This is a genomic window from Legionella steelei, assembly GCF_001468005.1.
Lineage (GTDB): Bacteria > Pseudomonadota > Gammaproteobacteria > Legionellales > Legionellaceae > Legionella > Legionella steelei.
Window position 1 is genome coordinate 1 of sequence record NZ_LNYY01000005.1, and the last position, 115,343, is coordinate 115,343.

Sequence of the window (115,343 nt, forward strand, 5' to 3'; positions counted from 1 at the left end):
AAGTGAAACGAACCCGCGCCAATGATAGTGTGAGGTTTCCTCATGTGAAAGTAGGTCATCGCCAGGGTTTTATTCTTAAAAAGCGGCTTTTTTGCCGCTTTTTTTTTTATCAATTAATCCTTCGAAAATGTAGAGTAGATAAAGTCTCTAATTTTTTTTCTATAAATTATTTAATTACTCCGTAATCGCTCACGTGAGATAGGTCATCCTTGCATGCGTTGGGTAATTCGTTGAAAAAATAACTCAAAACGTAAGTTAGGCTTAGTCGCGCAGACTACGTTTACTAATTTGAATTTATTATTATCAAATGATTCATATTCGATTAAATTGTCATTCCTGCCTTTGCTAGAATGACAACAAATCCATGAGGATAGATCAGCTCAGGATGAGGTGATTTTTAAGACTCCTTGAGCTATTGCACTACTCCCTAAATGTCACGTTGAAATTAATTAAAACCTCATCTCGATAAAAGTTCATTATCGAGATACACTGCATTAAAAAATATTCAGGTTCTTTTGATGAAAAATAACTTCCTAATTTATGGTTCATATGGATATACAGGTAATCTAATTGCTCAGTTGTGTGTACAGCAAGGATTAAAACCGATATTAGCGGGTAGAGATGAGGTGAGATTAAAGCTGCAAGCCAGGGCTCTAAATTTAGAATATCGTGTGTTTGATGTGAATGATTTAGAGCAAACTACAAATGCGTTGCGCGATCTTATTGCGGTAATTCATTGTGCGGGACCATTCAAGTATACCTACAAAAACATGGTGTTAGCCTGTCTTGCTACACAGACTCATTATTTAGATATTACTGGTGAAGTAATGGTAATAGAACATCTTATGGCTATGAATGAGCAAGCCCAAAAAGCCGGTATTATGTTATTGCCTGGTTCTGGATTTGATGTAGTCCCAAGTGATTGTTTGGCTGCCTACTTAAAACAGTGTTTACCTGACGCTAATCGATTGATTCTTGCTATAGGAACATTTAATAAAAGTGGACATTTGGGTATTTCTCATGGAACGGCTAAAACGATGTTAGAAGATATTCCTGCAGGAACCATGATTCGTGATGAGGGCGTTTTAAAGAAAATCGCTTTCTGCGAAAAGACTCATGTTTTTGATTTCGGTGTCTCAAAAAAGTTGTTATGTGCCACAATTTCCTGGGGTGATTTGGCGTCAGCATGGTGGTCTACGCAGATTCCGCATATAGAAACTTATATGGCATTACCTCAAAAAGTCATCAAGTTTAAAGCAGTTATTAATTTATTTAAATGGCTTTTAAGTTGGGCTCCAATGAAAAAATATCTAATGAATAAAATTAATCAATTACCTGCTGGACCTACTGAGGAACAAAGGCAAAACTCAATTGTAAAAATCTATGCTGAAGTAACAAACACAGCAGGAAAAAAAATTGCTGCAGTCATGACTACGCCTAATGGCTATACGTTAACTACTTTATCTACTCTATTGATTATACAAAATATTTTATCTGGAAATGCGCCAATTGGTTTTCAAACTCCTTCCAGTGCATACACAGATGATTTAATCATGAAAATACCCGAAGTAACTCGAGTTATGGTTCAATAATTGTTAGTATTCACTTCATTTCAAACTGGAGAAAAATTTTTATAGCCCAACATTATTTGTAATTGAATAAATTTTATGATGTGTATAAGGAAATTAGATGACACTTGAAAAAAGGCTAGATGATTTAGAAGATGGAATTGAAGAGATGAAATCAATAAGTTTATGCATGGCTGAACAAACTGCACATATGCAAGCACTCATTGAGCAAATGGAAAAATGCCTCAATCAATATGAGCATATTATGGAGCCAGCACAACCAACAAAGATGAGTGATGTGGGGCTGGTTAATAAATTTGGTATCATGCGACAACAAAAACAAAATGAGCCTGGTGAGCATACGCTCAATGGTCCTCGTAGCCCTTAAAACTGAGCTGTAACTAGTTCCTAGAAGAAGTAAAAATTGATATTTATGAGACAGATTCATTGATTCTAAAATCAAGGAATTAATAAAAGATTAATGTTCTGATTCAGTGCAAAATGAATCACGCTAATTTGTATAATTTAATAGGATTATCGCGATGTTTTAGTGTGGCATTACCAACAAATTCAGCCTTAATTTCTGGTAGATTTTTAATGGCATCTTCAGAGATAAGCACGTTAGTGTTATAGGTTTTATTCAACTGTTCTATATGTGCAGCTGAATTAACAACATCGCCTATAATGGTATATTCCTGTCTTTTTTTTGTCCCAATTGTACCGGTTACCACATAGCCAAAATGCAGTCCTATTCCTAGTTTTAGATCAGGTATGTTGCCTTTTTTTACCTCCTCTTCAGAGTATTTAATAATCGCCAATGCTGCATTTACTGCGTTGGCTACATCATTGCTGCTGGAAATGGGTGCACCAAATACAGCCATAAAACCATCGCCTAAAAATTTATTAATAATGCCTTTATTCTCATGAATGATTTGAATCATAAATTTAAAAAGATTATTGAGATAACTAACAACAATTGAGGGTTTGTTTGCTTCGGTAAAATGAGTGAAATTACGTATGTCTAAAAACATAACGCAAACGGGTATGTATTCGCTTAAATTGCCGTCTTTTGATAATAATTTGGATACGACTTCGGGCGACACATGCTGCCCAAAAATATTTTCAATTCGATCACGTTCTTTTTGAGCTTCAAAGGCGGTAAAAAACTGCTTTTTAATTTGTGAGGTGACAAATCCTGTAATTATCCCTCCAATCAATAAAATTATTCCACGGGCAGCAAAGGAAAACCATGCAACGAGGTAGTAATCAATGCCTTCAATATCTGTATAATTTAGAATGTAATAGGCAAGTCCCCAATACTCAATGGCTGCAACTAATCCAGCAAATCGACATAACCATTCATTTAATGTCAGTGAAGTAAGAATAATAAAAATAAAATAGAGTAAAACAGGGGGCATTAAAAGAACATAAACAGGTGTTTGTACCGTTGCTGCAATAATGATCCCTACCGTTGGAATATTTATTTCAATAAAGCCACTTAAATAACGTAGAAAGATAGGCATATTCTTTTTATGGTCTATGTATAAACAAGTTACTTGGCGCATCAATAGAAAATAGAGCGCTACCCCACCTAAATAACTTGGCAAAATCAAGGCGGGTATTTTTGCTATCTGAAAAAAAACTTGAGGAGAGTGGACAATAAATATTATCCACATGAGGGACAATAGAGCAAAAACAATAGATAAAATTGTTGTTCTTAATCGTTCAGTTTTTAATATTTCTATTTCCAAAGGAGTTTGCGTCATTTACAATCATTCATTGGTCCATTTTCTTTTATTTTAGATTAAAATTAGAACAATACTTGTAGCAACGTCGTCGTTTTCACGAGCTCCATTCTATCGCACTGATACATACTTAGATTGATGCCAAATGTTTATCCTTTAGTCGCACGTAATGTTGAGCCGAATACTCTAACATTTCGAGCTCTTGATCCGTTAACTTTCTAACTGCTTTAGCAGGGTTACCCAGATATAAATAACCACTCTCCAATACTTTTCCTGGAGTGACTACAGAACCGGCAGCAACCATTACATGATGCTGAATATGTACTGCATCCAAAATTAATGCACCCATACCAATAAGGCAGAAGTCATCTACCGTACAGCCATGCAATACAGCACGATGTCCAATGGTAATGCCTTGGCCTAAAATTAATGGTTGCCCTCCCGAAGTGTAAGGGCCGTCATGGGTAATATGTAAAACAACGCCGTCTTGAATGCTACACGCATTGCCTACTTTAATTGAGTTCACATCACCACGTATTACTGCCATAGGCCAAACAGATACATCATCCCCCAGAAGTACATCGCCAATAACTACCGATTTTGGATCAATGAAAACTCTTTGGCCTATTGAAGGTGATTTACCTTGAAAACTGCGAATTGCGTCACTCATATTATTAAACCATAGTTACTAATTCTTCTGAGCTCGTAGAATGAATAGCGACCGTATTATCAAAATCTTTTTTACAAGCGCCCATCTTTATTGCAACACCAAAGCCTTGGAGCATTTCATCAGCGGCTAATCCAATAATGTGCAGACCAATAATTTTCTCTTCTTTCCCTAAGGTGACTAATTTCATCACTGTAGGTGTTTTTTCTTCTGCGAATGCATCAAACATAGGAGTAAAACGAGTTTGATAGATTTTAATCTGCTCTTTACCGTATTGCGCTATGGCTTCTTGTTCACTAAGCCCCACCGTTCCGATGGGAGGATGACTAAAGATCACGGTGCAAATATTGTCATAATTTAAGCATGCGTCAGGTTGTTTACCAAATAAACGATCAGCCAAACGTCGGCCTGCGGCAATTGCTACAGGAGTAAGTGCAGGTGCATTCGTTACATCACCTAATGCATAGATTCCCTGAGTACTCGTATTTTGAAATGCATCGACTAAGACCAAACCATGTTGATCTATTGCAACGTTTACTTTTTCTAGGTTTAATCCAGATGTTCTCGGTTTTCTTCCTACTGCGGCAATAATGACGTCTATATCCTGAATAATTGCACCACTAGCGGCACATACTATAGATTTTCTACCATCACTATGTAAATTGATTTCGTGTGCTTTATGGTTTTGATGGATATGGATACCTTGTTGTTGCATCATCTCCATTAACGTATTTCCCAAAACCTCATCAAACCGAGATAAAGGTCGTGTTCCTCTCATTAAAAGATGTGTTTCACTACCCAGGCTGTTTAATACCCCAGCTAGTTCTACCCCGATATATCCACTGCCAATAATGGCGACTTTTGCAGGTTGTTTGGTTAAAGCAAAAAAGCCGTCCGAATCAATTGCATGCTGAACGCCATGAATCCCTGGCTGTGACGGTTCACCACCAGTGGCGATGATGATATGCTGTGCCTGATAAACGGAGTCATTTACTTTGATTGAGTGCGCATCATGGAATGCTCCCATACCTTGAATTCTTGTGATATTAAATTGGGCAAACCGTTTGGCATAATTTTCCCTGAGCCGTTCTATATAGGCATTACGTCTATTAACTAGGCTATTCCAGTCAAGTTGAGTTGGCGCCGAAGAAAAACCATATTCTGGTGCATGATGCATGATTTCACGAATCATGGATGCATTGAACATTATTTTTTTGGGAACACAGCCTAAATTAACGCAAGTGCCACCTAAATAGCTAGGTTCTACCACGGCTACTTTGGCGCCGTATTTTGCAGCTCGAACAGCACTGGCGATACCACCACTGCCTCCACCTAATACAATGAGATCAAATTGATTGTTTTTCATAGACATTTTTTGACAAATAAGTTTATATTATCAGGAACAGTCCAAGCAACCAACATAAAATTCTCAATAAAATGAAGTTTATCAAGGGGATGTTTTTTCCAGTTGTCCTTGCCTTTATTACTTATGTTCTAACAACTACAGTAGGTAATGAAAGTAAATTTAATCGTTCTTATTTGTATCGTTAAGTAGTACAACGCAGCGTGATTTCATATCTTTTAAATACTTTGTAATCGTTTATTTCGGCTTTCCTTCCTTGAGCATTGAGCAAGGATCAGGTTTAGGAGATTTAAGGTTGCAACTTAGACTTATCCTAGTTTTTTTCCTGCAAAAGGATGGAGATCTTGGTCGATGATCTTTAATAAGGAGATTAATATGCCAGCATCTAGGATTAAGATTAGTCGTTTGGTTGTTTTGGGAGATAGCCTATCAGATAGAGGTACTTTTGATAAGCGTATGCTATTTGGTTTTATTCCTTTGGGAGATCTTTATGAAGTAGGTTTTGATGCACCTAGAGGACGCTTTACCAATGGATTTGTCTGGGGAGATTACTTTGTTACGGCAGTGATTGAACAATTCGAAATTGATCAAGTACGCAAAAAAATGAAACTTGCTCGCGATGCGCGAGGAAATGCAGATGTAGCCGATGCAATTTTGGCCAATGATCGCCATTTATTAAGAAAAAATGAGAAAGCATTTAGTCTAAATAATGACAAGCATATTTTATATAAAGGAGAGCGCTTTGCCCGATTTTATTGCGAAGCAGGCTTAACCTCATACGATTACAAAACAAAGTTTACCCCGAATCCTGAAAACGAAGTAATCAGGCTGATCTTGGCCAATTTAGAAGAGAAACAAAAGTTACTCACTGCAGACGATAAAAAGTATCGCATTAGTGCTCAGGAAAAAGCGGAAACGTTAATTATTGAGTGGTCGGGTGCGAATGATTTACTTACGGTAAATTCGGAGCCTACTTTTCTTGAGGCAGATAATGCAGTCCATGCGCGTATCGCCAATCTTGAAGTTTTGATTCAACAAGGCTATCGAAATTTTGTTCTCGTGAATTTGCCTGATCTTTCTTTAACCCCAAAATATCAGGCTAAAAGTAAAACAGAACAAGATAATGCGGCTAAATGCTCGAAACATTTTAATGAGCAATTGGCAGCTAAAGTAAATCAAATTATTGAAAAATATAATGATTTAAATATTCCTTTGAATCTTTCAATTTTTGACGTCAGCATACCCTTTGCAGACATTTATTATCATTGTGACGAATATGGATTCGATAAAAAGAAATTAAAATCCGCATATATTGATTCTGAGGAATTTAAGGAAAATCAAAAAAATCCGGAGGATCAAGAAAAACATATTTCTCCGGCTGAGGACTACATGTTTTGGGATGTCATCCATCCGACTATGAAAGCACATTCTTGGTTAGCAGAGATATTTAAAGAAGCATACAATAAAATTTTTAAATTCACGCCTCCTCCTGAATCAGTAAAGAAACGCCGTAAGGAAGCAGAAGATGCGATACAGCAATATTCACCTTCTTCTTATGCCCATTTGCCTCCTGATTTAGTAAAAGTAATAAATGCAATTCATACCAATGCGTTGAGTATGGGGAATTCATTTAGTGCTTCCCGTCGTGAAAAAGGTGAGTTATTAAAGCAATTTATTTTTGATTTGAAATGCCAGCGTGGAAATTTGCAAGAGATTGATGCGTTTATAAAAGCATTTACGCAAGATACTGAAAATATGAAAATAATAAAAAAGCACAATAATCCAATATATGATTTTTTTGCGAGTAAAAAGACGACTCGTTCAGAGGATCATCTTGGTGAGCTCAGCAGGGTGGTTGCAGAAAATATTAACGTTCAGAAACAACTAAGCATCTGATTGAGAAAGAGATAGCCTCGTTGCCTGGCTGAGGCGAGTTTTCTATTATCCCAAACGTAGTGGGAGCTCTCATCGAAACACTGCTACAGTATGGAGAGCTCCCACTACGCTTGGGATTGTATATGTCAGGTAATTCGTTGCCAAAAATGAACGATGTAGGCTAGGCTGTTAAGCCTAGTATCTCCTGAGTTAATTCGTATTCTCCAAAATTGCATTATGTAGCCAATTAACACGTATCTTCTCTATAGTGTTTCTAAGAAGGAATACTTTAGTGGGTTGCTGGGCTTGGCAGCCCAGCCTACGGTTATTTAGCTTTTTTTGCCAATAACACATACAGGGATGTGGAGTTGCTTTATTCTACGCTTACTTTAAATGTCACATCAACATTGCCACGAATTGCTTTAGAATAAGGACAAACTTCATGGGCTTTGGCTACTAATGCTTCCGCATCTTTTTGGTTTAAGCCCATGATATGAGCATGCATCTCAACTCCAAGTTGAAATCCTTGTTCTGGAGTAGAATACAAAGAGACTTGTGAAAGAATGGAGATGTCTTGCAGAGAAATGTTCTGTAAACGAGCAACATGACGCATGGCACTCTCAAAACATGCAGAATAACCTGCGGCAAATAATTCTTCTGGATTTGTGCCGTCTCCTGGGCCACCAAGTTCTTTAGGTTTCGCCAGGTCCAGTCTTAATAAGCCGTCCGATGTTTCAATATGACCATCTCGACCACCGTGTGTCCGTGCTGTTGCTGTGTAAAGTGCTTTCATTTTTGGGTCCTTTAAATGATAACTGATACCAAAGTTAGAGTTGATTTATGAATTTGTCAATTAGGGTTGACTCTATATGTTGTATTGCATTGATGTATTGGCACATTAGGGCTTTTCACTCCATAAAACAGGCCCTTATCTAAATAATGACACACTTGTTTTGTATTTAACTGATTAAGGCATTGAGATAAAGTCTTGTGCTGACAATGCGGAAAAATGGCATTAGAGGCATTTATCGCTTGATATTGCTGAGCATCCCAGCTGTTTAAATGACTTGTGTAATACGTCGTAAAATTTGTAATGCTTAGGTTCTTATTCATATTAAATATTTTCATACCTGGGTAGTTATGATGGATACGACTTACGCTTGGGGTAGAGTAAGCATAGATATTAGTACCATTATTTAAGTTAATTTTCCTAAGTTCATCCATATGGGTATGTGAGGTAAGCAGGGTAATTTCCCCATATGATTTTTTGTTGTTATTTAATATTTTTATAAACTCGTCTAGGTACGGTTTATGCCATATGGGTTGCCCCCGATACGAATTTCCAGGAGGTTCATGCATCGCAATTAATAGTTGTTTGCCATGATGCTTTTTTAATTGTTCATTTAGCCATGAAAGCTGGATTAAGGCATCGTGTTCTTGATTGGGATATTTTGCAAGTATGGGGGTTTTTGTCCATTGAGTCGCGTTTAGGGCAATTAAGATAATTTTTTTATTTCCAGGTATTACATAACTGGAATAATATCCATCGTGATTCATGTGACTGTCATCGATAATTAATTCTTTACAATGAGCACAGGCCCCATTCCAACCTGCAGCAAAATTTAACGGAGAAGTGCCATTCGTTTCAAAGGGTTGATAATTACCCTGCAATGAATCATTGTTTCCTGTAATGTAAAAAATAGGTTTCAGATCCTTATCGTGTTTATATAAGTCATCAAACACTGTTTTTTCAAATTCACCTTTTTTAGTGGTGTTAAATAAAGAGTGGGTGGGTAAATCGCCTAGGCAAAGAATAAAATCTACTTTTTTACTTAATTTCTCATATTCCTGCATGGCAACATCGAGGAATTCAGGGCCGGTGTCTTCTCCATCACGTGATAAGTTACTACTGCCGTAATGTATGTCACTAATTGTTAAAAAACTAGGTGCTGCATGTAGGGAATGAAGAAAACAAAAAATCAATAAAACAATTTTAAAAAGTGAATTCAATTGCATCTCCGTGATGATTATATTTACGCAGCTTCGTGAATGCTCCAAGTTCTTTGTGCCTGATTGGCTGTGTCTGAAGCTTCTACCCAGAGTAGTGTAGGGCTACCTAGAGGATTAACTGATAGCGTCTTAGACGTTAACATGACTGCAAAAGGATATTTCTTGACGACGGACTGTAACGTTGACCATACTTTTCCAGGATCAGTCTGGTTATCGCTTATAATAAGCTCATTACCCCTATAGATGACATTGACCGCTTGGCCGCGAAGCGCGGTGCGTATGGCTGACTCTAATCGTCGCCACTTCGCTTGATGCACTTTTTGTCGTTCAGCCTGAGTTGGATTCAATTGAAAGTTAATACGTTGATGTGGTGAAAAAACTCGACTCAAGCGATTGCTTCCCGGGCTTTTTTGCAAAAAATAAGTGCACAGCGCATCCAATACGGGACGGCCAGGACCTGATGCTTTGCCGGGTTGTCGGTTGACATACATTGCAAATGCTAATGTATGGCCATTGGCAGTATATAAATACCCGGAAAGGCTATTTATTCCTGTCATAGTACCTGTTTTAGCGCGTACAAATCCTTGCTGTGTTGGAATGCGAAATCTTTTTTGCAATGTTCCATCTCGTCCTGATATTGGTAATGCTGCGATGTATTCATAAGATAATGGAAAACGTTGATATAAGAATTTTAACAATGATATGGTTTGCTCTGGGGTGACTAAACTATATCTTGACAAGCCTGAACCATCAGTAAAAATGGCATTACTAAAATCAATTCCTGTTTGTGACTGCAAAAAATTCTTAATTAGAGGTTGTGCACTTCGCCAATTGACTGGTACTCCGTTATTGAGCTTTTCTGCAGCATGCAAATATAAGCTGTCTGCATAGAGGTTATCTGAAGGCTTTAACGTATCCGCCATCAATTGCGATACTTGTTTGGAGTGTTGGGTTGCAATTAATAAAGAACCCTCAGGAGTTTTACCTAATTGGACCTCGCCAGTGAGTTGGATATTTGCTTTTGCTAATTGGCTTTTAATCATGCCTTGTGCATACATTAAAGGATTTTTTATCGCCATTCGTTGTTGCACCGCCCACTGCCCAACACCAACGCAACCACGAACGGTTAAGTGATTTTCTTGATCTAAACTAAAACCTACACCACAGCCCTTAGCATCCGCTTTAGTTGTTGCCTGGTTATTTAAGGCGATGGCGCCACCTCCATCATCTACCTCTACAATCGCTGGATCTCCAGCTTGAGCGCCAGGATTTACCGTTACAGTCAAGCGATTGGAATCTACCATCACTGGAGCGTTGGGTGCACCGTAACTGTACGATAGATCTGTTGTGAGCCAGCCTGGCGGATAGGGATCTACATTAGCGAGGTTGCTGTCAATGTATACATTTCCCTGAATGGTATTGATATTCCACTTGTGCAATGAAGAAAGCAGAGTGTTTAAATCATCGCGATTAAAAGATGGGTCGCCACTAAGTCGTACATAAACGTTTCCCTGCAGCACTCCTTGTTGTATTTTACCTGCACTCATACTTAATTGGTTTTTAAAGCGGTAATCGGGACCAAGTACCATTAAGGCTGCTGCTTCAGAAAAAATTTTCAGGTTACTTGCGGGGATATATAACCGTTCTGCATTACGACGATATAGCGTTTGACCTGAGGTTAGGTCAAGGACGACTATTCCAAGATTAACATTAGGATTAACGCGTTTTATTAATTGATCGACTTCACCTTGGATACTGATGCTATGTGATATTGTGGATAAGGCCAATAAAAACACGCCAGTCAAGGTTCTTTTCATCGATGTCGTTCCTTTTGCTGTACCATATTTTGTAAACACCGGACTATTCATATCTTAAGCCTAAACGTTCCAAAAGTCCCGCAAGAGTATCATTATCAAAAAATTTTACTTGCAGCCATCCACCTTGCTCATTGTCGTTTATTATGTGCACAGGTGCACCTACTTGTTCTGATAATACGGTTTGTAAGCGCTCAATGTCGCGATCTTTTTTCGCATTTTTTGGGGGGGGCTCTTTATTTTTTTGCGTTTTAACAGCATGTTCCAACTGCCTTACTGACCATTGTTGTTCTATCGTTTTTGTGGCTAAATATTCCTGCTGGGCCGGATTTAATCCGACGAGAACTCGTGCATGACCAAAAGATAAGCTTTTATCCCGAATTAGGTCTTTTATTTGTCCACTCAAATTTAGTAATCGAATAATATTGGCAATATGGCTACGTGATTTTCCTACTAAAGTGGCGATTTCATCTTGATGATAATGAAACTCATCAAGCAAACGCCGATAAGCGCCTGCCTCTTCAATCAAATTTAAATCTTCTCGTTGAATATTTTCAATTAAGGTGAGTGCACAAGCCTGTTTGTCAGTATAGTTTCCAATGAGGCAAGGTACTGTTTGCAATCCTGCCATTTTTGCCGCACGCCATCGTCTTTCTCCCGCGATAATTTCATAGCGTTGTTTTGCTATGGTTCTGACGATTAAAGGCTCGATTAAACCTTGAGATATAATCGATTGGGCGAGCTCTTTTAAGGCAGTGTCATTAAAATCCTGTCTGGGTTGATACTGTCCTGCTTGAATGTTTTCTATAGGTATCTGATGAAATTCAACGTGCATTGAAAACAAGTACTGGATGGGATTGATGAGAATTGTTTCATATTTTGCTGGGAATGGAAATAGATTTGTAACCTACGATAATCCTGGAAAAAGCAGTTGCGTTCTACTGCACAAGCTAATGACACTGAATCTATGGTTTTTAGCATCCTTAGTTTGCTCGTTACGGACACAACCGCTTTTTCTAGGATAATGATGAGCGTGCTAATTCCATTGTGCTGTCAAGTACCTTTTCAGAAGATGTTTTTACACCTAGAGCTTCTTTAGCTAAATTTATTATTTTGGAGAAAAAGGAAAGTGCCCAGCCTCCATCAATAGTATGACCTCTAATGGCACTAATATTTTTGGCTTGATCCTTCTTGTCGGTACTAAAGGGAGAGCAATCAGGTTTGACCATTTCACTTCTATCCATAGGTTGAGTAAGCTGACTAATAAAGCTATTTTCATCTGTAAAACTTTTCAGGGCTGCTTCTGCTTGTGTTTCATCTAAGGTATCAATATGTTTATTAATATGCTCCTGTAAATTTCCTGATACAGGTATATATTTTTGATCTGCAGTAGAGAATGGTGCTATAGCATTAAAAAGCTCTTGATATACCGCGTCAATTACATCTTTTCTCCGTTTTATTCTCTCGCAGTCACTGTTATCAATTAATGGCACGTCATGATAGAAATTTAGATCTAATGTACTGCGATAAGCATTATCAACTTTGCTCTTTTCACAGAGTAAGTCTGCTGCAATTTTTTTCAAAGCATCTTTCTTAGTAACTACTGGCATCTTCACACTCCCCAGGGGTGGATTAAAAGTTAAGAGAGTCAAATGAAGTATATGAAAAAAAAACAGATTGATCAAATTTGGAACAAATAAAGGGCGGGCGCAGTATTACTCCTAGTGTTTGGACTGCTGCCCATGTATTACTGAGTTTAGATTAAAATAACCCATATACTATGGCTGAAATAGCGATGATGCCTATTGCTGCCGTAAATACATTACTTACTTTATGTGACTGATATTTTTTCATTGCTGGAATTTTAGCAATAGCATACATAGGCATGATAAATAACAAAACAGCTATGACAGGTCCACCTAAAGTTTCTATCATTTTTAAGATATTGGGATTTATGGTCGCTACGATCCAACATGTGAGTATCATAAAAATTTCAATAATTCGTTGGAGCTTACATTGGCTTATTGTGTTTCCTGTTGGCTTTAATATGTTCACAATAATGCTGCTCAGACCCTCTTTAGCACCTAAATAATGGCCTAAAAATGATTTGGAAATTGCAATAAAAGCAATAACAGGCGCAATGCAGGCAATGAGTGGCGTTTTAAAATGATTGGCTAGATAAGACAAGATAGAAATGTTTTGCAGTTTCGCCTGTAAAAGGTCTTGTGGTGAAAGACTAAAAACACAGCTAAATACAAAAAACATGACTGAAAAGACCATGAGTAAATGGCTATAGCGCATAATGGAGGTGCTGCTTCTATCTGCGTCGCTACCATGTCGTTCTTTTTGATTGACTGCAAATGAGGAAATAATCGGCGAGTGATTAAAGGAAAATACCATAACTGGAATGACTAACCACAGCGTCATCAAGAGACCATGCCCGCCATTAGCATGTAATGAATTGCTTTGCTGTAAAATGGCGTTGTTCCAGTTGGGAATTAAATAGAGTGATAAGAATAATAATATTGTTACAAAAGGATAAACCATTACGGACATCGACTTGACAATTATTTCCTGTCCAAAGCGGACTATAGACATGAGCGCAAGGATGAGTATTATGGCTAAAAGTGCTCGGGGGGGCGCGGACACACCCAACTGATTTACCAGAAAACTTTCAGTGGTATTGGTAATTGCTACGCTGTACATTAATAAGATGGGATAAATTGCAAAAAAATATAAACCCGTCAGTATTCTTCCTGCAAAGGTACCAAAATGTTCTTCGACAACACCGGTAATGTCATTTTGGCTCGAAGATCCTGATAAAACAAAACGGCATAAAGCACGATGAGAAAAATGGGTCATGGGGAAGGCAAGTATCGCCATTATAATTAAAGGCCAGATTCCATTTAATCCGGCATCAATGGGGAGAAATAGCGTTCCAGCACCTACAGCAGTACCGTAAAGACTTAACATCCAGACGGTATCATCTTTTGCCCAAGAATACTTTTTATTTACTGCAAGAGACGGAAGTATTGCTGTAGATTCTTTTGATGACATGAAAAATATCCTTTCCATTATATAATACCGTGCACAATGTGCAATATTAACACTGTGAAGCTAATATTTCAACAGAGTCTACATGTGCTAGTAGAGGTTCTTGACTAATTTATTTAGTTTGCCGCAGCTAATACTCCAGTTTTGTTCCATAAAGTCTATCACCTGCATCACCTAAACCAGGAATAATGTAGCCTTTTTCATTGAGCTGTTGGTCTATTGATGCTGTGAAAATAGGGATCTCAGGATGTTCTTCATGAAACGCCGCTATTCCTTCAGGTGAGGCGAGTAGACAGAGGAATTTAATGGATTTAGGACTTATGGCTTTAATTTCTTTAACTGCGGCAATGGCTGAATTTCCAGTAGCTAGCATTGGATCAACCACAATAACATCTCGATCGCGAGTATGTTCTGGAAGTTTAATGTAGTATTCAACGGCCTCAAGAGTTTTGGGGTCGCGATACAAGCCAATATGACCAATTCTTGCTGTCGGTACAAGTTGCAACATGCCATCGACTAAACCATTACCGGCACGCAAAATCGAAACAAAAACCATTTTTTTACCTTTTAAAACAGGTGATTGCATGAAGGCTAAAGGTGTTTCGATCTCTTCATATTCCATTTCTAAATCACGAGTAATTTCATAAGCAAGCAGCATGCTGATTTCATGCATCAATGTACGAAATTTTACGGTGCTGGTGTCCTTTCGACGCATAATCGTTAATTTATGTTGAATTAACGGATGTTTCACTACTACAACTTGTTGATCACTCATTTTAACTCCAAACTGCGATTTTATGTAAATTTTGCTCTTAATTTAAAAAACAGTACCATCACTAATAATCTGGATAGGTGGGGTACCTTGGGGGCGTTTTTGTTTTGCAATGCGCCGTCCTGCTTCCCAGGTGCCGCCCTGCAAAATTTTCGCCAAAGGTAACTCTATAGCATTTTTTTGCAGTTTTTTTCTGATTAAATCGGCCAATTCATCCAATAGAGCAATGGTTAATGCACGCCATTCTACAATGAGTTCTGAATCCGGGGAGATAGCTTGTTCCAGAACTTTTTTATTTTTAATGTGCAGTAAGCCACAATCGATGAGTAAGCCACCATTCCGATACTCTGGTAAACCAGTGAGTTCCTCTAGATGGGTCACTTTAATTCCTGCTTGTTCTAAAGGTTCAATCAATGAATAAGTGAGCCACTGGGATAATTTATGAAACGGGACATATTCAGATCCTGGCTTATCGGTTTTTAGTGCATTATATTGCCACACATCTCCAAGAGGAATTCCATGAAATAAAAGTCTGGCTGGCCATATATTATTAAATGCCTGAAGCACTTCATGAAAAACTTGTGAAGCAGCAAGCTTGTTATTGGTTGCTAAGGAGCTGATATAGGCATAAAAGTTACCTAAACGGCGTTCTTTTCCAAAATGATGTTCATCATGTTGCATTAAAGCTCCGAGTCGATTCAGCAGAGCAACTCGTCCGGAAAGACCTTCTAAAGGGTTGTTGGTAGTTACTTGAAATCCAAGGCGAAGATCATCTTCATTAAAAGTTAATAAACGCTCTGCATCTACTCTGAGCGGCTCAGTCGGTAAGGCACTGAACATGCCTGCTTGATAAAGAGATAAGCTTGCTAGAGCAAGGCCTTCTGAGCGGGAATATTCTACTCCTGTATCTGACTCCTGATAGCGCCAGTATTGGCCAGCACCGGCATCGAGAAAGACACTGATGATAACAAGTTCATAAAGAATTTTGCCACGCTCATCAACGGACAAGCCACTCAACTCTTCCAGCATTTTTTCTATCCGCTTAATACCCCCAGCTTCAAAGTGACGCCAGCGGCTATGATACGGAATATTAAGATTTGGATAGTTTTCTTGAATGACGTTAATAACAAAAGAGGCTGTGCCAGTCATCTTTTCCGGCTCTAAGGAAAAATATGCTGATTTATCGTGTTTGACTCGCTCCAAAATAGCTTGGGCGCGCAAGCGTATGGTGCGGAGATCGTTTAACGTTGTTAATACTTGGGCAATTTCTTGTTGTTCATTACTCATTAAGATCGCGTCCTTTAGTTTTTGCTAACTCATTGATATCGACAATGCGATCGGGTGAGTAATAGCCTGCTGCACGCTTGGCGTTCATTTCAACTTGAGCATCTGGAGGAACAAGTTCATCAGGAATGGTTACTCGCTCTACAACCTGAATTCCTGATTTGAGTAATGCATCATACTTCATATTGGACATTGAAACAAAACGATGAATTTTGGTAATACCAAGCCAATGCAAGACATCCGACATGAGTTCTTGGAAGCGCATGTCTTGAACTCCTGCCACACACTCCGTTCGTTCAAAGTATTTCGCAGCAGTATCCCCACCTTGTTGTCTTTTGCGAGCGTTGTAGACTAGAAATTTAGTGACCTCACCCAGAGCTCTGCCTTCTTTACGATTATAAACAATCAAACCAGCACCACCTTTCTGAGCTGACTCGATAGATAATTCAATTCCATGCGCTAAATAGGGGCGACACGTACAAATATCAGAACCAAACACATCAGAGCCATTACATTCATCATGTATCCGACAAGTCAATTCAACTTTGGGATCGTGAATGGTGGTTACATCACCAAAAAAATAAGCAGTTAATCCGCCTATTGGGGGCAAAAAAACATCGAGATCAGAACGTGTGACCAGCTCAGGGAACATCCCCGCAGTTTGTTCAAATAGGGTGCGACGTAAAAGTGATTCTGAAATTTTAAAGCGTTCAGCAATTCCAGGCAAATACCAAACGGGCTCCAGTGCCGCTTTAGTTACTGCAACATCACCTGACTCTTTTAATATTTTTCCATCCGGAATAAGGCGGCCTTTTTGGATGGCTGTTTGCAATTCAGGAATATTAATATGTGCTTTAGTCACTGCAATTGTTGGTCGAATATCATATCCTGCGTGAATTTCTTCAGCGAATGTATCCGCTACCAGATGTCCCCAAGGATCAAGTGAAACAATTTTCTGAGGATCACTCCATTGAGGGTGAGGTCCTATCATTACCGGTGGGGTGGTATCCGTAAGATCAGGAACATGCTCGGGATCCAATACTCCGGCAGCAACAGCAAGAGCACGATAAACTGAATATGAGCCTGAGTGTGTGCCAACGGCATTACGATTTTTAATATTAGTAAGGGATGCGATGACTGGACCACGTTCTTTAGGATTTTCTGCCCCCCATTTAATTTTTAATGGAGCCGCAGTATGTCCGGATGGATGTGACGACAGGACAATATGTCCCTTGGATTTTTTTTTTGATTCATCTTGTACCATAGTACCACCTTTTAAAAGATGACAACGTAATCAATTTATCATAACAGAAGAAATTAATTGGTAGAAAGTACTATTTTTCCTTTATAGACATGAATCCTAAGTCATTGTACTAAGGAGGTATTCTCGCTATTATGATTCATTTTTTATTCGTTATTCAGGATAACGAGATACGCTTAATGAAGAAGTTATAACCTCCTGGGTTCCATGGTGCTGCACCAGGCACTAATTATTAATTTAAAAAGCACGAATGTTTACAGAGGAAATGACATTATGACTACTTTGATTATTTGCTTGTTCATTGCAATATTATTCCCTTATCTTCTGAAGATGGTTGTTGCTTATTTTATGCAAAAAGAAGGCCGATACGACAATCATTATCCCAGAGCGCAACAGGCAAGATTACAGGGTATGGGGGCACGGGCTGTTGCTGCACATCAAAATAGTTTTGAATCGTTGCTTGTTTTTGCTACTGCAGCTTTAACCGCGATGACTACCAAGCATCTTGGTATCACAATCCAAATTTTGGCGATCATTTATATCGTTTCCCGAGTTATTTATTACTATTGTTATTTAATGGATATGGCTTCATTAAGATCAACCGCGTGGTTTGTTGGTTATGTTTGCTGTTTGATTATATTAGGGCTCTGTATGATATGAATAGGGCATGAGTTTTATAGGGAAGGGGCTGTTAATAAGAAGTTAAGGGTTTTTTGATGCACAAAAAAAATGATGTTCGGCAAGTTTCGCTTCAACCTGTATTGGTTTTTGTTGTTTTAATGCTCATGATATTGATGCAGATGACTACGGATCAGTATATCCCTTCATTGCCTGCTATTACCAGGATTTTTAATAGTAGTGAAGCATCTATTCAATTAACGTTATCACTTTTCATGTTGGGCTTAAGTATTTCCCATGTATTTTATGGTCCTTTATCCGATAAAATTGGCCGCAAACCGCCACTTATGTTTGGTGTCGGTTTGAGTATTTTAGGTAGCTTAATCTGTTTTCTTGCTCCTTCAGTTTTGGTATTGATCATTGGCCGTTTTATTCAAGGATTTGGTATTGGATGTTGTGGTTCAGTGGGACGCTCCTTAGTTCGTGATCTCTTTACTGACAGAATGTTATCTAAGATCGGATCTTATGTGGGTATTGTGAGTGTATTTATTATGGTCGCCTCGCCAGTTTTAGGCGGATACATTCAAGAACATTTTGGATGGCGTGTTAATTTTTTATTCTTATTAGTATTTGGCATTGTTATATGGATTTTAGCGCTGTTAGCGCTGCCAGAAACCAATAAAAACCTGAATCCCGATGCAACTAAATTTAAAGTAATGCGTGAGAACTATTTTACTTTATTAAAATCTAAAGTCTTTCTTGGTTATGCTTTGTGTGCATGCCTTGCGTCCGCAGGTTTAATTGGTTATCTCGCAATTGCGCCTTTCCTTTTTCAGGATGTGTTAGGACTTAGTCCTATAGAGTTTGGTCAATTAACTATATTTATTGCTGCTGCTATCTGTGTGAGTGGGATAGTTAATAGCCAATTAGTGATGAGTAAAGGGGTATCCTATATGGTATGTATTGGCATTGTATTCATGATTATTGGTGGTTTTACCATGCTGCTTCTTGCTATTTTAGGATTTCAGAATGTACTGTCTATCATGATTCCAGTGTCCTTGTTTAGCATGGGTGTGGGGTTTACTTTTATCAATGCTTTTGCTGGTGCTTTTCATCCATTTCCCCACATGGCAGGTACAGTAGGGGCTTTATATGCCTGTATGCAAGATTTAAGTGCTGCCATATCTAGCGGCATAATCGCACTGGGTCAATGGTATGGCCAACTCTCTTTAGCTATAATTTTGCTTATTTTGGGGCTATGTGCTTTTGCTTCATGGTATTATTTGGCTTCGAAAGATAATGAATAGGTGTTGTATGAAAATCATTGATAGTGAATTAAAACAAATTATATCCAAGTTATCTGGTGCAAAAGCAGAGGAAATTCATGATGATACGGTTCTGATTGAAGACTTGCATTTGGACTCTTTGAAAATCGTTGAGTTACTGGCCATTCTAAGTGAAGAATATAATCTAACAGTGACTGAAGAAGATGCAATGAATTTTCATACTTATAAGGATTTGTTTGATTTTACTCAGGCGTAGCCAGTAAGTGTTGGAAATACGTTTTCTCATTGATGAGCTTTGTTCGGCTTGAAGTAGGTAGGGCCACTGCCCAACCTACTTTATCTATGTAGCGTCTAGGGATTTAGCGTTGAATTTAAGACGCTTTCATTATTCTGTTGTTTTATAAAATATGAAACCAACATGCAAACAAGCAGTATACCTATAGTGACTCCGCCAAATAATGTAAGGTTTGGGCTCGCGTATGTTGATTGGGGTTTTACTTTTTCTGCTGATAATTTACCAATTTTATACCACTCGTGTTCCGCATCGAATAATTTAGAGTCTGGTTCAACTTTTTGATAACGTTTGAGTAACTTGCTCCATTGTTCCCGGTGTTTTTTTTCATAGACGCCAGCATTTACTTTATCGAGCAGTGTATCGCCTTTTTGAGCGTCGGATTGCTGCATAAACTCAGTGCATTTTTTATGTAACTCACGGATTGGTTGAGCGAATTCTTCTTTATTATAGCGGGTGGTCGCATTACGTCTTAATATTGGGAGAGCATGTCCTAGGCTCTTAGCATCTAATTCTATCTCTGGATTTTCAGCAATTTTTACAGCGAGGTCCAAAATGTAAAAAGCAATGGCCACACTATCATATTCGGTTTGTTTCTGTGTTTCTGTTACGGGTTTTGATGCAGAGGAATACTCAATATGTGCTGAGTCGGCGATTTCTTTTAATTGTCCGATTTGCTCATTTACTCGTGCCATCAATGGTGTATGAATATTGTTTTCATCAAGAAGCCAACCTGCATATCCCCTGAGATGTTCTTGTTCAAGATAAAATTTGACTTGCTCAAAAATAGAGGAGAAGAGTTCTGGAGAAACAACATTGTGTTCCATTTTAGCTAGAAGTTGCTCAGCAAATCCTAATAGCTCATTTACTTCTTGAAAAACAAGTTGTCCATTGAGACGAGCATCGGGGCCTATACCTATTTTGGGTAAGGCAACGTATTTTTTAATTTGAATATCAATCAATTGACATAAAAACTCGAATAATTGTTTTTGACTCTTCATTTTTTATCTCTCCATAATTTCGGCAGTAGGTTATCTGATGACGTTACTTGATGCAATGAAATCATGCTTAAGATCTTATGTTTTTATTTGCTTATTCAGCTCGCCTTTCCATCAAGAGATATATACTATAAGAAATGAGACGATTTCGTAGGTCCACCATGGAAACAAATCGTGGCTTAACAGTGACAACATGGTCATTGCAGGTTGTAGAAAGTATTAATCATTTTCATCAACAAATTTTAGGCTCAGGGAAAGAACCCCACCTTATTTTAGATGCTGTTAAAAATAATCCTGATAATTTGCTTCTCCAAGTCTATACAGCTGCTTTTTATCTTTATGGTCAGACTGATGCAACAACTGCTTTGACAAAAGAGCATTTAATCCATGCTGAAAAATTATTGCCTACAGCAAATTTAAGAGAACAATTAACTTATCAAGCAGTTAAAGCGTGGATGCAGTTAGACTATGCGAGTGCTTTAACCGCTTTGTATCCTCGCGATACTTTGGCAGCAAAGTTCGCTGAATGGTTATTTTATTGTTCAGGGCAAGCGTACAATAGTCATCAATATTTGGCATTTTGTGAACGAATTGCCACACATAATCAGGATGAATCGCATTTTATAGCCATGCATTCTTTTGCGGCTGAGTTGTCAGGTCATGTAACAGACGCCCAACGTTTGGCAGAACACGCCCTTACCATTGACCCCATTACACCGTGGGCTCATCATGCTTTGGCGCACACCTACCTGAATACTCATCATATTGCCAATGGAGTTGTGGCTTTAGAGTCTTTTCGGGGGAGTTGGGACGAGATTTCATCGCTTTTGCGTGGACACAACAGCTGGCATTTAGCTTTATTTTATCTTGCATTACGGCAAGTTGATAAAGTGATGGAGCTATATTCTGTAATTTTTGGCATTTCTCCGGAAATTGTAACCGAACAAATCGATGCGATTTCATTATTATGGCGTTTGGATATGGCAGGACTGCCGCAGCTGGAGCGGTTTAATGAGCTTGCACCTTATTTGCAGGAAAATCCATCGATGCATTACACCGGTTTTAATACGGTGCATTACATCTATTGTCTTGCTCGTTTAGGCCAGGAGGATGCAGTGCAAAAATCCCTCGCATCGATTGAGGCTTACGCTAAAACACTACCGAGCGGATATTATCAATCGCTTTGGTTTTCGGTAATCTTGCCCTTGAGTAAAGGAATACATGCTTTTGTACACAATGAGTTCCAAACAGCATGTGATTTGATGGCACCTTGTATCTCAAGACGCACTGAAATCGGTGGCAGTGATGCGCAATCAGAAATCATCGCCCAAACCTATCTTATTTGTTTAATACAAAGTAAAAATCTGCATGCAGCACAAGAGTTTTTTAATTTTCATTTAGCGCATTATAAAGATACGCCTTTGGCTGAATTTTGGTTTAGTTCAACATTTCATTTCTAATACAGTCATCCTTCGGTGATGTTTGGGATGACGGGCCCCCGTACTTAAATAACTTCCAGAAGCGCACAAGCTGCAATACCGCCTCCACCTGCAGCGACTAATAACACTTTATCATTTGCTTTAATATCTGCATGTTCGCGCAGGTAATCCAAGGCAATGCCGACACTGGAGCCGGAGGTATTGCCTGTTTCCTCCACAGTTTTGACAATGCGCTCTTCAGGAAAACCCAATTGTTTGGCAACTGATAACACTAAATTTTTATTTCCTTGATGAGGTACTAGCCATTGGATGTCCGCAGTGCTCAGGTTTAATGCCTTGAGAAATTCTTCGGCACCATCCACCATGCCATGTACTGCTTTGACAAATAATGCAGTACTTTCCTTGATGGTAATGTAAAAGAGTTCGGGATCTGTACACTGTGCAGCAGGCAGCCGCGAGCCACCTGCAGGAGTGGAAACTGTATCGCTGACCTCTCCATCTGCAAATAATGCCGAAGCGATAAAACGAAATTCTGCATGCTCTTTATCGGTGGACACAACACAAGCAGCTGCGCCATCACCAAAGAGAACGCTGGTGGCAAAATTATTTTTATTTAAAAATTTGGAGCGAATTTCACTGGCTATTAATAAGATGGAGCCCATACTTGCCTGAGCAATCGCCGCACTTGTATGTAAACCGACTACAAAGCCCGCGCAGGCTGCTCCTATGTCAAAAGCACCGGTATTTTGTAATCCGAGACGGTATTGCACCAGAGGGCTAGTTGGTGGCGCGAGATAGTCTCCTGAAATTGTAGCTAAGATAATTTGGTTAATCTTATTTTTTTCTGTGGGTTTCTCTGCGAATAGTTTTTCTGCAGCAAGTACCGCCAAATCACTACATGCTTGATCTTCATTGGCCCAACGTCTGTTGCGAATTCCGGTCGAGAAACTGACCAGTGTTGGACTTTGGGTACTATTCATCCAATCGAGAACCTCTTGATTACCCATAATCTTTTCGGGTAATGCAGTGAACGGACCTTTGAGGTATATATTTTTTTCAGCGTATAATAAGTTCATGATGATAATAGTCCTTCTGAACGCATCAGAGGTAATCCGCCGCTTACTGTAATTACGGAGCCTGTCATAAATGAGGTTCTGGATAATAAGGGATCCATCGCTTCTGCGACTTGTGCAGTTTCTCCCATCATGCCCTGAGGAATAATGTGCGCCATTTTTTCTTGATAAGCAGGTTTTTTCCAGAATTGCTCTGTTCTTGATGTTTTAATCAAACCAACACGGACGATATTCGATAAAATATTGTTGGCACTGTAATCAACGGCTAAATTTAAAAACAATCCCTCTAATGCCGCTTTGGTAGCGCAATAAGCACCATAACGACTAGTGCCTGTAATTGCCGAAAGACTGGAAATCAGAATCAATCGGCCAAATTTATGGGCCAAAAAAGCAGGCAATAACTGATGAATCAACCAAATATTGCCATGTAAGTTATCATCAATATAAGCACGTAATGCAGGATAGGGTAGCGCGTGTAATTTACGAAGTTGGCTTACACGCGTAAACGCGTTCAGCACAACCCCATCTAAAGGTTCTTGCAGCAGCTCGTGCAGCTCTTCTTTACTGGCTTCTGGATTGGCAAAATTGTATACCAAACCGCGTACTTGCATGTTGTGCTGTTGATAGTGTTCCAAGGTTCTATCCAGGCTTTCTTTAGTGGAACAAGTTATGATAATGCGGTCGCCTAATTGCAGTCGTCGTTTGGCTATAGCCTGGGCAATATCGGAAGAACCTCCCGTAAGCAAAAGATTCATTTTGCCCCCAATTCAATTAAATGTTTTTCAATGCTGCTTATCGATTCATAATGTTCTTTGACTAAAGGCATAACCGGGATCTTAATTTTAAACTCACGTTCTAATTCGATAATAAGTAGCGCTAACATTAAGCTATCTAGGCCACCTTGTTCCAAGGTGGCCGATGTATCTTGGGGTAGATGGGGAAGCCCAATCTTGACTAAGGTATTGTGAATGCGTTCAGTGAGCATGGATTTTATCCTTCTGACTTAAAAGTAGGGTTTTTCTATCCAGTTTCCCATGTTGATTACGCGGTAATTTTTCTAATAATTGCACGCTAATTGGAAGTTTTCTGGGTAAAAGATGTTGTTTTAATTGTTTGACAAGCATGTGTTCAGAAATATTGGGGCTAAAACTACTCTGCTCCAGACAGACAAGTAAGCGGATACCATACAGTTCATCGTTTAAAGGTAAGACAATCGCCTCTTTAATTCCTTTAATTTGGCAAATTTTATGCTCTATCTCAATTAAATTGATTTTTTCACCGCCTATATTCACCATGTGATCCAAGCGTCCTTTAATTGCTACTAAACCTGAGGGTAATTGCTCCGCTAGATCTCCAGTAAAAAACCATTCATCCTGTATTCGGGTTTGTTGTTCTTCCCCCAAATATCCCAGCATCAGTTGGCTGCCTTTGATAAGCAATTCATTGTTTTCTGACAAACGCACCTGCCAATCACCAATTGGATAGCCAGCATACTCCTCGAGAAATAAAGGATCAGTACTGGAATAAGTGAGTACGCGAGGAGAGGCCTCTGTTAAACCGTAATTATTGTAAATGATCGCTTTGGAAAAGGTATGAATTAAGCTTTCACGTAATGAAACACTCAACGGTGCTCCTGCAGAGACAACTGCTTTTATTTTTGCTGCACTTTCTGGGAACAATGCAGCCATTTTGTGAATTGCCACCCAATGCGAGGGCACACCACTCCACATGTGCGGTATCTTACCACCTTCTAATAAGACTTTGATGTCAGTAAATTGTTGGAGCAGCTGCGTTTTTATGCCTGCGATTAGTCCCGGAAGTAATTGACCTAGCAAGCCAAAAGAATACGATAAAGGCAAAAATAATAATTGATCCTCTATCTTGGAAAATTCAAGCGCCTTCACAATAGCTTTGCAATTGGCGGTGATATTTTTTAGAGAAAGTTGTACCGCCTTCATTTGTCCTGTGCTTCCAGAGGTAAAGAGTACCAAAGCTAACTGAGGGTGAGGTTTTATATCATTGTTTTCATGGAGTTCTAGAAGTTCTCCATGCTCATTCACGGTCATATTCGTGCTTAAAATAGCCCGTTTTTCCCATGCCAATTCTTGATGGGCAAAAAGTGCTACAGGTTTTCCGATAGTTAAAGCAGCTAATAATTGAATGACAAATAGGGGTTGGGGTGTGGCTTGTAAGACTAAAATGCCCGGGGGCAATTTGTTTAACTGCCTAGTCATCTTGTAGATCGCCGCTTCTAATTCAGCAAAACTTAAATGCTGTTCCTCAACACTTAGTGCAATTCGATTGTGTGCATCTTGAGCCAAAAATTGCATGATCTTAACCCTCAACCTTATTCAATCGCCAAGTAGCGATTATAGGCAGTGTACTATCCAATAAGTGTTTTCTACAGAAATTTCGACGAATTTTACCACTGGTTGTATGCGGCATGGATTTGAGCGGAATAAGTACAATGTGATGAATTTCGAGTTGATGAGTCTGGTAAACCAGTTCAAAAATAGTATTGCACAAAGTGTCTTGTTCCTCAGAACTAAGCAAACGATTTTTTACTTCGCACATGACAGTTAGCTCGTATTCATGTTCTGTCTGTATCACAAAAGCAGCACATTTGCCTAAAGATGCATGCACTGGCGCATGTAAAATAGAGTATTCTATATCTTGTGGGTAATGATTTTTCCCATAGAGGATAATCAAATCTTTGATGCGGCCCGTCACATAGAGTTCTTCTTCATGTACAAATCCTAAATCGCCTGTTCTTAAATACAATTGATTACTTGGGTCATCCTGAATTGTACCTTGGAATGCATGCTGTGTTTCTTCATCTTGTTGCCAATAACCTTGGGCAACACTGGCACTTTGTACCCAAATTTCACCTATTTGATCATTCTCACAGAGGGTGCGTGTTTCTGCATCAACAATTTTTACTGTTTGTATGAACTGACCGCAACTGACCAGAGTATGGCTCAGTGGACTTCCTTCTTCAGCAAAGCGGACGCGATGATCCTGATATTGCTCCTTAGTTAAAGTAAGGGTGCGATAGGAGGCATTTGGAGTATTACCTGTCACTAATAAAGTCGCTTCAGCCAAACCATAACAAGGATAGAAGGCCTCTTTGCGAAACCCATAATCTTTAAAAGCATGATAAAAATGTTCTAATGTTTCTTTTCTAATGGGTTCTGCTCCATTGGATGCAATATTCCAGCAGCTTAAATCCAAACCCTGCTTTTTTTCTTCCTTGATGCGTTTCACACAATAATCGTAAGCGAAATTAGGGCTACCGCTGATGGTTACTCTATATTTACTAATGTTTTGTAACCAGGAAAGTGGATTTTGTAGAAAAGAAAAAGAAGACATCAGGTATGTTGGAACGCCAGCATAAATAGGCGTCAAAATATAACCTATTAAGCCCATATCATGATGAGGTGGGAGCCAACTGAATGATATACTTTCTTCATTTAACTGAAATGCATGCGATATTTTGTGAATATTATCCAGCAAGTTGCCGTGAGTGATGATAACCCCTTTAGGGTGCATTGTTGACCCTGAGGTGTACTGTAGAAAAGCAACGTCATGTGCACGAATAAGAGGAGGTTGCCACAGAGAACTCATATGTAATTCTATGGTATCTATGGCCAAACATGGAACTGAATCCAAATGCGGTTGTCCCTGTATATTCAGCGTGGCGAATTTGAGCAAATGATCTGCCGTCATTAAGGCATATACCGGTTTTGCATTCTGAATAATGCGATGTGCCTTATCTAATAATTTTGCTTGGGCAGGAGGATAAATGGGTACTGCGATACAACCTGCATAAAGACAACCGAAGAAAGCTTGAATCAGGGGAAAACCTGGGGAAAATAATAATAAGATCCGGTCTCCAGGCTGTACCCCCTGTGCTTGTAAGTGTGCAGCAATAGCTCTTGCTCGCGCATCCAATTCAGCATAAGTCATTTGTTCTTCTAAATGTCTATTTACAAAAGTACAGCTTATTTGTTCTGGAGTATGCAGCGCTCTGTGTTGAACCGCATCGACAAGGGAGATGCAGTTGAAAATCTCTTTATTTATCACAGAAACCTCATGGATTATGAAATTGGAGTACTTGTGCGGCATAAGAGAGACCACCGCCGACACTCATCATCAGTATTTTTCCTGGGCGGTCAAAAACCTTTTCTTCGATTGCTCTTGCTAAAGAATAAAGAACCGATGCACCACCAATATTACCAATTGTATCGGAATCCCAAATGATTGATTGATTTATCATGTCATTTTCTTGAAGCAGCTGGGTAATTAATTTGCGGTTCACTTGATGCGGTATAATCCAGGTAATGGCGTTGCGATCTTCTTGTGTAGGTAATAAATGGGCGAGCATTTGCTTGTACTTAGCATACGCCAATTCTTTCATCAGTGATTCGTCGCCAATTAGATGATACCCGATGGAATCAATTTGTTCTTTGGTCGGTGGAAAAATCCCCTGGGTAGTGAACGCTTCAACGTATTTTCCCTCAGTAGAAAAAAAGCTTTTTTCAATGGTGAATGCACCTGTTTCCTTTTTTTCCATGAACAAGGCTGCAGCCCCATCAGCTAAACCTATCCATGTTTTTTCATTTTCAGGGTCAATTACTTTGGATAACGTCTCAGCACAACTGACCAGGACATTGCTGTAACCTAAAGCCATTAAGGCATAGGCAAGATGAAGCGTCGATAAGGATGTGGAACAGCCTGTTTTTAAATCATAAGCCGGAGCATCTATACCTAAGCTGCCAAGAACTGCTGCAGCTTGTGAGCCTGTAAATCGTTTATTGGTTGTCGAGCCCAATAAAAATGCATGTATTTTCGAGGGGGGGAGCTGTGTAAACAGCTTTTGTACTGCTTCAATAGCTAATGATTCAGCCGTCATTGCTTTGGACTTGTCTAAAGGCTCCCACGGTTTATGACACCAATAACGAGAATAAAATCCAAATTCCTCACCAATTTTTTCAGCAAATTTTTCTAAAAAAGATAGAGAGTGGCCCGACGTTCTCGGGAAGTTTTGTAAAATATCCAAATTAGTGATTGGCGGAGAGTCAGGAAGGACGCGAGATGCGGCTGTAATATCAAAACGAATATTAGGGGACAAAATTTCCATAGATTTTACCTTTCATTTTTTACGGCTTTAATGCGGGTAAATTATACCCTTTTTTGGGGATAATTTGACCCTATTAATTACGAAGTGTATTCTTTTGCACAAATTTAACTGAAAGTTGAGTGATATATGACCTCATCGTCTGCTGATAAAACCACGATGAAGTGGATAGAAAGTCTCATTGATGAGCATAGTTTCCTTCCATTATTTGCAGATTATGCGCCTAATGAGCAACTGCATTTACAGTTTGGGGCGGAAGTAATTACGGGCTTAGCTAAAGTAAACCATAGACCAGTTGCACTATATGCTCATAATCATTCAGTGAATCGCGGATATATTACCAGCCAAGGTGCCAAAAAGATTCTACGTCTTATGGACAGAGCCAAAGACTTACGCATTCCTATTATTGCCTTTTTAGCTTCTCCTGGTATTTCTTTGGAAGAAAATTTACTAAGCGGCGATGAATACACGCAAATTATCGCGCGTAATATCAACCTCTCAGGGGTTGTCCCGCAATTTGCGGTACTTGTCGCACCTACACTAGGGGCACCTGCTTATTCTGCGGTGTTGATGGATTTGCTGTTCTTTAACAAGCACCGTAGCTATTTAATGGTCACTAGCCCGATGGTCGTGCAACAAGCAATCGGTGAAAAAGTCAGTATGAGTGAATTGGGTGGGGCCGCAATGCATGCGAGCACTACAGGTATCGCTGATTTTATTGACGACAGCATCACGGCGCAAATTAACCACGTGAAAAATATGCTCCAATTTTTTCCTTCACATAGTGGAGAATGCCCTCCGGTGCACGCGTTCATGGAACCAGTGCATGCTGTGCCTAATATCCCAGATGATCCCAGAGTGCCATTTAATATGTGCGATTTGATTCAGGCAATTGTGGATAACTCAGAAGTACAACAATACAAAAGCATGTATGGACAAGCCATGATTTGTGCTTTTGTGCGCATCCATGGATATGCCGTAGGAATTGTTGCAAATCAGAGCACTCGTTTTAGCGGCGCGATTGATTCAGATGCCGCGCAAAAAGCAGCTAAATTTATCCGAATATGTGATGCATATAGGATTCCTATTCTTACTTTAATTGATGTTCCAGGGTTTATGCCCGGAAAACGTGAAGAGCAAAAGGGCTTATTGCAACATGGGGCCAGATTATGTGCCGCGATGCAAACTCGGGTGCCGAGAATGAGTGTGATTGTGCGTAAATGTTATGGTGCTGCAGCATTTCTCATGATGCAAACCGTATCGCAGCAAGGTGATTTGGTCTTGGCTTTAGAGACTGCGACTCTTGGTGTTATGGGTAAAGAGACCACAAAAAAAGTTCAAAGTACGGATGGACGTGTGTCTGTCGAAATCAAAGCAAGTGCGACGAATGAGTTGTCTCTTGATCCCTCATTAATGGATGCCTATACATCTGGTTTGATCGATGAAATGATTACTCCCGAACGAATGCGTGGTCGTTTAGCACAACATTTGGAATATTTATATCGCATGATGGATGATTTGCCGATGGCACGACATTCTATCGTATAGAATTTCTCTCGATTATTAGTGAGGAAAAACAACGCCCATCTGCCCTGACGGGCGCTTTCTCCCCAAGGGGGAAGGGATGTTTTTTTAAGATCTCCTCTCCTACTTGTAGGAGAGAGGCAAATACAATGAGTAAGGATCATCATGTCTGCTTATCACGACTTACTGCAATTAATTCATTCTTTTGAAAACTATTTAGGAAATCCTGAAAAACAGGATAGCCCACTCAATTTTCAAGAAAGTGTGCAACACGATGAGCAAGAACAGCTTGCCTGGAAACAAATCAAGTGGATTCAGCAATGGGGGTTTATGGATTACCTCATTCCTCAAAGCCTTGGCGGCAGGTTTGCTGCACTTGATGTCGGGTATTTTCTGGTTAAATCAATATGCAGACGCGACTTAACCACAGGTATTGCCCTGGGGCTGCCATTTCTGGGGGCTTTACCACTTTGGATCGCAGGCAATGCACAACAGAAACAAGCGTTGGTAGCGTCTTTTCGTCGCGGCGAAGTTACTGCATGTGCTTTGACTGAGGAAGAACATGGTTCTGACATCATGGCAAATAAAGTCACGGCGCATCCGTGTAATAACGGTTGGGAGTTATCCGGAAGAAAATGGTGCATTAATTTTGCTACCCAGGGGCAAAATATTACTCTTCTTTGCCGTACCCATGAACGCGGAGGGCCTTTAGGTTTTTCCGTTTTTTTTCTGGATAAATCCAAAATTCAATCTGGTTTTATGCCAACACCCAAGCTGCCTACGCATGGGGTTAGAGGCTTGGACATCAGTGGCTTTTCTCTGGAACAAGTTTTCTTGCCCCAAGATGCGTTGGTTGGTGACAAACAACGCGGTTTGGAAATTATCTATAAAACGTTACAGGTTTCACGAACTTTATGTGCTTCTTTTTCTGTAGGCACTGCTGATACGGCGTTACGTCTAGCACTTTCTTTTAGTCTGCAACGACAGTTGTATGGGAAGACAGCATATGAAATTCCTGTTGTAAAACAGCGACTGGCAGAGCAGTTTACGCAACTACTCATTGCCGATTGTACGGCTTTAGCTGTGGCGCGTGCGAGTTCGGTGCGGCCTGAACAATTATCTTTTTGGTCTGCGATTATTAAATTCCTTATTCCTAAAATAACTGAGGGCGTTGTCGACGAATGTAGCATTGTCATGGGGGCCCGCGCTTATTTACGTACAACAGAATGGTCCATGTTTCAGAAAATCAGACGCGATATTTCAGTAATTGGTTTGTTTGATGGGAGTAGTCAGGTTAATTTATCCGTGATTGCAGGCAGTTTATTACCGCAAGCAAGAATGAGAGGAAGTTGCCTGCCAAGTCAATTACAGCAATTGGAACATATTTTTAATCTGGACTGTATGTGTCCCGAGTTTTCACTAGAGCGTCTAAGTCTTTTCAGCCATGCAGAAGATGATATTTTGGCTGGTTTATCCGTATTAAAATCGAAGCAAATCAACCCATTAATTAAGGCGATTCGTGTTGAACTCAAGCGATTAGACCGCGAAATAGTTGCTTTGCAAGAGCAGAAACAATTTGACCCACGCAGTCTGGCAGCATTTCGTTTAGCAGAACAATATTGTTGGATTTTTGCAGCCAGTTGTTGTCTTCATTTTTGGCATTTTAATCAGCAATTAATGACTAAAGAATTGTTGGGCATAGACTGGATTCATTTGGCAATTCAATTAATTCTTAATAAATTGAACTCATATTCATCTATTAACGACAGATTGCAGGAGTCTATGGCGGATTGTTTGTCTCAATTTTATGAGCAACATCGATTGTTTTCGGTAATTCCAATTACAATACCTGCTTAAACCTAGAAAAAAGGTTGAGTTCTACTACTCAAGTGGCGAACTCAACTGTTTTTTCTAGGTTAGTAGCTCGCCAACTTTAGTTTTTGAGGTTATCATCTCGTATCGCATTCATTTTGGCTAGTAATAGGAATGAATTGGAAAAGAATATTTATTGCCGCAATTACCCGAAAAAAATATCGCGCTTTTATTAAGGATACCAAAAATCCCGAGCGTTCACGTGAACGTTTATGGAATCAAGAGATTGTACCTTTATTAAAAAAATCTGCTTATTGGCAGCCTCGGCTACCCAATATCCCAACGTTAAGGTTGGATGATTTTTCAATTACGCATTATGAAGATTATGAGGCAGATCTTTTGGCCGCCCAACACAGTCATATTCAGCCTTTTAATGGAGAAAAATTGATTTTTTGGTCAGAGACTTCGGGAACAGCAGGAGTCCGCAAATTTTTTCCAATTACCGCCTCGTTTCAGACGCAATTCCAGCGCACGATGCCACCTTATATTTATACTCTGACTCAACGCTTCCATGGGTTGTTTAAAGAAAAAATGTTGTATTTGGTCGCGGTGGATTCGCATAAAACCTCTCCAGCGGGTACTCCATCAGGCTGGATTAGCAATTTTAATTATCGCAATTTACCTGCGTTTATTAAACGTTCCTATGCAATGCCTGATGAAGTGTTTGATAGTACAGAAGTCTATACACAATGGTCTGCTTTATATGCTTTAGCATCTGATCTGAGCGCACTATTTGCGGTAACACCTATGGTTATTGATGCTTTTTTTGAGCGTTGTCTTCACGATTTTAAACATTTTTTACCCTATTTATTAGGAGAAAAATCTATTCCTGATTTTTTACCTCCGCTACAAATTACAAGAAAACGTCGACATTACTTAAGTCAGCTCGCACAACAGAACCCTAGCTCATTTAAAGAGTTTTGGCCATCATTGAGCATTGTTGGATGCTGGATTTCTGGCCTTTGTGAATATCCTGCGCGTCAATTACAAAAATTGTTGGGTCCAGATGTTGGCCTAGTTGATGGCACTTTTTCCGCTACGGAAGGATGGCTTACTGTTCCTTTAGACAACCGACCAGGAGGTTTTTTACATCCCGGTGCACATATTGCTGAGTTTATTGAAGAAGGTAAAAATATTGAAAAAGAAAATCTTTTACAATCTTGGGAGTTGGAGCAGGGTAAAAATTATGAGGTTTTCTTAACTACGGCAATGGGCTTTGTGCGCTATCAGTTAAAAGATGTGGTGAAATGTACTGGTTTTTTAAATAAAGCACCAAGACTTGAGTTTTGTTATAAAACACAAATGCTTAAATTGGAAAGTTGTTCCATCACCGGCCAAGAGTTGCAACATATGCTGCGTGATATTTCTTTTGAAATAGAGCCTCACTGGTATTTTGCGCGGAATAGTTTGGGAAATAGAATTGTTTTCGTTACTGATGATGCGATGCAAATACCTGATTCGTTATTAGCTGGTATGCACAAGCGTTTAATGCAAATAAATGAACCCTATGCACATAGTGTGACGACTAAAGAAGTACTTCCTATGGTTTTATTGCAATTGCCAAAAGATGAATTATTAGCAGATAGCCATGCACAGACAAAGCCTAAATTAATTTCTCAGAGGGTAATTACAGAAAAATGAAATGATTTGTATCTGGCCTTAGAGCAATTGACATGTAAACCCCAGATTATTGGGTTTGGTTATTATAAAAGGAACTCGTGTTATGACAGAAAAGAGTAAAGCTAAGTCAAAAAAAACTCCTGGAAAGACTGAATTATCACCATCCATGCTGATTATTATTGACTTGGTATCCATCTTATTTAGTTTGATGCCTGGTGTTGCTGCTTTTAGCATCACTGGTCTATTTATCTATCATGGTTATGCTCATACATGGTTGGTTCTGCCATTGGCTCCTTTCGTTTTGTTTGCCTCGTTTATTCTGATCATTGCAGTCATTAGATTGTGTTTGCCGCGTTTAAAACCAGGCCGATATAAACGCGAAATGAATCAAATGACTTTTGCCTGGTTTTGTCATTTTGCACTGACGCGCTCTGCTAAGGTTGTTGGACTGGCTCCTTTGTTGCAAACATTTAACATCGTTAAGTTTTTTTACTGGCGGGCGCTGGGTGCTAAAGTTTCTTTTCAAATTGTAAATTCGTTTGATATCGATTTTGTGGATTTTCCATTAATTACTATAGGAAAAAATGTCACTCTTGGAAGCGGGGTGTCAATAAGTTGTCACTCCGATGTAGGTAACTTGCTTTTTCTTGCTCCGGTGGTCATTGAAGATAATGTTTTTATCGGTATGTCCACTGCGATTGGTCCTGGAACAACCATTAAAAAAGGCTGCTGGATTGGCTATGGAAATACATTTGTTAATCAGGTAGTTGAGGAAAATACCCGATTAGGGAATGTCAGACCAACTCCTGATTTAGAGTAAATAATCGCATCCTATTAAGAGCCTACCTGGAAGACTATGGGCATATATGGCAAGTTGAGTAAAAAAAGAATAATCATGAAAAACAATGCCGAGAAAATATTTCCTATCCGTACCCATTTTTTTTCCATGCTTTCAGAAAACCATGCAGTAATTGCATAAGTCAGGCTATATAAGATCACTGTGATGATACAAATGACCACATTAATATCCAAAGAATAAGATTGGAAAATTTTATGAGTCATCATTAGAATCAAAAGAAATAAAATGACCCGATAAATACGTAATAATAACTTCAGCCCGAAGGGAGCTCCTGATTCGACACTTCCATCTTGGAAATATGCATTAAAAAATATAATTCCTAAAGACGTAAGCGGGATTAAAATAGTAAGCGGATTGATGTATTCTTCACCGCCATTGAGAGAATGGCCTATATAAAGAATAAAATAAACGATGCTGATTAAAGCTAAGAAAGGGAACAGATAATACATCATTCTTAACAATAAAAAGCGTATGCTGTAAATGATTTTGATATTTTGTTGTCCGATGCCTAATCCTATAAAAAACAACGTTACATGTGAAATCAAACGAAAATGGAGATTATTGGAATACAAATTCCATAAAAAATCACTGCCCACCGTTCTGAATATAAAAGCGCCCAATAAAATGAGTAAATTCGCTAAAGCGGAAAACACGGCAGCAACACACAGTAGAGGAAGAGTATTCCAGACGGCAGCAAATAAACTGGTATAACTAATTCGCCAGGTATTATCATGATGGTATGCGTAATGAAATGAATGCCCGACATAAATAAATACTGGAAATGCGCATAAGAATGTAAACCAATGCTCTAGAGGTAACGCTGCAAAACGTACTTCTATAGGCAGCAGAGGCAACGATAAGAATAGAGCGCTTAATATGCTGCTAGCAACTAAGCGTAAACAATTTTTGTCATTATAAGCCAATGCATATAAAAGGGCGCTGAGACTGATTAGGGCATAATCAAATATTTTGATAATTTCATTGCGGATTAAGCCATCCAGAGCAAAACCAAGGAGTAAGCCAATTAGAGTTAAGAGGTAGATTCCTTTTTTTGATGGCATATTTGTGTCTCCTTTTCGTATGAATTTAGCATAGCTGATTTTAAACTTACTTGCATTTACTTCATTGTTATTATTGATTTTTTTGAGATTAAGTTTTTTTGGCGCAATTGATGGATATTATGGTTTTATTTTAATCTGCGTTTTTGTAGAATGAGTTTAGAATCATTCAACGAGTCCATAATTGCGATGCTGAGTAAAATTGACCGTTTTAAACAATGGCGTGGAAGCCAATCTGATGCAGAGCAAAATGTCCTCGCCACAGCGCTACTGATTAGCGATTATGTGAGTTCAGTAGATAATCTTGACATCATCCGAGATAACGCGGAGCGAAAGTCTAAAGATTTTGAGCTATATAAAGCACGCTCTTTGGGAACGGCGGTTTTTGCCAAGCTATTTATGGATGAAGCACATGCGCAATTACCAGAAACTGCTGAAAAAGAAAAAAAAATACTGTCCAATTCCAGTATGATCTTATCTAAATTGTATGAGGACTGGAAAGATAATACTAAAGAACATGTTTTTACTTTAATTGGCAATATTGAAAAATTACTTGCTTTAAACACCATGCCCTTTACAGATAAAAATGATTATAAAACGTTTATGCTTTCTGCATATATGTTACTCCTCCTTATCAAGACAGCAATTGCAAAAGTAGATTGGAAGGTTCAACTTGCGGTTTCAGTTTTTTTTAATCTCGAGGAAATCAAATCAAAGATAGGGCTTTTTTTGCAAAAAATAGAAGAAAAAATGGAGCGGTTCAATCATCCAAAAGCCGAGCGTGTCGTAGATCCTTTAAAGCCAATTAAAGAGCTTTTGAATAGACGCTATCATAGCGTATTGGGTATTGGCCCTAGAAAATCTGCTAAAACGGATAAATTACCTGAACTAAAACGCCAGACACCGGTGCTGCCAGCAGAAAAAAAGCAAGTAACGCGAAGTATTTTTGATAGCCTCACTGAGCTTGAGGCTGATATAGAAAAAGTTTCTTCAGGTATGTTTAGCTTAATCGGGTTACGAAAGAAAAAAGCAGAGTTTGATGAAAAAATAGAGAAAGTAACTCAATTACTTACAGCAATAGATGAAAACGATAAGAAAATTATTGGTAGAAAGGATTTTTTAGAGCTTCTAAACGGTCATCAGGAGTCCTATGAGACTCTTTTAAACAATACAGAGGCTCCTCAAAGGCAACAACTTCTTGAAAAAGTAGCACAACTCAAGAGCTCGCTTGCATCGCCAAATCTGTCTTCAGGCGCCATTCAGGGAGTGAGCTGGGTGGCTACACCGATTACTATTGTCTATCGAACGGCTACGCCGCAATTGGTGCAAGAAGCAATCGGTTCCACACTGCCTACTACCTTAGATGGTGCGTGCAAAATGGAGCTTAAGGCATTAATCAATGCCTGTTTGCAGGATTTACAAGGCAAGTCGAAAAAGAAAGAAGTACAAACTGCAGCCATAAAAAATCGTTTTTTTAGTCATGAGGTAAAACTAAAACAGTGGATAGAAGAAGAAAGCCTTGAACAACTTATTGCTTTAAAAAAAGCAAATGATGCAATGAAGGATGCAGTACAAGCCAGTTGTAAGTTACTTACTACCATAAAAAGAAACTCACTTTTTCTGTATACTCTGCAACAATATAGTGAAACTTTGGGGGAGTTTGTCCGCTTGCATGATGGGTGGTTTGTGAGGGTGTGTAATTTTTTAGCTAATTTCTTGTCTTTTTTTAAAACAGAGACAGCACAAATGATTGATGATGCTGCTGTTTTGAAAACTAAAGTAGATCGATTAGCTGATGAATATCAACGTGCTGTTGCACAGGGAATTCGACAAATTGAACGTACTCCTAATTTGACCGACCCCATTAAAAGCCATATAAAAAGCCAACTTAAATTAGAGCTACAGGATACGACTCAAGAACAACACGAGTACATGAACCCAAACAAACGTACGGTACGCTTATTGATGAGTAGTTTATCAACCTTATTTGCTAAAAAGCCGCAACCGCATAGAGAACAACGGAATAAAAAAGAGCACGAGGAAGAACAATCGGCTTTAATCGTGGCAAGCATTTAATTATTGTTATGAAAATGAACACAGGTACTATCTAAAGGGCTTTTCTAAACGCAGTTTTCCTCCATGTTTTGACTTGGAACAAGCAATTATATAAATGACTTGATTTTTAAGAACTCTATGTTTAAAGTTCGATCAGATTTGATTGTAATTAAGGAGGATTAAAATGTTCGGTTTTTTTAATAGGGAAAACAAGTGGCGTGCAACGATGCAAGTCGTGAATGGTGTTGTGCTCGTGATGGCTGCGTATGAGATGCTTTCTAAGGGAGAACTTGATTGGGAAAATGGTTTTGATTTGGCAATGGGCGCACTTAATGTCCTTACTTTTAGTCGCAATGATAATGCATTGACCAGTTTAGGGGATACCGCTCTCAGTTTTACAGGCCTGGGTACTGTTTATGCAGGAGTTACTTCGGGTTGTACTGCCAGTTCGCTTGTCGGTAATGCGGGCAAGGCAGCATTACATTTGACCAATGCAATAACGGGTATTTGTTATAAATATAATCCACAGCAAGAAGAAACTGCTCCAGAAACGCTAACTAAATCAATGTAATCGTCCGCGACTCGTCCATCCTGAGGAGTTTACGACGTAAGTAGGCTGGGCTGTTAAGCCCAGCGTTTGCTGAATTAATTGTTACGCTCCAAAATGTTCATCATGAAACCTATCCGTAAACCCAATTAACAAATAATTATCCATTGTTCTTAAGAAAGAAATCTATTGGTGTTATAACAGCCCAGCCTACGGTTATTTATCTTGGCCACAGTAGTCGATATAGACTGGACGAAAAATTCTGGCCGTACAAAAAACTCAACCCGCTTAAAAATAAATCATTTTTTCCATATAAAAATATCAGTTGTAATGAAAATTTTGAGCTATATTAAAAATACAGGATTTGCACAAATAAAAAAATAAGGACAAATCATGGGCTCACTTCTGCTATTATTTTTAGCAGTATCCACTACATATATTCCGCAGCTGCCAGTGGAATTTCCCCAGGCGCAAGCGATAAAGAATGACGTTCGTTTCATCAGCGAAACAGCGCAGTATTCTGTGCGAATTAATGATCAATCATTAAACGATATTAAGTTGATGCTTACTCATGCAGCGCCTTACTTAAACCCGCTCGTTATCAATAAAGCACTCACTACTTTAAAGTGTGCGACTGAATATAATGTGGATCATAATAATATTTTAACAATTATTGATTATTCATTGCCTTCCAATGAAAAACGGTTGTGGGTATTTGACTTAAATGCAAAAAAATTATTGTTTCATACTTATGTCTCACATGGCATTAAATCTGGTGCCTTACTTACTAATTATTTTTCAAACAAATTCAATAGCAAAGCAAGTAGTATAGGTGTTTATCAGACCCAGCAAGCTTATTATGGTCGTGATGGGCTTTCATTACGTTTGGATGGTTTAGACCATAATTTCAACGATAATGCCTCAGGTCGCTCTGTGGTTATGCATTCCGGGTGGTATGTAGAAGAAAGCTTTATCAAAAAATATGGAAGACCTGGGCGGAGTTGGGGATGTCCTGCGCTTCCTCTGGAAAATTCACAAGCAATCATTAATACCATAAAGGATAAGTCTTTATTGGTTATTTATTATCCAAGTGATGCGTGGTTTGCTAAGTCAAAATTTTTAAATTGTGATAAAAATTCTGCACCGCAATATACCAGTAATCCGACAGTACAAGTACCTGCAACTGCTCCCGATGAGCATCGTGATGCCATCTTTTTTGTAGGCAGCGGATATAAGGGCAAACGTGCTGAAACTAATCCTGTCGCAGTCATTTCCGCAGATACCTATGAGCGTGTATTTCATACGGCAGCGCCATTGTCACGGATGTTGCGAAGACAAATCAATAATGCAGAATATATTGCATTAAGTGCTAGTGAGCTTACTTACTTGGCGAATCACAACAATCCAAATGCTGTAGCTCAAGATGACGGCATTAGTGCAATTCGTTTTGTAATACCCACGATGAAGGTAGTTCGAGGGGGGTATTATGAAACGCAAATGCAAATTGTTGATTTAGGTAAAATCAAAGAAGTTAAAGTGAATGGTGATTTACCTAGAGAAAATATTACGGTTTACTTTGAAGGGAAATCTTCCGTAAGTTTGAATGCACATAATGAATTTATTCGCTGGGTAGGATTGTAGGAGACAAAACTCACATACTACTCCCCCCATCATCCCTCGCTACGCTCGGGATGGTGGGGGAGACTAAGCTATATTTCTTTTTTATCTGAGTCTTTGTCATCCAGTTCAAGCCACATTGCATTTAAGATCGCAAAACAACAGGCCAGACCAGTACCTAAAATCCAGGAAAAATACCACATAATAACCTCCTAATAGGCCGTATCTTGATTTTTCTTAATTGTATTTTCTGTTATTTTTCCTCGCATCACTCGGTAAACCCAAGCGGTGTAAAGCATGACTATAGGTAATAAAATAACAGTTCCTAAGAACATAATGAATAAAGTTAACTGACTTGAAGAACTGTCCCAAACGAGCAAACTTTGTTCTGGATTAGACGAGGAGGGGAGTATGAACGGAAACATACTTACACCTACCGTAGCAATAATGCCCGCAACAGACAGTGCACTACAAATAAAAGCAGTTTTAACATGCCTTGCAGCAAGAAAGGCGAATAATGCTGCAATAATCCCAATCCCTGGAGCGAATAAGGTGATGGGTAGATTGCGGTAATTAGAAAACCATGCTTCTGCTTGTCGAATTACTGTTTTGTAATGTGGGTTGGATGGGCCATCGTGAGCTAGGGCACTGGTTAAACTGTATCCATCAATACCATAATGGAGCCAAATCCCACCGGCAATAAAGACTAATAAAGTCAATAGCGCAGATATTCTTCCTGCCTTTATGGCGCGTTGCTGTATGTGTCCTTCTGTTTTCAGGTTAAGGAAAAAAGCCCCATGCATGGCGAGCATCAACACTGACAGCACACCGCATAACAGGGCAAAAGGATTCAACAAAGCAAAAAAACTGCCCGTATAAAATGGTCGTAAATATTCGTCATAATAAAACGGGATGCCTTGTAATACATTTCCTACCGCAACGCCAAAGATTAGTGCAGGTACGAAACCGCCTACAAATAATGCATAATCCCAAAATGTACGCCAACGCGCATGGGGTAATTTTGAACGGTATTTAAAACCAACAGGGCGTAAAATTAGCGCTAACAAAATTAGGAGCATTGCAAAATAAAAGCTCGAAAATGAAAGCGCATATAGAGCTGGCCAGGCGGCAAAGATTGCGCCACCACCCAGAATAAACCAGACTTGATTTCCTTCCCAGGTTGGACCAATGCTATTAATTAATACACGTCTTTCAATATCTGTTTTTGCAAGCCAAGGCAGCCACATAGCAACGCCGAGGTCAAAACCGTCCATGACCGCAAAACCAATCAGTAATACACCGAGAAAAAGCCACCATATAATTCGTAATGTTTCATAGTCCAAAGGCATATTGAGTCTCCTAGTGAGCCATATTATCTGGGCCAAGACGGATGTACTTAACCATCAAGAAAATTTCAACTACAGCAAGAATTGTATAAAAGAGGATAAAACCTGATATGGAGGTTAATACTTGCGTCGTACTGATACTAGAGGCACCCATTGCCGTGGGTAAAACATCTTGAACAGACCAAGGTTGTCGTCCATATTCTGCGACTACCCAACCCAGCTCAGCAGCAAGCCAGGGCAAAGGTAGTGAGAAAAACGCGATGCGCAAATACCAACGCGTAGTATGTAATTTGCGTTTCATGGACAAGTAGAAGCCTGTTGCGAATAATAGAATAAAGAAGAATCCGCACGCGACCATAATGCGGAAAGAGAAAAATAAAGGAGCGACTCGGGGTTTCAGATCATGTGCCGCTTGGTTAATTTGATCATCAGTTGCGTCAACTACCTTTTCTGTATATTTCTTCAGAAGAAGTCCATATCCTAAATATTTATTGTGTGCAGTAAAATCGGCTTTTGCTTGCGCATCATTAGGATTTTTTTGTAATCGGGTTAACGCTTCATAAGCAAGCATACCTTCTTTGATTCGTTCTTTTCCTTGCTCGATTAATTCAGAAATACCTTGCAGTGGTTCAGTGAAACTACGTGTTGCGATTAATCCCAATGCGTAGGGGATGTTCAATGCATAATCCGTATGCATTGTTTCCTCATTGGGAATTCCAAAAACGGTGAGAGCGGCAGGCGCTTTTTCCGTATGCCACAATGCTTCAATGGCCGCAAATTTCATTTTTTGGTTTTCATTGTCAAGATGGCCGCTTTCATCGCCGAGCACGACTACTGCTAAAGCAGATGCAAGTCCAAAGCTTGCCGCCACAGTTATTGAACGTTTGGCAAAGTTGGTGTTTCTGCCGCGTAGTAAAAAGTAGGCACTGATGGATAAAACAAAAATTGAACCTGTAACGTAACCCGCACTAATGGTATGAACAAATTTGGCTTGTGCCACTGGATTAAACATGACTGCAGCAAAATTGGTTACTTCCATACGCATCGTATGAAAATTAAATTCAGCACCAACGGGGTTTTGCATCCATCCATTGGCAATCAAAATCCAGAGTGCAGAAAGATTCGTACCTAAAGCCAATAACCAGGTGCAAAACATATGCTTCACGCGACTTAATCTATCCCAGCCAAAGAAAAAGATACCCACAAAAGTTGCCTCTAAGAAAAACGCCATCAGTCCTTCAAGTGCTAGTGGGGCACCAAAAACATCACCAACATAATGGGAGTAGTAGGCCCAATTGGTGCCGAATTGAAACTCCATGGTCAGCCCGGTAGCTACACCTAAAACAAAATTAATGCCGAAGAGAATCCCCCAATATTTGACCATCTGTCGCCAAATATCGCGACCTGTCATGACATAAATTGTTTCCATGATTGCTAAAAGTAATGACAAGCCCAACGTAAGTGGGACAAAAAGAAAATGATAAAGCGCAGTTAGAGCAAACTGTAAACGGGAAAGATCGACTAGCTCACTACCAGGAATCATTGCTCACCTCTCATGTAATGTATTGATAAAGTTCTTGTAGCCTGTCTGCAAAATCCACAAAAATGACTAGAAGCCGCGAATTTGCAGGTAGTAGGCTCTTAATCTCTGTTCTCTATGAATTAGGGCAGCATCTTTATCAATTTACATAATGTATGATTTTCACTTTATCCAGATTACAACTGCCATTTTTAGAGAAGAAAGAAGTTATTTTTTTTCTTGTACGGAACCTAACAGCCATTGTTCATTGCTTTGATGTGGTTTTTCCACATTTTTAAAGCAAATTACCCATAATAAAATCAATAAGGTAAATTTAATAATTAAGGTTATTAAAATATCACGTTTAATCATGTTCTTTAACTCCCTTTTCTTGTCTTAGCATCCCAAATTTTAAAGATCCTGCAATTAAGGAGGCTTTTTGAACTATTTCTGCAGCAAGTTCGCTAGGTAAATGATGCTCAGCTTCATGCTGGAATAAGTTAAGCCAACGTACGAAATGTGCTTCTTCAAAATGGGTTAAGTGTTTTAATAGGACATGCTTTTGATAAGCATTGCCGTGATACTCATTGGTTTTCAACATGACGCTATTCCAAAACTGACACAGCAGAGGGATGTGCTCATTCCAATCAACTTGAGCTACATCATTAAAAATAGGACCAAGAAGCTCATCATTTTGTACTTTTTGGTAAAAATGAGTCACGAGTTTTTCGATATGTGTTTTATTCAGCTCAGTCATAACTACTATCCGCTGATATAAATAAAAGGATCATACTTAAGTTTTATTTTAAATACAACTTTAAATGAGCGCCCAATCGGATTATTTTTTGATTGACTTAATTAACTCAAGCAAGGCTAGTGCATTATTGTGTTGTTCGTCTTTAGCACCGTATAACAAAGTGACTGTCTGGCTTTTTGCTTTAGTAATAATTGTTTGTACTTGCTCTTCTTTGTTTTTAAGTTCCTGAGCGTAACGTTCTTGAAATTCTGGCCATTTTTCGGGTTCATGGTTAAACCAGTGCCGTAGGTCGTTACTGGGGGCCACATCCTTTAGCCATAAGTCTATATCCGCCTTCTCTTTTTTTACTCCGCGAGGCCATAATCGGTCAACTAATATTCTGTAGCCATCAGAAGACCCCGGTTGCTCATAAATTCGTTTGATTTTTATTGGACTCATCGAGCTCTCCTTTCGGTATAATATTGAGTAATGGATACAGATCGATTTTGTTTTGAATGATGTCCTTTAAGGTAAATTGTTCTAAAACGTTAAAGAATGCGTTTTGAGCCTCAAGAAGGACTGCTCGTAATTTACATGTTGGTGCAATGCAACAATTGGCTTTGTCTTTATTAAAACAAGGAACGAGGTCAAAGTGGGGCTCAAGCCGCAAAACAAGGGATTTTAAATTGATTTCCGCAGGATTTTTAGCCATCAGGAGACCTCCATTTTTTCCTCTAATTGTTTTAATTACTCCTAGTTTAGATAAATTATGGATTATTTTTATTAAATGGTTGTGTGAAATGTCATAAGCACAGGCAATATCATGAATCGTGCACATATTTTGTTTTATCGCAATATAAATCAAAGCTCGCAATGAATAATCAGTAAATTGAGTTAGTTGCATTAATCACCTTAAACATTAAATAAACGGCTTATTATTTCTTTTTATTAAATGTATTTCAAATGCATATTCAAGATGGCAAAAAATTGGCAGTAATAGTATTATTGAAGCATATTTAAGCTATAATTTAACTTATGGACATTGAAAATAGGAACTTATCATGAGCAGAAATATTATGAGTAAAATCATATGTGCTACAGTTTTTGCTCTCGGCCTATTTACTGCTGGAGCAAGTTTTGCGCATGGTGGCGGTGGCGGTTGGCATGGCGGTGGTGGTTGGCACGGTGGTGGTTGGCATGGTGGCTATTATCATGGTGGTTACGGTGGCTGGCACGGCGGCTATTATGGAGGCTGGGGTGGCGGCTGGTATGGACCCGGTGTTGTCATTGGTGTTCCTTACTATAATGATGATTATTACTATAACGATTATTGTCAAACTGTTCGCGTGTGCAATAATTACGGACATTGTTGGTTGCAACAGTCTTGTTATTAATTACAAATTAAGTGAGTGATTTTTTGACCTACAGCATAGGCTTGTGGGTTTTTTATTTTAACTGCTTGTGCACCGTAAAAATGTTCTTATGAAATAATTCGCGTGGTAAGTCAGGCAATAAATTTGGGCACGAAAAAAAGTTTATAGTATCTATTGGTGAACATTGATACTATTTTTTTTGTCTTGTATCTTGTTTGAGTCAATTATGGATTACACCTTAGAATATTTGAAACACATGGATTGGGAGCGTATCGCTTTTTCTCTATTTTTGATCTTTTTGGGATATTTTCTTGCAAAGAAAATGAGTCATTTGGTTGAGAAAATCATTGAAAATCGATTCTCAAAACATCATGCAATGCTGTCAAGCCGTGTGGTTTTTTACGGTTTGTTTTTGCTGTTTTCAGTTTCCGCATTACATGAAATGGGATTTAAACTAACCATATTGCTGAGTACTGCAGGTTTGTTTACTGTCGCATTGAGTTTTGCCTCGCAAACGGCAGCTTCCAACCTTATTAGCGGTGTTTTCCTGTTATTTGAACGTCCTTTTCAAGTGGGGGATGTCATTTCCATTAAAGACATTAAAGGGACAGTAGAAACAATTGACTGGTTATCAACCAAAATCAAAACCAAAGATAATCGTTTGATCCGCATCCCTAATGAAGGTTTAATTAAATCAGAAATTACTAATTTAAGTACTTATCCCCAAAAACGTGATGAAATAGTGCTCCGAATTGCTGCGGTACATGATGTCAATACGATTAAATCGTTACTCTATAGAATTTGTCAGGAGTGCAACTATATTTTACCAAACCCCAGTACTCAAATTTTATTAACGCAAATGATTGATGGGGGCGGTATTGAGCTCAAAATATTGTATTGGTCAAAAAGCGATTTAGCGATGGTACGTGACGAAGTACTTTCTGCAGTGAAAACAACATTTGAGCGAGAAGCAATCACTTTTGTTAATGAACGCGTGTTTATGACGCCTATTCCTTCTTCATCATTACCACAGCCTTTATAGGTGGAGCTGTTTACAATACGACTGTTGGTAAACATGCTTTAGTTTTATGTCTGACGCACATATTACCTGTCACTGCTCTTGCGGGCGAGGGCGGACTTGCCATTTCCTTAGCTTGAGATCCGTTAGACAAGAGGGGTGTATGCTGCGTTTTGAGCACACCGCATTGTGCCTCAAGCAAGCAGACCCTTGCATGGTGAAATGAAGCTTAAATTTTGATTATTTATTTCCTGATTGTTTTTTGTTCAGGATTCATTTCATTTTATCCAGATCACAAATTCAAAGCCACTTGCGAGTCACGCATACTAGGTGTATGTTGAATATGAAGGGATTGTAAGTTGGGAGTTGAAATGGAATCAACGATCGAAATTGTAGGCTATATTGCCTGTTGTTTGGTTTTAGTGACGTTTTATGTCAAAAGGATTTTGACATTACGTCTTGTCGCAATCTGCTCTAATGTAGCATTTATTCTGTATGCTCTTGGGAGTACTCTCTATCCGATTTTTGTTCTACATGCTTTATTATTACCTTTGAACTTATATCGGATTTTTGAAATCAAGAGAGGCACATTACACTCTTAATCATGTTTTCAGAAGAGCCGGTGCTCTTCTGAAAACGATGTAAATAGCTCTAATAAATGGTTAAGAAAATGTAAATAATAGTTGCAAGAGTCAAAAGAGATACGGGCTATTTGCTATCATAAAAGCTGGATCATGATGACCGTGATCGATGGAGGAATATGCCTGATTTAACGTACTCAGATAGTAGCAAGTTTATGCTGCAAGCTCTATCGCCTGTGCCAAACAGTATCGAAATGAGCAAACAGAAAGCGCCCAAGAGCAGGCCTCTGGATTTGCTATCAAATGAGGAATTAATTGCGCATGATGCAATTGCAATTTGCTTGTTTGATCTAGAAGAAATGATGGAGTTTTTATTATTTAGCGATGACAGTGAGCAAAACGCAAAAACAATTCGTCCTAAGCCCAGTCTTTTATTGTACAATGAAAAAGATATTCAAGAGATTATTCAAATCCTGAAGTTGGCGCTTGAGCAATTCAAAATTGCTTTAGAAAAAAAGGGTGTACCTGTAGACAATTTCACGGTAACTCTGAATAACAATGAGTTAATTGTTAGTCAGGCTTTTATTAAAGAACTTATCAGTAACAACTTGTTGCCTAAAGCATCTATCCTCACTCCAGTACTCGAAAATCAACCCCCGCGTTTAACTCCTTTTACTACAACACCAACCCCCACAATTCGTAGCAAAAAGGAAGAGGAACACGATGAGGTAGAGAATACCTCAGGAGTGGATAGCATCTTTAATCCATCTCCGTTTTCTTTTTCATTGACCAAGCTTTTCGGTAGATCCTAGTAGCTGCAGTTAATCGTACCTCTAAATTCCCAGGTGCCGCTGTGTTAACCCAGACTACAAAACTAATCCGGGTTACAAAACATTCAGGTTGTGTTTATTTATTTTTTTGCTCATGTTCAATGAGCCATTTTTTTCGTGCAATTCCTCCACCATAACCGCCGAGCTCTCCACTGGATGTGATGATGCGGTGACAAGGGACAATAATACAAAGTGAGTTTGCACCATTAGCATTAGCTACGGCTCTATATGCGGTTGGTTTGCCTAATGTTTGTGCTTGTTCTGCATAACTTCTGGTTTCCCCATAGGGAATAAGTGTCAAAGCATCCCAAGCCATTTTTTGAAAGGGACTACCCAGCATATGTATTGGCGTATTAAATTTTTTTAGATTTCCCACAAAATAAGCTTTGATCTCTTCTTCAATAGAACGCAGTGGCGAAGCCTCTCCTGGGATAATGGCTGCTTTCATTTTATTTCTCAGCCGCTCCACTTCACGCTCGAGCCCCCTTCTATCTACGAATTCCAAAAGATATAACGCTTCTTCATCTGCTACTGCAAGCATTGGTCCTAAAGGTGAGTCAAACCAAGAAGCTTTTAAAACGGTATGATGTTTGTCTCGTTGTGAAGGGGCTGCACCCATTATTTTAGAAAAAGCATCACGAAAACCACTACCTGATCCGTATCCAACATTAACTTGTGCTTCAATCACTATTTTACCCTCGCGAATTTGCTTCATGGCAATACCCATTCTTCTTGCACGTGCATATGCAACAAAGGTTATTCCAAAGCGTTTTTTAAATTGTCTACGTGCTGTTGATGTATCAACTCCTAATTCTGCAAAGTCTTTGTCTTTCCATCTCTTTTCAGGATTAGCTTCTACCGCCGCAACTAATTTTTGAATTAAATGCGATGCCTGATTAGGGTAGGACAAGGGTTTGCAGCGCGCACATGGTCTATATGAAGCAAGAAGTGCTTCTTGCACCGTATGAAAGAATTCACAATTTTCAAATTTAGGTTTTCTTGCAGGGCAAGTTGGTCGACAAAATATTCCAGTCGATGTAACTCCCACATAAAATACACCTTCATATTTGGAGTTTTTAGCAAGTAATGCTTGGTAATATTCTTTCTTTACTGAATTAGTTAACATGAATCACTCAATCAGTTGTTCCATTAGTTTTACTATAGTGTTTTTTAAAAAAAGTGCGGCCGAAATTCAGGCATTGAATTAAAATAGGAATTCCCAATTATAGCCTGGGTGTGGGTAAGCCGTAACCCGAGTTTCCGGACATCAAGGCACTTCTTTTCCCAGGTTTCCGCTTACACTGAACCCAGGTTACAAAATACTGATTTGTTTTGTATTAAGTGACATTAAGGCCACTATAACAAGTCGGTTTTTTTATCTCCCCTTGTATGGGCATGATAATTTGGACCATACCACAGCGATCTGTTCTATAAAAGGGGATATTCAAGGAATTCATGCTTGTCAACGTTTGAGCATGCGGGAAGTGAAAACGATTGTCAAAACCTAAAGAAGCGATGGCATAGCGTGGGGCAACCTCCAGCAAAAATCGATAAGAAGAGGATGTTTTACTGCCATGATGTGGAACAATTAAAACGTCCGATGCGAGTGCGTCTCCATAAGTTTTTATTAAATAATCTTCGGCTATTTTCTCAATATCGCCAGTTAAGAGCACCGTTGCAGTTTCTGTACTGATTTGCAAAATGCATGAATTGTTATTCTTATTCTTAAAGTGAGTTTTGATTGGCAGGAAGCGAAAATCTACGCCATCCCAATTCCACTGAGGATAATCATGGCATCGTTGACCATGCTTATAATAATGAGGCTCATTGACTAGTAGCTGCGCTACGTATATTCCATTCTCTAGCGAGTTGAGTCCACCTCGATGATCTTTATCTGGATGGCTAATGACTACAGTATCAATTTGTTTGACTCCTAAGGTTTTGAGATAAGGCAAAATCACCATTTTTCCTAAATCATTTCCTTGAAAAAATCGATCTCCCGTATCATAAATCAGGACATGTTTTTGGGTTCGTACGACAACGGATAGACCTTGGCCAACATCCAGAATGTCAATCATTGCCTCTCCGGGCGGGCGCACCGTATGAGGTGGAAAAAAGACAAGAAGTGCCCATAACCATGCAACCCATTGAAAAGGTTTGATTGGTAATAAAACCCACATTAATAGCACTCCCATCAGGATGAGCACCAGTTCAATACTAGGAATGGACGCATCGATATTTATGCTTGCTAAATGCTCAATTAAATTTAATCCTTTAAATAGTAGGGCAATCAATAAGGACAAAAGTTTCATGAGTAGGCTTGCAATATTCCAAGAGCAGAGGGTCATCGTGCATAATGCTAAGGGAACAATCAGTAGGCCCACTAAAGGAATAGCGAATAGGTTTGCAATAAATCCATTGATTGAACCATAGGAATACCAGTAAAGAGTTAAAGGCATAAGCCCAATTAAGCAACTCAGTTGTAAGGCTAAATTTCCTTTATATCCTTTTAATCGCCAGCGTTGTTGGGTTAAAAGCAAACAGGCAACAGCCAGAAAGGAAAAATAAAAACCTTGCATGAATACTGCATGGGGCTCAATACATAAAACGCCAAACAACGCATAACGCCATATCTGCCATGCAGAGAAGCGTTGTTTTCCTATACGGTAGATTGTATAAAAGAAACACCCGATTAACGCTCTTTGTACTGGCGGGGCAAATCCTGCTAAAAAGGAGTAGAATACTGCCGCTATAAGTCCAGCTATACTGGCTATATAAGGTGCTGGAATGAGCAAGCAGTAGCGGGCACTTCTGCACCATAGCCAACGAACTAGCCAATAAATCATTCCCGAAATCAGCGCAATATGCTCCCCTGAAATTCCAAATAAATGGGTTGTGCCGGTGCGTCTAAATAAATCCCAATGTTCCTGGCTAATATGGTTCGTTAAATTTAAAGTTAATGCTTCAACAATTCCAGCGGTGGATTGATTTGGCGCTAATTGAGTGAGCTTATTGCTTAAATGTTCACGCAATTGCAGCCAACTCAACCCTGAGGGAGATTCAGCAAGTAGTTTATTGTCTTTAGGGAAAATATAACCGGTCCAAAAGATATGACGTGCAGCAAGCGTACTCACGTAATCCATGCTTCCGGGGTTAAGATAGTTTCGTGGTCTTTTCAATTTGACCGTGAATTGCCAGCGTTGCCCTGAATGCAATTTAGGGGCATTGTTATACCAGGATAATTGAATTAAACCTTGTGCAGGGCGATGATTGTATTGCTCAAGGGCTAATAAAAACTGTGTTTTGCTAAAGTCTTGGTTGGGAATTGAGACAATAGTTCCTACTATACTGACCTTTGGTATTACCTCAATAGCGCTTGTTGATACGGTGCTCGAATCCTCATGTACTGATGTGTACACTCTGGTTTTGTGCTCTACACCTCCTGATATTTGTTTTTCCGCAGCGAATTTCGAAAAAGGTCTAAGGTTTGTTATTCCTTTGGGAAAAACAAAGGATTGATGCAGTCCAGCCAAGAGGACACCGAAAATAAAAAACAAAATTATGGAGTATTTAGGGCTGAGATAAAAAATCAGTAGACCGATTATTGGTAAGGAATAATGTGAGGTATATAGATAGAGAATGCCTATAAAAAAGCAAAAAATTTCCATTTTATTTTAAGTTGGACTGTCCGTTGAGATGGATAGTAGAGAATTGAGTTTTCTTTGTAAAGCAAATTTTGAGACTTGAGTTATTGGCGTTTTACACTGGTCTCCAGCATTCCTTAAACTCATGGCGAGCTATTTTCTTCAGTATTTATTGGATGATTATGTTGGATTCCAGCAAATAGTTTGTGCTGTGCCTGATGAGTCTGCTGCAGTTTTTGCATTGGCTTGATCCACTGCCATACTTGCGCAGGTTGTATCTTCAGTTTGGCTACCTATTGGTGTCGCTGTCAACGTATATGAGGTTGGGCCCAGATTCGTGAGAGTAATACTGTAGAACCCTTGCGCCGATGTTTGCGGAAATGTTGGGAGTGATGCACAGGCAGCATTATAGGCGAAGTTCTGTGAGTAACATCGTTCAAGAGTAATTTGATCTTGTGCCAAGGTAGATATTGCATCTGAGCGACGCGATTTTAGCAAGAAACTAACGTAATAAGGATATGCTATGGTAGCTAGGATGGCCATAATAAGTACGGCCATCATTAATTCAATTAGGGTGAAGCCTTTTGTTCGTGTTTGATTCATTTTTTGCATCCTTATTGCAGTTGCCACCATCCAGTTTTTCTTTGCGTACTATTGGGATTCAAGATGGTCGACTGACTGCCATTGGCTTGGGTAATCAGCAGAACGACATAATTACTTTGATTCGATACAACAGTTGGTGCATTCGCAAAGTTATTGGACAATTGAACGCCTACAACGCCCGAGTATAAATACTGATTATTGGCAGAGCCATTGGCACTAACACCAGTAATTTGTGCGTTAGGAAATGATCCTCCTGTCTTGAAGTTGAGTTCAAGCAACATAGCAGAAAAGCCGGTACTACATGATTGTGGTGGTGTGTTTAATGTGGTGATGAATGCACCATTGAATATTGTGGGATTTGTAACAATCCGTTGTCCGGAGGTAATCATATCAGTATACCATCCAAATTTATTATTCCAGTTAACTGGGGTAGAGGATGCGGTGACCACGGGCACGGATAACCCGGAAGTTGCAGTTGAAACTAAATTCAGAGTTTGTTGTTGAAGATTAGTACGTGTATAAGTAGTACTCGATTGTGGTTTATCTAAAACACCGTAAATAGTTTGGGTTTGAGTATTGAGCAGATCAGCAGTCTGTAGTAATTGTCCTGTACCAAACATAGCAAACAATCCGGGGATGCGTGGGAAGTTGGGGTTAAGGGTTATTACGGGTGCCGTAGTAATGGGTTGGGCTGTGCCTGAAGAGTCTTTTGCTTGAAATAACAAGCGTACAGTCCAATTGGCAGGGTTTGGGTCACTCACATTTACGGACCACATATTCCCTTGTAAATCTCCTGCATAGACATTAGTTATGGGAACCCCTTGAAAGCCATTCTGGTTTGCCACCGCGACAGAGGATAATCCTTGAGGTGTTGACGTGCTGCAGGCGCCTGATACAGCGGTGCACAGATTGATTTTACTGATCAGTGCACCTGTTTGTGGATTGATAGCATACAGTACGGCAGTATTATTAGGGTTGTTGTAACCATTACCAAAAAAGACTGCAAAAGTTGCTGGTGTGGTGCCACTCGAACTAATTTGAGCGATCTGAGGTTGGCTGTAACCAAGGCCCATATCCCCATCAGTAAACTCCCAAAGTACGGTGTTCGCCAAGTTTGTTTCATTAACAACGCTGGCTGGATTGGTAATATCCAATCCAAAAATACTGTTGCCTCCTCCATTTTCACTACTAACCAGAATCGTATGCCAGGTGCTATCAGAAAATTGCACATCGGCTGATTGAGGTGAACCATCCACATAAAACCGATGGCTTAAGTTGTAAAGCGGGCTAGTAAGGTAGACAAGATTATTGAATACCCCATTGGGAATAAAAGCAAATACCTCTTGCCCATTTACTGCATTAAATGCGTGTAACATTCCATCGTTCGCGCCAACATAAACCATTGGCGTACGATTTGCTTGTGCTTGAGCAAATGAAAGATAACTTGTGCTGGTATAAGGGGCTGATGGGGAGCCTACATACAGAACTTGGCTGTCTATGATATCACCAAGAATATGTGAGCGATTTCGGAAGGTTCCACCATTGTGAAGTTCTAAGGCTGTATTTCCGCGTAGATACTGTAGCCGCTGCTGGCCCAATGAATCTGAAGGTTGAAGCGCCGCTTGTTGGGTAGTGCTTATATTAGCCCATTCAAAAGGAACACCTGCGTTGGTAGTAGGGTTCCAAGTTGCAATAAATCGGCTGGTTGACCATCCTGAGCCAGCAACCAGGCTATCTAATAGTGGTTGTGCATTCCAGTTGGTAGCTCCTGTTGGAATCCCTGTTGTGGGGTTCAGGGGTAAGGCAACTAAACTTCCTGTCCAGTCAAGATAGGGAGTATCATTGGATACAAAACTTGCTTTATATTCCACACTGTTGGTGCTCAGTTGGGTAGAGCTTACCGATGCTGCAGTCGTGGTATAAGATCCATTTTGGATGGAAATCATAATCGAGTTCAGATCATTAACCAGATCGTTTGAACTGGTAGCAGGATAATAATTAGTGGTTCCTCCAGCTACAGCCATGGCAGTGAGTGTCGCTGCTGCCTGAGGGTTTAATGAGGGATTTACCCCTGCACCAAGTCCTATAACATAGGTTGGAATTCCATTTTGTTTTAGGGTTGTAATTGTACTTATTGCATCAGTTAAGGCTTGGCAATTGGTGCTTTTAAGCGAACCATCTGTATTAAAAGTTGCCGTAATACCATAACCTGTAGCGGCGGCGCTACCTAAGGGAGGCCATAGCTTACCACTAAGATCTTGGGTTGGAAGACCATCAGAAATCAAGATAACGTATTTTTTCTGAGGACAACCATTGCCACTGGTAGTGCCTAATGTTGTCAGATAAGAGTTAGCTTTTGAGAGGAGACCTGCAATAGGTGATTGTACTGCCGCAGATTTAATTTCTTTAGTTGACGTCGAATTCGTTTCAGGTTTTAAGTAAGGCGTAAATACACCAATGGCACTATTGATACTTGCTGTGGTAGGGCTTGTTCCGGCACTGGTCATGGGAACCAGAATGTTTCCTGTTGTTGCGGATTGACTGCCGTTATATCCAAAACCGCGCTGAGAATAAAGTACCTGTGGGGAAAATGGCACGAACCCTGCGTTGGTAGGGCTTGTCCCAAAACTACCAATATTAGGCAATGATTTGGAGTAAGTAATTAACACACTGCCGCTATTGTAATTGCTAATAGAAAAATTAGGTGGATAGGGGGTTGCTGGTGAGGGACCACTGTATGTAAGAAATAATCCTGGGATTCCGCTTCCCGCATAAAGCACATCATTAATTGAGGGAAAGTCGCTTGATGAGCCAATTTGCATGTATAAATTGGAAGACACTACTGAAGAACCATAAAAGCTGGCAATGGAGCTGCAATTACTTTGTACGGTAGAAGAGGCACTGGTGTAGTTGTAACAAGGATTATTGACGTAGGTATTTCCTGCAACCTGTGTACTGGTGAATGAAAAATTACCGCTTTGCGGCGACATGTAATAAACCCAGGTGTTAAATACACTGGCACCACTGATACTGTAGGTTTCCAAAGCAAAATCAGTTGATTGCATGTAGGTATTGAGAATTGCTTGAATACCTGCTTTAGCTACATTTAAACGACTGGAGCTGTTATCTACTAGTGTGCCACTTTGGTTGACAGTAAAGGGCGCTTGTCCACTACCATTTGCTGCTTGTACTGGAGGAGTAAATCCTGCGGGGACAGTATAGTTGATCGGGGAACTGGAATTGCTTAGTGAGGTTAAACCGCCAGTAAGCGATCCTGAGCCGGTCATGATGGCACCACTTAAGTCCCCATCCATTGATTCTGAATTGCCAATAGCAATTAAGATTTGTGGATGAATCGGGCTGGCTAAGATCAATGGAACTTGAGGAATATTCAAGGTAGGTTGGCTCGCCGCAATGGCAAAGGATGGCAGTAAGATGAATAACAAAGTTTTTAATCCTTTACCATAATGTCTGCTTCGTGCATCGTTCATAATCAGTTTTACCTATGGTTGTATTTGTACCGTACTTTGTAACATCACTGCGGTATTGCCATTAGCACCTAAAGCGCGCGCAGTAATTCGATATACATAAGTAGGCGTTTTCATATTTTGTCCAGGCTGAATAACCGAGGGAAGTTGTTCTATGATATAGCTTGCTTGTGTATTGGAGTAACCTTGGAAACTGGGTATTACAGATGTAGTGCTTGACCAATTAACTGTTGTCCATAATGGGGGATTATCGGGGTTTAATAGATATAAGCCATTACTATTTTTTAAAAAATCGTTGGTGTTGTAAGTTCCATTCAGTAAATTATTAATTGCATCGTTTAAGGCGCCTTCGGTTTTCTCCAAGCTTATTTCACTGTCAGTGGCATTGGCAGCGATTCGGGTTTGTGTTGTGTTTAATGACACATCGGTAAGGGCTAAAACAGTCAGCATAATAAGTAAGACCATAGTCAGTAACAGGATATAACCTTGCTCATGTCTCGCACCATTCTTCCACAAGGGTTTGCTCAATGAAACATGCTCATCCATAGAATATGTATCATTTTTGGATGAGAAAACAGGCATTGTATTTTGCGAAATAGGTTTCATGAGCTTGCATTCCTTAACGCAATATTGATTTCATATACGTGGCGAAGCCGATTATCATTTGGCACTGTAACTACCGTATCTAACACATTATATTGAGTGGTATTCTTATTGCCGGAAGAAGCTTGCCCTTCAATTAAAAAGCCCAGACGAATCGCATATACTTGGGCCCAGTTAGGAACGGCGTCGGCTGTGACATATTGAGAGATTGTGCCATTGCCTCCTATTCCATATTCGACTTTCATGACTTCAACTCCAGGAACAAGCGGTTGAATGGACCAGCCTGCCGAGGTCAGGATACCGCGCATTAATGCGCTTTGTCCGCCTTGCCCTTGTCCTACAAAAAAAGCAGTTTGCTGTAAGGGAATGAATTGTGAACCGGGTTGATAACTGACAATAAACGTAGACGTCGAATTGTCATATTCTCCAGAGCCTGCTGCATGGGAAATGGCAGTGCCTGCTATTCCAGTAATGACAAATATAGAGGACTTCACACAATCAGAGGCCGCTGCAAATTGCCCGGTTGTAAGGTTAAGTCCAGTTGTACTTTCCACCGTGAAGGAGCTGCTACTTGAATCAATAGCTGTTATTGACACTGGAAAGCTTCCTGGAGCTGCGCCAAGGACAACTAAAACATCACTGGTCTTTTCTACACTCCCTGCCAAAGATGAATCCAGGGCAGGGGTCCAATCAGCAGAGCTGCCATCATTGGCCGCATTATCCTGAGAGATCGAAATGGTTGTACCATTTAGATTATAACCGGCAATTAACGTTGGGTTGGTATTTAGTGTTCCGATAGGACTTGAACCGCCGCCATTTAAATCAGACATTGCCGTGCTGGTAGCGCCACATCCTACAAATCCAGTGGAGCGAATAATAGGTGTTACTAAGTTTGTAATAGCATTTTCTGTACTTTGAATCAGTGCTTGTGAGTTTGTTGTTTTATAGATTTGAGTTTGTGTGACATATACTTCCATTACTGCATAACTCAATAAGAGCCCTATCGCTATGGCAATCATTAATTCGACGAGCGAAAAACCTTGTTGATGTTTTGTATAAGTGTTCATAATTGACTTTGTACGCTGAGTTGAACATAGTTAGGGTTCGTTGGCGATGGATTACTGCTAGCCCCCACCAGTTTTTGTGCCAGGCTATCATCCCATTGCACGGTTACCGTAATGATTGTATTTTTTCCTGTACCAGGTGCGGGAGCAGATGTAATCGAACCGCTGCCACTAGGCAGTCTACTCACGTCAAAGCTTAACCAATACCAAGTATCATACGAAGCCAATTGAGCACTCGAACATGCTGATTGGTTGCACATTGCTCCTGGTGCGGCTGGAAGAACGGGGGCGCCGCTGCTGTTGATGTTACTGATATTGTAATTACCATTAATTGCCGCTTGAGTATTCGCGCGAATTTTATCAAATATGTCATAAATACATTGTACTGCCTGTTGTTTGGCATAACTTGAATTATTGGCTTTACTGGATAGGATTAACATACCTGCTATCCCTAACATCCCTATAGCTAAGATTACAAAAGCGATGAGGACCTCAATTAATGTCATGCCTCTTTGTTGTACTTTATATCTTCCTAAATAACTCATAAATAATCTCCATTAAGGGCATGCCAGTGCGCTGTTGTCCCAAACAGCTTGCCCAGGTGTTGCACCAGACTGGACAAATCCGGTTGCCAACACTTCCACGGAGCGTGCAAATGTTCCACCTCGACTATCACAAAATTTGAAATTACTTGGGGTGGAGGTTATACCATGAGAATCAAAACTCACACTCACAACATTTCCTGAAAGGGTGGGATCTGAGGGAGAAAATTGTTGGCTTTGTAATAAGATACTGGTTCCTATCGCAGGCTGGGTTACCACTATCCAGCCAGCGCTCCAATTCCCGCCACAAGTGGTCGATTGTACTGCGCCAAACGGGCAAACCATGACATTCATTGATTCATTAAGGGCATGGTTACGTGCGTAATTCAGTGCATTCACTAGCATATCCGTATAAGAGGTTAGACGACTGTTCATAAGCATATTACTTAAGGCTGGAAGCGCTATGACCAAAGCAACGCAAAGTACCAGTAAGGTCACCAACAGCTCAATTAAGGTAAAAGCAGCCTTTTTAACTAACATGAGTATCAGTCCCTTATAACTAGAGTAAGTCCATTATCTATTAGTTTAGGTGAAAGCGAATGAAAAGTGTAATACGTGTAGAATGGTTCCTGCAACACTCCTGAATGAAAGTCTGTTGCAATGCTACTTTCTTGGCCAAAATGCCCTCAACTGGTGCCTGATAAATTGTAGCCTAGGTGCAGCGAAGCGGAACCCGGGAGAGGGATGCCTGATTTTTTATCTGCAATCCGGGTTACGGCTTTGCCTTCACCCAGGCTGCTTTTTGATTATCAAAAAGCGCAGCAATTGCCTTACCTCTGGAATAAAGTTTATGGGGGCTTTTCTCCTAATCCCATTCAACAAAGGTCTCTATATTTGCATCACGTTTCGTTTTTTGTGGCTGAGGCCTTTTTTTGTTTTGAGCGAGAACAGAGTGTCTGCTGCATTGGATTGGATATTTAAAGGTTTTTAATGCATCTTCTAAAGTGACAAACGTATAGCCCTTTTGCTTATACAAATTGATAATATCAGGCAAAACATAGGCATTAAGCAAATTCGCATGAATCAATAAAATTTGTGCTCGCTCTTTATTGTGAAATTGATTGTTCTCTTCGGCGCGAAGCGTTTGTTGCCAAATAAAATCAAGATAAAAAGATTTCAATTCATCGAGATAAGCACGTCTATTGAGCTCCGGTACGGATAACAAACGTTGATTAAAGACGAAGTCTTTGGAATCTATGGTAATGGGTGCAACATGGTAATTTTTTTGTGCAAGATAACACAGTATGTCTTCTTTTTTTTGTCCAGAACTCATCGCCAAATAGGGATAACGAAAATATTTAGGCTCAGTCATCACCGGATGCAAAATATGGTCTGCTTTTTTTATTTCTTGAATGTACTCCTGAGTACTCATTTTATTTAAATTGGCATGAGAGAGGGTGTGGTTACCTAATCCGAAACCGGCATCGCGAAATTTTTGGAGTATTTCCCAGTTATCTTTGCGGACTTCTCTGGCGATAATAAATCCTGTAGCGGGAACTTGTTCCTTGGCCATGGTATTGATCATCATGTTCAAGTGAAAGTTTCGATATTCACCAACAAAGGGTAGATCATCAATGGTAATGGACAGCATTTTTTTGGAGACTACAGGTCGTTTTTTCCTAAGCTCTTTGTTCTTCTGCTGGTGCTCTTCCAGAGATTGATTTTCTGAGCTGATAATGTTGTCGCTTTTGTTAACAGCATCTTCGGAAAAACTCGGTTCAAATGCAAAACTGATATTTTGACTCATCACTACAAGCATTAAAATGAGTGATATTTCTTTAAGAATAAATTTAATTTTCATTGGTATAGGGTACAAACAAATTCAAGAAAGATGGCATTGTAACAAAAAATTAACCTAAATGGCTTATCTGAAGTGACGCAGCGACTAAAATATTTATAAAGATAAGGTGATGAAATAAGAATAATTCAGTCACCTTATCTTAGGAGCCTTCACTTAAAGAGTAAAGGCTAGGTTTTTACAGGAGCAGACTTATGTTCCAGTACCTCATCTTCATCTTCGTCTTCTTCATCTTCTTTCTTGGCATAGAGACCACCTAAAGATGCTAAAGTAGAGGCGATACCACCAAGGTAACTTTTAGACGCTTTTTCAGGTCCTTTAGTTTCCTTTTTAAAGTCTTCAACGACTATTTTTAATGAGTCTGTGCGACACGCGAAGATCATATCAATGAGTAAATTAAAAGTAGCTTTTAAATCAAAGCCAGCGATTGCTGAAAATATATGATTGCCTCGAATTGCTTTTTTGCCCTCTGTTTTTGGGCCAACTGTCATAAATTGTGCAAATTGAGTGGCGGATGTAATCAAGGCTTCAGTATCTTGTGGCGTGACTTCATCTGCGGCAAGGATTTTACTTAATCCCTTGAAAACAACGGAATTTTCTTTTTTCTTAAGATATGATGCGTCGCAAACGTCCTTGATTTGCCTACGGATGAGATGCATTATTCCTGCGAGAGTAGCCACCTTTTCGGATTCAGTGAGTGCAGAGGTTTTGAGTGTTTCTCTAGTCGCGTTCAGCAAATGAAACTGAGCAATACGCTCACTTGATAGCTTTTCAATCTTGTGTACATTTTTATCAGCAAGTTCGTCCTTGATTAATTGATCAAGATCCGCATTCAGTTTATCCCAGCCACCAAAGCGAACGGTTGCAGAAGCTGGAGATTTTTTAACTGGCTTGTACTCAGCAAGCACAGGAACGCCTTGTCCATCAGCGGTAAACGAAGCAACAATTGCTTTTTGAGCATCCTGCTCTTGTTTATAAGAGGTTTGCATCAACTTGTCTAAGGTCTCTGTTGGGACAGCAGCCAACATATGTCCTTTTGCAAAACCGTTACGAGAATCATCAGCTATAAAAACCTGATTCATAAATTTGTTGAGTGCGGTATGGAATTTAGAAACTTGATATAAGTCAGGTTTGTCTTCTGCTTTAGCATCAGCATCAATTCCAATTAAGTCTTTTAGGCGATTGCTGAGTAATCCGGATGATTCCCACGCTGAGCGATTATTTTCGATGTCTTGGATTACGGTATACATCGCGCCATAAAAAACGGTCTGTAGATATACTAGGTTGGCATTTTTTTCTTTTGCTTGTTCTTCTACTTTAGCAAGTATTGAGGAAAGAAATTGAAGTTCAACTTTTCTTTGGGGGTTTTTAGTAAGATCTTCAATTTTTCCTTTAGTTTCACGTTTTAATATAATATCAACGGTATCGTCAAAATGTTTTCTTAATTCACTTAGGTCCTTTAATACAAACGTCATGTTAGTCTCCAAATGTCCAATGGATAGATAATGTAAGATCTTCTTACAAGGTCTCAGTGTAAACTAAAGTAAACCGCGCGTCATGTATTTTCATTATACAATTTATTCTTTATATGAAAATATGTGAAAATTCATTATGTTAACCACTTTTTTTAGTTAAAAATCGAACTATTTTTTATCGAAAAACATAAAAAAATTGTATTAATTTAAATAATGAGTAATATTTCTGTCATTTTTATTAATTGCTTAATTAATGTAATCGTGGTGAAACTATATGAGACTTGGTTTTGTATATATTTTGCGCACATTACCTGCCTGTTATAGGACGTTCTTTTAAAGAGGTTTGTTTTGAATATCGAAAGCGATAAACAGTTGCAACAACAATTTTTTAATAATGCAGTATTCGCATTAATTTTTCTGCTTGTCTGTCGAATCATTTCGATGTGCCTTATTCCGTTAAATGATGTTTCCGAGTCGCGTTATGCCGAGATTGCCCGTAAGATGTTGGAAACGGGGAACTGGGTTACTCCATTACACGATTATGGCGTCCCTTTCTGGGCGAAACCGCCTTTGTCTACCTGGCTTTCTGCTTTTTCAATGCAGCTTTTTGGGGTTAATGAATTTGCGGTTCGCTTACCTGGGTTGCTCTTATCTTTGGCAACGCTATGGCTTGTTTGGGATTTAGCTAAAAGACACAGTGGGTCTTTTATTGCCATGATTACCACTTTAGTTCTTGCGGGAACTTTATATTTTTTCCTTGATGCAGGAACTGTGATGACGGACCCCTCTTTGGTCTTTTGCATTACTTTGGTCTTGGTTGCATTTTGGCATGCAGTGGTTGATAGCAGTACGCGTTGGTCTTATGTTTTTTTTATAGGTCTGGGGTTAGGACTATTAGCAAAAGGCCCAGTGGCTGTAGTGTTATCCGGATTGCCTATCTTTTTTTGGGTTTTATTACGCAATGAATGGCGTAATTTGTGGCAAAGATTGCCTTGGATCAAAGGCATCTTGTTAATGCTTGCCATTGCGCTTCCCTGGTATATTTGGGCAGAGCTCCGTACCCCTGGCTTTTTAAATTATTTTATAGTTGGTGAGAATTTTAATCGATTTTTAAAGCCAGGATGGTCAGGTGATAAATACGGTTATGCGCATAAACAGCCTTGGGGCATGATTTGGATTTATGCTGCAAGTGGCATTTTTCCCTGGTGTCTTTTAGGACTTACCTGGTTTGTTAAATACCGACATAATGTGCGCAAGGTATTTATAGATAATGATGGGTGGTTGAGTTATTTCTTTCTGTGTACGGTAGTTCCTTTATTCTTTTTTACATTTTCCAGCAACATTATTTACACCTATGTTTTTCCTAGTACTCCTGCCTTTTCATTGTTCTTTGTCGAATATTGGAACCGTGTTGGTGCTATAGCAAAAGCAAAGCAACTCATAATTGGGCTATCCATGGTGATCGGGGTAATTTTTTTGGTAGCAACCCTTGCCTTTAATGCAATGCCTCAAGCCGTATCCAAAACCCAAAAATCTGTAGTTGCCGTTTGGTTAAAGCAACATCCGGTTGCGGGAAGCTACCTTATTTATTGGGATTATAAAGCAGACTTTTCAGCGCAGTTTTACTCGGCTGGTAGAGCAAAATTTGCTTTAAGTCATAAAAAGTTGTGTAGTTTGTTGCGCAATAATCGAGAAAATTACTTAGCAATTGAGCCCAGTGAGACCCATAAAATTTCTCCTGATTTATTCAACAAGATGGTTCTAGTTCAACGTGTTTATGCGGGGGATAAGCCGTATTTCTTGATGCGTATTCCAGTTTCTGCAAAGGACTCTTGTCCAGCACAAGCAGAATCCTAGAAAAATATGATTACTTTATATGAGTTTTTTCTTTATGGCGCGTACGTTCTAAGTTTGTTCAATAAAGATACCAATTTATTTAGAGTTTTGATATAATCGGGCGCAATTTTTAAGCCATAAGGAGTAACTGTGTCACAATCTATTACAGTGAATTCAAGTACCTTCGTACCTCGCGGTGACTTAATGGCTTGGGTTGTGTGTCTGTCAGCCGGCTTATTTTTTTTATATGAATTCTTCCAGCTCAATATTTTTGATGTAATTAATCAGCCTTTACGAGATGATTTCGGTATTGATGCAACTCAATTAAGTTGGATGTCCAGTGCTTATTTGTGGGCGGATATTCTATTCCTTCTTCCTGCAGGGATTATCCTCGATCGTTTTTCTACGCGAACCGTTATTTTAAGTGCGATGTTTGTTTGTGTGCTGGGTACTGTAGGCTTTGCACTAACCAACTCATTCATTCTGGCCTCGTTTTGCCATTTTCTCTCTGGAATAGGTAATGCATTTTGCTTTTTATCCTGTGTCGTGTTGGTATCGCATTGGTTTCCACCGAGAAGACAAGCGCTTGTCATAGGCTCTTTAGTGACTATGGCTTTTGTTGGTGGCATGATGGCTCATACTCCTTTTGCTTACCTCTATGAGTTATTTGGATGGCGTAAGGCATTATTAATTGATGGTGCAGTTGGTGCTGTATTACTACTTTGGATTTACTGGGTGGTAAGCGATAAGCCTGCAGATTCGCCAATGAAAATGAATACCAATCAGGGACAAGTCATTTCTGGATTTATTAAGGCATTATCTAACTCTCAAAATTGGTTAGCTGGATTTTATACCTCGTTTCTGAATCTGCCCATTATGGTTTTATGCGCTTTATGGGGGGCTAGCTATTTGCAAGTGGTGCATCATTTACCAGAAATGTCAGCGAGTAATGTTGTGAGTCTGATTTTTATGGGAAGCGTTATTGGTTGTCCATTGGCTGGATGGTTGTCTGATTCCCAAGGACGTCGTAAACCGTTAATGATAGCAGGAGCTATTGCGACACTCATCACCGTCATTCCTTTATTCTTGGATATTGCCTTATCACAACTTACTCTAAGCATTATCTTTTTTGCCTTAGGCTTTTTTACAAGCACACAAGTTATTTCCTATCCATTGGTTGCTGAAAGTAATTCTGCTGAAAATACCGGGGCGGCAACAGGTATTGCCTCGGTAATTATTATGGGCGGCGGTGGCGTAGGACAAGTTCTATTTGGTTGGTTAATCGCGCAACATGCTGGTGCTGCAGTCACTACGTATTCTGTGGCTGATTTTCAATATGCGATGTGGATATTTCCAATAACTACGATTGCAGCTTTGATAGCCGTTTTGATAACCCGCGAAACATATTGCAAGCGATAAAGCTGAGGAGTAAAAAATGCAAATGGTTGATGAGTTTCAAGGATATAATGCTTTTAAGTCGTCATTATTACCTTGGATAGTGTGTTTTGCTGCAACTTTATTTTTCTTTTATGAATTTATTCAGGGGAATATGTTTGCATCCATCGCGGCAAACATTATGCAGGATTATCAGATTCAAGCGGATAAGATGGCTTGGTTATCCAGTATTTACTATCTTTCCAATGTGTTATTTCTTTTTGTTGCTGGCATGGTTCTTGACCGCTTTTCGATTAAAAATACATTGCTAGTTGCTATGTCTTTATGTGTCGCCAGTACGTTTCTTTTGGCATACTCTCATTCTTTTTATATGGCCTTATTGTGTCGGTTTATTACGGGCATTGGCAGTGCATTTTGTTTCTTGGGTCCAGTGCGTTTGGCATCTCATTGGTTTCCTCCAAAGCGGATGGCGCTAGTAACTGGCGCTATAGTCACTATGGCAATGGCTGGAGGCATGTTGGCTCAGTATCCTTTAACCCAATTAGTTATTTTGGTTGGGTGGCGTCAAGCAGTACAAAACGTAGGAATCCTTGGTTTTGTCATGTTGGTTTTGATGTTTTTTTGGATAAAAGAAAGACCTAAAAACGCAATAAAACCAGTGGCTCAACCAATTAATGTGATTGCAGCTGCTAAGAAAGCCTATTTTAATACCCAATATATCCGGGCTGCATTTTATGCCAGTTTAATGAACATGGCCATTGCTGTATTTGGTGCCATGATGGGTACTTTATATTTGGTCGAGCGCTTAGACATTAATTCTGCGCAAGCATCTATGGTCAATGGCATGTTATTTCTAGGTGCGATCATTGGCTCGCCGTTGGTGGGTTGGATATCTGATAAGATGGGGTTACGCATTATGCCTATGAAAATGGGTGTGATTGCTTCCTTATTGACTTTGCTTGCAGTACTTTACCTTCCAGTTTCTTATAGTGTGATGGCATTTTTATTTTTCTTGCTTGGTTTTTTTACTTCTGCACAAGTGATTAGTTATGCTTTGGTTGCTGAAAGTAGTCCGCCAGCAATGACTGCAACTGCTGTTAGTGTTATTTCGATATTGACTCAGGGCGGTTATATTGTATATCAAAATCTGTTTAGTTATTTACTGACAAATCATGGTGGTATGCACATGGTTGACGGAACTCCTGTTTATCTACTTAGTGCGTATCAATATGCTGCAATTATTTTACCTATAGGCTTATTAATTGCTTTTCTCATGCTTTTCGGTTTAAAAGAAACACATTGCCAACATATTAAGGATTAAGATGACGGGGAGAGTTTGTATATTACTCATGGATTCTTTTGGCATAGGCGCCAGTTTGGATGCGCCTCGCTATGGTGATGCAGGTGCTAATACTTTTGTGCATATTCATCAAGCCTGTGAGCGTGGCGAGTGCGACAAAACAGGGGTGCGCCAAGGTCCGTTAACTTTACCACATCTTGCGCAATTAGGGCTTTATCATGCTGCCTTAGCCAGTAGTGGGTTGCGCTTTGTTGAGTTATCCACTTTTCCTGACCCTGTCGGTTATTATGGCTATGCAGTTGAGCAGAGTTTAGGCAAAGATACTCCGAGCGGGCATTGGGAATTAGCTGGAGTTCCAGTGACATTTGAATGGGGTTATTTTCCAGAGCAACCTTTTTGTTTCCCTAAAGAATTAATTGATACATTTATTCAACGCACGGGTTTACCAGGAGTACTTGGTGAGAAGCATGCATCTGGAACTACAATCCTCGAGGAATTAGGTGAGGAACACATACGCAGTGGTAAACCGATAGTATATACCTCTGCGGACAGTGTATTTCAAATCGCAGCTCATGAAGAATATTTTGGTTTACAGCGTTTGTATGATATCTGTGAAATTGCTCGCACTTTAGTTGATGACTATCAGATTGGTCGTGTGATTGCTCGTCCATTTATAGGCCAACCAGGAGCATTTAAACGAACTGCAAATCGCAAGGATTATGCTACCCTACCTCCAGAAAAAACATTACTTGATTATTTAAAAGAAGCAGGACGAGAAGTAATCGCCCTAGGAAAAATTGCTGATATTTATGCGCATCAGGGGATAACGCAAACCATCAAGGCTGATGGGAATATGGCTCTATTTGATGCCACTTTAGCTGCAATGAAAACCGCTCCTGCAGGAAGTTTGGTTTTTACTAATTTTGTAGATTTTGATTCTTCATTCGGTCATCGACGTGATGTAACAGGTTATGCACGCGCTCTTGAGGAGTTTGATGCACGTCTTCCTGAGCTTGACGCTGTATTAAATCCCGATGATCTCATTGTTATTGCAGCCGATCATGGATGTGATCCTACGCTCCCTGGTTCAGATCATACAAGGGAACATATTCCAGTTTTAGTCTATGGACCAAGCCTTAAAGGACGTTTTATTGGACGTAGAGATACCTTTGCTGATGTGGGGCAAAGCATTGCACAACACTTAGGGTTAGAGAACTTATCTCATGGCGTGTCTTTTTTAATCTGATCAAATGTTGCTTAGTAAATCATTGTAGCCTGGGTGAAGGCGTAGCCGTAACCCGGGGCAGAAAATCGTGCTTCGTAACTCCGGGTTACGCTGCTCTGCACCCAGGCTACCGTCTCTATGAAAACCACAGTCCCAGCATAAAATAGTTAGAATTTATTCATTATGAAACCCCTTGTTTTTTTGTTTATCATCCCCATGTATGTTATTCCGGTTTGATTTGAGGATTTAATTTTGGAACAATTTCGTGGGACAACCATACTTTCAGTAAGACGCGGAAATCAGGTGGTTATCGGCGGTGATGGCCAGGTAACTTTAGGTAATACCGTGATGAAGGGTAATGCACGTAAGGTGCGGCGTCTCTACAAAGATCAAATTATTGCTGGCTTTGCTGGCGGTACTGCGGATGCGTTTACTCTTTTTGAGCGTTTTGAGAGTAAGCTGGAAATGCATCAAGGTCATTTAGTTCGTGCAGCAGTTGAGCTTGCTAAAGATTGGCGAACAGACAGAATGTTGCGTCGCCTCGAAGCGGTTCTTGCTGTAGCAGACATCAAATCTTCCTTAATTATTACAGGTAATGGCGATGTGATCGAGCCAGAAGAGAGCTTAATTGCTATTGGTTCGGGAGGACCTTTTGCGCAAGCTGCTGCACGAGCACTGATGGAAAATACAAAATTATCCGCTATGGAAATAGTACGTAAAGCATTAACTATCGCAGGGGATATCTGTATTTATACCAATAACAATTTAACTATAGAAGAATTAAATCATGGCAACGGAAAACAGTAAAATGATGACTCTTCATGAGAGTATCCGAGAGGTGATGACGCCTCGTGAAATTGTCCAGGAATTAGATAAATATATTATTGGCCAGGATGATGCAAAAAGAGCGGTTGCTATTGCATTACGTAATCGTTGGCGACGCATGAACATTAAAGATGCGGCTTTGCGCAATGAAATCATGCCCAAAAATATTCTTATGATTGGACCAACTGGTGTGGGTAAAACCGAAATTGCCCGACGTTTGGCTAAGTTGGCGCGTGCACCATTTATTAAGGTAGAAGCTACAAAATTTACCGAAGTGGGATATGTCGGACGTGATGTAGATAGCATTTTACGTGATTTAGCAGATATTGCGATAAAACAAGAGCGTGAATTTGCGATGAAGAAGGTGGAGCATTTGGCTGAAGATGCAGCTGAGGAACGAGTTCTTGATGTATTACTACCGCCCGCACGTGGTAGCTTAACTCCTAGCGAAAAGGACAGCACTACCAGACAGGTTTTCCGCAAACAATTGCGTGAAGGAATTCTCGATGACAATGAAATCGAGATTGAAATTTCTGCAACGCCTATGGGAATCGAAATTATGGCTCCTCCAGGCATGGAAGAAATGACGAGTCAATTACAATCGATGTTCCAACAAGTGGGGACTCATAGAACCAAAACACGCAAGATGAGTATCGCTAAGGCAATGAAAATTTTACGTGAAGAAGAGGCTGCCAAGTTAATTAATGAAGATGATATTAAGATCCGTGCTATAGAAAATGTAGAGCAAAATGGTATAGTCTTTATTGATGAGTTGGATAAAGTCGCGCGACGCGCTGAAAATGGCGGCGGTGGTGATGTTTCACGTGAAGGGGTACAACGCGATTTATTACCTTTGGTTGAAGGAACTACGGTTACAACTAAATATGGCATGATTCGTTCTGATCATATTTTATTTATTGCATCGGGAGCGTTCCATGTAGCCAAGCCATCTGATTTGATTGCTGAATTACAAGGTCGATTACCTATTCGTGTTGAGTTGTCAGCTCTTTCTGTAGATGATTTTGTCCGTATTCTTACTGAGCCTAATGCATCGTTGACCTTGCAATACAGTGCTTTGATGTCGACTGAAGGGTTAACGTTGACTTTTGATGAAACGGGAATTAGACGCATTGCTGAAGTTGCATGGCAAGTAAATGAGCGTACAGAAAATATTGGTGCGCGTAGACTTTACACGGTGATGGAGCGATTATTGGAAGTTGTTTCGTTTGAGGCTACAGATAAATCAGGCGAATCAGTCCATGTTGATAAAGCTTATGTCGACAAAAATCTCGGACAAATTGTCGCGGATGATGATTTGGCTCGTTATATTCTTTAATCTGTAGCCTGGGTGAAGGCGAAGCCCTAACCCGGGTTTCATATCCCGGGCTACGGTTTCGCCTTCACCCAGGCTACAAATATCTAGGATCTATTTTCAATCCCATTAAAAATAAGTAATTATTCAAAATAGTCGCCTTTGTCCTAAAAATTAAGGTATGCTTTTATTTGTTTGTTATGAAAAACGTTGTCAAATAATTAAGGAAAATTATTACAACAATTCCCTTGCTGATTCATCTGGAATTTTGAGATGTGACTAAAAACAGCTGCTCTCACGGAGGAGAAAAAAATGTCATATGATTCACATTCTATTGCTACAATAATAAGTGAAGATTTTGATCTTATCGAAGATGGTTCTGCGGTTAGTTCAGTCAATTCTCGTTCTCATTCTCTTTTTTCGTGTGGCGGAGTAAAAGCATACTCTTTTTTTAATCGTTCAAAATCTACTATAGATTTTCCTGATTCTTATACTAAGAATTGGAATAAGGTCGGCGGGGACTCTAATTACAGAAAAATTAAAGCATTGCTTATAGACTACACCAAAGAAAGTTGTTTCTTTGGTTCATTTATTGGGCGAGTCATTTCAGGGCATTGGCATAGAAATCATGTTAGTGCTGTAAGTAAAATTATCGCGAATATGTCGGTTAATAACTATTATGAGTCCGTTGATGACATTGTCGCTGATTTAAGGTCATTAAAACCTGCACAAGGGGGCTCTTTGTATCGGCGGATTAAATTTATTGAAATGAAGTTAGAAGGGCCACTAAAGTATGAATTTAAATTTTAAACGAGAAAAACCAGTTGAGTTATCGTGAGCAAGCTCATACTATTGTTTTTTTGAAGTGTACGGAGCTGTTTTGATGTCTGATCCTTATATTTTGGTTTTATATTACTCACGTACCGGTTCTGTAGCTCAATTAGCACAATACATTGCACGTGGTGTAGAGCGTGTTGTGGGGATTGAAGCACGATTAAGAACGGTACCTCCTGTATCTACAACTTGTGAATCGGTAGATAAGACGATCCCAGATAATGGGGCACCATACGCTACTTTGGATGATTTACGCTATTGCCATGGACTTGCTTTAGGAAGTCCGACTCGTTTTGGCAATATGGCTTCTCCTTTGAAATATTTTCTGGATGGTACTTCCTCTTTATGGTTGGCAGGCGATTTAGTGGATAAACCCGCTTGCGTTTTTTCTTCTTCTGCTAGTATGCATGGAGGTCAGGAAACTACTTTATTAAGTATGATGCTACCCTTGATGCATCATGGCATGGTCTTGTTGGGAATCCCTTATTCTGTGCCGTCTTTAAATGATACTGTGAGTGGTGGAACACCCTATGGAGTGACCCATGTTTCTGGTGTGGCAAATGATCGGCCTTTGAGCGAAGATGAAATCAATTTAGCCAAACATTTAGGCGAGCGTTTGGCTCGAGCTGCAATAAAATTGAGTGAAAAACATGAAAGTAATTAGTTTTAATGCCAATGGTATCCGTTCAGCAGCACGAAATGGATTTTATGAGTGGCTTGTAACGCAAAATGCTGATTTTGTTTGTATTCAGGAAACGAAAGCACAACCTGAGCAATTAATTCCGGAAGAATTGTACTATCCGCGCGATTATTTTTGCGACTATTATTCTGCGCAAAAAAAAGGATATAGCGGGGTGGCAATTTATGCTCGACACAAGCCGGAGCGTATTGTTAAAGGTATGGGCTTTGACTATTGTGATAATGAAGGGCGATATATTCAATTTGATTATCCTAAATTCAGTATTGTCTCGCTTTACTTACCGTCAGGAACAAGTGGTGATGAGCGCCAAGCGGTGAAGTATCATTTCCTTGAGCAATTCGCTGAGCATTTAATGCGATTAAAAAATGAGGGGCGGGAGCTAATTGTATGTGGTGATTATAATATTGCCCATAAAAAAGTCGATTTAAAAAATTGGCGCGGAAATCAAAAAAACTCAGGATTTTTACCCGAAGAACGAGCTTGGATGGATGAGTTGTTTGGGACAATGGGGTTTGTTGATGCATTTCGTGTGCATAATCAAGAAGAAGAGCAATATACCTGGTGGTCTTATAGAGCCCGTGCATGGGAAAAAAATGTAGGATGGAGAATTGATTATCAAGTAGTTACTCCTGGTCTTACAGAGCACGTAGTGGACACCCGAATTTTTCGCGAAGCACGCTTGTCCGATCATGCTCCTTTGTTAATTGAATACAAAGGAGATTGGTGTGCTTAAATTGGCAAGTTGGAATGTGAATTCATTGAAGATACGACTAGAGCAAGTATTGGAATGGCTTGACTCTACTGGGGTCGATGTTCTTGCCTTACAAGAAACAAAATTGCTTGATGAAAATTTTCCTGCGACTGCGTTTACGGATAAAGGATACTATGTCATATTTTCAGGACAAAAGACCTATAACGGGGTTGCGGTGATCAGCCGTTATCCTCTCTCTGATATTGTAACTGATGTCCCTGGTTTTGAAGATCCACAACGACGTATTTTAGCAGTTACTGTTGCGGGTATCCGTTTAATCAATTTATATGTTCCTAATGGTTCAGAGCTAACTTCGGATAAATATCAATATAAGCTGAATTGGTTGCAACAAGTTACAGCATTTATTCAACAACAAATGAGTGTTTTTCCTAATCTGGCAGTCGTAGGCGATTTTAATATTGCTCCCGAGGATCGCGATGTTCATGATCCTGCTGAATGGATAGGCTCAGTGTTAGTAAGTCCTGCTGAACGAGAAGCATTTACGCAATTATTATACCTGGGATTGCATGATAGCTTTAGAAGTTTTATACAAGACGAACAGGTTTTTAGTTGGTGGGATTATCGTGCTGCTGCTTTTAGACGTAACAGGGGCTTGCGTATCGATCATGTTTTGTTGAGTACGCCACTCAATGCATTGTGCAAACAATCCGTGATTGATAAGGAGCCACGCAAAGCAGAAAGGCCGTCTGATCATGCGCCAGTTTGGGTTGAATTGGATTTGCATGTGAGTTAAATGTAGCCTGAGTTACGGCTTCGTCTTTACTCAGGCTACAAAAGCGTTCTATGGTTTTTTACTTTGTTTTCATTACTTATTTTGTAACGTTTCAAATAAAAACCAAACGCGTCGTTCTGTTTCATCGATATAAGTTTCTAGGACACTTGTTGTGGCAAAATCATTTCTTTTGCTACACACTTCATGAACTTTCCGTAAGTTTTTTAGAAAAGCTTTATTATCATCTAGTAGATTTTGCAGCATATCATCTGCAGAAAGGGATTCGTTGACATCTCGAAGTGTCTGCAATTGTTTGATCTGTCCAATAGAATGGATCGTTTGTTCCCCTAATTTGCGCACACGTTCGGCTAACACATCAACCATTGCAAAAATTTGTTCGCTGTGTTCATCTAACAACAGATGATAGTCACGATAGTGTGATCCCGTCATATGCCAATGGAAATTCTTGGTTTTAACGAATAAAGCAAAGGTGTCCGCTATAAGTGGATTAACCGCCTCAGCAATTTTACGACGATCTCTGATATCAAGGTCATTTGGTGTTTCAAGCTTATACAATTCCAATTTTTTCATGTTCACTCCTCTAAATTCATTAGTTTTTATAAGCGTAGACCAATCATTGTAAATTTGTTACAAATTGATAAAAATATTGCATAAAATAGGGCAGGAAATGATGAATAGAGTAATTCATGGTTATCTATGAGGATTCTGTGAATGTACTTCCTCACGTTCGTCAGCCGCAAGTGGTGGTGGCTCGGAGATTTCTTTTGGCTTTTCCTAATTTAGAAATGTCCCTTTCTAAATCGTCTTTATTTTCCGCTGAGAATAGTTCTTTAAAATGGGAAAGTGTCATTTGATGGGTTTGGCCTGCGTTGACTTTTTCTAAAGCAGTTTGATATTCCAAATAAAGCTCATCAAGATCGCCCCAGGTCCTAATTTTCGGTATGTATTTTTCCTCTGCAAAGTCTTTGGCATACTCCGATAAAAAAACTTGCATTCCATCATGCAGTGACATTTTTGGTTGATCTCTTACTTGTAAAAATTTGGAAGCACATTCTAGTCTTCCATCAAGACAATTACCTGAGAAATTGCCGCTCCATTCGTATAATAGGTCTGCTTTTTTTGCTCTTTCATATTGGGAAATGAATGAGTCAATAATTCCATTTAAACCGTGTATTAAACTAACATGAGAATAATCGTGATTAAGAGGGGCATAAGGATCAATATGAAGTTCTATGCCATTAATGGATAATAAACGAGGTTGGGTGGGATCGTTTTTTATATATTCGTAGCCTGTTTCAATATAAGTTTTTTTATTTTCTATTAGATTTTTAATGACTTCTAAGCAAGGAAAATTATTAGTTCCTTTTTTTTTACATTCGATAGCTACTTCGTTTAACGTTTTGAGACGAACTTTATCTTTTTCCTCTTCTCCTTTTTCTTTAAGGATTGCATCTGCTCTGCTTATTTCGACCTCAATTTGTTTCCTTGCCTCTTTCTCTGCAGCTTCTTTCCTAAGAATAAAGGGAGAGGGTTTTCGCCTAAAAAAATCTTGCAGTTTTTCTAGGTTAGTTTTTTTGTGAAAAAAAGCAGTAATTTCATTCTCCAATAAATGGCGTAATTTTCCATCTAAAGGAGGATATTTCTTTATTAAATCAGTAAATTTCGGTTTTTTAAATTCGGCATTTAATGTGTTGCGTGGAAAATTTTTTTCAAAATCTTTTAAAAATTCGTGCAAAGGTCTTTGCATAAATTCACTGTCAGGCGGGATTTCTTGATTTAATGCATTTAGAAATTCACGTACATCTTTTGTTTGCTTTTGTTTTAACAATACAGCTTTTAAAGCAGCTTTTTGATGATACGCAATTGAAGATTCCTTTGCATTTTGTTGTTTGTCGGCTGCTTCATCATCATTTGCCATGCTCAATAAGCCAGTTAACTTAATGACCTCTTCTTCAGAGCGATCAGGTAATTTATGCCCATCTTCAGGTTGTATCTCGCCAGTTATTACTCCAATAATATTTGCAGAACTATGTACACCACAGCTTATTTTATCCTTTTGCTGAACTCCAGAAGCACAAGTTATTTTGTAGCCATTTAAAACTCCTTGCTCAATGCATTTAGAAATTTGATCTTTTGCTTCTGCGTAATCCTCTCCCAAGGAATCCATTATATGCACTTTTTTATTTGCTTTATCGATTACTACCGCAACTGAATGTTCTCCAAATTTTGTAGGTAAAGAAAAAAACACATAACGTGGTTCGGTTATAGAAAAATCGATCTTTTTTTCTTTTAATTGATTTGCCAAATTAAAACTTTGGCCCGCTCGATCTGGGCCTACCATTATTGAGGTAAAATTATGAATCTTTAGACTCTTAAGGACTCTTGTGGCACTTTGAACTATGGATGAATTATCAAAATCTATTTGACTTTCTCGATATCTCTTACCGAGTTGTAATTGAACTTCAGGTTCCAATTCGTCAAAAGGCTTGTATTTTACTACCATAATAATTGCCATATGAGCGAAATATATACAAATTATAGTCTATAAATTAATAGTAGACAGTGTGCTATTAGGGCTAATAAGAAGCAAGCATCATAACTATAGTTTTATTCCTATTTTTATAAAAATTGCTTTACAGAAGTTTTTCTGCTATTGTTTTGCGTCATTTGTCGAGTATGGTGCTTGACCGTGGGTTCAGGTGGCGATACTCATTATTATAGAGAGTAGTATTATGAAGGCATCAATTCATCCAGAATATAAAACAGTAAAAGTTACATGCAGTTGTGGCGAGCAATTTGAAACTCGTTCAACCTTATGTAAAGATTTGAACATTGAAGTATGTTCACAATGCCATCCTTTTTATACCGGTAAGCAAAAATTGGTAGATACTGGTGGACGCGTGCAGAAGTTCCGCGATCGTTACAGTCAGCGCTCTGCGCAAACGAAAGAATAATAGAAATCAGGGCGCAATTTTTTGCGCCCTATTTATATATACTTCACTCGAAGTATAGCTTATTGACAGATTGCTCCTGCAGTGCTAATTTGCGGTGCTTGTAGGTTCTTGTCGTTCGATTCATGTCTCAATCCTCATCATTTTATGGCTTTTCTCTTAAAATTGCTTTAAGAGTTTTATAGTCAGATGTTTGTGTGTCTGTGACACTTTGGATGAGTAATGAATTGCTCGTGGTTGGTAGGATTTAGGCCTTACTTAACTTAAGTTTTGTTTTATGAGAGGGTGAGTACTTTGGATAATGAAGTTTTAAAGCAGTGCGCATTAGATTATCACGAGTTTCCAAGCCCTGGAAAACTTGGTGTTCATGTTACCAAATCAACTGACTCTCAGAGTGATTTGTCTCTGGCTTATACGCCAGGCGTTGCAGCCCCAGTGATTGCAATCGCAGAAAACCCCGAAGATGCTTATCGTTACACGAATAAAGGAAATTTAGTCGCTGTAATGACTAATGGCACTGCGGTATTAGGTTTGGGAGATCTTGGACCTCTCGCCAGTAAGCCGGTTATGGAAGGTAAAGCCGTTTTATTCAAGCGTTTTGCAGGTATTGATGTATTTGATATAGAAATTGATGCTCATGATCCGCAAGCTTTTATTGCTACCGCAAAACGTATTGCCCCTACTTTTGGTGGGATTAATCTGGAAGATCTTAAGGCCCCTGAATGTTTTGAAATCGAGCAGGCTTTAATTGAACAATTGAATATTCCTGTATTTCATGATGACCAGCATGGCACGGCTATTGTTGTTGCGGCGGCGTTGCTTAATGCGCTTGAGTTACAACAAAAGAAATTATCTGAAGCAAAAATCGTATGTATAGGTGCTGGTGCAGCAGGAATTGCTTCTATGCGGTTACTTGTTGCTTTAGGTGCTCATAAAGAAAATATGTTGCTTCTAGATACTAAAGGCGTTATTCATTCAGGACGTGCTGATCTCAATGCTTATAAGTTTGCTTTTGCGCGTACTACTGAATGCCGGACCCTAGCAGATGCACTGGTTGATGCTGATGTGTTTATTGGTGTTGCCAAGCCTGATTTATTAGATGCTGATTTATTGAGATTAATGGCACCTAACCCTGTTATTTTTGCTTTATCAAACCCTGATCCGGAAATTAGACCCGAAGTGGCTTTTGAAGTACGTGATGATATTGTTATTGCGACTGGACGCAGTGATTATCCTAATCAGGTTAATAATGTATTATGTTTCCCATATATTTTTCGTGGCGCGTTGGATGTACGTGCCAAGTGTATAAATCAATCAATGCAAATTGCTGCAGTTGAAGCAATTCGTCAACTGGTGCATGAGCCCGTTCCCCAGGTAGTAAAGGATAATTACCCAGGTGTTACGCATTGGGAGTTTGGCCCGAACTACATTATTCCCAAGCCCATAGATCCTCGTTTAAGAGAACGAGTTCCTGCTGCTGTAGCTCAAGCTGCAATAGCAAGTGGCGCAAATCAAATGAGTAGTAATTTAGAATAAAAGTAGCATCCTGCTTGGCAATAAGGTACCTCAAGGTGTAGCAATATGCCGGATGAGCTCTGCCTGATTACATTCAGGGTAACAATAGGTAAATTATAAAGATAAGAGGTGTAACTGTTGAAATTTGGGACAGTGCATACCCTTGCTTTACAAATATTAAGGAGATTGCCTTGCTTTCTGAAAACCGTAGAAATTACGCATTAATTGGATGGCTTATTTGTGGTCTTGGAGCTTTGTTTTACAGTTACGAATATTTGCTTCGAATAGCACCTAGTGCGATGGAAACTGCTCTACGCGAGCATTTTAATTTATCAGCCACAGGATTTGGGCACGTTTCATCTATATATTATTATGCATATGTTCCTATGCAATTACCTGTAGGGATAATGATGGACCGATATGGTCCACGAAGATTGTTAACCTTTGCGTGTATGGTCTGTGTTATTGGAACTTTTTTATTCACAGGAACAACCTCTTTTTGGGTTGCCGCTTCAGGACGTTTTTTAGTTGGATTAGGTTCTGCATTTGCATTTGTGGGGGTATTAAAACTCGCTACCATTTGGCTACCTGAAAATAAGCTCGCTATGGTTTCTGGTATCACTTCGGCATTAGGAACTGTTGGCGCCATGCTCGGCGATAATTTTTTAGAAATATTTGTTGTTCGATTTGGATGGATTAAAACCTTAAACATCACAGCTTTTTTTGGAATTGTATTAACCTTTCTTTTATGGTTAGGAATTCACGATAAAAAAGGTCGACACAGACAAAGTGGTACCGTTTCTGACTTTAAAACAGGTTTAGTCGATTTAAGTATCATCATCAGTAATAGACAGATATGGATTAACGGATTGTATGGTTGCATGGTCTATCTACCGACAACTGTTTTTGCTGAATTATGGGGTATCCCATATCTAAGACATGCTCATGGGTTATCAGCGCATGATGCTGGTTTAGCGAACTCACTTCTTTTCTTAGGTTTTACTGTAGGTGCGCCACTGATGGGCTATTTTTCTGACCGAATAGCGCGCAGAAAGCTACCGATGTTTTTAGGTGCTAGCATTGCAACGGTTCTGATGCTGGTTATTCTCTATTTCCCTGGCCTGACGGAAACGAACGTGCAAATACTCATGTTTTTCTTAGGGTTATTCTATAGTGCCCAAGCAATCGTATTTGCAGTTGGAAGAGAGTTGAGTCCTGGAGAAGCAGCAGGTACCGCGATGGCGTTTACTAATATGATCGTCATGCTCGGTGGCATGTTATTGCAACCTTTAGTAGGACATTTATTAGATTTCAGTTATTCCTTACGAAGTGGTGCTTCAGTATCTTCAGCTTTGGTTGTGGATAATGTTAATAAGTTATACAACATGACGGACTACCGCATTGCACTTGCTTTTATACCGCTTAGCATGCTTATTGCGGCTTTATTAACATTCTTTTTAAGGGAAACTCACGCTCATGCACCTAAATGATATCGTTTCAAGGAAACAGTTGCTTTGTGGTATGTTTATCTGCTTTGTTGGGGCTATTTTTTATTGCTATGAGTTTATCTTACGCATTATCCCCGGTGTTTTGCAGACCGAGTTAAGCATTGCCTTGGGGCATATTTCTGCGACCACTTTTGGTCAGATATCTGCCTTATACTATTTTGCATACTCACCTATGCAAATGCCTGTTGGCATGCTGATGGATCGATTTGGCCCCAGAAGGCTTTTAACTTTTGCCTGTATCTGTTGTACGGTTGGTTCTTGGATGTTTACCCTGACCTCATCCATGTTTTTGGTTGGGGCAGGACGTTTTCTAGTGGGTTTTGGTTCTTCGTTTGCTTTTGTGGGGGTTTTGTCTCTTGCATTACATTGGTTACCCAGACGTTACTTTTCTTTAGTCGCAGGTCTGATGACAACCTTGGGAATGTTAGGCTTGGTCTATGGTGAAGTGAAGATTACTGAATGGTCTGAGAGCATGGGCTGGGAACAGGTATTATTTTCGATAGCAATTGTAGGCGCCGGTTTGAGTGTCTTGATGTTTATTGTGGTTCGTGATGGACCTGAAGGGCATCAGCCGAATAAACATCCTTTGCCAGAGTTCTTTCAAAATGTTCTTAAAGTATTAATGGCTCCAGAGGTTTGGGTTATCGGTTTTGTCGGTGCTTGTTTGTATACTTCTTTGTCCGTATTTGGTGAGTTGTGGGGAAAGACTTATTTAGAGCAAGCACATGGTTTGACTAAAGTTGAAGCAGCGAAAACAGTTTCCGCCGTTTTTTTAGGTTGGGCAGTTGGTGCTCCTATAGCAGGTTACTTATCGGATCGTACGGGAAGACGTTTGTTGCCTTTGGTTTTAGGGGCAATTTTTGCCTTGATTTGTATTAGCATTGTCTTGTACTGGCCTGGTTTATCTTATTTTAGTTTGAATGTTTTCTTGTTTTTGTATGGTGTATTCAGCGCCACGGAAATTATTGTATTTATCATGGCCAAAGAATGTACTGGTGCTCAATTATCAGGTACGGTATTTGCGGCAACCAATATGATAGTCACCCTTGGTGGGGTCGTTTTCCAACCACTAGTTGGTAAATTGCTGGATACTTTTGGTGATAGTGGTATTGTTGAAGGGGAGCATATCTATACTGTGGTAGATTATCAGGTTGCTTTATCTATATTGCCTCTTTCATTATTACTCGTCACGATTCTTGCGTTCTTTATCAAAGATCATAAAGACCATCCAACTAATTAAATTGTAGCCTGGTTGCTTGCAACCAGGTGTTGTCGATTATTAATCCTGGTTGCAAGCCACCAGGCTACAAAGCCGCCTAGCCTTCATGTAATTATTAGCTAAATATGGCGATTAACTCGATTACTGGCCGACGTAGTGAGCCTTGGCAATTAATAAAACGTGATACTGGGAAGCTCTTGATTTCTGCTTTTCTATAATGGTATCGAGTAAATTCCGTGTCGTGATTGGACAGAATGACAGGAATCCCTTTTGCTGCTGTTTCTTTAGCCAGCTCAGTGAGTTCTATTTGATCTTCTGTAGTAAACAGTTTTTTAGTGTAGGGCAAATGGTGTGATTTCTCTGAAAGAAGTACATAAGGTGGATCACAATAAATGACATCACCGCGTTCGGCGTTTTCAAATGTTTTTCTAAAGTCTTGATGGATGAACTCCGCATGTTGGCTCTTCTGATGAAAAAGCTGCATTTCCTTCTGGGGAAAATAGGGTTTGTTGTATAGGCCAAATGGAACATTATAAAACCCTTTAGAATTATATCGGCATAATCCATTGTAACCGTGCCGGTTTAGGTAAAGAAAAGAAGCTGATTTTTGTGGTGAATGAGCCGATTCATTAAAATCAGATCTTATTTGATAATATTTTTCTTTCTGATTGAATTCTGGACTGAAATAGGCTTCACAGAGCTTAATAAATGCACTTCCTTGCTGTTGCAATGTAGTGAAAAGATAAATTAAATCTTGATTGCTTTCTGCCAACAGGTGGGAGGAATAATGCGTATTCATAAACACAACGCCTGAACCAGCGAAGGGCTCAATTAAGCGTTTACCCGGAGGAAGAAAGGGAATAATCTTTTCTAGGCAGTTATATTTACTACCTGCCCATTTAAGGAAAGGCCTTATTTTAACCATAGGTTTTACCACGATTTATTCAGAAAGAAGTATTGCTTATTTTTAAGAAAAAAAACAGAATTTTTTGTTGTAAAATTTTATTTCATGATAATGTTTATAACCATATTTACAATGAATTAATATGTTCTTATCATTGATTTTTGTTGCAAAAATCAAATGTGAGGCATGATGAGTCAACGTGGAGGTAAACGAGAAGGAGCTGGGCGCCCTTTAGGTAGGGGGAAATATGGATTAGAGCCAACTAAAGCAATACGGATTCCCCTTTCTCGTCTTCCGGAAATTCACGACCTATTGGAAAAGGAACCTAAAACATATCAATTGCCTCTGTATTCCAGCAAAGTCCAAGCAGGGTTTCCTTCTCCAGGTGATGATTATATTGAACACTATTTGGATTTAAATCAACAATTAATAAAACATCCTGCCGCGACATTTATTCTTACTGCGACCGGAGATTCGATGATTGATGCAGGAATTCATTCGGGTGATCTTTTAATTGTGGACAAGAGTCTTGAAGCACAGCATGGAAAAATTGTGATTGCAGCGCTCAATGGTGAGTTAACTGTGAAGCGTTTATCTAAAGTTGGCGGACGCGTGCAGCTTCTTCCTGAAAACCCAAAGTACAAACCAATTGATATTACAGATGGACAAGATTTAGTGATTTGGGGCGTAGTGACTTATGTAATTCATATGCCGAATTAATAGTAAGTGTTCAACAATGGCGTCAGCTTTAGAATAGCCTGGATGAAGGTCTGAAGGACTGTAACCCGGGTTTCACTTTCGTTGAACCCAGACTAGATATAATCAGTTCAGCATTCCCAAATTACAGGAAATAGAGGATGTTCCATTGGCACACCTGCAGGAAGCTGTTCGAGTAGCCCTGGAAAATCAGGTGATGTGATCCATTGTCTTGGCGCATGTGTTATGTCATCGCCGAGGAATCGTAGAGAATATACTCTTCGTCTTTGGTGATAATGCACCCCGCTTGCAGAGTGCAGCGTGAGCATATGAAAGCAAACAACATCACCAGGATTTATTTCCCAACTTATGATGGGATAATATTCGCGTTGCGCATCAATATTGGGCAGTTCAGAAAGACTTCCCTCCGGAAACCATTTGGCTTGATTATCCATAAAAGAGCGGGGCATGAGCCATGGTCCTAAATGAGAACCCGCTACGAACTCTAAAGTGGACGCACGCGGTACTGGATCAACAGGTATCCATAAACTGCAATTTTGCCTCCCTGCCACATTGTAATAAGGTTGGTCTTGATGCCAGGGTGTCCTTTGTCGAGTACCTGGTTCTTTAACTAAAAGATGATCATGATACAGTCGAGTTTTTTTACTCTCCATGAGTTTGCCTGCAAGAAGACTGGCTGGTGATTCAAAAATAAATTGTTGGTAATGAGGGTTCGTTTGCCAGGTACAAAAGTCTTCAATAAATTGTCCTGGATCATCGCTTTTGCTGGCTATTTTGGCCCTATGGCTGAGCGATTTGAGGTTGAGCTCAATGCCTTCACGCAGTAACTCTATTTCTTCAGAACTTAGCATTTGACGAACACAAACGGCACCATCTTTTTTATAAGCATCAAGATGAGCTTGAGTAACTGTTGCTTCAACACGTTGAATAATTTGCTGAGAAATGGAATGGTTTTTCATTTGTTGGTGCAGAACAATATATTACTTCCATTGATAATACTCGAACTCAAGAAAAAGAACTATTTCTAGAAGAATTTATAAAAATGAGAATGATAACAAAAGCTTGTTTTAAAAAAACTCATGAGAGCAATGAAAAGTTATGATATTTTACTGCTTTGCTATAAAACAAGGATTTGTAAATGCAAGAGTTGAAATTAAGTTCGAGTGAACGAAAAATTATTTTTCTTGCCTCTTTAGGTGGTGCTTTGGAGTTTTATGATTTTGTCATTTACGTTATTTTTGCACCAATAATCAGCCAGATTTTTTTTCCGGAAACTGACAAATTGGCGTCACTGATGAGTGTGTATGCTGTTTTTGCGATTGGCTATTTAATTCGTCCTTTAGGTGGGGTTGCTTTTAGTCATTTTGGGGACAAATACGGTCGCAAGAAAACGTTTGTTTTTTCAGTTATCCTAATGGCTGTTCCAACGGTTCTTATTGGGTTTTTACCTACTTATCAACACATAGGCATCTTTTCGAGTATCCTTTTGATTTTTTTACGCTTATTACAAGGATTATCGATTGGTGGAGAAATTCCAGGTGCATTAACGTTTACTTGTGAGCATGTCAATCCTCGTTCCCGAGCGCTTGCTTGTGGTGTTATCTTTTCTTTTCTTAATTTAGGTATTTTTCTAGGGGCTCTGATAAGTTTAATCTTAACGAATCAACTTTCAAAAGCTCAATTATTAAGCTTTGGTTGGCGCATTCCGTTTATATTTGGCGGACTGCTGGGAATATTTAGTTTCTACATCCGTAAACGATTGGCTGAAAGCCCATTATTTCTTGCTTTTAAGAACTCATCCGAAAGTACGCGCGTGCCTTTTGTTGAAGCAATTACCTTGTATTGGCGAAAGATTTTGCAAGGCATTGGGGTAACGTGTTTGGGTTCGGTCATGATTAATTTGTTATTCTTATATATGCCTACGTACCTTTCAACAATCCTTGCTTATCCAAAACAGCAAGCGACCTTATTTAATACGATTAATTTGGGTTTTTATTCCTTGTTATTGATATTTTTTTGCTGGTTTGCTGATCGAGTGGGCCGTAAGCTAGTTCTTTTAATCGGCGCAGTTGGGTTTATTTTATTAAGCCATTTTTTATTTATTATGTTATCCCAGCAAACTACATGGTCATTGACTACCTCTTTAGCTATTTTTGCTATTTTGAGTAGTTCCATTATGGTTTATCCCAGCTTACTGGTTGAGCTATTCCCTGTGTCAATTCGTTATACTGGGATTGCTATTTCTTATAATCTTGCATTTGCCTTTTTCGGAGGTTTAACTCCATTCATTGTTACTTATTTAATTGAGAAACTAAACAACAATCTTGCGCCGAGTTTTTATCTCATGCTGAGTGCAATGCTGTGTTTTATCGCCGTATTAACTATTAAAAAACTCTATGCAGAAAAGGAGGTTTTATCGTGAATTGTGCAGTAAAAGCTTTTGTCTTATTCAGTTTGTTTTTGTGCTTGTCTCTGGCAAATGCGGTGAGGCCTTTTATTATTGATACGGATGTGGGGGTGGACGATGAATTGGCAATTCTTTATTTGTTAGCACAAAAAGATATTGATGTTAAAGCGATTGCTGTAGTGGGCACCGGGGAGGCTCATTGTTCCGCCGGATTAAGAAATGTTGCTGGATTGTTGTCCTTGATGCATCATGAACACATTCCACTGGCTTGTGGTCGTGAGACACCTATGGCTGGAACGCATCAATTTCCTGATTGGTTACGTAAACTCGCTGATAATTTAGTCGGGGCTGCTGATTTATTGCCACAAGTTCAAGTAACATCTTCGCAGACTGCAATTCAATTGTTGGAGTCCACCTTAAAAAGCGCAAAAGAGCCTGTTGAGATTTTAGCGATTGGCCCTTTAACCAATCTGGGTGAGCTTGTGACCCAAATGCCAGAACTAAAAAATAAAATTAAAATGATTTATATCATGGGTGGGGCAGTGGATAGCCCTGGGAACATAGTAGAGGTGGAGCCTTCAATTAAAAATAATACTGCAGAATGGAATATTTATGTTGATCCTTATGCTGCAGACAAAGTATTTCGTTCTGGAATCCCTATCACCATGGTTGGCCTGGATGTGACCAATCAGGTTCCCGTAACCAAAGCTTTTTATCAGAAACTGAAACAAAACCAATCGAATCTCGCCAATCATTTTTTCTATGAATTGTTTCATCACAATGAGGCCGAAATATTTGAACACAAGTGGTATTTTTGGGATGTACTCTCGGCGGTAATTGCCTATGATGATTCAATTGTTCAATCCAGCAATAAAAAATTACGTGTTGTATTGAGCCCAGAAGAGCGGGCAGGGACTACAGTAGTGGATAATGAGGGTAACACGGTACGAGTATGTACTTCCGTAAATCAAGAACAATTTGAACATGTTTTAATGGATACACTAAAAAAGAAAATGTCCTGATTGGTGATTGTAGCCTGGGTAAAACGTATCGAAACCCAGGCTACAAAACACTTTTTTAATTAGGGACAGAACGCTTTTCTTCAAAAAATTCTATCTTGCCTGTTTTGATGTCATGTAGTCCCGCCACAATTCCTATTTGTTTTTTACTAATTAACTCTTTGATTATTGGGCTTCTTTCTTGTATTTCTTTGACTACTCTCAAAGCATTCGCTTTAGCGATCGCATCAATTAATTTGGGTTCACTGCAATTCTTTGTTCCCTGTTCTTGCATACTCATTTGCACAACAGGCTTAATTTTGTCTAAAACATCGGTGAGATGTCCTAGCTGAACCCCATCACATGCACCAGCAACGGCACCACATGACGTATGTGCCAAGACAACAATAAGACGAGAGCCCGCTGCTTTAGTGGCAAACTCCATACTGCCTAGAATGTCATCATTGAGTACATTTCCGGCGACGCGTAAGGTAAATAAATCAGCTAAACCTTGATCAAAAAAGAATTCAGGAACACTACGTGAATCCATGCAATTAAGAATTACTGCAAATGGGTATTGTCCATAAGAGGATTGATGTGCTTGCTTTAAATAATCTCTTGATATTTGGGTGTTGGTTAAAAAACGTTGATTTCCATCTTTTAAGCGTTGCAGCGCTTGTTTCGGGGTCATCTGTTGTTGCTTTGCTTGTGTTATTGTTTTACCTAAAACAGGTGCTTCTGGGGTATTTGAGTTTGCAAAGCTCGTGGAAGCACAACTAAAACCAAATATTAATATCAAAATTTTTGTCAGATGCTGCATTGTAAATGCTCCATGTTAATTAGAAATTATCCCTTATTGAGAATAACTTAATTTTGCATAATGTACACGCTAAAAAGAGAAATAGCGGTTTTTGGGGAATCGTAGCCTGGGTTTTGCTTCGCTTCATCCAGGCTACACTTTTTAAAAACCAGCAGGTTTATTGGTCATTAGGTAAAAAACAATAATCAGACTAATAAATGCTGGCCAACCTAAGCAAAACCAATATTTAAAATAGCGGAAGTAAATAGGGGGCAAGGGGGTATTTTTTTGTTCTGCCTCCGTGGCAAAATCGCGCATTTTAATCTGGAGATACACCACAGGAAACCAGCAAAACGCTGCGATTAAATAGCCAATAATTGATCCCATCACCCATAAAGAAGTCCATGCATAGCCGGCTAAATAGACCATCCATAATCCCGTAACTGGTTGAATAAAACCAGAGGTTCCAGTAAAGATCCAATCGGCAAGCACAACATAGCGTGTTGTTGCTGCAATCACTTCAGTTTTACCAGTTCTATGTCCGTACAGCATGGTACAGGCAGTTCCTATACCCGTGCCAAAGAGAATAGTTGAACTGATAACATGAATAAATTTGAGCCAAAAATAGAGCATTATCGATCAGACTCCAGGGCTAAAGAAATGCATATTGCAACCAAAAGTGGAATATTTTTCGCTAAAGGCGCAAACGGTTCAAACCATAAATTAGGAAGTTTCCACGTTAATAGAGCACTATAACCTAAAATAATAAGGATTTGTAATAGGGTAATTTTTTTTAATTGATTGCTGAACAACACAGCCAAACCAATAACTGCATCAAGAATGCTCGCGCCATAAAATAAAATCGGTTGCCAGAATGCGTTCACCCCAATTTGCGCCAAAAGTCCATAAGAGGCTGCTTTAGGGTAGAAAAACAGGCAACTGATTGCCGTAAATAACCAGATAAATGCAATACTAAATTTTAAAATGGGTTTAAGAAAATAAAGTCGCGCATGCCAACGATCCTGAATGGAGCTGGGATGGCGATACATTCCCTCCGGAAATGCTTGTGGTGTAAAACCAATTTTGTTTTGAAACGTTTGTGTTTCTTCCGAGCTTGTAATGCTGTTTTGCACAAGTAACTTATAAGAGTTCGTATTCAAGACAGAGTATGGGATTAAATCGCCAATAAATGATGCAAGTCGGATAAGTGTTACAGGCACAAAACATAACCTTGATTTGGCAAAACCCAGCCAGGAGCGCATGTGGGTTAGGATATTATTTAAGTTAATCTGTTTGGCACTTACAGCATGTAACAGCAAATTCTGTTCTGAAGGAAGCTCCATGAGTTTGATGATGGCTTTAGATAAGTCTTCAACATGAATGGGTTGAAATTCCTGTGTCCCGTGCCCCGGTACAGGGGTAATCCAAGGTAATCCACAAAGACCACGAAATAAAGAAGAACCTCCATAAGAGCCGCGTCCATAAACCAATGAGGGGCGAAGAATAATTGATGGAATAGGGAGGGTTTGTAAATAGTCATCAGCCGCTTTTTTACTTTGAGCATAAACTACATCGGATGTCTCAACACCAAGAGCAGAGATTTGTATAATCTTTTTTACTCCGACCTGGACGCATGCATCAAATAATGCTTTCGGCGTCTTATAATGAATCGACCATATTATTTTATTATTTGGATGGTAGAGAATTCCTACACAATTGATTACCAGGTCAATCTGTTGTAAACGTTCTTTCCAGTGATTGATGGATTGATCATGGATAAAATCACAGCGAATGACACGTGTTGTGGAGAATAGTTTTTGCGTAAACGCAACATCACGGACACAGCATGTAACGGCATGTCCGGCGGCAATGAGATCAGTTACAATGTGAGAGGCAATAAAACCTGATGCACCAGTGACCAATATATTCATTGCAGACCCTTAATCGTTTTTCTCTTGGCGTAATAATAAATTATCTGAGACTTTTTTTCAGCTGACATGCGTTTGAAAAATTAAGTCAAGAAATCCCTTCTCCCTAAAAGGGAGAAGGTGACTGCAGGGGCGAATGAGGGATGCCCTCGTTCCGACCCTCTCTCACGTGGGAGGGGGAGCTTCTGGGAATTTGTAGAAGATTAGTGATTAAGCCTCTTTTAATTGCGGATTCAAAGAGAAAATACGAATCCTATGCTGATCTGGATCAAGTGCTACAAAAGTATAACCAAAATCCATCATTGTTGGTTTTTGGGCAATTTGTATTCCTTGTTGTTGCCAAAGTGCATAAAGCTCATCAATTGCGCGATCATCTTGTACTTGCAGTGACAGCTCATTTCCCCCGCCAAGCAGGGTAGCATGGGGTTCAACAGAGTGTTTCGACCATAAACCAAGACGCATCCCTGATTTCAATACAAACATGACAAAAGTAGGTGATGAACCTATGGGTTGGCTCTTAAGTATTCCTTCGTAAAAAGGTGTACTTATTAGAGGATTATCGACGTAAAAAATTATTAAATTTGGATCAAGATGCATAATAAACTCCTTTTGATTTAACGGAGATAAGAGTTTAAAGGATCGTACTGACAGTTTTTGTCAGCAGTGATTGACTCCGATAATACAAGATATGGATAAGCAAAGTGATTGGTGTTTTAATATCGCCAAAGTGGCTCTGGCCAATAAGTAAAGACAGGAATATTTATAAGGAAGTTGATCATGAATAAGTTTTACGTCGATCCTGATATCGCACAAGCCGCTACTTTACCTGCACATTTTTATACGTCTTTGGAATGTTTCGAACAAGCAAAAGAAAAGATATTTGCCAGGACTTGGCAATTTTGCTGCAGTACAGAAAGCTTGCGGTTAGAGGGGCAACTGGTGCCTTTTACCTTATTGCCAGGATTGTTGGATGAACCTTTATTATTTGTGCGAGATGAACAAGACCGTTTTCGTTGTCTCAGTAATGTATGTACTCATAGAGGGAATATCTTAATTGATGCACCATGTTCTGCCGAGAAAATTAAATGTTCCTACCATGGACGTAGATTTAATCTATGTGGTGAACTTCTGCATATGCCTGAATTTGAGAAGACCTGCAATTTTCCAACGGCGCAGGACAATTTGTCGCAGATCCCATTTGATTGTCTTGATCCCTTTCTTTTTGCTTCATTAGCGCCGCAAATATCTTTTAAGGATGTGTTTGTCGATATTAAGGAACGCCTTTTTTGGTTACCCATGGAAAAAATGCGTCTCGACAGCAATCGTTCACGTGATTACTTAGTTAAAGCGCATTGGGCATTGTATTGTGAAAACTATCTCGAAGCATTACACATTCCCTTTGTCCATCATTCGTTAAGAAAAGTGATTGATTGTACCACTTATACCACAGAACTTTATCGCTATTGTAATTTGCAATTGGCGCTAGCCAGTCCTGGTGAGGAAAGTTTTGATTTGCCTAAGGATTCCCCTGATTATGGCAAACAAGTTGCTGCTTATTATTATTGGATTTTTCCAAATACCATGCTTAACTTTTATCCGTGGGGATGTTCTGTCAATGTAGTAAAGCCAATGGGACCTGAATTAACTAAAGTTTCCTTCTTAACGTACGTTCTTGATGAATCTAAGCTAGGTAAAGGTGCTGGCGGTGATTTGGATAAAGTGGAACGTGAAGACGAGGCAGTTGTCGAGTCAGTTCAACGAGGGATTCGTTCGCGTTTTTATGAGACGGGTCGCTTCTCTCCGACAAAAGAACAAGGAACTCATCATTTTCAGCGTCTACTTTGTGAATTCCTTAATGATTAATGGATTTTTAATGATTAATAGATAAACAATAGTGACTATTAACACCGGATGATTTTTCTCTGGAATCAAGGATTGAATGATGCACGAATTAGCTCAAGAGCCTGTGCTGAAACGAAAGCTCAATGCACGTATATTGGGAATGATCACCTTGGGTGGCTCTATTGGAACGGGTATTTTCTTAGCGAGTGGTAATGCTTTATCCGTGGCGGGGCCTGGTGGTACTTTGTTTGCCTATTTGATCATGGGAATCATGGTCTATTTCTTGATGGCTAGCCTTGGTGAAATGGCGGCATTCATGCCGACTAGTGGATCATTTTATGTTTATGCCGCGCGCTTTTTCGACCCATCTTTAGGGTATGCGCTGGGATGGAATTATTGGTATAGCTGTGCCATTTATATCGCGTCAGAAATTTCTGCTTCTGCATTAATCATGCATTTTTGGTTTCCTGAGAGTTCATCATTACTTTGGTGTTCTGTTTTTCTCTTTTTGATTATTGGTTTTAATGCAATATCCACTAAAGCATTTGGTGAGATGGAGTATTGGCTTTCATTTATCAAAATTTTTGTCATTATTTTATTTATTGTCACCGGTGTTTTCTTGGTTTTTGGTTTCACAGAGTACAAAGCAGGTGGTTTTCAAAATTGGCGCATTGGTGATGCTCCGTTTCATAGTGGATGGATTGGTATTCTTGGTGCTTTTGTCGCAGCAGGTTTTTCTTTTCAAGGTACTGAGTTAATTGGAGTTGCTGCAGGAGAGAGTGAACAGCCTGAGAAGACGGTTCCCAAGGCGATAAAAATGGTCTTTTGGCGTATTCTCATATTTTTCATTTTATCACTTTTTATTATCAGCCTGTTAATTCCCTATACTGCATCACAATTGGTTAGCTCTGATGTGGTAACGAGTCCTTTTACCTTAGTGTTTCAACAATACAATAAAGCGTTTGCAGCAATGATTATGAACGTGGTCATTCTTATTGCGGTCATATCAACAGCAAATTCAAGTATGTATGTTGGTAGCAGAATGCTTTGGTATCTAGCTAAGGAAGGGCATGTTCCTCGAGTTTTTTCTGTTGTTAACCGAAGAGGAGTACCCATCTATGCTTTAGCTTTAACGAGTGCTATTGCTATGTTGGCTTTTTTATCTTCCATTTTTGGTAACGGTACGGTTTATTTTTGGTTGCTCAATGCAACAAGTCTTTCCGGTTTTATTGCCTGGATGGGAATAGCAATAAGTCATTACCGCTTCCGCAAGGCTTATTTGCATCAAGGAAAAGATCCAGCCAAGCTTCCTTATTTAGCTAAGGGATATCCTTTTGGACCCTTGTTTGCTTTTGGTGTATGCATTATCGTGATTGGCGGACAAAATTATACGGCCTTAATGGCAACTCCTATTGATTGGTATGGCTTGCTTATTTCTTATATTGGTGTGCCATTGTTTCTCATGCTCTGGATTGGAAATAAATGGATTAAAAAGACCAAAATGATTCCTTTGAGTGAGTGCCAGTTTCACTGCGAATAAGCGGTAATTGCTCAAGATAATGATTTACAAATTGCTTTGTGCAGCTTATATTTGATTGATGTACATTAATCAAAAAGTGACCTAAATCATGTATGCATTAATAGACTGTAATAATTTTTATGCATCGTGTGAGCGTCTTTTTCGCCCTGATTTACAAGGGAAGCCTATCATTGTGCTGTCCAGTAATGATGGCTGTGTTATTGCTCGCTCCAATGAAGCCAAAGCTTTAGGCGTTGGCATGGGAGAGCCTTATTTTAAAGTTAAAGGGTTATGTACACGTCATCAAATTCAGGTATTTTCCTCTAATTTTACTTTATACGGTGATGTATCTCAGCGTGTGATGGCAACTATAGAGCAAGATTGGCCACAGATGGAAATTTATTCTATTGATGAGGCTTTTCTTGATTTAAGTAGTATGCCTGCACATCTGCATGATGCATTTTGTCTTGCATTGCAAAAAAAGATTCTAAAGCATACGGGGATTCCCACCTCTATAGGTATTGGGCAAACGAAAACACTGGCAAAGCTTGCAAATTATCTGTGTAAAAAAGTCTTAAAAACGCCTACTTTTAATATGAACAATCAAGAGGGGTGGCTGAAAAAAATTGCCATCAATGAAGTATGGGGTATTGGTAGAAAGTGGAGTAAAAAGCTTATTGATTATGGTATTTATACGGCTTTTGATTTGGTATCGACTAATATTCATATGCTGAAAAAACAGTTTAATGTTGTGATGATGCGTACGGCTTTAGAGTTGCAAGGTATTCCTTGTCATGATTTGGAAATACAAGAAGCCAAGCAAAGCATTCTATCCTCCAAAAGCTTTGGCTCCATGCAAACGGAGTATACAGCCGTAGCTGAAGCTTTGAGTAGTCATTGCGCACGTGCCGTTGAAAAATTGCGTGGACAACACTCATTAACACATGGCATGCATCTTTTTATCTACACCAATCGCTTTCGAGACGATTTGGCGCAACATGTGCAATCTATTGCAATCCGTTTTGCTTATCCAACAGATGACTTGCGAATCATTACTCACTTGGCAAAGAACGGTTTATCGCAAATTTTTAAGCAAGGGTATCATTATAAAAAGACGGGGGTATGCCTTGTCGATCTTATTCCTAAAGAGTTACGCCAGCTGGATTTACTTCATCAAGTCAGTCAAAAGGAGTTACAAAAGACAGAGGACTTTATGTTAATTTTCGATAAAATTAATCAAAAGTTCGGCCGCAACACTTTATATCTTGCTGCAGAAGGCTGCAATAGTAAACCTTGGGGTGCGCGCTTACAAATGCGCTCACCACGTTACACTACGTGTTGGTCAGAATTACCTGTAGTGCGAATTGGCAAATGAGCTGTTATACCCGTAAATGTATGCTTACGGTATAACAGACGTAGATCGGGCATTGGTCCGGCAATATAACTGCTCTGATGTTACTTTGAGTTAACAAAGTTGTTGAGCCAAGACCCAACTTACACCAGTGAAGCAAACCATATTGGACACGCATATGTTTACAGAAATAGCGCGTTGCAAAGGTTCAATTGAAAGATGTATTGTTAAGCCCTACTATAATAATAATTTATTCTATGGAAGTGTTTTTATGGCAAATAAAGTACCAAACATTGTGATTGTAGGTGGTGGTGCCGGAGGAATGGAGTTGGCCGCATTGCTTGGGAAGAAATTTGGAAAAGCAGGTACTGCATCCATTACTTTAGTTGATTGCTCACCAACCCATATTTGGAAACCACTATTGCATGAGGTTGCAGCAGGTAGCTTGTTTACCAATGAAAATGAAATTGACTATCTTGCATATGCTGCGACACACCACGTTCATTTTGTTTTAGGGGCGCTTGAAGGTTTAAATCGAAGCAAAAAAGAAATTTATTTGTCCCCTTTTTACAGCCACGAACAAGAGATTTTGCCCAAACGTGCAGTTGCATACGATATTTTAATTATTGCGGTGGGAAGTGTTGCTAATGACTTCGGTATTCCTGGGGTGCGTGAACATTGTTTGTTTTTGGATAATATAGAGCAAGCCGCTTATTTTCATCGTGAGCTATTAAACCGTTGTATGCGTCTTTCACAACAACCACAGCAGGGCCAATTTAATCTTGTAGTGGTAGGAGGTGGAGCTACTGGGATCGAATTAATCGCCGAATTAAATAGCACAATCCATGAAATTATCGATTATGGTATTGGCATTCAACCCGAACTTATTTCGTTTACTTTAATCGAGGCGGCAAATCGATTATTGACCGCACTTCCAGAAGATCTCTCAGAAAAAGTAGCTACTGGATTAACACGCATGGGAGTAAAAGTTTGTGTCAATCAACAAGTTGATACAGTGACAAAAGAGGGTTTGCATACTAAATCGTCACAATTTATTCCTGCCGATCTTGTTGTATGGACTGCTGGCATTAAAGCCCCAGATTTTCTGCATCATTTAGATGGTTTGGAGGTGAATCACATCAATCAGTTATTAGTGAAGCAAACTTTACAAACAACCTTGGATGATTCTATTTTTGTGTTAGGGGATTGTGCGAGTTGTCCGCAAACCAATTCAGATAAAATGGTGCCGCCACGTGCGCAGGCAGCACACCAACAAGCACGTTTTTTGTATAAAAATTTACATAAATATTTAGAAGGTAAACCTTTGCCAGTTTATCATTATCATGATCATGGTTCTTTAGTGACTTTAAGTCATCAAGTGGTTGGTAATTTAATGGGCAAAATGACTCAGCGATTCATGATAGAGGGTAAATTGGCGCGTTTATTCTATTTATCTTTATATAAACAACATCAAATGTCATTATATGGTGGGTGGCGAGTTTTCTTGCTGACCTTGTCGAATGTGTTAAGTCGTAGGGTAAAGCCTCGACTCAAACTGCACTAGCATTATTCAAAGTTGTACCTCAATGATGCAGTGCATTTTGGGTATAAAGTAAGAATTGCAACATAACAAAGCAGGAAGCGATCATGTGGGACCAGAATAAACAAGAATATTTAAAGCGCTTGTCCAAGATTAAACCCTATCTTAAAAACAACAAATTTGTTGAGGCAAATGATTTAGTCACCGTACTTTCTCTGCTGATACACTCAGGTGACCGAGTCTGCATTGAAGGGGATAACCAAAAGCAAGCCAGTTTTTTGGCTATGACAATGGCTCAGTTAAATCCTGTAGAGATAAATCATTTGCACATGATCCAATCGGCGATTGCCTTGCCTGAACACCTGGATGTTTTTGAAAAAGGTATCGCTAATCGAATTGATTTCTCTTATTCTGGCCCGCAATCTGTGCGACTTGCCAATATGGTAAACGATAAAAAAATTGAGATAGGTAATATCCATACCTACAATGAGCTTTTTGGACGATTAGTAGCAGATTTGACACCTAATGTGTGTTTGTTGATGGCAGATAAAGCAGACAGGCAGGGTAATTTATTTACCGGCGCGAACACCGAGGAAACACCGGCCCTTATTGAGGCGACCAATTTTAAAAATGGTGTGGTTGTGGTGCAAGTTAATGAACTGGTTGAGCACTTACCACGAGTTGATATTCCTGGCGATTGGGTTGATGTTATTGTTCAAGGTCCGGAAACCTCCTATATCGAACCATTGTTTACCCGTGATCCGGCACAAATAGACGAAATAAAAATATTAATGGCTATGATGGTGATCAAAGGGATCTATGCCCCTTATCAAGTGAATATCTTAAATCACGGGGTAGGATTTAATACCTGTGCCATTGAATTACTTTTGCCGACCTATGGCGAATCATTGGGTTTAAAAGGAAAAATATGCCAACACTGGGTGGTTAATCCTTTACCTACTTTAATCCCTGCCATTGAAGCTGGATTTGTGAAAACAATTTATCCGTTTGGGGGAGAGGTAGGCATGAATCGTTACGCCGCTGCACGTCCCGACATTTTTTTTACGGGCAAAGAAGGGGAGTTACGTTCGAATCGTATGTTAGGCCAGTTGGCGGGACATTATGCCTGTGACGTTTTTATCGGAGCAACATTGCAGATGGATCTGGAGGGCAATAGCTCGACCGCGGTTGAGGGGCGTATCGCGGGTTTTGGTGGCGCGCCTAATATGGGCTGTGATGCTCCTGGTCGACGCCATTCTTCTTATGCTTGGTTGAAAGCAGGACAAGAACGCAGCCAGGCATTGGCGACCAAAATGCCACGAGGAAGAAAACTGGTGATTCAAATGGTCGAGACGTTTCAGAGTTCAACACAACCTACATTTGTGGAGCAGTTGGATGCTTGGGCTTTACAAAAAGCGATGAATGCTGATTTGCCTGCGGTGATGATTTATGGAGATGATGTAAGTCATGTAGTGACTGAAGAAGGGATTGCCAATCTCCTGATGTGCCGCACGCTCGAAGAGCGTGAGCACGCCATTCGTGGGATTGCAGGGTATACTGAAGTTGGAATAATGCGCGATAAGATGAAAGTCGAGGAATTGCGTCATCGAGGAGTAATAAAACGTCCAGAGGATTTGGGGATTAAGGTGTCTGATGCAACTCGTGATTTATTGGCAGCCAAGTCAATTCGCGATCTTGTTGATTGCTCCCAAGGGTTATATGAACCGCCTGTAAAATTTAGAAATTGGTAGGACAAAGAATATGGAACATATGGAATTTCGTTTTACGCTTTCAGGGGAACGCCTTCAAGGTAAAAAAACAGTTTGTGGTGTAGTTGGCTCCGGGAATTTGGAAGTCATTATTGAAACCAATACTACTGCAGAAACGATTTTTAATATCCAGACGGCAGTTGAACATTACAAACCCGTTTGGAAAATGGTTATTGGTGATTTTGTGAGTCAACACCAACCCATCGGTTTGCAATTCACTCTCAATGATAATGGCGCAACACCAGCTGTTGTTTTATTACGCTTAAGCCAAGCGTTGGACGAGTTTTATGGCAACTGCAAAATAGGAAGTAACTATGAAGAGCTTGACGCGCGTGAGCGCATCCAGGTTATTTTTGATGAAGACTCCTTTACTGAGTGGCTTGCTGATGAAAAACTATACAGTCCCTATTTGGCCGCTTTAAATTTACCTGGTGAAGCAGATGACGGCGTTGTGATTGGCTCTGCATTGCTACAAAAGAGTAAAGTGCTTGTTGCCGCACAACAAAAAGATTTTATGGGTGGTGCCGTGGGCGAAATTCATGGTGCAAAGCTTACTGGTTTATTCAAAGCAGCGGTCGCGACGCAAGCTAAGGCCGTGGTTCTTCTCATTGATAGTGGTGGTGTGCGTTTGCACGAAGCAAATGCTGGAGAAATCGCAATTTCTGAGGCGATTCGCTCTATTTTTGAGGCACGACATCATGGAATAACCACTATAGGTGTGATTTGTGGTAAGAATGGTGCTTTTGGAGGCATGGGAATTATTTCAGCATGTTTGGATTATCTTGTGATTAATGAAACAGGACGTATTGGGGTATCAGGTCCTGAGGTGATTCAAGCAGTGGCAGGTATTGAGGCCTTTAATGCACAGGACAGGGCTTTGGTTTGGCGTGTGTACGGAGGAAAAACCCGCTATCTACAGGATATTGCGCAAAACTATGTCGGTTCGAATGTTGCAGAAATACGTACTCAATTGATTGCTGCTCTTGATAAAAATCTGCCGCTGAATCTTAGCTCTGTAAAACAAAAACAGGCGTTGTTAAAAAAACGGTTTCAAGAAACACAAGGATATCAAGAGCAGGGAACTTATCTGCGTCATGTTGCGCCAAATTATGCGGCAACTCTTTTTGATATGGATGAGCAGGAATTTTTACAGGCAGCAAAAAATATAAAAAAGAAACTGTAATTCATTGTAGCCTGGGTGCAGCGCAGCGGAACCCGGGAATGTGATTTAGATCGATCACCGGTTCCCCTGTGCTGCACCCAAGCTACAAAGTATTCAGTCTGTGATGATACAAAAGGAATAAAAAATGGTGGCATTAAAGGATCTTCTCAAACAGATATTTTCTCTGGAAGTTAAGTTGACTGAAAATCAATCCGTTGTTTATGGACATGCGACTTTGAAGAAGCAACGGGTACATATTCTTGGGGTCAAGGAATCAACATTTTTGGGGGCGGAGCAAGCACTGATTATGGCTCAGCATGTAATAGATATTCTTGAAAGCCAATCTAAAGATCCCGTTTTGCTCTTAGTGGATGTTGCGGGACAAGAGTTAACAATGCGTGATGAGTGGTTGGGGATGCAACAGTATTTTGGCCATTTACTCGAATGTTTGGAGTGTCTACGTCAACAAGGGAATGCGTTGATATCACTGGTTTATAACCAGGCATTAGGAGGTGCTTTTATTGCCTATGGTTTGATGGCGGATACCATTTTAGCTTTGCCTGATGCTGCTTTGGCTGTGATGTGGCTGGAAGGTATTGCTAAAGTAACAAAAATAGAATTAGCGACACTCCAAGAGCTTAGTAAAACATTCCCAGTTTTTGCTCCTGGGGTGCAAAATTTTTATGAGCTTGGTGGGGTGCATGAAATCGTCCGCATCCCCGAACTTACTGAAAAAATTGATTTAGCGATCCAAAAACACAGGACACAGGACGAACGAGCTTTCTTGGGAAATGAGCGTGGAGGCAGGAAGCTGGCGTTCTCGATTATCAATAAAGTAGCCAGTCATTTATGAACTCGCAACGGCATCATTTGATTTATCTTAAGCCTTATGCTGATTTTGTGATTACTTCATGTCATGAAGATCAGAAGATGATTGCCGGAGAGGTAGCACTTTGGCTAACACGAGGATTGCCTTGCATTTATGCGAAACAAGTTTGCTCCGCAACGAGTTTCGAAAGAGGCCTAATTAATTTGGGGGTAACTCTTTTTCACGAAAATAAAAAGCATCGAGTTGGCATGCAAGTTGCTCCTTCATTCGTGCAAAAACAACAGCCATTGCCACAACTTCTCGAGATGCAGAATTTTTTCTCCTCTTATTATGGGATAGAGGATTTAACGAGCATTACTGCTACATATCCAATTTCTGATATTGCTGTCTATGGATCATTTTTATTCCAATATTTATCTGGCGCCCCTTTTGTTAATGATGCTTCAGATCTTGATTTACTGATTCATTATCAAGAATATGCTTGGACTGATTTGCATGAAACAATTAGCGCGTTAACAAAGAAATTTAATCGTACGATTGATGGAGAGGTACGCTTTCATAATTTTGGGGATATTCCAATCAAAGAATTACTCGATTTATCTGCAAAAAAATTGTTATGTAAGCGTAAGGACAGCATTACGTTATTATCAAGAGCTGAGCTTTATGAACACTATCCCTTGCTGTGAAAGAACGCTCGCCAAAATGGCGGTTCGAGCACTTTATTTGGAAGTGAAAGCTTATCCAAAACCAGGTTTAGTCAGTTTTGTGGATGCTGGGGCTCATCGCGATATGGACGGTGATACATTCTATCGTAGCCTGTTTGCTTTGCGCCATTATTTTTATCACATTACAAAAACAGGATTAGTCACCAATTCTTTTGAAGAATTAAAACAAATAGCGATTGCAGCAGAAGCGCACATGTTGAAAAAAACTTGGGGGGTGAATACACATCGTGGCGCTATTTTTGCCTTAGGTATTGTTTGCGTTTCGGTGATTCGTTTGGCTCAGGCAAAAAAACAATTCACACCTGCAGATGTGCACCGGCAAATATTAAATGATTGGCCAAAACATTTGCAAAACCATTTAGGTAATCCGGGAAGTCATGGTGCTTTAGTCCGTCAAAAATATAAGGTTCTTGATGCGAAGCACATGGCGATGCATGGTTATGAACTGATTTTTGAATTACTTCCTGCCTTTATGTCAATTTTTATGGAAACCCGATCGCTTGATACAGTGTGTTTATATGCTTACTCAGAGCTTTTATTGCGTATGGATGATACCAATATCTTGCATCGGAAAGGCAAGCTGGGGTTGAATTATGCGCAAGAGCGGGCTGCAGAATTATTGACGATTCAATGTGTGCAAACCCGCCAAAAAAAAGCGTTGGAATTGCATCACGTTTTCTCCACTATAGGGATTAGCCCAGGAGGGGTCGCTGATTTGCTCAGTGTTTTATTGTTTCTTGGCCAATTATTTTGTGAACCATTACGCGACTATTCCAATCTTAAAAAATTTTAGAAAATTCAATCTATACTATGATTAAGACTATGTTATTTATACGGCAATTCATTTTTTGAAAAGGGAGAGTATATGGAACCGTTCAATCATTTATCTCAAGCAGAAATAATACCCATACTTTCTCAAGCAACCATTTTTACAGGAATTGGCCTTATTGAACAAAAAATGCTTGCTGACAAATGCGTTATTGCAAGCTATAGAGCTGAAGAGATCGTCATCGAGCAAGGTGAAGTGGGGGATAAGCTTTATATTATTATTCGTGGTTCGGTGCAGGTTTCTGTAAAAACACAATCTATGGGTTGGAAGCGTGTTAATACTTTGGGAGCCGGTGATGTGTTTGGGGAAATTGCTATTTTACGTAATATTCGCAGAACGGCGCGTATTAGTACACTCACCGCATGTCAATTTCTGACGATTAATGCTAGAGATTTCTTGGCCGTTTATCAATATTTTCCTGCGCGAGCAAGAGACAATATTCAATTAGTTGTTGCAAAACGATTGCAACAAAGCGGTGCGCACATTCGTTTGTAAATACAGTTGGATATCTTCCGTGGGATATCAACAGTTGAAATAAATTGCAATTTCCGGAAATAAAATGGAAGCAAATTTTTTTAATATTATTTTAGGGTTTATCGAAGGATTTGGCCTGATTATTTCCCCTTGTATTTTGCCCATCCTACCTATTTTTTTAGCGGGTTCACTCACTGGATCCAAAAAAAGACCGGTAGGGATTATTGTCGGCTTTACTTTATTTTTTGCCTTATTCGTTTTCTTTTCGCATCAATTAGTACGTTATTTAAATATTGATTTTAATATCGTGCGCGCTATTGGCTATGTCGTTTTACTTCTTTTAGGGCTCATTATGCTCTCGAATTATTTAACAGAGCAATTTGGCAAAATAACACAGGGATTTACCCGCATAGGTAATTTTTTTTCTTCAGCAAATAAACCAGAAGCAGGATTTTGGAATGGGGTATTCTTTGGTGGAGTTATTGCCATTATTTGGACTCCTTGTGCGGGGCCGATTTTAGCGGCAATTATTGTACAAACCGCATTACAGAAAACGACAATAATTAGTTTCTTCACTTTGACGGCTTTTGCTTTAGGCGCTGCGATTCCTATGTTTATTATTTCCCTATACGGGAAAAAAATAATGAATACTTTTGCTTTTTTTAAAACGCGCGCAACTCTTTTCCGTAAATTTTTAGGCGGAATAATTATCGCGAGTGTCGTTTATATGATTTACTTTGAGGGCTATGTGGTTTCCTCTTCAGTGTCTCCGCAAACCGGGATTAAGACGTCAAACGCACTCATCAACGGGCTATGGTTTACCTATCCCGCACCACCGATACAAGGGATTGACGCGTGGATTAATTCTCCTCCTTTACGCTTAGTTGATTTGCATGGAAAAGTAGTTTTAATCGATTTCTGGACTTATTCATGTATTAATTGCTTGCGTACTTTACCTTATACCAAAGATTGGTATGCTCGGTATCATGATAAAGGATTAGTTATTATTGGTATCCACACCCCAGAATTTGATTTTGAAAAAAATCTAGATAATGTCAAAGCAGCTGTGACGCGATATGGGATTTTGTATCCTGTAGCACTTGATAATCAATTCGTTACCTGGAGGAACTATCAAAATAATTATTGGCCTGCACATTATTTAATTAATAAAAAGGGCGATGTGGTTTATAAGCATTTTGGTGAAGGGGATTACGATGTTATGGAGAATAATATTCGTTTTTTATTAGGGGTTAAGGATTTATCTACTTTAAGGGCATTAAAGGATACTTCATTTAACCTCATGCAGACACCAGAAACTTATTTAGGATATGTAAAAGCTGATGCGGACTACAGTCCGGAACTTATTAAAGACAAGACGGCACAATATCATTTTTCTAATACATTATCTCCTAACGCATGGGGCTTAGAGGGGGCGTGGCAAGTCAATGCTGAGAATATCATTGCGCAAGAAGCAAATGCTGCTCTAAAAATACATTTTAATGCGCGCAAAGTCTATGCGGTTATGGGCAATAGCGCTACAAAACCCATTAAGGTCACTGTAATTTTAACCGACGCACCATCCGGTAAAAAACTTCAGGAACACAGTATCTTAATCGATAAATATTCCATCTATGAATTAATTTCCCAAAAGCAATTCACCAGTGGCTATCTTCAGATTATTGTTCATGAGCCTGGAATCAAAGTATACACATTTACCTTTGGCAGTTGATACTTGATTCCAACCTGAATGTTTCAATTTGATTTTATTGGCTAGGGGACGCCTGAACAACTGAATTATGAATTATTGATGCTTCCTTTTTTTCTTCCTGAAAGAAAGATGGTGTTTTGGGTCTGCTGATGCTGGAACCAGGTTCTTTTGTAGGAGTTTCACGAGTTGCTACAACAGCTTGGAGGGGCTTTGGTTTGAACTCTGGGTATTTTTTTTGCAACTCCAAAAAAGGTTCAATTTTAAATAAAAATTTAAATAATTCGATGGTCTCTGCGTCTTTTACGATTTGTTCTAAAAACATTCCAAAGTCGATAAAAATTTGTCCGTTGTGAAATACAGCAACCTCGGGGTTAATTGCGCTTTCAATTTCTTGTTGTGTATATCCAGGAGAACTCCATCCACCAATTGCCTTAATTGCAGCATCTTTTTTTAATGCAAAGGAAAAGACATTCATCAACGCATCGCAAAATTTACTTGCATTCCCCATAGGGAGATCTACGAGCAAGCTTTTACCATAAACGTTAGATTTACTCGTAATTTTGATGCCAATTCTTTTATGATGAACGCTAAATGATTTTAAAAATAAAAGCACATTATCTGCTTTGACGAGTTCTCTTTTTGGGGTTATTGGATAAGGGGTAGTGATATCCATACTGCCCGGAATTTTTGTTAAGAGGCTTGCGAAGTTAAAAGCGCCAATATAAAAAAAGTGGCATGCACCACCGCCTAGAACATGTTCATATTTTATTGACTCAGTTGCATCCTTGGCTACGCTAAATAAGCTTACCTGTAAAAGAGGCCAGCCTGTATGGTAATTACGTAATAGCTCTGGGATTTTATAGCGGTCACTTTGCAATGCATTGTAGCGATTTAAGACGGAGCTCTGCTCTTCTTCCAAAAAAGAATGTATTGGCATGATCTTTCCTTTTATCAATTAAATGATGCTTCATAAGACACTATTGATTTACTGTGTATATAGGGGCTGTGTACAATACTACTGTCTTGACTAAAATCGCGGCATTTTAGCTTAAGCGAGCAATTGTAAACAGCCCCTATTTTTTGATAATCGAAAGAATCTTTTTTACCTCAGCAACGACTTTTCCTTCTTCATCAGTTATAGGAACAAAAAATTCGGACTCAATTTTTTGTTTTTCGTTGACTTCAAGTCGAATTTTTTCAACAAGCTCTGGGGATAATTTGAATCGTGCATAAATAGTTCCTTTGGCAGGTATTTTATAGCGAATAGATGCTGATTTATCCCATACAATGTACCCCTTTCCTAATAAATTCATGAGCATCAACATATAAAAGGGATCGGTCATTGAGTACATGGAACCGCCATAATGTGTTCCCACATAATTTTTATTCCAAAAGCGCATTTTCATCTGAACAACAATTTGAGTGCCATCAGCATGAAAATTTTTTACACTAATTCCAGCTCCCCAAAAAGGTGGCCAAAATCGCATCATTCTTAATAATGTCGAGAATTTCATTCGCTATTCCAGTACAATGGAGGCTATTTACAGATCTTATTTTTCATTTTAAGTCTATTGCAGTCAACAAATATTATATACTTCGACTTTTTTTAACGGATTGATTAGGTTTTATTATGCATCGTTTTATCGCAAAAAAATTTTTTGTTCTCGCTACTCTACTTCCCCTCGCGGTAAATAGTGAAAGTAACTCCTATCTTCCACCTATTTTTACTGAGAAGGATAGGCTTGCAGAAATTCAGGAAGTATTTCCACTCATTGATAAACTGTATCAGAAGTACGCAGAGAAAAATCATGTTCCTGGCTATGCATATGGAATTATTGTGGATGGTCGTTTGGTACATACAGGAAATGGTGGCTACACTGATATTGCAAAAAAAATTCCTGCAACGCCGCAATCGATGTTTCGCATTGCGTCGATGACTAAAAGCTTCACTGCCATGGCTATTTTAAAACTTCGAGATGAGGGTAAATTAAGATTAGATGATCCTGCCTCCCTTTATATTCCTGAACTCAAAGATCAAAAATTAACTCAAGATGCCCCAGAGATTACGATTCGTGATTTATTAACGCATTCTGCGGGATTTCCAGAAGATAATCCCTGGGGTGATAGAAATCTGAATCAAACAGATGAAGAACTAATTGCTTTGGTGAAGCAAGGAATTGCACTATCTAATGTTTCTGAAACCTCATTTGAGTACAGTAACTTGGGGTACGCACTCCTGGGGTTGATTGTTAAAAAAGTATCAGGAGTTTCTTATCAGGACTATGTCGCAGCAAATATTTGGCAGCCTCTAAATATGAATCAGGTCGCTTGGGAGTTTGCGCAAGTTTCACCAAATCAATTAGCGCATGGTTATCAATGGGTGGATGGACATTGGCAAGAGGAGCCTCTCTTACACGATGGCAGTTATGCTTCTATGGGAGGAATGATTGCTTCTATAGAATCGTTTAGCCGTTATATGACATTGCATCAAACTGCGTGGCCTGCACGAAATGATGTGGAAACCGGGCCAATAAAAAGGAGTTCTATACGTGAAATGCACCAAGCGTGGCGATTTTATGCTGTAGACTCAAAAAATAAGGATCATGGCAAAGTATGTCCCACAATAAACGCTTATGGTTATGGATTAAGATGGTCTAGGGATTGTAATACTCGAGTCGCTGTCGGACATACTGGTGGGTTGCCTGGGTTTGGAAGTAATTGGATCATATTGCCTGAATATGGCATAGGTGTGGTTTTATTAACGAATGTGACCTATGCAGCTGCAGAGGCAGTTAATGCGAAAGTGATTAACACACTCATTCATGAGGCACAACTTAAGCCAAGAGAGTTACCGCCCTCACATATATTAAGTGAACGACAAAAAGCATTGATGAAATTACTGCCTGAATGGAAGGATGCAAAAACAAGTGGAATATTTGCAGAGAATTTCTTTTTGGATTCATCTGTTGTGTTGTTACAAAAGAAAAGCCAAGAGCTTTTTGACAAGACAGGGAAAATCCTCGATGTTGGCGCGATCATTCCAAAAAATCAATTGCGGGGATATTTTATTCTGAAAGGGGAAAAAGCAAGTCTTAAAGTAAGTTTTAGTTTATCACCACAAAATGCGTTAATTCAGAATTATGAAATAAAAGTAAAAATGTAACCTGGATTGTAGTTGATTTACGTGAACGTTCGCGTGTCCGGAAAGTCTCATGTAGGTCGGGCCTTGGCCCGACAACTCCTTTCCTTAAAAAACTAACTTAATATGGATATTGCGGCAAATTTTTCCGGGAATGCTCAAGGGTAGGTACACGTTCATTTAAAATGGAGGAACCTGGGTTTCGTTTGGCTTCATCCAGGCTACGTTTAAAGAATACTTTGTGCAGATACAGCTTTTTCGCAAAGCATGCGCAATGCGCTGGCAATTTGTTTTAATTCTTTATTGTGTAATTGGTATTCCTTACCTAATTGAATTGGATCGGCAAAACTTAACCATACTTGAGCATCATGGTCTTCAGTAGCCATTATCCGTAAAGGTAAATCCAGTGCGATTGCCGCATTTTCTTGCATTAATGGGGTGCCTTTTGCAGGATTACCTATAATAAGAACTTCAGTTGGAAGTAGGGTGAGATTCACCTTTTGTGCTTCCTTGCTGTGATCAATATGAGCAAATATTTTTCCGCCTTGTTGCGTCACAATATCAACTACTCGTTCTATTGTTTGTGTGACAGAGTAAGGACTTTGTAACGCTTGTGAACCTGACCCTTCAGGAGCGCCCAGCTTAAAGTCAAATGCAGCCGCAATTTTTCGACCGAGAATATCTAAATCAATTAAATGTTCCTTATTAGCCAAAAGGGTAACGCATAAAAGTTCGTTTGCTGCAGTAAAACGACTTAAGAATGCTGAAAAGCCAGGAATATTGCCTTTGATTTCCATTAACCCAGGGTGTCCCGGAAATAGCCAGCCTGCATTGCCTGGAATGGTGGTTTTGTTATTTAAGGTAATACAATGATAAAGGAAATCTCTGTTCTCTGTTTCTTTAACTAAAATGGTCCCTGCCAGGCTGATATCCCATATGCTAATGTCCTCTGCAGAGGCGATAACGCCACTATGTGACATAGTGGTTGTCCAGGTGACCTCTGGGATTGCTTCATTCTCTGTGTTATAGCCTAGAGCAACTTCCATAGGGTCTATATAGATAGGATTATGCAAAAATTCGCTATGTTTAAAGGGAGGAGCATCTTTGTTCAGTTCATTAGCAATTGATGTTTTATTTTTGACAAAAAATGTTCGTTTTAGACCCACACGATTAATTTGATTTTTTGTTACATAGTCCTCGTAACTCATGTGACTGACTTTTTCAATAATAAGCCCCAATAAGTAATAATTGGTGGCACTAATTTGCATTTTGGTGCCTGAAGGAAAATATAAGCCTGGATCCTTAAATAAACTAAAAATGTCTTTAGGTTTATAATCTTTATGGAAAGAAAAACCGTCACATTGGGTGTAATCGGGTATTCCTGAACTGTGGGTTAGTAATTCTCGAATGGTGACACTTTGCCATGTTTGCGGAATTGAAATATAAGCAGACACTAAGTCATCTAGCTGCAGTTTCTTTTCTTCTTTTAATTGCATGATGGCTACTGCAGTAAATGCATGGGTTAATTGACCCACGTGAAAGAGTGTACGTGTCGAGACTAAAAGCTTTTTTTCTGTATCCGCGAATCCATAGCCGACTACTCGTGTAATATAGGGCGCTTGAACAATCGCCAGAGACATCCCAGGAATATTATTTTCTTCCATATACTCAATAATGAGATCGTCTACAGATCGGCCTAGATAAAGAGTATGAAAATCACCACGTCCGCTACCGGAAAGAGTATTCATTATTATTCCTTTCTGCAAACAAATTATTTTTTTAGTATAGATGAATATTGATGATAGTTTAGAGTGTGGTGAAGCTAAGAGTGCTCTAAAAAACAGATAATTTATGAGATAATAGTTTTCTAGAGTAAGCGAGCATGACGGTAGTGCATCGAAGTAAATGGAACATTCATAGGCATTTAAAAATGATAAAAATTGATCTTTTGCAAAATAATCTTGATGCGATCCCTGAACTTGCCCGGATTTGGCGAGAAGTTCTTGGAAAAATTTGGTTACCTGATGTGCCACTTGAAGTTGTAGAGCAGCGTTTTCTTGACCATGCGAATAACGATAAAATGCCTATGACGTTTGTCGCATTTGATGAAAAAAAACCAGTAGGGATGTGCAGTTTACGCGAAAATGATGGTATTCGCCCTGATTTAATGCCATGGTTAGGCTCCTTAACCGTAAAGCCCGAGTATCAAAACCAAGGACTCGGTAAACGCCTTATTGACGTAACTAAAGAGCAAGCAAGAAAAATGGGGTATGAGATTCTGTATCTTTTTGCCTTTGATCGAACGATTCCCAATTACTACCAATCTTTGGGATGGAACATTATCGATACTGACCGTTTTAAAGGACATCCTGTTACGGTAATGGAAATTATAATGTAAACCTTAATTATCCTCAGGATAATCACGAATACAACCCCCCCCATAATTTTGCCTATATTTTGCATATTTTGTTCTCTTTTTTTGCATTTTTGGAAATTATTGACTAGCCTTTACTTGCACTAATAAGAACTCTTCTTATTGGTTTAAACATTTTAGGGAGAACATAATGAACCAGAATATTTTTCAAGGAAAATGGATGGAAATCAAAGGTCAAATGAAGCAATTTTGGGGAAAACTTACGGACGATGACCTAAAACAAATTGAAGGAAATCAAGAGGAAATTTTTGGAAAGCTAAGAAAACATTATGGCTATACGGAAGAGCAAGCCAAAAAAGCAGTACACGACTTTCAAAAGAAAATGCATCATTAAAAATGAACAGTGATTTCGCTTTATAAAAAGGAGTTTAATTATGGAAAACAGAGGAATTGTTAAATCCGGCGAGCTAACAGGCTCTAAGGTAATGAACCCCGCACATGAAAACCTCGGTGAGATAGCAGAGGTTGTTATCGATAAACAATCCGGAAAAGTAAGCTATCTCGTATTAGATTTTGGTGGTTTTCTGGGATTTGGAAATAAATACTTTGCGGTGCCCTGGAATCTTTTTTTATACGACAATAAAGATGATTGCTTTATTCTCAATGTTGAGAAGCACCATTTGCAAAATGCACCTGGTTTTGACAAAGATCATTGGCCAAATTTTTCAGCACCTGCATTTACGACGACAATAACTGGTTTTTATACAGGAGGTAAAAAATCATGAGCTCCTTATCAAAAATATTTTTTACCAGTTTACTTTGTAGTCTCTGTCGCTTCGTTTGCTAATGATAATACTATGGGTTCAAATGCCACTGGCACGAGCTCAAGTTCTACTGCAAAAAGCCCTAAGACTACTATGGGAACAAATTGGGTTTGTACTACCAATGCAAGTTCTAGTGAAAAAAGAGCAGATCAAGACGCGGATAAGAAAATGTCTGATCATACTGGTTCTGCTTCTAAATCATTTGCTTTTGCACAAAAACATTGTCGAGACTGTACACAAATCACTTGTAATGTGAAAAAGTAAATCTAATTACCTGCATGCCTATCCCAGGTATGCAGGTAACTTTTTCTAAAAAATATATTTTTTTCAATTAATTAGGCGTTTACCCTAGTTCCCTGTAACTCATGAATGAATTATTTTTTAATAGATTTGAAGAATTTAATAATTCTTCCTATGCTAAAAGGAGTTTTTAGTAATTCATTTTATGCCAAGGAAAGCAAATGAACATTTTAAAAACCCAAGTTTTAAATGGGCCTAACTATTGGTCAAACTACAGAAAAGAACTCATAGTTATCAAACTCGATCTAGGGAAATATGAAGAGCTTCCAACAAATCGTATCGCTGGATTCAAAGAGCGACTGATTCAGGCCTTACCTAGTTTACACAGTCATCGATGTTCTTTGGGGATTGAGGGTGGATTTTTAACACGAATTGAGGATGGCACATGGTTAGGACATGTGATTGAACATATTGCTTTGGAGTTGCAATGCCTTGCAGGCATGGACTGTGGTTTTGGTCGAACTTATGGGACTAAGGACTATGGGGTTTACCATGTGATTTTTGCCTATCAGATTGAAGAGGCTGGATTGTATGCCGGAAAAACAGCAATCGACTTCATAACCGCTATCGCAGAAGGCAATAAATATCCGCTTGCTGAAGCAATCAATCATTTAAAAGAGATTTTTAAAAAACAAGGTTTGGGACCAAGTACTCAAGCACTTGTAGACGAAGCCCAAAAAAGAAAAATTCCTTGGAAGCGTTATGAAAACAGTTCCTTAATTACATTGGGATATGGTCGAAATCAAAAAAAGATATGGGCTTCTGTGTCTTCGAAAACAAGCTCAATTGGTGTCGACGTTGCCTCCGATAAAGAGTTGACTAAGTGTATCCTTAATGCAAATTTTATCCCAACGCCTAAGGGAATGATTATTAGTTCTGAGGAGGCACTAAATGAGGCGATTGAACAATTAGGTTTCCCATTAGTAATTAAGCCACTTAATGGCAATCATGGAAAGGGCGTAACGACTAATATTAGCGATCTTAATAAAGCAAATTTTGGTTATGAGCTCGCAAAAAAATTTTCCGATCAATTGATTATAGAGCGCTTCATATCTGGAAATGATTATCGATTTTTAGTGGTAAATCATAAAGTGGTGGCGGTAGCCAAGCGTACACCTGCGCAAATTGTAGGTAATGGAGAACTGACAATTAATCAATTAATTCAACAGGCGAATGAGGATCCCAATCGAGGTGACTCTCATGAAAATATCCTGACAAAAATCAAAATTGATGAATCGACGTACTCTATTTTAAGACAAAATAATCTGACTCTGGGAAGTGTTTTACCTAAAGATCATATTTTAGATTTAAAAGAAACTGCAAATTTAAGCTCTGGTGGCACAGCTAAAGACGTTACCGATGCGGTTCATCCTTTTAATGTCTTTCTTGCAGAACGTGTAGCACGTCTCGTGAATTTAGACATTTGTGGAATAGATGTTATTTCAAAAGACATTAGTTGTCCGCTTAATGAGAATCATGGAGCCATTATTGAGGTTAATGCAGGCCCAGGATTAAGAATGCATCTGGCACCTAATGAGGGTAAGCCACGTAACGTAGCTGAGCCGATTTTAAATATGCTGTATCCAGCAAATTTAACGTCAAGAATTCCAATAGTCGCAGTTACAGGTACTAATGGAAAAACAACCGTAGTCAGATTGATTGCTCATCTTGCACGTGCTGTAAATCATTATACAGGGTATACAACCACTGACGGCATTTATATCAATAATAAATTAATCTATAGAGGAGATTGCAGCGGTCCAGCTAGTGCGCAAGCAGTTTTGTATGATCCTGAGGTTGATTATGCAGTATTAGAATGTGCTCGAGGGGGGATTTTACGTTCGGGCTTAGGTTTTGATGAGTGTGATATCAGTGTGATAACTAATATTACTGGCGATCATCTAGAGTTAAATGATATTCATACATTGGAGGAGATGGCGGAGGTCAAGGCGGTTGTTGGACGCAGCACCAAAGAAACAGGATATTCTATTTTGAATGCTGACGACAGGCTAAGCTATGACTTAAGACATGATTTACACTGCAACATTGCTTTGTTTAGTCTGTGTGATGGCCCACAGATTAGAAAGCACTGTAGTTTAGGTGGCTTGGCTGCTTATCTTGATCAAGGGAATATTGTTGTTCAACGAGGATCGGAACGGACTATTCTGGCGGATGTCAAATCAATACCGCTTAGTTTCCAAGGTTCTGCAACCAGCATGATCCAAAATATCTTAGCGGCGGTATTAGCTGGAGTTATCAGTCATTTCTCTTTAGATAAAATAAAAGAAGCCCTCCAGATGTTTTTCCCCACAGTTGAAAATCTTCCTGGCAGGATGAATCTTTTTCACTTTCCTCATTGTCAAATTATGCTCGATTATGCACATAACGAAGGTGCATTTCGTGAGTTAAAAAATTACCTTGCTTCGATTCCTTGTGCTAAAAAAATCGGAATTATTGGGGTAGTAGGTGATCGCCGTGATGAGGACATAGAGCAGTTGGGTTATCATGTTGCCTCCATGTTTGATGAAATTGTCATTCGTCATGATAAGGATGGACGCGGACGAACCCACCATGAAATGAACCAACTTTTTATTGCCGGAATCCTTCGTTCAGACTTTAAACCGTCTTTAAATATTATTTCAGATGAGATAGAGGCGATTGAACATATGATGGAAATGGCGGAACCCAATACTTTTATCTTTTGTGCGGTTGAGGATGTATTTGAAACCACCAATTTTCTCAAGAGAAAGGAAAAACAATTGATGATGGTCAATGAGGTTTACAATGATACCCAAAGCTAAGTTATTGATTATCGGTGGTGCAGAGGATAAAGGTGACAATGAACCAGTAGATATTTTTGAGCAAAAAAGAGAATTTACTCGTTACGAGATTTTAAGTGAATTATTACCTCCATCAAATAAGAAAATAGAAATTATTACAACGGGTTCAGAAATTCAGGATGAAGTAAAACAAATATACCAAAAAGTTTTTCATGATATGGGCTATAACAACATTGGGTTTCTTCCTATAAAAAAAAGAAGTGAAGCACGCAATAATGAGTATTTAAAAAGAGTAGAAGATACTGGAGCTATTTTTTTTACCGGAGGTGATCAGTTTCGCTTATCAACAATATTAGGTGGCACCCCTATTGTTGATATTATTAAAGAACGATATCTGCTGGATAGTGATTTTATTATTGCGGGTACCAGTGCTGGAGCTATGGTTATGGGCACGGTAATGATTACCGGGGGCGGTTTATCAGAGGCTTTAAGGTATCGAAACTTGTTAACCTCTTCAGGATTAGGGATCTTATTGTCTTGTATTATTGATACACATTTCATTAAAAGAGGTCGATTTAGTCGACTTGCACATGCAATTATTATGAACCCAGAACAATTGGGTATTGGCTTGGGTGAGGATACGGCTCTGGTCATTCGCAATGGCTCAGAGGCAGAGTGTTATGGCTCGGGTATGGTAGTTATTATTGATGGCAGAAATATTGATCAAACGAATATCACCGATGTTGAAGAAGGGGAGCCTGTATTTGTTGAAAATTTAATTGTGCATCTTTTGGTCAAGGGATGTCAATTTTCTATTGCAAATCGCACCTTAGCAAACCCCGCAATCCCTCCCAATAAATTATCTAAATGACGGAATAACGTGATGAATAAAATTGCAATCGCAGTACATGGTGGCGCTAGTGAAAACTATTCTTTCTTGCAAGAACATCAAAAGGAATTTGCATATGGTCTAGCTCAAGCAGTTGAAATGGGTTATTCAGTGCTTGATAAAGGTGGTTCTGCTTTAGATGCAGTAGAGTCGGCAGTTGGTATTCTAGAGGACAATCCATTATTTAATGCAGGAAAAGGTTCTGCATTAAATTCTCGCGGTGAAGTTGAAATGGATGCCTCGATCATGAGTGGCAAAGAGTTACAAGCCGGCGCTGTGTCTATGGTACGCACTGTAAAAAATCCGATTTATTTGGCAAGGTTAGTGATGGAGAAAACGAGACATGTCTTTCTTTCAGGATACGGTGCTTTAGAAATAGCAAAAAAGTATGGTTTAGACATGGAAGCAGAGTCTTATTTTATCACCCCTCATCAGTATGAAATGTATCAAGAGCTCAATAAAATAGAGACTATGGAAGACATTCAGAATAAGAAAATGAAAGGGACAGTAGGTGCCGTAGCTTTAGATGTACAAGGAAATCTTGCTGCAGCAACATCAACAGGTGGAACCAGTAATTGCCTTCCAGGACGAATTGGTGACAGTTGTGTGATTGGTGCTGGATGTTATGCTAATAATGCAACATGCGCAGTGTCTGGAACAGGGGTAGGCGAATATTTAATTAGAGGCGTGGTTGGTCATGCTATCTCTATGATGATGGAATTTGATATGTCCATCCAGGAGGCATGTGATTATGTAATTCATGAACGCAATAAGCAGTTAAATAGGGAAATGGGCGTTATTGCGCTGAATCGAAATGGTGATTTTGGTATTTCTTTTAATACTGAAATTATGAAAAGAGCATGGCGAAGCTCATCGCAAGCAATGCAAATTAAGTTATTTGATTAGACCAAGCATATTGTACTTGAATGCAGTGAGGTGAACTCCTCGTCATCCCGAGCATGGCAAAGTATCTCCATTCTGTAGCTGTGTTATGAAAGAGACCCCTCGCAGTTCTCGGAATGACTTGCTGTCCTATTTTATAGTGGGGGAGGAGGACGTCGACCAAGTAGCCCCATTACAAGAAATACGACAAAGATAACAAGAAATAAAAAGAATAAAATTTTTGCAATTCCTGCAGCCGCTACTGCAATTCCACCAAATCCAAATGCAGCGGCAATGATGGCTACGATAAAAAATATGAGAGCCCAATATAACATAACAACCTCCTTGTGTTTTTATTGAACAGAGTATTCTTTTAAATTATAGCTAAAAATTAGGAATAAGAATGATTATAGCCTGGGACTGCGTAGCGGATTCTGGGAAATCAGGTTATGCCGGCATCGCAAGGGATAGTGTAGGTTCCTGTTTTGATGAGAGTTCCAGGGTTTTGGTCCTTCGGACCTGCACCCTGGCTACAATGTTTTAAAAAAAAGGGGAATATTGCGCTATTTAAGTGACCGTATTAATACAGAATCGCAATCATGAGTAAACTGGTAGCAATTAAACCAATTAGTGCAAGACTGGAATTGCCTCCAGGAACCAAGTGGCTTTCTGTTGTGATTAATGTTTGACGGCCTCTCCATGCCATGATCGCAGGCAATAACAACAGTAAAATAACACAACAGATACCAGCATAGCTTAATGCATGCAGATAAATCCCTGGATTTAATAGAACTACTGCGAGTGGAGGAAGGAATGTTAAGAGCAAAATATATTTTCCTTGGTTTCCTGATTTCTTTAGTTTTAATCCATCCGCCAGGAAATCAAATAATCCTAAAGAGACACCTAAAAATGCGGTGAGCATACAGATGGAAGTAAAAAAGCCGAAGAATCCGCTAATCCATTGATTTTGAACGGATTGGCTTAAAGCTTCTGTTAATCCACTGGTAGCATGTTCTGAATTCATGAGGGCAAGCAGTCCATTTTCTCCTTCACGAGAGACAACGCCCATAATGACCGCATCCCAAACAATGTAACATGCAAGAGGGATAAGCGAACCGAAGAGTATCACTCGCCTTAGGCTGCGTACATCATCCCCAAAATAGTCTCGTAAGCTGGGTATTATCGATGCATAGCCGAATGAAGTAATTAAAATCATTAAAGTGCCTGTAAAAGCACGTGCTGAACCATCAGTTAGGCCCAGCGTAGAAGCATGAGGGCTAATAATTGCAACTAATAAAACGTATATGCCTAATTTTCCAAACATTAAACCACGGTTCACATAATCTACAGAGCGTATGCCTTTGTAAACAATTAAACTGAATAAAAGTGTAAATAGGATCGCAGTGACGCTGGGAGGCAAATTAATATTCATTTTATGCAATAAGCTATTGAATACGTCGCTGCCACCTGAAATATAAGCTGAGAGGAGGGTATAGAGTAAAAATAAGTACGTGATCCAAGCAATGATTTGGCCCGGTAAACCCAAAGTGGATTTAGCCATGGATATCATGTTGCTGCCTGGTGGAAGACGTAGATTAACCTCTAAGAGTAATAAGGCACCTGCAGTCATGACCAGCCAGCAAAAGAATAAGAAGAAAATTGAATTGCTAAAGCCTACTTCCGCTGTAGAGACAGGTAAGGCTAGCATTCCTCCACCTATTGACGTTCCTACTATAAGTAATATTCCACCTATTAGTTTTGAATTGATCATGAGATATAATCCAAAATAGTATAAAAATAATTCAATATGATACTTTATTATTCATTTATAGTCAATCGTATCATAGCCCTTAAAATTCAGAATTGATGCATAAAATTCTAATTTATATTCCCACATGAAGGTAAAAAATTTTTTTCAGATGAGATATTCCTTGCCCTGACCTCTCTCCCCACAAGTGGAGGAGGGATCCTCTCTTAAGTAAAGCAAGCATCCCTTCTCCCGACAAGGGAGAAGGTGCCCGTAAGGACGGATGAGGGCTCACCAGATTGTCTACATCAAATTGTAAAACTCATGTATTAATAGCCCGATCGAAACAGCAACTACAGCAATCGGGGTCCATTTGCCGCCTGGAACGATAAAGGCAGAATGATGTTTTCTCCTGCCAAAATAACACATAAGAGCAGGTAAAAGTAGCAGTAATATGATACAAAAGATACCGGCATAACCCAAAGCATGGATGTAGGCGCCTGGATAATAAATGACTATAAGTAGTGGCGGGACAAAAGTAAGTAAAAACAATCCCAGACCATGGCCTCCTTGTTCGCGTAACTTTAAACCATCGGCAAGAAAACTGTATAAGCATAAAGAAACACCAAGAAATGCAGTGAGCATGCAAATGGAGGTGAAGAAGTTAAATAGGGCGCTGATGGTTGTATTTTGTACTTTATTCGAGAGCATGCTTGCCAGAGCACTTGTCGTATGCGGGTTATGCATTAAACTCTCAAGATTTTGACTGCCTTCAGAAGGCAGGGCGCCCATAATTACCGCATCCCAAGCTAAATAACAAAATAAAGGGATTAGCGAGCCAATAAGAATAACTTTTTTCAACTGCTTTACGTCATCATCAAAATAATCTCTTAGATTCGGTACAATGATGGCAAATCCAAAAGAGGTAATTAAAATCATAATCGCGCTACCGATATAGCGCATATCGCCGTGATACAAATGTTGTATTTCTATGTGTGGTGCGATAAGCAGTATTAACAAAAAATACACTGTTAATTTACCAAACATTAAGCCACGATTCACATAATCCACATAGCGGATGCCACCATAAACGACTAAGCCAAAAACAAAAGTGAACAACAAGCTGGCCTGCCAATCCGTCAAATGTAATCCTATTTTGAAAAGAAGACTATTTAAGACGTCAGCTCCTCCAGAAATATAGGCTGATAGTAGGGTATAAAGCAAAAAAAGATAGCTTATCCAGGCAGCAAGCAAGCCATAATTACCTAAAGTAGCTTGTGCCATAGAAACCATATGCTTCCCTCTAGGTAAATAAAGATTTGCTTCAAGAATAAAAAATGCCCCTAAAGTCATAAATACCCAGCAAAGGAATAGAAAGATTGACGATTGCCAAAACCCTGTAGCCGCATTGGCAACAGGCAGGGCCAGCATACCCCCGCCTATAGATGTTCCAACGATTAAAAGAATTCCCCCGATAAATCTTGAGCGCATTAAATTGCCTTACTTGGTTGCATAAACTACAGGTGATGGTACTGGAGCTGGGCAGGTTGCACAAGTCTTAGTCCCATAACTATTGAACCATTGAATTTCAATGCGTCGATTAAATGCACTGCCATGAATCAATTTATTATCACCTACATCATTTTTATCGCCATAACCTTCGGCTTTAAGAAGCTGAGCTGGAATATTATTTGCCCATAAGAAGGTCATCATTGTTTCTGCCTGGGCTTGGGACATTAATTTTTTATGGTGGCGCGAACCGACATCATCGGTGAACCCGGCAACATAAACGGGGCTTAATGGGTAAAATTTTAACAATCTTATAATGTTTTCCAAACCAGGGTAGCAAATTTCATTAAGACGAGGACTTTCAAACATAAAATACTTATCAACGGGTACAACCAAGGTCATTGTATCCCCGTACTGTACATACTGGATATTTTCTTTATTTAGTTCTTTAATGATGCTGCGTCGACTGGCTTTGTTAAGCGCTACAATGGCACCCACAGTACCTCCGGCAACGGTACCTGCTAATGCACCAGCCACGTTACCGGTTACTGCTGCGCCTACTGCAGTACCGAAAACGGCTCCTGTAGTTACTCTTTTAGGCATAGGGTGTACCGGTTTAAAATTATTATAAGGTGGATGAAAGCAACTACTCAGTAAACTGGTGATTAAGCCATAACATAGAATCCGAGTTTTAATTAGTTTGAGTGACATATTCACTCCCTTGTCCAGTGATTTTATCATTATTAAACATCTGCTTAAATTTCGCAATTGTAACGTCTTAATACTTAGAGCATATGCAGTCAGAATCTTTGGATAGTGCTGCCTGGGTAAAGCAGCGGAAATGATGATTTCCGTGTTTCAGGTTCGCTTTACCCAGGTGCTTTGAGAGTTAAAACAGGATTTATGAGAAACAACACGACTTATCTATCTCAGCATCCTCATCGATATTTATCGGATCTAAGGTTACTGTTTTTGGTAGTTTTGGCTTAAAGAAAGAAATCAAACTGACTTCATTGGTGTATTCAGCATCATGGCGGCTAAATGATCTGAACTCAGTAAAGCACGACAATGCTTTATATGCTGCTGCAAGCAGGCCTCCAACAATAGTTATACCTACGGCAACACCTAAAACAGGTTGGACAATCAGTACAGGTAGTGCAATGCCAAAGATTCCTGCATACAGGG

The 115,343-nt window shown here is 39.4% G+C and carries 107 protein-coding genes (1 of these 107 running past the window's edge); 54 read left to right on the forward strand and 53 right to left on the reverse strand.

Features of this window, described 5'->3' with window-relative positions:
- Positions 1–518: 518 nt before the first annotated feature.
- Positions 519–1,592 carry a saccharopine dehydrogenase family protein gene (locus tag Lste_RS01370; protein ID WP_058509301.1) on the forward strand — a complete coding sequence of 358 codons (1,074 nt, stop codon included), beginning with the start codon at positions 519–521 and terminating at the stop codon, positions 1,590–1,592.
- A gap of 97 nt (positions 1,593–1,689) precedes the next feature.
- Positions 1,690–1,956 (forward strand): hypothetical protein, encoded by a 267-nt coding sequence (locus Lste_RS01375; RefSeq protein ID WP_058509302.1) that lies wholly within the window; start codon positions 1,690–1,692, stop codon positions 1,954–1,956.
- Between the two features lie 118 nt (positions 1,957–2,074).
- Here Lste_RS01375 and Lste_RS01380 read toward each other — a convergent pair whose 3' ends face one another.
- The 3 genes from Lste_RS01380 to gorA all read right to left on the reverse strand — a co-directional run bounded on the left by Lste_RS01380 (position 2,075) and on the right by gorA (position 5,346).
- The gene (locus tag Lste_RS01380; protein ID WP_058509303.1) at positions 2,075–3,334 is read right to left on the reverse strand and encodes an adenylate/guanylate cyclase domain-containing protein; all 1,260 of its coding nucleotides are present in this window, start codon (positions 3,332–3,334) and stop codon (positions 2,075–2,077) included.
- A gap of 109 nt (positions 3,335–3,443) precedes the next feature.
- The gene (locus Lste_RS01385) at positions 3,444–3,983 is read right to left on the reverse strand and encodes a gamma carbonic anhydrase family protein (RefSeq protein ID WP_058509304.1); all 540 of its coding nucleotides are present in this window, start codon (positions 3,981–3,983) and stop codon (positions 3,444–3,446) included.
- Between the two features lie 4 nt (positions 3,984–3,987).
- Positions 3,988–5,346, reverse strand: a complete 1,359-nt coding sequence (gorA, locus tag Lste_RS01390) for a glutathione-disulfide reductase (protein WP_058509502.1) — start codon at positions 5,344–5,346, stop codon at positions 3,988–3,990.
- A 372-nt stretch (positions 5,347–5,718) separates the two neighbouring features.
- On the opposite strand from gorA, the gene Lste_RS01395 reads away from it, so the two are divergent.
- Positions 5,719–7,239: an SGNH/GDSL hydrolase family protein gene (locus tag Lste_RS01395; RefSeq protein WP_058509305.1), complete on the forward strand. Its 1,521-nt coding sequence runs from the start codon at positions 5,719–5,721 to the stop codon at positions 7,237–7,239.
- 352 nt (positions 7,240–7,591) lie between these two features.
- Here Lste_RS01395 and Lste_RS01400 read toward each other — a convergent pair whose 3' ends face one another.
- The 9 genes from Lste_RS01400 to Lste_RS01440 form a co-directional block, all read right to left on the reverse strand.
- Entirely contained in the window at positions 7,592–8,011 is a 420-nt protein-coding gene (locus Lste_RS01400) for an organic hydroperoxide resistance protein (protein WP_058509306.1), read from the reverse strand.
- A gap of 56 nt (positions 8,012–8,067) precedes the next feature.
- Entirely contained in the window at positions 8,068–9,228 is a 1,161-nt protein-coding gene (locus Lste_RS01405; protein ID WP_058509503.1) for a metallophosphoesterase, read from the reverse strand.
- A gap of 23 nt (positions 9,229–9,251) precedes the next feature.
- Positions 9,252–11,045 (reverse strand): D-alanyl-D-alanine carboxypeptidase/D-alanyl-D-alanine endopeptidase, encoded by a 1,794-nt coding sequence (dacB, locus tag Lste_RS01410; protein ID WP_058509504.1) that lies wholly within the window; start codon positions 11,043–11,045, stop codon positions 9,252–9,254.
- Between the two features lie 43 nt (positions 11,046–11,088).
- A complete protein-coding gene (locus tag Lste_RS01415; protein ID WP_058509307.1) occupies positions 11,089–11,877 on the reverse strand; it encodes a ParB/RepB/Spo0J family partition protein in 789 nt (262 codons plus the stop codon).
- A gap of 181 nt (positions 11,878–12,058) precedes the next feature.
- On the reverse strand, positions 12,059–12,652 hold the full coding sequence (locus Lste_RS01420) for a hypothetical protein (RefSeq protein WP_058509308.1): 594 nt from the start codon (positions 12,650–12,652) through the stop codon (positions 12,059–12,061).
- Between the two features lie 151 nt (positions 12,653–12,803).
- A complete protein-coding gene (locus Lste_RS01425) occupies positions 12,804–14,099 on the reverse strand; it encodes a serine/threonine transporter (protein ID WP_058509309.1) in 1,296 nt (431 codons plus the stop codon).
- 127 nt (positions 14,100–14,226) lie between these two features.
- Positions 14,227–14,871 (reverse strand): uracil phosphoribosyltransferase, encoded by a 645-nt coding sequence (gene upp / locus Lste_RS01430; RefSeq protein WP_058509310.1) that lies wholly within the window; start codon positions 14,869–14,871, stop codon positions 14,227–14,229.
- Between the two features lie 42 nt (positions 14,872–14,913).
- The gene (locus Lste_RS01435; RefSeq protein WP_058509311.1) at positions 14,914–16,155 is read right to left on the reverse strand and encodes a URC4/urg3 family protein; all 1,242 of its coding nucleotides are present in this window, start codon (positions 16,153–16,155) and stop codon (positions 14,914–14,916) included.
- Positions 16,148–17,416, reverse strand: a complete 1,269-nt coding sequence (locus Lste_RS01440) for a GTP cyclohydrolase II (RefSeq protein ID WP_058509312.1) — start codon at positions 17,414–17,416, stop codon at positions 16,148–16,150. Before Lste_RS01440 ends, Lste_RS01435 begins: the two co-directional genes overlap by 8 nt.
- A 270-nt stretch (positions 17,417–17,686) precedes the next feature.
- On the opposite strand from Lste_RS01440, the gene Lste_RS01445 reads away from it, so the two are divergent.
- The 3 genes from Lste_RS01445 to Lste_RS01455 are packed head-to-tail and all read left to right on the forward strand — an operon-like array spanning position 17,687 to position 19,573.
- Positions 17,687–18,073 (forward strand): MAPEG family protein, encoded by a 387-nt coding sequence (locus Lste_RS01445; RefSeq protein ID WP_058509505.1) that lies wholly within the window; start codon positions 17,687–17,689, stop codon positions 18,071–18,073.
- A 56-nt stretch (positions 18,074–18,129) separates the two neighbouring features.
- Positions 18,130–19,338: a multidrug effflux MFS transporter gene (locus Lste_RS01450; protein WP_058509313.1), complete on the forward strand. Its 1,209-nt coding sequence runs from the start codon at positions 18,130–18,132 to the stop codon at positions 19,336–19,338.
- A gap of 7 nt (positions 19,339–19,345) precedes the next feature.
- Complete coding sequence (locus Lste_RS01455; RefSeq protein WP_058509314.1) at positions 19,346–19,573, forward strand: acyl carrier protein; 228 nt, start codon at positions 19,346–19,348, stop codon at positions 19,571–19,573.
- A 95-nt stretch (positions 19,574–19,668) separates the two neighbouring features.
- Here Lste_RS01455 and Lste_RS01460 read toward each other — a convergent pair whose 3' ends face one another.
- Entirely contained in the window at positions 19,669–20,610 is a 942-nt protein-coding gene (locus Lste_RS01460) for a hypothetical protein (protein ID WP_058509315.1), read from the reverse strand.
- A 158-nt stretch (positions 20,611–20,768) separates the two neighbouring features.
- Between Lste_RS01460 and Lste_RS01465 the strand changes: the two genes are divergently transcribed.
- Positions 20,769–22,067: a tetratricopeptide repeat protein gene (locus tag Lste_RS01465; RefSeq protein ID WP_058509316.1), complete on the forward strand. Its 1,299-nt coding sequence runs from the start codon at positions 20,769–20,771 to the stop codon at positions 22,065–22,067.
- 44 nt (positions 22,068–22,111) lie between these two features.
- Here Lste_RS01465 and Lste_RS01470 read toward each other — a convergent pair whose 3' ends face one another.
- From Lste_RS01470 to Lste_RS01495, 6 genes are read right to left on the reverse strand one after another with little or no spacing between them, the layout of a single operon-like run.
- Positions 22,112–23,122: a 3-oxoacyl-ACP synthase III family protein gene (locus Lste_RS01470; RefSeq protein ID WP_058509317.1), complete on the reverse strand. Its 1,011-nt coding sequence runs from the start codon at positions 23,120–23,122 to the stop codon at positions 22,112–22,114.
- Positions 23,119–23,874 carry an SDR family NAD(P)-dependent oxidoreductase gene (locus Lste_RS01475; protein WP_058509318.1) on the reverse strand — a complete coding sequence of 252 codons (756 nt, stop codon included), beginning with the start codon at positions 23,872–23,874 and terminating at the stop codon, positions 23,119–23,121. The genes Lste_RS01470 and Lste_RS01475 overlap by 4 nt, the downstream gene beginning before the upstream one ends.
- Entirely contained in the window at positions 23,871–24,104 is a 234-nt protein-coding gene (locus Lste_RS01480; RefSeq protein WP_058509319.1) for an acyl carrier protein, read from the reverse strand. The genes Lste_RS01475 and Lste_RS01480 overlap by 4 nt, the downstream gene beginning before the upstream one ends.
- A complete protein-coding gene (locus Lste_RS01485; RefSeq protein WP_058509320.1) occupies positions 24,094–25,449 on the reverse strand; it encodes a class I adenylate-forming enzyme family protein in 1,356 nt (451 codons plus the stop codon). Before Lste_RS01485 ends, Lste_RS01480 begins: the two co-directional genes overlap by 11 nt.
- 4 nt (positions 25,450–25,453) lie before the next feature.
- Positions 25,454–27,199, reverse strand: coding sequence for a fatty acyl-AMP ligase (locus tag Lste_RS01490; RefSeq protein ID WP_058509506.1), 1,746 nt, complete (start codon positions 27,197–27,199; stop codon positions 25,454–25,456).
- Positions 27,200–27,209: 10 nt separating this feature from the next.
- The gene (locus Lste_RS01495) at positions 27,210–28,259 is read right to left on the reverse strand and encodes a 3-oxoacyl-ACP synthase III family protein (protein WP_058509321.1); all 1,050 of its coding nucleotides are present in this window, start codon (positions 28,257–28,259) and stop codon (positions 27,210–27,212) included.
- Positions 28,260–28,385: 126 nt separating this feature from the next.
- Here Lste_RS01495 and Lste_RS01500 point away from each other — a divergent pair, with 126 nt between their 5' ends.
- The 4 genes from Lste_RS01500 (at position 28,386) to Lste_RS01515 (ending at position 34,092) form a co-directional block, all read left to right on the forward strand.
- A complete protein-coding gene (locus Lste_RS01500) occupies positions 28,386–29,804 on the forward strand; it encodes an acyl-CoA carboxylase subunit beta (RefSeq protein ID WP_058509322.1) in 1,419 nt (472 codons plus the stop codon).
- 141 nt (positions 29,805–29,945) lie between these two features.
- Complete coding sequence (locus Lste_RS01505; RefSeq protein WP_058509323.1) at positions 29,946–31,637, forward strand: acyl-CoA dehydrogenase family protein; 1,692 nt, start codon at positions 29,946–29,948, stop codon at positions 31,635–31,637.
- Between the two features lie 129 nt (positions 31,638–31,766).
- A complete protein-coding gene (locus Lste_RS01510; RefSeq protein ID WP_058509324.1) occupies positions 31,767–33,293 on the forward strand; it encodes a GH3 family acyl-acid amido synthetase in 1,527 nt (508 codons plus the stop codon).
- A gap of 82 nt (positions 33,294–33,375) precedes the next feature.
- Positions 33,376–34,092 carry a DapH/DapD/GlmU-related protein gene (locus Lste_RS01515; RefSeq protein ID WP_058509325.1) on the forward strand — a complete coding sequence of 239 codons (717 nt, stop codon included), beginning with the start codon at positions 33,376–33,378 and terminating at the stop codon, positions 34,090–34,092.
- Between the two features lie 14 nt (positions 34,093–34,106).
- Here Lste_RS01515 and Lste_RS01520 read toward each other — a convergent pair whose 3' ends face one another.
- Positions 34,107–35,192 (reverse strand): hypothetical protein, encoded by a 1,086-nt coding sequence (locus Lste_RS01520; protein WP_058509326.1) that lies wholly within the window; start codon positions 35,190–35,192, stop codon positions 34,107–34,109.
- A gap of 186 nt (positions 35,193–35,378) precedes the next feature.
- Between Lste_RS01520 and Lste_RS01525 the strand changes: the two genes are divergently transcribed.
- From Lste_RS01525 to Lste_RS01535, 3 genes are all read left to right on the forward strand, one after another.
- On the forward strand, positions 35,379–37,265 hold the full coding sequence (locus Lste_RS01525; RefSeq protein WP_058509507.1) for a hypothetical protein: 1,887 nt from the start codon (positions 35,379–35,381) through the stop codon (positions 37,263–37,265).
- A 163-nt stretch (positions 37,266–37,428) separates the two neighbouring features.
- The gene (locus Lste_RS01530; protein WP_058509327.1) at positions 37,429–37,815 is read left to right on the forward strand and encodes a hypothetical protein; all 387 of its coding nucleotides are present in this window, start codon (positions 37,429–37,431) and stop codon (positions 37,813–37,815) included.
- Between the two features lie 369 nt (positions 37,816–38,184).
- Positions 38,185–39,432 (forward strand): murein L,D-transpeptidase catalytic domain family protein, encoded by a 1,248-nt coding sequence (locus Lste_RS01535; RefSeq protein ID WP_058509328.1) that lies wholly within the window; start codon positions 38,185–38,187, stop codon positions 39,430–39,432.
- A gap of 68 nt (positions 39,433–39,500) precedes the next feature.
- Here the strand turns inward: Lste_RS01535 and cydX are convergent, their stop codons facing one another.
- From cydX to Lste_RS01565, 7 genes are all read right to left on the reverse strand, one after another.
- Positions 39,501–39,614, reverse strand: a complete 114-nt coding sequence (gene cydX, locus Lste_RS01540) for a cytochrome bd-I oxidase subunit CydX (protein ID WP_416338560.1) — start codon at positions 39,612–39,614, stop codon at positions 39,501–39,503.
- A gap of 6 nt (positions 39,615–39,620) precedes the next feature.
- On the reverse strand, positions 39,621–40,757 hold the full coding sequence (gene cydB, locus Lste_RS01545; protein ID WP_058509330.1) for a cytochrome d ubiquinol oxidase subunit II: 1,137 nt from the start codon (positions 40,755–40,757) through the stop codon (positions 39,621–39,623).
- A gap of 10 nt (positions 40,758–40,767) precedes the next feature.
- Entirely contained in the window at positions 40,768–42,297 is a 1,530-nt protein-coding gene (locus Lste_RS01550; protein ID WP_058509331.1) for a cytochrome ubiquinol oxidase subunit I, read from the reverse strand.
- A 204-nt stretch (positions 42,298–42,501) separates the two neighbouring features.
- Positions 42,502–42,645 (reverse strand): cytochrome oxidase putative small subunit CydP, encoded by a 144-nt coding sequence (gene cydP / locus Lste_RS19370; RefSeq protein ID WP_193393374.1) that lies wholly within the window; start codon positions 42,643–42,645, stop codon positions 42,502–42,504.
- Positions 42,638–43,030: a group III truncated hemoglobin gene (locus Lste_RS01555; RefSeq protein ID WP_058509332.1), complete on the reverse strand. Its 393-nt coding sequence runs from the start codon at positions 43,028–43,030 to the stop codon at positions 42,638–42,640. Before Lste_RS01555 ends, cydP begins: the two co-directional genes overlap by 8 nt.
- Before the next feature lie 81 nt (positions 43,031–43,111).
- A complete protein-coding gene (locus tag Lste_RS01560; RefSeq protein WP_058509333.1) occupies positions 43,112–43,468 on the reverse strand; it encodes a DUF488 domain-containing protein in 357 nt (118 codons plus the stop codon).
- The gene (locus Lste_RS01565; protein WP_058509334.1) at positions 43,437–43,913 is read right to left on the reverse strand and encodes an RrF2 family transcriptional regulator; all 477 of its coding nucleotides are present in this window, start codon (positions 43,911–43,913) and stop codon (positions 43,437–43,439) included. Before Lste_RS01565 ends, Lste_RS01560 begins: the two co-directional genes overlap by 32 nt.
- A gap of 157 nt (positions 43,914–44,070) precedes the next feature.
- Here Lste_RS01565 and Lste_RS01570 point away from each other — a divergent pair, with 157 nt between their 5' ends.
- The 4 genes from Lste_RS01570 to Lste_RS01585 all read left to right on the forward strand — a co-directional run bounded on the left by Lste_RS01570 (position 44,071) and on the right by Lste_RS01585 (position 46,793).
- A complete protein-coding gene (locus Lste_RS01570; RefSeq protein ID WP_058509335.1) occupies positions 44,071–44,403 on the forward strand; it encodes a hypothetical protein in 333 nt (110 codons plus the stop codon).
- A 205-nt stretch (positions 44,404–44,608) separates the two neighbouring features.
- Positions 44,609–45,424, forward strand: a complete 816-nt coding sequence (locus tag Lste_RS01575) for a mechanosensitive ion channel family protein (protein ID WP_058509336.1) — start codon at positions 44,609–44,611, stop codon at positions 45,422–45,424.
- Between the two features lie 347 nt (positions 45,425–45,771).
- Positions 45,772–46,002, forward strand: a complete 231-nt coding sequence (locus Lste_RS01580; protein WP_058509337.1) for a hypothetical protein — start codon at positions 45,772–45,774, stop codon at positions 46,000–46,002.
- Positions 46,003–46,160: 158 nt separating this feature from the next.
- The gene (locus tag Lste_RS01585; RefSeq protein WP_058509338.1) at positions 46,161–46,793 is read left to right on the forward strand and encodes a hypothetical protein; all 633 of its coding nucleotides are present in this window, start codon (positions 46,161–46,163) and stop codon (positions 46,791–46,793) included.
- Positions 46,794–46,887: 94 nt separating this feature from the next.
- Here the strand turns inward: Lste_RS01585 and Lste_RS01590 are convergent, their stop codons facing one another.
- The 10 genes from Lste_RS01590 to Lste_RS01635 all read right to left on the reverse strand — a co-directional run bounded on the left by Lste_RS01590 (position 46,888) and on the right by Lste_RS01635 (position 60,088).
- Positions 46,888–47,937, reverse strand: coding sequence for a bifunctional transcriptional activator/DNA repair enzyme AdaA (locus tag Lste_RS01590; protein ID WP_058509339.1), 1,050 nt, complete (start codon positions 47,935–47,937; stop codon positions 46,888–46,890).
- A gap of 211 nt (positions 47,938–48,148) precedes the next feature.
- Positions 48,149–50,479, reverse strand: coding sequence for a DNA internalization-related competence protein ComEC/Rec2 (locus tag Lste_RS01595; protein WP_058509340.1), 2,331 nt, complete (start codon positions 50,477–50,479; stop codon positions 48,149–48,151).
- A gap of 156 nt (positions 50,480–50,635) precedes the next feature.
- Positions 50,636–51,058, reverse strand: coding sequence for a type IV pilin protein (locus tag Lste_RS01600; RefSeq protein ID WP_058509508.1), 423 nt, complete (start codon positions 51,056–51,058; stop codon positions 50,636–50,638).
- An 11-nt stretch (positions 51,059–51,069) separates the two neighbouring features.
- Positions 51,070–54,549 carry a pilus assembly protein gene (locus tag Lste_RS01605; RefSeq protein ID WP_058509341.1) on the reverse strand — a complete coding sequence of 1,160 codons (3,480 nt, stop codon included), beginning with the start codon at positions 54,547–54,549 and terminating at the stop codon, positions 51,070–51,072.
- Between the two features lie 12 nt (positions 54,550–54,561).
- Entirely contained in the window at positions 54,562–55,092 is a 531-nt protein-coding gene (locus Lste_RS01610; RefSeq protein WP_193393379.1) for a pilus assembly PilX family protein, read from the reverse strand.
- 56 nt (positions 55,093–55,148) lie between these two features.
- The gene (locus Lste_RS01615; protein ID WP_058509343.1) at positions 55,149–56,216 is read right to left on the reverse strand and encodes a PilW family protein; all 1,068 of its coding nucleotides are present in this window, start codon (positions 56,214–56,216) and stop codon (positions 55,149–55,151) included.
- The gene (gene pilV / locus Lste_RS01620; protein ID WP_058509344.1) at positions 56,213–56,758 is read right to left on the reverse strand and encodes a type IV pilus modification protein PilV; all 546 of its coding nucleotides are present in this window, start codon (positions 56,756–56,758) and stop codon (positions 56,213–56,215) included. Before pilV ends, Lste_RS01615 begins: the two co-directional genes overlap by 4 nt.
- A gap of 12 nt (positions 56,759–56,770) precedes the next feature.
- Entirely contained in the window at positions 56,771–57,295 is a 525-nt protein-coding gene (locus Lste_RS01625; RefSeq protein ID WP_058509345.1) for a GspH/FimT family protein, read from the reverse strand.
- Between the two features lie 325 nt (positions 57,296–57,620).
- Entirely contained in the window at positions 57,621–58,616 is a 996-nt protein-coding gene (locus tag Lste_RS01630) for a polysaccharide deacetylase family protein (protein ID WP_058509346.1), read from the reverse strand.
- A gap of 167 nt (positions 58,617–58,783) precedes the next feature.
- Entirely contained in the window at positions 58,784–60,088 is a 1,305-nt protein-coding gene (locus tag Lste_RS01635) for a hypothetical protein (RefSeq protein ID WP_058509347.1), read from the reverse strand.
- Positions 60,089–60,436: 348 nt separating this feature from the next.
- Between Lste_RS01635 and Lste_RS01640 the strand changes: the two genes are divergently transcribed.
- The 10 genes from Lste_RS01640 to xth all read left to right on the forward strand — a co-directional run bounded on the left by Lste_RS01640 (position 60,437) and on the right by xth (position 71,020).
- Positions 60,437–61,945, forward strand: a complete 1,509-nt coding sequence (locus Lste_RS01640; RefSeq protein WP_058509348.1) for an ArnT family glycosyltransferase — start codon at positions 60,437–60,439, stop codon at positions 61,943–61,945.
- Between the two features lie 129 nt (positions 61,946–62,074).
- On the forward strand, positions 62,075–63,343 hold the full coding sequence (locus tag Lste_RS01645; protein ID WP_058509349.1) for an MFS transporter: 1,269 nt from the start codon (positions 62,075–62,077) through the stop codon (positions 63,341–63,343).
- A 16-nt stretch (positions 63,344–63,359) separates the two neighbouring features.
- Complete coding sequence (locus Lste_RS01650) at positions 63,360–64,640, forward strand: MFS transporter (protein WP_058509350.1); 1,281 nt, start codon at positions 63,360–63,362, stop codon at positions 64,638–64,640.
- A 1-nt stretch (position 64,641) separates the two neighbouring features.
- Positions 64,642–65,865 (forward strand): phosphopentomutase, encoded by a 1,224-nt coding sequence (locus Lste_RS01655; protein ID WP_058509351.1) that lies wholly within the window; start codon positions 64,642–64,644, stop codon positions 65,863–65,865.
- Between the two features lie 231 nt (positions 65,866–66,096).
- A complete protein-coding gene (gene hslV, locus Lste_RS01660; RefSeq protein ID WP_058509352.1) occupies positions 66,097–66,651 on the forward strand; it encodes an ATP-dependent protease subunit HslV in 555 nt (184 codons plus the stop codon).
- On the forward strand, positions 66,632–68,005 hold the full coding sequence (gene hslU / locus Lste_RS01665) for an ATP-dependent protease ATPase subunit HslU (protein WP_193393375.1): 1,374 nt from the start codon (positions 66,632–66,634) through the stop codon (positions 68,003–68,005). Before hslV ends, hslU begins: the two co-directional genes overlap by 20 nt.
- 288 nt (positions 68,006–68,293) lie before the next feature.
- Positions 68,294–68,791 (forward strand): DUF5617 domain-containing protein, encoded by a 498-nt coding sequence (locus Lste_RS01670; protein WP_058509353.1) that lies wholly within the window; start codon positions 68,294–68,296, stop codon positions 68,789–68,791.
- A 73-nt stretch (positions 68,792–68,864) separates the two neighbouring features.
- Complete coding sequence (wrbA, locus tag Lste_RS01675) at positions 68,865–69,479, forward strand: NAD(P)H:quinone oxidoreductase (protein ID WP_058509354.1); 615 nt, start codon at positions 68,865–68,867, stop codon at positions 69,477–69,479.
- Positions 69,466–70,248: an exodeoxyribonuclease III gene (locus tag Lste_RS01680; RefSeq protein WP_058509355.1), complete on the forward strand. Its 783-nt coding sequence runs from the start codon at positions 69,466–69,468 to the stop codon at positions 70,246–70,248. Before wrbA ends, Lste_RS01680 begins: the two co-directional genes overlap by 14 nt.
- A complete protein-coding gene (gene xth / locus Lste_RS01685; protein WP_058509356.1) occupies positions 70,241–71,020 on the forward strand; it encodes an exodeoxyribonuclease III in 780 nt (259 codons plus the stop codon). Before Lste_RS01680 ends, xth begins: the two co-directional genes overlap by 8 nt.
- Before the next feature lie 72 nt (positions 71,021–71,092).
- Here xth and Lste_RS01690 read toward each other — a convergent pair whose 3' ends face one another.
- Both Lste_RS01690 and Lste_RS01695 read right to left on the reverse strand, forming a co-directional pair.
- Entirely contained in the window at positions 71,093–71,590 is a 498-nt protein-coding gene (locus tag Lste_RS01690) for a Dps family protein (protein ID WP_058509357.1), read from the reverse strand.
- Between the two features lie 160 nt (positions 71,591–71,750).
- Positions 71,751–73,523, reverse strand: a complete 1,773-nt coding sequence (locus Lste_RS01695) for a Ulp1 family isopeptidase (protein ID WP_058509358.1) — start codon at positions 73,521–73,523, stop codon at positions 71,751–71,753.
- 229 nt (positions 73,524–73,752) lie between these two features.
- Between Lste_RS01695 and rpmE the strand changes: the two genes are divergently transcribed.
- The 4 genes from rpmE (at position 73,753) to Lste_RS01715 (ending at position 78,234) form a co-directional block, all read left to right on the forward strand.
- Positions 73,753–73,974, forward strand: a complete 222-nt coding sequence (gene rpmE / locus Lste_RS01700) for a 50S ribosomal protein L31 (protein ID WP_058509359.1) — start codon at positions 73,753–73,755, stop codon at positions 73,972–73,974.
- Between the two features lie 291 nt (positions 73,975–74,265).
- Positions 74,266–75,507, forward strand: coding sequence for a malic enzyme-like NAD(P)-binding protein (locus Lste_RS01705; protein ID WP_058509510.1), 1,242 nt, complete (start codon positions 74,266–74,268; stop codon positions 75,505–75,507).
- A 170-nt stretch (positions 75,508–75,677) separates the two neighbouring features.
- Entirely contained in the window at positions 75,678–76,976 is a 1,299-nt protein-coding gene (locus Lste_RS01710) for an MFS transporter (protein WP_058509360.1), read from the forward strand.
- The gene (locus Lste_RS01715) at positions 76,963–78,234 is read left to right on the forward strand and encodes an MFS transporter (RefSeq protein ID WP_058509361.1); all 1,272 of its coding nucleotides are present in this window, start codon (positions 76,963–76,965) and stop codon (positions 78,232–78,234) included. Before Lste_RS01710 ends, Lste_RS01715 begins: the two co-directional genes overlap by 14 nt.
- Before the next feature lie 94 nt (positions 78,235–78,328).
- Here the strand turns inward: Lste_RS01715 and Lste_RS01720 are convergent, their stop codons facing one another.
- On the reverse strand, positions 78,329–79,138 hold the full coding sequence (locus tag Lste_RS01720; RefSeq protein WP_058509362.1) for a DNA adenine methylase: 810 nt from the start codon (positions 79,136–79,138) through the stop codon (positions 78,329–78,331).
- A 168-nt stretch (positions 79,139–79,306) separates the two neighbouring features.
- Here Lste_RS01720 and Lste_RS01725 point away from each other — a divergent pair, with 168 nt between their 5' ends.
- The gene (locus Lste_RS01725; RefSeq protein ID WP_058509363.1) at positions 79,307–79,837 is read left to right on the forward strand and encodes a LexA family protein; all 531 of its coding nucleotides are present in this window, start codon (positions 79,307–79,309) and stop codon (positions 79,835–79,837) included.
- 107 nt (positions 79,838–79,944) lie between these two features.
- Here the strand turns inward: Lste_RS01725 and Lste_RS01730 are convergent, their stop codons facing one another.
- Complete coding sequence (locus Lste_RS01730; RefSeq protein WP_058509364.1) at positions 79,945–80,793, reverse strand: phytanoyl-CoA dioxygenase family protein; 849 nt, start codon at positions 80,791–80,793, stop codon at positions 79,945–79,947.
- Between the two features lie 179 nt (positions 80,794–80,972).
- Between Lste_RS01730 and Lste_RS01735 the strand changes: the two genes are divergently transcribed.
- Positions 80,973–82,256 carry an MFS transporter gene (locus Lste_RS01735; RefSeq protein ID WP_058509365.1) on the forward strand — a complete coding sequence of 428 codons (1,284 nt, stop codon included), beginning with the start codon at positions 80,973–80,975 and terminating at the stop codon, positions 82,254–82,256.
- Entirely contained in the window at positions 82,253–83,263 is a 1,011-nt protein-coding gene (locus tag Lste_RS01740) for a nucleoside hydrolase (RefSeq protein WP_058509366.1), read from the forward strand. The genes Lste_RS01735 and Lste_RS01740 overlap by 4 nt, the downstream gene beginning before the upstream one ends.
- Before the next feature lie 55 nt (positions 83,264–83,318).
- Here the strand turns inward: Lste_RS01740 and Lste_RS01745 are convergent, their stop codons facing one another.
- The 4 genes from Lste_RS01745 to Lste_RS01760 all read right to left on the reverse strand — a co-directional run bounded on the left by Lste_RS01745 (position 83,319) and on the right by Lste_RS01760 (position 86,563).
- Positions 83,319–84,059, reverse strand: coding sequence for a carbonic anhydrase family protein (locus Lste_RS01745; RefSeq protein WP_058509367.1), 741 nt, complete (start codon positions 84,057–84,059; stop codon positions 83,319–83,321).
- 141 nt (positions 84,060–84,200) lie between these two features.
- Complete coding sequence (locus Lste_RS01750) at positions 84,201–84,671, reverse strand: DUF2269 family protein (protein ID WP_058509368.1); 471 nt, start codon at positions 84,669–84,671, stop codon at positions 84,201–84,203.
- A complete protein-coding gene (locus Lste_RS01755) occupies positions 84,671–85,969 on the reverse strand; it encodes an NAD(P)H-binding protein (protein WP_058509369.1) in 1,299 nt (432 codons plus the stop codon). The genes Lste_RS01750 and Lste_RS01755 overlap by 1 nt, the downstream gene beginning before the upstream one ends.
- A 207-nt stretch (positions 85,970–86,176) precedes the next feature.
- Complete coding sequence (locus Lste_RS01760) at positions 86,177–86,563, reverse strand: VOC family protein (protein WP_058509370.1); 387 nt, start codon at positions 86,561–86,563, stop codon at positions 86,177–86,179.
- A gap of 180 nt (positions 86,564–86,743) precedes the next feature.
- Between Lste_RS01760 and Lste_RS01765 the strand changes: the two genes are divergently transcribed.
- The 11 genes from Lste_RS01765 (at position 86,744) to Lste_RS01815 (ending at position 99,735) form a co-directional block, all read left to right on the forward strand.
- The gene (locus Lste_RS01765) at positions 86,744–87,829 is read left to right on the forward strand and encodes an SRPBCC family protein (RefSeq protein ID WP_058509371.1); all 1,086 of its coding nucleotides are present in this window, start codon (positions 86,744–86,746) and stop codon (positions 87,827–87,829) included.
- A gap of 76 nt (positions 87,830–87,905) precedes the next feature.
- On the forward strand, positions 87,906–89,348 hold the full coding sequence (locus tag Lste_RS01770; RefSeq protein WP_193393376.1) for an amino acid permease: 1,443 nt from the start codon (positions 87,906–87,908) through the stop codon (positions 89,346–89,348).
- Between the two features lie 88 nt (positions 89,349–89,436).
- A complete protein-coding gene (locus tag Lste_RS01775) occupies positions 89,437–90,702 on the forward strand; it encodes a Y-family DNA polymerase (protein ID WP_058509373.1) in 1,266 nt (421 codons plus the stop codon).
- 247 nt (positions 90,703–90,949) lie between these two features.
- Positions 90,950–92,242, forward strand: a complete 1,293-nt coding sequence (locus Lste_RS01780) for an NAD(P)/FAD-dependent oxidoreductase (RefSeq protein WP_058509511.1) — start codon at positions 90,950–90,952, stop codon at positions 92,240–92,242.
- Between the two features lie 83 nt (positions 92,243–92,325).
- A complete protein-coding gene (mdcA, locus tag Lste_RS01785; RefSeq protein ID WP_058509374.1) occupies positions 92,326–93,969 on the forward strand; it encodes a malonate decarboxylase subunit alpha in 1,644 nt (547 codons plus the stop codon).
- Between the two features lie 10 nt (positions 93,970–93,979).
- Positions 93,980–95,170 carry a biotin-independent malonate decarboxylase subunit beta gene (locus Lste_RS01790; protein ID WP_058509375.1) on the forward strand — a complete coding sequence of 397 codons (1,191 nt, stop codon included), beginning with the start codon at positions 93,980–93,982 and terminating at the stop codon, positions 95,168–95,170.
- Between the two features lie 124 nt (positions 95,171–95,294).
- The gene (locus Lste_RS01795) at positions 95,295–96,002 is read left to right on the forward strand and encodes a biotin-independent malonate decarboxylase subunit gamma (RefSeq protein ID WP_058509376.1); all 708 of its coding nucleotides are present in this window, start codon (positions 95,295–95,297) and stop codon (positions 96,000–96,002) included.
- Positions 95,999–96,664 (forward strand): phosphoribosyl-dephospho-CoA transferase MdcG domain-containing protein, encoded by a 666-nt coding sequence (locus Lste_RS01800; RefSeq protein ID WP_058509377.1) that lies wholly within the window; start codon positions 95,999–96,001, stop codon positions 96,662–96,664. Before Lste_RS01795 ends, Lste_RS01800 begins: the two co-directional genes overlap by 4 nt.
- Positions 96,642–97,496, forward strand: a complete 855-nt coding sequence (locus Lste_RS01805) for a triphosphoribosyl-dephospho-CoA synthase (RefSeq protein ID WP_058509378.1) — start codon at positions 96,642–96,644, stop codon at positions 97,494–97,496. The genes Lste_RS01800 and Lste_RS01805 overlap by 23 nt, the downstream gene beginning before the upstream one ends.
- Before the next feature lie 72 nt (positions 97,497–97,568).
- The gene (locus Lste_RS01810; protein WP_058509379.1) at positions 97,569–98,027 is read left to right on the forward strand and encodes a cyclic nucleotide-binding domain-containing protein; all 459 of its coding nucleotides are present in this window, start codon (positions 97,569–97,571) and stop codon (positions 98,025–98,027) included.
- 64 nt (positions 98,028–98,091) lie between these two features.
- Positions 98,092–99,735 (forward strand): cytochrome c biogenesis protein DipZ, encoded by a 1,644-nt coding sequence (locus Lste_RS01815; protein ID WP_058509380.1) that lies wholly within the window; start codon positions 98,092–98,094, stop codon positions 99,733–99,735.
- Positions 99,736–99,769: 34 nt separating this feature from the next.
- Here the strand turns inward: Lste_RS01815 and Lste_RS01820 are convergent, their stop codons facing one another.
- Positions 99,770–100,651: a hypothetical protein gene (locus Lste_RS01820; RefSeq protein WP_058509381.1), complete on the reverse strand. Its 882-nt coding sequence runs from the start codon at positions 100,649–100,651 to the stop codon at positions 99,770–99,772.
- A gap of 136 nt (positions 100,652–100,787) precedes the next feature.
- Positions 100,788–101,228: a DUF4442 domain-containing protein gene (locus Lste_RS01825; protein ID WP_058509382.1), complete on the reverse strand. Its 441-nt coding sequence runs from the start codon at positions 101,226–101,228 to the stop codon at positions 100,788–100,790.
- A gap of 116 nt (positions 101,229–101,344) precedes the next feature.
- Here Lste_RS01825 and Lste_RS01830 point away from each other — a divergent pair, with 116 nt between their 5' ends.
- Complete coding sequence (locus tag Lste_RS01830) at positions 101,345–102,877, forward strand: serine hydrolase domain-containing protein (protein WP_058509383.1); 1,533 nt, start codon at positions 101,345–101,347, stop codon at positions 102,875–102,877.
- A gap of 203 nt (positions 102,878–103,080) precedes the next feature.
- Here the strand turns inward: Lste_RS01830 and Lste_RS01835 are convergent, their stop codons facing one another.
- Positions 103,081–104,601 (reverse strand): serine hydrolase, encoded by a 1,521-nt coding sequence (locus tag Lste_RS01835; protein WP_058509384.1) that lies wholly within the window; start codon positions 104,599–104,601, stop codon positions 103,081–103,083.
- A 182-nt stretch (positions 104,602–104,783) separates the two neighbouring features.
- Between Lste_RS01835 and Lste_RS01840 the strand changes: the two genes are divergently transcribed.
- From Lste_RS01840 to Lste_RS01870, 7 genes are all read left to right on the forward strand, one after another.
- Positions 104,784–105,251 carry a GNAT family N-acetyltransferase gene (locus Lste_RS01840; protein ID WP_058509385.1) on the forward strand — a complete coding sequence of 156 codons (468 nt, stop codon included), beginning with the start codon at positions 104,784–104,786 and terminating at the stop codon, positions 105,249–105,251.
- A gap of 166 nt (positions 105,252–105,417) precedes the next feature.
- Positions 105,418–105,621, forward strand: a complete 204-nt coding sequence (locus tag Lste_RS01845; RefSeq protein ID WP_058476887.1) for a CsbD family protein — start codon at positions 105,418–105,420, stop codon at positions 105,619–105,621.
- 40 nt (positions 105,622–105,661) lie between these two features.
- Positions 105,662–106,012 (forward strand): PRC-barrel domain-containing protein, encoded by a 351-nt coding sequence (locus Lste_RS01850; RefSeq protein ID WP_058509386.1) that lies wholly within the window; start codon positions 105,662–105,664, stop codon positions 106,010–106,012.
- A gap of 72 nt (positions 106,013–106,084) precedes the next feature.
- Positions 106,085–106,315: a hypothetical protein gene (locus tag Lste_RS01855; RefSeq protein WP_058509387.1), complete on the forward strand. Its 231-nt coding sequence runs from the start codon at positions 106,085–106,087 to the stop codon at positions 106,313–106,315.
- A 197-nt stretch (positions 106,316–106,512) separates the two neighbouring features.
- Positions 106,513–109,152 (forward strand): cyanophycin synthetase, encoded by a 2,640-nt coding sequence (gene cphA, locus Lste_RS01860; RefSeq protein WP_058509388.1) that lies wholly within the window; start codon positions 106,513–106,515, stop codon positions 109,150–109,152.
- The gene (locus Lste_RS01865; RefSeq protein WP_058509389.1) at positions 109,136–110,002 is read left to right on the forward strand and encodes a cyanophycinase; all 867 of its coding nucleotides are present in this window, start codon (positions 109,136–109,138) and stop codon (positions 110,000–110,002) included. The genes cphA and Lste_RS01865 overlap by 17 nt, the downstream gene beginning before the upstream one ends.
- Before the next feature lie 12 nt (positions 110,003–110,014).
- Positions 110,015–110,926, forward strand: coding sequence for an isoaspartyl peptidase/L-asparaginase family protein (locus tag Lste_RS01870; RefSeq protein ID WP_058509390.1), 912 nt, complete (start codon positions 110,015–110,017; stop codon positions 110,924–110,926).
- A gap of 131 nt (positions 110,927–111,057) precedes the next feature.
- Here Lste_RS01870 and Lste_RS01875 read toward each other — a convergent pair whose 3' ends face one another.
- The 5 genes from Lste_RS01875 to Lste_RS01895 form a co-directional block, all read right to left on the reverse strand.
- Positions 111,058–111,237 (reverse strand): DUF1328 domain-containing protein, encoded by a 180-nt coding sequence (locus Lste_RS01875; protein WP_058509391.1) that lies wholly within the window; start codon positions 111,235–111,237, stop codon positions 111,058–111,060.
- A 245-nt stretch (positions 111,238–111,482) separates the two neighbouring features.
- Positions 111,483–112,673, reverse strand: a complete 1,191-nt coding sequence (locus tag Lste_RS01880) for an amino acid permease (protein ID WP_058509392.1) — start codon at positions 112,671–112,673, stop codon at positions 111,483–111,485.
- A gap of 279 nt (positions 112,674–112,952) precedes the next feature.
- Positions 112,953–114,140, reverse strand: a complete 1,188-nt coding sequence (locus tag Lste_RS01885; RefSeq protein WP_058509393.1) for an amino acid permease — start codon at positions 114,138–114,140, stop codon at positions 112,953–112,955.
- Between the two features lie 9 nt (positions 114,141–114,149).
- The gene (gene cmpA / locus Lste_RS01890) at positions 114,150–114,869 is read right to left on the reverse strand and encodes a C-OmpA-like family protein CmpA (RefSeq protein ID WP_058509394.1); all 720 of its coding nucleotides are present in this window, start codon (positions 114,867–114,869) and stop codon (positions 114,150–114,152) included.
- Positions 114,870–115,059: 190 nt separating this feature from the next.
- Positions 115,060–115,343, reverse strand: the end of a protein-coding gene (locus tag Lste_RS01895; RefSeq protein WP_058509395.1) for a DUF5638 domain-containing protein. Its footprint extends 352 nt past the window's final position; the window shows 284 of its 636 coding nt (coding positions 353–636); its start codon lies off the right edge, out of view; the stop codon is at positions 115,060–115,062.

Excerpts from the sequence above, each read along its gene's own strand:
- Lste_RS01370 (WP_058509301.1), top strand. The coding sequence starts at position 519 with ATGAAAAATAACTTCCTAATTTATGGTTCATATGGATATACAGGTAAT.
- Lste_RS01375 (WP_058509302.1), top strand. The coding sequence starts at position 1,690 with ATGACACTTGAAAAAAGGCTAGATGATTTAGAAGATGGAATTGAAGAG.
- Lste_RS01380 (WP_058509303.1), bottom strand. The coding sequence starts at position 3,334 with ATGACGCAAACTCCTTTGGAAATAGAAATATTAAAAACTGAACGATTA.
- Lste_RS01385 (WP_058509304.1), bottom strand. The coding sequence starts at position 3,983 with ATGAGTGACGCAATTCGCAGTTTTCAAGGTAAATCACCTTCAATAGGC.
- gorA (WP_058509502.1), bottom strand. The coding sequence starts at position 5,346 with ATGAAAAACAATCAATTTGATCTCATTGTATTAGGTGGAGGCAGTGGT.
- Lste_RS01395 (WP_058509305.1), top strand. The coding sequence starts at position 5,719 with ATGCCAGCATCTAGGATTAAGATTAGTCGTTTGGTTGTTTTGGGAGAT.
- Lste_RS01400 (WP_058509306.1), bottom strand. The coding sequence starts at position 8,011 with ATGAAAGCACTTTACACAGCAACAGCACGGACACACGGTGGTCGAGAT.
- dacB (WP_058509504.1), bottom strand. The coding sequence starts at position 11,045 with ATGAAAAGAACCTTGACTGGCGTGTTTTTATTGGCCTTATCCACAATA.
- Lste_RS01415 (WP_058509307.1), bottom strand. The coding sequence starts at position 11,877 with ATGCACGTTGAATTTCATCAGATACCTATAGAAAACATTCAAGCAGGA.
- Lste_RS01420 (WP_058509308.1), bottom strand. The coding sequence starts at position 12,652 with ATGCCAGTAGTTACTAAGAAAGATGCTTTGAAAAAAATTGCAGCAGAC.
- Lste_RS01425 (WP_058509309.1), bottom strand. The coding sequence starts at position 14,099 with ATGTCATCAAAAGAATCTACAGCAATACTTCCGTCTCTTGCAGTAAAT.
- upp (WP_058509310.1), bottom strand. The coding sequence starts at position 14,871 with ATGAGTGATCAACAAGTTGTAGTAGTGAAACATCCGTTAATTCAACAT.
- Lste_RS01435 (WP_058509311.1), bottom strand. The coding sequence starts at position 16,155 with ATGAGTAATGAACAACAAGAAATTGCCCAAGTATTAACAACGTTAAAC.
- Lste_RS01440 (WP_058509312.1), bottom strand. The coding sequence starts at position 17,416 with ATGGTACAAGATGAATCAAAAAAAAAATCCAAGGGACATATTGTCCTG.
- Lste_RS01445 (WP_058509505.1), top strand. The coding sequence starts at position 17,687 with ATGACTACTTTGATTATTTGCTTGTTCATTGCAATATTATTCCCTTAT.
- Lste_RS01450 (WP_058509313.1), top strand. The coding sequence starts at position 18,130 with ATGCACAAAAAAAATGATGTTCGGCAAGTTTCGCTTCAACCTGTATTG.
- Lste_RS01455 (WP_058509314.1), top strand. The coding sequence starts at position 19,346 with ATGAAAATCATTGATAGTGAATTAAAACAAATTATATCCAAGTTATCT.
- Lste_RS01460 (WP_058509315.1), bottom strand. The coding sequence starts at position 20,610 with ATGAAGAGTCAAAAACAATTATTCGAGTTTTTATGTCAATTGATTGAT.
- Lste_RS01465 (WP_058509316.1), top strand. The coding sequence starts at position 20,769 with ATGGAAACAAATCGTGGCTTAACAGTGACAACATGGTCATTGCAGGTT.
- Lste_RS01470 (WP_058509317.1), bottom strand. The coding sequence starts at position 23,122 with ATGAACTTATTATACGCTGAAAAAAATATATACCTCAAAGGTCCGTTC.
- Lste_RS01475 (WP_058509318.1), bottom strand. The coding sequence starts at position 23,874 with ATGAATCTTTTGCTTACGGGAGGTTCTTCCGATATTGCCCAGGCTATA.
- Lste_RS01480 (WP_058509319.1), bottom strand. The coding sequence starts at position 24,104 with ATGCTCACTGAACGCATTCACAATACCTTAGTCAAGATTGGGCTTCCC.
- Lste_RS01485 (WP_058509320.1), bottom strand. The coding sequence starts at position 25,449 with ATGCAATTTTTGGCTCAAGATGCACACAATCGAATTGCACTAAGTGTT.
- Lste_RS01495 (WP_058509321.1), bottom strand. The coding sequence starts at position 28,259 with ATGGAAATTTTGTCCCCTAATATTCGTTTTGATATTACAGCCGCATCT.
- Lste_RS01500 (WP_058509322.1), top strand. The coding sequence starts at position 28,386 with ATGACCTCATCGTCTGCTGATAAAACCACGATGAAGTGGATAGAAAGT.
- Lste_RS01505 (WP_058509323.1), top strand. The coding sequence starts at position 29,946 with ATGTCTGCTTATCACGACTTACTGCAATTAATTCATTCTTTTGAAAAC.
- Lste_RS01510 (WP_058509324.1), top strand. The coding sequence starts at position 31,767 with ATGAATTGGAAAAGAATATTTATTGCCGCAATTACCCGAAAAAAATAT.
- Lste_RS01515 (WP_058509325.1), top strand. The coding sequence starts at position 33,376 with ATGACAGAAAAGAGTAAAGCTAAGTCAAAAAAAACTCCTGGAAAGACT.
- Lste_RS01520 (WP_058509326.1), bottom strand. The coding sequence starts at position 35,192 with ATGCCATCAAAAAAAGGAATCTACCTCTTAACTCTAATTGGCTTACTC.
- Lste_RS01525 (WP_058509507.1), top strand. The coding sequence starts at position 35,379 with ATGCTGAGTAAAATTGACCGTTTTAAACAATGGCGTGGAAGCCAATCT.
- Lste_RS01530 (WP_058509327.1), top strand. The coding sequence starts at position 37,429 with ATGTTCGGTTTTTTTAATAGGGAAAACAAGTGGCGTGCAACGATGCAA.
- Lste_RS01535 (WP_058509328.1), top strand. The coding sequence starts at position 38,185 with ATGGGCTCACTTCTGCTATTATTTTTAGCAGTATCCACTACATATATT.
- cydB (WP_058509330.1), bottom strand. The coding sequence starts at position 40,757 with ATGCCTTTGGACTATGAAACATTACGAATTATATGGTGGCTTTTTCTC.
- Lste_RS01550 (WP_058509331.1), bottom strand. The coding sequence starts at position 42,297 with ATGATTCCTGGTAGTGAGCTAGTCGATCTTTCCCGTTTACAGTTTGCT.
- cydP (WP_193393374.1), bottom strand. The coding sequence starts at position 42,645 with ATGATTAAACGTGATATTTTAATAACCTTAATTATTAAATTTACCTTA.
- Lste_RS01555 (WP_058509332.1), bottom strand. The coding sequence starts at position 43,030 with ATGACTGAGCTGAATAAAACACATATCGAAAAACTCGTGACTCATTTT.
- Lste_RS01560 (WP_058509333.1), bottom strand. The coding sequence starts at position 43,468 with ATGAGTCCAATAAAAATCAAACGAATTTATGAGCAACCGGGGTCTTCT.
- Lste_RS01565 (WP_058509334.1), bottom strand. The coding sequence starts at position 43,913 with ATGCAACTAACTCAATTTACTGATTATTCATTGCGAGCTTTGATTTAT.
- Lste_RS01570 (WP_058509335.1), top strand. The coding sequence starts at position 44,071 with ATGAGCAGAAATATTATGAGTAAAATCATATGTGCTACAGTTTTTGCT.
- Lste_RS01575 (WP_058509336.1), top strand. The coding sequence starts at position 44,609 with ATGGATTACACCTTAGAATATTTGAAACACATGGATTGGGAGCGTATC.
- Lste_RS01580 (WP_058509337.1), top strand. The coding sequence starts at position 45,772 with ATGGAATCAACGATCGAAATTGTAGGCTATATTGCCTGTTGTTTGGTT.
- Lste_RS01585 (WP_058509338.1), top strand. The coding sequence starts at position 46,161 with ATGCCTGATTTAACGTACTCAGATAGTAGCAAGTTTATGCTGCAAGCT.
- Lste_RS01590 (WP_058509339.1), bottom strand. The coding sequence starts at position 47,937 with ATGTTAACTAATTCAGTAAAGAAAGAATATTACCAAGCATTACTTGCT.
- Lste_RS01595 (WP_058509340.1), bottom strand. The coding sequence starts at position 50,479 with ATGGAAATTTTTTGCTTTTTTATAGGCATTCTCTATCTATATACCTCA.
- Lste_RS01600 (WP_058509508.1), bottom strand. The coding sequence starts at position 51,058 with ATGAATCAAACACGAACAAAAGGCTTCACCCTAATTGAATTAATGATG.
- Lste_RS01605 (WP_058509341.1), bottom strand. The coding sequence starts at position 54,549 with ATGAACGATGCACGAAGCAGACATTATGGTAAAGGATTAAAAACTTTG.
- Lste_RS01610 (WP_193393379.1), bottom strand. The coding sequence starts at position 55,092 with ATGGATGAGCATGTTTCATTGAGCAAACCCTTGTGGAAGAATGGTGCG.
- Lste_RS01615 (WP_058509343.1), bottom strand. The coding sequence starts at position 56,216 with ATGAACACTTATACAAAACATCAACAAGGTTTTTCGCTCGTCGAATTA.
- pilV (WP_058509344.1), bottom strand. The coding sequence starts at position 56,758 with ATGAGTTATTTAGGAAGATATAAAGTACAACAAAGAGGCATGACATTA.
- Lste_RS01625 (WP_058509345.1), bottom strand. The coding sequence starts at position 57,295 with ATGTTAGTTAAAAAGGCTGCTTTTACCTTAATTGAGCTGTTGGTGACC.
- Lste_RS01630 (WP_058509346.1), bottom strand. The coding sequence starts at position 58,616 with ATGAAAATTAAATTTATTCTTAAAGAAATATCACTCATTTTAATGCTT.
- Lste_RS01635 (WP_058509347.1), bottom strand. The coding sequence starts at position 60,088 with ATGACGTTTGTATTAAAGGACCTAAGTGAATTAAGAAAACATTTTGAC.
- Lste_RS01650 (WP_058509350.1), top strand. The coding sequence starts at position 63,360 with ATGCAAATGGTTGATGAGTTTCAAGGATATAATGCTTTTAAGTCGTCA.
- Lste_RS01655 (WP_058509351.1), top strand. The coding sequence starts at position 64,642 with ATGACGGGGAGAGTTTGTATATTACTCATGGATTCTTTTGGCATAGGC.
- hslU (WP_193393375.1), top strand. The coding sequence starts at position 66,632 with ATGGCAACGGAAAACAGTAAAATGATGACTCTTCATGAGAGTATCCGA.
- Lste_RS01670 (WP_058509353.1), top strand. The coding sequence starts at position 68,294 with ATGTCATATGATTCACATTCTATTGCTACAATAATAAGTGAAGATTTT.
- wrbA (WP_058509354.1), top strand. The coding sequence starts at position 68,865 with ATGTCTGATCCTTATATTTTGGTTTTATATTACTCACGTACCGGTTCT.
- Lste_RS01680 (WP_058509355.1), top strand. The coding sequence starts at position 69,466 with ATGAAAGTAATTAGTTTTAATGCCAATGGTATCCGTTCAGCAGCACGA.
- Lste_RS01690 (WP_058509357.1), bottom strand. The coding sequence starts at position 71,590 with ATGAAAAAATTGGAATTGTATAAGCTTGAAACACCAAATGACCTTGAT.
- Lste_RS01695 (WP_058509358.1), bottom strand. The coding sequence starts at position 73,523 with ATGGTAGTAAAATACAAGCCTTTTGACGAATTGGAACCTGAAGTTCAA.
- rpmE (WP_058509359.1), top strand. The coding sequence starts at position 73,753 with ATGAAGGCATCAATTCATCCAGAATATAAAACAGTAAAAGTTACATGC.
- Lste_RS01715 (WP_058509361.1), top strand. The coding sequence starts at position 76,963 with ATGCACCTAAATGATATCGTTTCAAGGAAACAGTTGCTTTGTGGTATG.
- Lste_RS01720 (WP_058509362.1), bottom strand. The coding sequence starts at position 79,138 with ATGGTTAAAATAAGGCCTTTCCTTAAATGGGCAGGTAGTAAATATAAC.
- Lste_RS01725 (WP_058509363.1), top strand. The coding sequence starts at position 79,307 with ATGAGTCAACGTGGAGGTAAACGAGAAGGAGCTGGGCGCCCTTTAGGT.
- Lste_RS01730 (WP_058509364.1), bottom strand. The coding sequence starts at position 80,793 with ATGAAAAACCATTCCATTTCTCAGCAAATTATTCAACGTGTTGAAGCA.
- Lste_RS01735 (WP_058509365.1), top strand. The coding sequence starts at position 80,973 with ATGCAAGAGTTGAAATTAAGTTCGAGTGAACGAAAAATTATTTTTCTT.
- Lste_RS01745 (WP_058509367.1), bottom strand. The coding sequence starts at position 84,059 with ATGCAGCATCTGACAAAAATTTTGATATTAATATTTGGTTTTAGTTGT.
- Lste_RS01750 (WP_058509368.1), bottom strand. The coding sequence starts at position 84,671 with ATGCTCTATTTTTGGCTCAAATTTATTCATGTTATCAGTTCAACTATT.
- Lste_RS01755 (WP_058509369.1), bottom strand. The coding sequence starts at position 85,969 with ATGAATATATTGGTCACTGGTGCATCAGGTTTTATTGCCTCTCACATT.
- Lste_RS01760 (WP_058509370.1), bottom strand. The coding sequence starts at position 86,563 with ATGCATCTTGATCCAAATTTAATAATTTTTTACGTCGATAATCCTCTA.
- Lste_RS01765 (WP_058509371.1), top strand. The coding sequence starts at position 86,744 with ATGAATAAGTTTTACGTCGATCCTGATATCGCACAAGCCGCTACTTTA.
- Lste_RS01770 (WP_193393376.1), top strand. The coding sequence starts at position 87,906 with ATGATGCACGAATTAGCTCAAGAGCCTGTGCTGAAACGAAAGCTCAAT.
- Lste_RS01775 (WP_058509373.1), top strand. The coding sequence starts at position 89,437 with ATGTATGCATTAATAGACTGTAATAATTTTTATGCATCGTGTGAGCGT.
- Lste_RS01780 (WP_058509511.1), top strand. The coding sequence starts at position 90,950 with ATGGCAAATAAAGTACCAAACATTGTGATTGTAGGTGGTGGTGCCGGA.
- mdcA (WP_058509374.1), top strand. The coding sequence starts at position 92,326 with ATGTGGGACCAGAATAAACAAGAATATTTAAAGCGCTTGTCCAAGATT.
- Lste_RS01790 (WP_058509375.1), top strand. The coding sequence starts at position 93,980 with ATGGAACATATGGAATTTCGTTTTACGCTTTCAGGGGAACGCCTTCAA.
- Lste_RS01795 (WP_058509376.1), top strand. The coding sequence starts at position 95,295 with ATGGTGGCATTAAAGGATCTTCTCAAACAGATATTTTCTCTGGAAGTT.
- Lste_RS01800 (WP_058509377.1), top strand. The coding sequence starts at position 95,999 with ATGAACTCGCAACGGCATCATTTGATTTATCTTAAGCCTTATGCTGAT.
- Lste_RS01805 (WP_058509378.1), top strand. The coding sequence starts at position 96,642 with ATGAACACTATCCCTTGCTGTGAAAGAACGCTCGCCAAAATGGCGGTT.
- Lste_RS01810 (WP_058509379.1), top strand. The coding sequence starts at position 97,569 with ATGGAACCGTTCAATCATTTATCTCAAGCAGAAATAATACCCATACTT.
- Lste_RS01815 (WP_058509380.1), top strand. The coding sequence starts at position 98,092 with ATGGAAGCAAATTTTTTTAATATTATTTTAGGGTTTATCGAAGGATTT.
- Lste_RS01820 (WP_058509381.1), bottom strand. The coding sequence starts at position 100,651 with ATGCCAATACATTCTTTTTTGGAAGAAGAGCAGAGCTCCGTCTTAAAT.
- Lste_RS01825 (WP_058509382.1), bottom strand. The coding sequence starts at position 101,228 with ATGAAATTCTCGACATTATTAAGAATGATGCGATTTTGGCCACCTTTT.
- Lste_RS01830 (WP_058509383.1), top strand. The coding sequence starts at position 101,345 with ATGCATCGTTTTATCGCAAAAAAATTTTTTGTTCTCGCTACTCTACTT.
- Lste_RS01835 (WP_058509384.1), bottom strand. The coding sequence starts at position 104,601 with ATGAATACTCTTTCCGGTAGCGGACGTGGTGATTTTCATACTCTTTAT.
- Lste_RS01840 (WP_058509385.1), top strand. The coding sequence starts at position 104,784 with ATGATAAAAATTGATCTTTTGCAAAATAATCTTGATGCGATCCCTGAA.
- Lste_RS01845 (WP_058476887.1), top strand. The coding sequence starts at position 105,418 with ATGAACCAGAATATTTTTCAAGGAAAATGGATGGAAATCAAAGGTCAA.
- Lste_RS01850 (WP_058509386.1), top strand. The coding sequence starts at position 105,662 with ATGGAAAACAGAGGAATTGTTAAATCCGGCGAGCTAACAGGCTCTAAG.
- Lste_RS01855 (WP_058509387.1), top strand. The coding sequence starts at position 106,085 with ATGGGTTCAAATGCCACTGGCACGAGCTCAAGTTCTACTGCAAAAAGC.
- cphA (WP_058509388.1), top strand. The coding sequence starts at position 106,513 with ATGAACATTTTAAAAACCCAAGTTTTAAATGGGCCTAACTATTGGTCA.
- Lste_RS01865 (WP_058509389.1), top strand. The coding sequence starts at position 109,136 with ATGATACCCAAAGCTAAGTTATTGATTATCGGTGGTGCAGAGGATAAA.
- Lste_RS01870 (WP_058509390.1), top strand. The coding sequence starts at position 110,015 with ATGAATAAAATTGCAATCGCAGTACATGGTGGCGCTAGTGAAAACTAT.
- Lste_RS01875 (WP_058509391.1), bottom strand. The coding sequence starts at position 111,237 with ATGTTATATTGGGCTCTCATATTTTTTATCGTAGCCATCATTGCCGCT.
- Lste_RS01880 (WP_058509392.1), bottom strand. The coding sequence starts at position 112,673 with ATGATCAATTCAAAACTAATAGGTGGAATATTACTTATAGTAGGAACG.
- Lste_RS01885 (WP_058509393.1), bottom strand. The coding sequence starts at position 114,140 with ATGCGCTCAAGATTTATCGGGGGAATTCTTTTAATCGTTGGAACATCT.
- cmpA (WP_058509394.1), bottom strand. The coding sequence starts at position 114,869 with ATGTCACTCAAACTAATTAAAACTCGGATTCTATGTTATGGCTTAATC.